Origin of the sequence: Enterococcus ureilyticus, assembly GCF_001730315.1 — a bacterium.
Lineage (GTDB): Bacteria > Bacillota > Bacilli > Lactobacillales > Enterococcaceae > Enterococcus_L > Enterococcus_L ureilyticus.
In genome coordinates this window covers 1-115,343 of sequence record NZ_MIKC01000040.1, presented here as the reverse complement: position 1 = coordinate 115,343, position 115,343 = coordinate 1, and the positions used below count along the sequence as shown (strand labels likewise).

Genomic DNA, 115,343 nt, shown 5'->3' with positions numbered 1-115,343 from the left:
AATTGCCTTTCTAACGATGCGCGGATTTTTGGAAACAGTTGCGTCTGTTTCATAACACCGCCGCCTAAAATAATTTTTTCTGGCGACAATGTTAGTGTATAATTCATCAACGCTTGTGCAATATAAAAGGCTTCAATTTCCCAAATATCATGCGTCGCTTCTAGTAACTGCCCTTTGATTCCGGTCCTCTTCTCCAATGCTGGACCTGCTGCTAATCCCTCTAAACAATTATCATGGTACGGACATGCACTTTCTACTGTATCACCTGGATAACGTTGAACAGAGATATGCCCCATCTCTGGATGACTAAATCCTTGCAGAACGGTTCCATTGACAACAGCACCTCCACCAACACCTGTGCCTACCGTCAAGTAGATACAGCTTTCAGTATCTTTCCCTGCACCTAAATGCATTTCGCCATACGCTGCTGCATTAACATCCGTCGTCCAAGCAACCGGAACCTGATAGCGCTCTTTTAAGGACCCTAAAAGATCGATATTTTGCCAGCCTGGTTTCGGTGTAGAGGTGATATATCCGTAAGTACTAGACTTACTATTAACATCAATAGGTCCAAACGAGCCTATCCCAAGTGCTATTAACGGATACGTGTCAAAAAATGCAAAAACTTCATCCAAGGTTACTTTCGGTGACCTCGTTGGTAAGTTGATTCGTTCAATAATGTTTAATTGCTCATCTGCGACTGCACAGAAAAATTTTGTACCGCCAGCTTCGATTGATCCATAGTACGTCATCTAGCTTTCCTCCTGTCCTTAGCGATCAAAACCAATCGTTCGAATTTCGTAAGGCTTCAATTGTTTCACCACTTCTTCATGTTGCTTTTCTTCTAGCAAATTCAATAAGTGTGCCACCTCTTTCCCATTTTTTTCTATTTCAATCTGAGCTTGGTTCCCACTCATATTGAAGCCTCTGACAACAAGTGCATCATCATCCGCACTATTTTTCACTGCGGTTACTGCGAATGTCTCCCCTTTAATCATTAAGTAAGCATCCTTCGCGTTTAATAAACCTGCATGTCTTGACGTTTGTTTCACACTAAAGGGAATTTGCGCAGCATAAGCTCGTTGATACGTAGCATACCGTCTTTCCTTTTCGCTATGAAAGTCAATGCCATAGTGGAACGTATGTGTCCCTAAACATTGTGCTTCTGGTGTTGGGAAGTACCCCCAATCTCCCATTTCTCCGACTGCTCTTAAAAGAGTCAATGCAATCGTATTATTTTCCGGTAATACTTCATATTCATTCAAGCCAAAATTAGAAACCGTTATTCCAGATTCCTCATCATGGATATTAACAAACGCATGCTGATGTTGGGGATTGGTTGGATTTTCCCAGCTTTTGCTTACTTGATTTGGTCGAGTAACCACTTCATAAATACTATCAGCTTCATGGGTCTGTGTTTCGATTCCTGTAGGAAACAATATCCGCAGACGATGATCTTTCATTTGATTATCCAATGTCGTTTCAAATTTTAAGCGCGAAGAATCTTTTTCCATCGTTACTAGCGTTTCAATCGTTAATTCTTTCATCTTTGATGAACGGCCAGCTTTGCGATAACGGAAATCTACAACTGCCTTTTGCTCTTGTTCTAGTAAATCTTCTGCTGCTTCTGGGATTAACATTTGTTGAACGATTTTAATTTGCGCTATGAATAATTCATCTTTTACTACTGAAATTTCTGCGGGATGATGCTTAGACAAAATAGGCGTTGTTCCTTCTGATTGTTTAAAGATATATTCATTCCCAATGTCTCCTGTATCTTCAATCAACAATAAGTTGTCATAGCTCTTTTCTGAAGACTTATCCAATACTTCAAGGGTTCCATCTTCATTGATTGTTACAGTTAGACAGCTATTTTCCAGAACATAATTCTTTGAATCTTTGATCATAGAATCTATTTCCACATCTAAGTTTTCCGTTGGCTGTAATGCAAATGTAGCCCATGAGAAAGGCGCCATATCACTTATCAACAGCTCTACTTCAACATATTTAGCCATATAAGGGACTCTAAAACGATCTTTTGGCAACTCATAACCAAAGCAAGTCTCTGGTTTTGAAACAGTCGCTGAAATTTGTTGTCCCTGTGTATTGATTACTGCAAATGCAGGAGTATCACTATCAACTAGCCCTTCCCATAGTTCATGAGGAATTCCCTCTTTAAATTGTTTTCTTTCAATCTCAATGCGTACTTTTATGCTCTCTGATTTTTGATAGCCAGAAGTATTAAACACAACAAATGGATGACTTTTTTCTGGAAAATCTTCTGTATTTACTGCGATAACTAATTGAGATAACGCTTCCTCTGCCAAATATTTCCCAACTTCATTGGCTTTTTCAAACCTTGGAATCATTTCACGATGAACTTCATCTACAGAACAGCCGCAAATACTATCATGAGGGTGATTTTGCAGCAATAGTTTCCATGCGTAATCTAATTGGTCATGAGGATAATTGCCAGTCAATTCGTAAGCCATTGCTGCCAAAGGTTCTGTTCTATTTTCTAATTGACGTTCCACAGCTGTATTCCATTGCTTCAGGTAAACTCTTGCCGAAGCTGTATTAGCTAAAGTAAACCAGCCGTCTGTCTCCTGGCTCGTCAACTCACCATAAACTGTACCAACTTTCTCTGATAAATCTTGCTGCATTTGTTTTAAATACGTATCAAAATTTGAGTGGATAAATTCATATTCTGGAAATAGTTCATTTGCTAAAGCTATTGCTTTTGTGATATCTTTTTGAACAGGTTGATGATCAACACCATTCATCATCAATAAATGATCCGTTGATGCAAATTTTTCAACTTCTGCTAATTTTTGCGTCCAAAAGGCTAACGCCGCTTCCTTTTCTGCTGGTATCTCATTGCCGTTGCTGTACCAATTTGCAAATAATAATCCTAAAACTGTACTGTCGTCCGGTCCTTGCCACCACATTTCTGAATATTGAGAAGTATAGTTTTCATCATCCAACACCTCGTTATTAAAGCCGACTGGTTTTACCCCTCTACCAAAAGCAGCAGCATCTAAGCCTGCTTGTTTCATCATTTGTGGTGTCTGACCCATATTGCCAAAAGTATCTGGGAAATACCCTAATCTGACAGCAGCTCCCCATCTATCGCTTTCTTTTTTGCCAATCAACATATTTCGAACATTCGATTCAGAGCTGATCAGAAAGCCATCTTGTAAAATGTAAAACGGACCAATCCGCAGTTTCCCTTCTGTAATGGCTTTTTGAACTGCTGCTTTTTTTTCTGGTCTTACTTGTAAATAGTCATCTAAAATAATTGTTTGCCCGTCTAAATGAAAACTATCAAAAGCAGAATCCGTTTCGATCAACTCTAAGACATCATCCATTAATTCTACTAAACGCATGTGATGCTGCTCATAAGGCAGATACCATTCACGATCCCAATGAGAATGCGAGATAATATAAACTTTTTTCTTCATGATTTCACGCTCCATTTCATTCTTTTATCGCTCAACTCGTATATCAAAATAATCCATCACTAATTCACAAAACATCATATTTGCCCAAGAAAACCATTCACGTGTGTACTTAGAAGGATCATCCACATCAAATCCCTCATGCATCAAATGAGTACCCCCATCATTTGCAACTAAGGAATTTAAGATTCTTTCTTTCTCAGACTTGTCATTTGTGGTCATACCTTCCATTGCTAATGCAATCGGCCAAATATAATTTTCTGGAGTATGAGAGCTGCCGATCCCTTTTGCATATTTCCCTTCGTAAAAATAAGGGTTCTCCTTGCTTAAAATTGTTTTGCGCGTCATTTGATACGTTACATCTGTAATTTCTGTATATCCTAAATAAGGAGCTGAAAGTAGATTAGGGATATTGCTGTCATCCATAATACTCGTGTTACCAAGACCATCTACTTCATAAGCGTACACAGACACCCCAAGCTGGTTGTGGGTTTTTCCATATCTTTGAATCCCAGCATCGATTTCTCTTTTCAAGATAGCAGCTTGTTTCACTATCTCTGCATCAGACAAGACTTCCGTAAAGATTTCTTCAATATATCCTAAGATAACGACCGCAAACATATTGGACGGCACTAAATAACCGTAGCGACACGAATCATCACTAGGACGAAAACCTGACCAAGTCATCCCTGTCAGATGAACTTCAGTGCCGCGCCCTTTATTCGGCAATGTATCTTCTAATCGAGTTGTGTCACGTTCAAAGGTATAAGGGGAATGTTTATGTTCTTGCTCCGTTTTGAAAACGTTCAAAATATGCTTCACACCTTCAACGAAGTTTTCATCAAATTGCTTTGTGTATCCAGTATTTTTAAACAATAAGTAGGCTAATTGAACTGGATAACACAGTGAATCGATCTCATACTTTCGCTCCCAGATCCAAGGATTCATCTTAGTGTGATCCGTTTGATGCCCCGCACTATTCGGTATTTCATTAAAGGCATTCGCATAAGGATCAATCGTGATATAGAAAAATTGTCGTTGAACCAATCCACAAATCATCTCTGCAAGTTCTTCATCTTCTTTGGCAACCACTAAATAAGGGCGAACTTGGGCCGTTGAATCTCTCAGCCACATCGCAGGAATGTCTCCTGTCAGCAAAAAGGTTGTTCCATCGTCTTGCTTCTTAACTGTAGTAGTCAGAGTATTCGCAAACGCTGCATTAAAATTCTCAGCCCAACCTGCATGCTCTTTTCCACACAACTGAGTCATCTTATCCATAAAAACTTGTACAGAGTTCGGTATTTTGTTATAAATCATAATAGCCTCCTTGTCAGTTGATATATCATTTAACAACGAAAGTATATGCTAATGAAAGCGTTTTGTCCACTGTTTTTTCTACTATTTTTGAATTGAACTCTTTTTCTTTCTATGTTAAACTACCTTTAATGATATATCATTTAACGATTAGGAGAACAACTATGTCTAAACCACTATATAAAAAAATTATCGATGACTTATTACATGCTATTGAAACTGGTAATTTGCAGGAAAATGCACAACTTCCTACAGAAAAGGAATTATCTCAAACCTATAACGTCAGCCGTATTACCTCTAAACGTGCACTCACAGAGTTAGAGAATCAAGGCTTGATTTACCGTATACAGGGAAGAGGCAGCTATGTCCAAAAGCGTAAACCCATGAAGAAAAAAGTAGCTCGTATCTTATTTTTAATCCCCTTTGTAAATGACCTTTCACTTGGCAACTTCAATGAAGGTCTAGCACCTGTCACAAGTAAGCATCAATATGAAGTGATCATGTCTTCATCCGAATTTTTGATCAATAAAAAAGCAGCTGATATTATCGAAGACTTTGACGGAATGATCTATTATGCTCATAATACAGAAGACTTTCTAGACACACTGTTTGAGCTATCCATTCAGGAGTTTCCAGTTATTATCTTAGATAAAAAAATTCATGATCTATCTTATCCAACAGTACAATCGGATAATTTTTCAGGTGGTGTGATGGCAACAACTTATTTAGCAGAGCTAGGGCATCAACGAATTGCTTATATTTTTGGTGAAACTACCTTGCCGCAATCGGTACGTCAACGCTATTTAGGCTACATCCATGCAACAAAAGAACAACATTTATCGTTCCATACTGCGTTAACGGATAAACAATCTTTTTTAAATGCTGATGTCATTCACTATTTACACGAAAATGCCATTACAGGAGTGGTCTGCGAGAATGACTTAGTGGCAATTTCTTTAATGAATCTGGCAAAACGAGCGAATATTGATATACCTAATCAATTGTCAGTTGTCGGCTTCGACAACATTCAGGCAGCTTCATTGATCGACCCATCACTAACAACCATTGCACAAGATTTTAAAGGCATGGGGACACTTGCTGGAACAATGCTGATCGACTGGATTGAAAAACATAAAGTCCCGACTGACCAGCAAATCCCTGTAAAACAAATCATTCGACACTCAACAAAGGAGAATCAATAGATGAACCCAACATTGATCGATACTAGACACGGAACAGATAATCAGCACTCTTTTTCCAATGGCAATTGCCTGCCTTATACAGGTGTTCCTTGGGGCATGAATTATTTTGCCCCTCAAACGAATGGAGAGAATGGCAGCTGGTGGTTCAACCCCAGAGACCCCGTCTTTCAGGGATTTCGACTAACACATCAGCCGAGTCCCTGGATGGGGGATTTCAGTTACTTTGTGCTATTACCTTTTAACGGTCAATTGAAAGAACAGACACTCTTTCATGCCCAATCTTCTTACCGACCAAATAAGAGCGTTTTCAGACCTGACTATTTAGAAATTAAAGAACAACGATATCAATTGACTACACGCATGATCCCTAGTATGTACGGAGGTGTGTTGACTGTTCGCTATAGTCAGCCGAATGCAAATCTGTTACTTTCATTACCTGGAAAATATCAACTGACGGTAGAAGATGACCAGACAGTTTCCGGCTCTATAATAAACTACGCAGGTTGTGAAGATTCTCATTTTTCATTTTATTTTACGCTTCACTTTCAGCAACCTTTAACTTTTGAAACTCCTATTAAAAAAAATGGAGAAGATGACTGTATTGCTTTTACTTTTGGCGATATTCAAGAACAAACCGTTCAATTTGGCACTTCTTTTATAAGCTGCGATCAAGCCAAGCTGAACTTATCTCGTGAAATTCATTGGAAACCTGAAGATTATCTCAAAAATTCTGAGGAACAATGGTCGCATTATTTAAGTAAAATCGATATCCAAGATAAAAATACCAAACGTCGCTCGACTTTTTATCATAATTTATATCGTGCTTTTTTATTCCCGCAAACCTTTTATGAAAAAGATGCTAACGAGAAAATTATTCATTATGATACGTTGGCTAAAGAAGTAAAACCAGGGTTTCTTTATACAAATAACGGCTTTTGGGATACTTATAAGACTGTTTATCCGCTCTATTCATTGATCGCTCAAGAAAAATATGCAGAAATGCTGGAAGGTTTTTTAAATAGTTATCGAGAAAGCGGCTATTTGCCTAAATGGCTTTCACCTGATGAACGTGGCTTGATGCCCGGAACCTTGATTGATGCGGTAGTAGCTGATGCCGCAGTGAAAGATATCCGTCCTGATCTGATGCCTGAATTTTTAGAGGCCATGATCAAAGGGGCAACAATTCAAAGCGAGAATTCAAACTACGGTAGACAAGGAACCAACGATTATTTAACCTATGGATATGTGCCTGCTAACTATCACGAGTCAGTAAATCATACCTTAGATTATTGTTACAGTGACTTTTGTATTCGCCAAGTTGCTAAAAGCTTGGCAGAGCATACGACTGCTGAACACTATGAAAAACAAGCCAAGAATTATTTATCTATTTTCGATCCTAACACTGGCTTTATGCGGGCGAAATACACAGACGGTAGGTTCAAAGAACCCTTCAACAGCCATCGTTGGGGCGAAGATTATGCTGAAGGTAGCGCTTGGCAGAGTAGTTTTGCTGTATATCATGATTTCAAGGGCTTGATTGCTGCTTTCGGCGGCCAAGACAAATTCCAAGAGAAATTGATCGATTTATGTAATCAAGCACCTGTCTTTTCTGCTGACGGATACGGGTTTGAAATTCATGAAATGAGTGAAATGGCTGCCACAGAGTTTGGTCAATTGGCCATTTCTAATCAGCCTAGCTTCCATTTTCCTTATTTATTTAGCTATATTGGAAAGCCAGAGTTTGCTCAGCCATTGCTAAAACAATTGATGACCCAAGAATTTAATGATAGTCCTACTGGTTTCCCAGGAGACGAAGATAATGGCAGCATGGCTAGTTGGTATATTTTTAGTTCATTAGGGTTTTATCCTGTTTGTCCTGGTTCAGGTGAATATGTGATCGGGATGCCTTTATTTGATAAAGCTATTCTTCATTTATCTACTGGTGAAACCTTGACTATTTCGACTAGTCCAAATCAAGAACAGCAACAATTTGTGGACCATATTCATTACAATGATTCTTTACACGAGGGATTAGTGTTCACCCATGCTAGCTTGATGAATGGGGGTACGATCGACTTTACTTTAGGGACCGTACCTAGACCGAGACAATACAAAGAAGAGCAACGTCCATTTAGCATTTAATTGCGTTTGATTTACGAAAAAAGCAAGCACAAGAGTTCTGTTCTTGTGCTTGCTTGATTATTCTTCACCCACCGAATCATAATGATGTTTATATTTTTCTCGAAATTCTTTAGGGGTTAGATCATTCATTTTTTTAAAAATTTGAGAGAAGTAAGTACTGTTGTTAAAACCGATTTTATCAGCGATTTCATTTACATTATCGTCCGTATAGAGTAACAGATTTTGTGCTTTTTTCATACGATATTGGTTCAAATATTGAGAGAAACTCTTCTTAGTTTCTTTTTTAAATAATTGCCCCAAGTACATTACATTAAGATGCAATGATTGAGCTACACATTTCAACGTTAATTCACTTGTATACTCAGAACGAATTTTATCGATCACTTTTTGCACATTTTCTGAATAGTCATATGCTATTTTTTCCCGTGTGATTTGGGTCACTGTAGTCGATAAAATATCGTGCAGTTCATCAGCATTCGATGAATGATTGATATCATCTAGAACTTGTTGATACTCGCCTTCATCCAAATGATTAAAGCGGCGATAGATATCCATAAACAGCATAAACGTAATATGGCGAACATCTTCTGGGCGGGCACCAATTTTTTGCGTTTTAGCAAAAATTTCAGCAATCGTGCTCTCGATTGTAGTGAAATCTCCAACCATCAACGTTTTATTAAAATTAATAATATCTGCTGAAAGATCGAAATCATCTGAAAAAACAGAATATAACACATTATTGCCACTTGTTTCATAAAATTTATAGCGTTGCAACGTCTGATTTGCTTTTTCATAGCTATCCGGTACATCTTCCCAATCACCAACCGTCTCGCCGACACTTATCAACCAACTATCGTCTTCATTTGCTTTTAAAGGATTTGCTGTTAGCAGTTGGTTCAGTTGATACTTGCCACCTCTAAATATATGTACAATCAGACTTTTATCCCCTAAATTTCTAGTAAACAATAAAGATTGCAGCTGGTTTTCCAGCCAGTCAATAACGGTGTTTTTTTTCTCACGATTAACCTCTATCAATAAAACAGTCCACTCTGATTTTTCTGCCGTATTGACCAATCGGTCCAACTCTTCATAACTGTCCTTGTCGATTTCACCATTCACCCATTGAGATAATAAAATTTCACTATACAAACCATTTCTAGTTTCTTGCTGACTACGGTCATCTAAACGTTTCTTTGCCTTTTTGACACTTTTTAAAAGCTCGACCTTATCAACAGGCTTCATCAAATAATTGATTGCCCCTAACTGCAGACCGCCTTTTAAAAAGTCGAATTTTTGATAGCCAGAGAGAATCATAAACTCAAACTCTCTAGCCTCTTTTTGGGCAGCTTCAATAAATTCTAACCCTGTCATTTCCGGCATTGTAATATCAGTGATCACCAGATCGATAGCCTCTGTCTCCATCATTGTTAATGCTTCTTTTGCATTTCGTGCCGTCCCTTTGATGGAAAAGCCTTCTGATTCCCAAGAAATAATTTTTTTTAATCCATTTACGATCATATATTCATCATCAACCAGTAAAACATTGTAATTCATTCGATTGCTCCTTTACTTTATGACTACTTGTCGCAACATGATTTTGCTGTGAAATATGAGGACTTATTTGAAGTGATCATTTGTATGATTTCTTTTAAAATCAACTATTTTCAAGAAAGGGGATCATTGAAAGATAGCATAATTGCAATACCTTTTGTTTCATTCGGCGTAATCGTCATCAAAAATGAAGGGCCGAAATAAGCTCGCAAACGTTCATTTACATTCTGCAATCCAATCGAATCGTGCAGTTCGATTTGCTCACTCTTCAATTTGCTTTTAATCAACGCTAGCTTTTGCAAAGAGATTCCTTTACCATTATCACGAATCAAAACCTTCACTTGCCCATCAACTAAACGCGCTTTCACACTAATAGCATTGTCATTTCTAGAAAAATCGATGCCGTGAACAAAATAATTTTCAATCAAGGGCTGAACCGAGAATTTTGGTAAAACAAGATCCTTTAATGCCTCATCGATCTCAAAGTGATACGCAATTCGATCCGGATACCTCATTTGATACAAGTATACATACTTTTCACAAAAACTTAGCTCTTTTTCTAGGGTCGTGGTCTTAGCCTGATCGGTATTGTTCCGTAATAAAGTTGAGAATGCATATACAACGTCCGCTAACTCCTCGCTTCCTTCACTTAACGCATACATACGAATATACTCTAACGTGTTATATAGAAAATGGGGGCTGATTTGCGACTGTAATGCTCTCATATGCGCATCTTGTTGCTTGATTTCCAACTTATAAATATCTGAAATATATTGTTCTATATTATCCAACATCGTGTTGATACCTTTAGAAAGCTCTTTTAACTCAAACTGAGTCTCCTGTTCATTGATTCGGGTATTTAAATCTCCTTCAGAAACGAGTGCCATTGCCCCCATAATAATATCAACTTGCTGAGAATACTTAGTAAATGTGCGATAAAGTAAGTATAACAGTATTAAAATCAGCACTAAACCGCCTAGCATCAAAATACGTAGTTCAAAAAGAACATGTGTCAGAATCTTTTCCTTAGAAATCGTCACTAAAATTTCAAACTCACTTGCTGTTTGGATATGTTCCAAAATATTATTTTCCATTAATTTTTGAAGTGGTAAGACAGAGGTTTCTTTCATTTTTTGCTGAATCAATTGTTGATCTAACGTATTGTTTTTTTCCGTATACGTCAATAATGGATTTCCTGTACTTGAAAATACATATGCTGATAATCCATCAAATGTCGTTAAATGAGTTAAACTATCAAGAATATCTTTTTGAGAAAACTCAACATAAAAACTTCCTAGCACTTCTAATGTCACTGGGTTCGTGATCGGATAGGCTAAATAAAACTTATTATTTAGACGAGGTGTTCCATTAATTTTCTTACCGCTTTTATCTTGTGCGGTCGAAAGGTAGTAGTCATTATAATTATTCAATACAATGATGATCGATTCGATGTTATCATACATGGTATAAAAATTTTTAACTTGGCCAGGTAAAAATAAATAATTTCCAGTTTCTAATTGTTGATCGTATGAATAAGTCAAATAATCTGAAATCGGAGTATCCATATAACGATTTAAGCTATTGATTTTCTCTTGATTTTCTTTCAGCTCATTCAGCATGGTTTTTCCTTGTAAATTCTTATCATTGATCGAACGACTAATTGTATCAACAGCTTCCTGCGCAGTGACTTTCCCTCTTCCCATCGATTGCCAATAGGTATTCATCCCAATACTGAACATGCCGACTAAAATCAAGGAAACGAGGATCAATGCATAATTTTTGAGTAATCGGTTCAGTAGCGTTTTTTCATTAAAGAAAGAAGGTTTTCGTTTACGCATGGAGTTCCAATCGTTGATCGATCGTTTGTCGCCATGATTTTGTTGCCGTAAAGCTCCAAATTTGAATCATAGAAAACGTTCCAAATAAAATCAGGCCTTTGAACTTCCAGGTAATGAATAAAATCAAGCAAAGACCAAGTGCAATCTTCAAGAGATTGGTAAAATTAGATAACGTTGAAATAAAAGCTAGCTTCAACAAATTCTTTAATCCGATCTCATAATAACTATCTAATAACAAAGTGTACTGAAACGTCACAACTGCGTAAACCATTGCAAAAACCAAAAGAAAATCAATCATCAAAAAGGCCAGTCCTTGGATTTGAACAGATAAAAACAAATTATAAGCCAAGGTCACTAACAGCAAAACAGCTCCATAAAAAAGGACATTCCCTCTGATAAAATTCCGCTTAAAACAATCCCAACCTTCTTTCAAGGTAATATCTTTATACTCAAATTCATGACTGACAAATAGTTCATTCACTGTTTTCAAAGCTGGTCCTATGCCTGCTACGAGTAAACCACAGCAACTAAATAGCCAAAAGAATAAATTCAATTTTATAATGACCCAAATTTTAATAAATAACGTTTCTAACGCTTTTCCAACCATCTAATTCTTCCTTTCTACTTCTTTACTATAATAAATAACTCTTCAAGATATTCCAAATATAAAAACTGCTGTCTCTAATATACTACGCAGTTTATGCTGAATATTATTTTTTCAAAAAAGAACCAAGTAAAGACGATAAATCATCGAATCACTTGGTTCCAGCTATTATCCGAGTTTTATTTTTTCAAAAAGTCATCGTATTGTTTTTGCATTTCAGTCAAGACTTTGTCATAACCGGCATTAGCAAGTGCTTCTTTCAGTTTAGGAATTGTTTCTTCTGGATCAACAGTCCCTGTATTTAGGCCATCTAAATATTGGCTCATAACGTTAGCGATATTACTCATTTCAGTTTTCACATTTGATGTCACAAAGTTAAAGCCTAAAATTGGGGAAGTTTCAGCGTTCGCAATCGATTCATCGCGTTCTTTGATCATTTCATCTGTAATCGTATCTTGTGTATATAAGATTCTATTGTTTCCAGTATTCCAAGCTGGTAAATGCGTATTGGGTTTGTACCCCTCTAGCAATTTGATTTTATCTTCTTTACCGTCTATCTTTTCCCAAGCTTCGCCTTCAATGCCCCAGACCAAACCATTTAGCAGTTCTGGATCACTATTGATTTGTCCTAGTACTTCTACTGCTTTTTCTTTATTTTTAGAGGTATTTGAAACAACAAAATTGGCCATTCGAGCTTGGTCACTTGATTTCAATGGTACCGTAAAGGCTTTAGAAACTAACGCTTGTCCCGCAGCATTGCTCAAAATCGTATCACCGTAATCGTAAGGTCCTTGTGTTTCTTGACGAATGAACCATGTATTTCCTTCTAATGGAAACTCTGTATTACTTGTCGCTGCATCTGATGGAATATACCCCGCTTGATACCACTTATGCATTGTTTTCAGCACGTCCATAAAGTCTTTGTTTTCGTATTGGTTGACGATTTTTTTAGTATCACCATTCAAGTCGACAGCAAATGGATAGCCATTTCCGATTGGAAAATCAAAGTCTCCTTGTGCTTTAAACCCTTGACCGATCGCAAATGCTGCGATATTCGGTTCTTTTTCATGGAACGTTTTTAGGACACTTTCAGCATCTTTGTAAGAGTTGATATTGTCGATCGATAAATTGTATTTATCCAAATATTGTTTATTGAATGTCAATACTTGTTGCGAGTAAACATTCCCATTTACAGGGAATGCATATAACTTACCATCTACTAAATTTCCTTTGATATACGCTTCATCTAACTGATCGTATGCATCTTTGGCAAACTTAGGCGCTAATTCTGTTAAATCGGCATAGGCACCTTTTTGCGCATTCGGTACATAATTATCAGCAAACGCAATATCATAATTTTCACCCGATGAGACAATCACACTCATTTTCTTCTCGTAATCACCCCAGCCAATGTATTGGATATTTAGTTTAACGCCTGTTTTTTCTTCGATTCTCTTATTCGCCACTTCCATCAATGCATCATAATTGTCCGGTTTATCTCCAATTTGATACATCAATAACGTATTCTCATCCGTCTTTTTACTACTTCCATCCGTTTTTTCTTTACCGCTTCCGCCACAGGCTGTTAACGCCCCTAAAAGAACAACTGCTGTACTTAAACCGACTACTTTTTTCCACGTCTTCATTACTGTTCCTCCTCGTAATTTAAAATAGTAACAACATTCCACGTCTCTTCAGCTTGTAAATTTCAACGTCCGCTCATTTTATTCACTCTGTTTTAAAGCAAAAGCTAAATGAGCGAACTTTTTATTCCTTAACTCCGCCAATCGTTAACCCTTTGACAAAATACTTTTGGAAAAATGGATAACTGATTGCAATCGGCAATGTTGAAATAACGACAATCGCCATTCGCGCAGATTCTCCTGGTATCGCCGCCATCCCACCAGATAATTGACTACTGGCTCCAGCATTTTGGGTCAGATATTGAATATTATTTTGGATCTTCATCAATAAATATTGCAGTGGAACCAAGCTATCCTTTTGAATGTATAAAAGTGCGTTAAACCAGTCATTCCAATACCCTAAAGCGGCAAATAGACTGATTGTTGCAATCCCTGGAACGGCTAGTGGCAACACGATTTGAATAAAAATCCGCATCTCAGAAGCACCATCGATTCGAGCTGATTCAATGATCGAATCAGACACTGAACGTTTGAAAAAGGTCCGCATCACTATAATATTAAACGGACTGACCGCCATTGGCAAAATCAACGCCCAAATCGTATCTTTCAATTGAAGTAAATTCGTCATCACTAAGTAATTCGCCACCATCCCTGGAGAAAATAACATCGTAATCAAACAAAATATCGTAAAAAAACGACGAAACGGAAAATTAGATCTTGAAATCACATAAGCATACAATGACGTTGCAGTACTATTGATCAAGGTTCCAACGACTGTTACCAAAACAGTTACAAATAATGCTTGAAAGATTTTTTCTTGCATCTGATCAAATAAATAAGTATAGCCGAAAATACTAAATTCCTTAGGCCAAAAACTATACCCATGAGCGGCTAATGCTGTTTCATTACTAAGTGAAATTGCCACAACAAATAGAAACGGCAAAATACAAGATAGAGCGAAAACTGCGATCAACACATTAAAAAATAAATTGACAGGTCGATTAAACGACCGAATTGCTACTTTTGAAACTGGCTTTTTCCTCAATGTTTTCACCCTCCTTAGAATAATGCCGAATCATTGTCAAAGCGACGAACGATTCCGTTTGTAATCATCAATAAGACAAAACCGACTGTTGATTGATACAACCCAGCCGCTGCTGTCATTCCAATATCTCCTGTAGCAGTCAATCCGTTAAAGATATACGTATCCAAAACAGAGGTGACCTGATACAAGGAACCGGAATTTCTTGGAACATTATAGAACAAACCAAAATCAGCTCTAAAAATATTGCCCACAGCCAAAATCGTCATAATCGTCATCAACGGCAATAATTGAGGAATCGTGACATTCTTGATTTGCTGCCATTTGCTGGCACCATCGACCATTGCGGCCTCATAATAAGTAGGATCGATTCCCATAACCGAGGCAAAATAAATGATACTATTATACCCAATTCCTTTCCATGTTCCGATAAAAATCAAGATAAACGGCCAAAATTTCGGTTCACTATACCAATTGATTGGCGTACCGCCCTGACCTACAATCCATTGATTGAAAATCCCTTTATCTGGACTTAAAAAGGCATACACAAAATACCCAATAATAACCCATGATAAGAAGTACGGCAAAAGAGACATTGTTTGATAGACTTTTACCAAACGCTTATTCCGCAGTTCACTCATCACGATTGCAAAAAATACAGAAATGACAAGGTTCAAAATAATAAAAGTCACGTTGTACAACACTGTATTTTTCGTAATCAAAAAGGCATCATTAGAAGAAAATAAAAACTTGAAATTCTCTAAGCCAACCCAAGGGCTCGCTTTTAAACTAGCAATAAATCCATCTGGTGAAATATGGAAATCCTTAAAAGCTACCACATTGGTCAAAACTGGAATGTAAAAGAAAAAAATCATCCAAACCATCGCTGGAATCGCCATTAAGATCAACGCTTTATATCGCCATACATTCGTAAAAAAAAGCGAGCTCTTTGACTTTTTCTTCATTTCCCCAACTCCTTTCATTAAATTGTCTACATTAATATTGTAGCGCTTTCAAAAAAGGATAAGAATAAACAAAATATAGGTATTGTTATAAAAAATATAGATTTCATCTAAATAAAACAAACTCAATCGCCATTTTCTTACGGCACAATAATCAAGAGAAAAATAGTCACGCTTATTAAACTAATCGCACGTTTTCTATATTTTTAACATACCTTAATTACAAAGAGTTAGAACAAACCTTTCTAAAAAAGAAACGCACGTCTTTCTCCCACTAGATTATCTAGCAGAATCAGAGCGTGCGTTTTTTTCTCAGAATTGACTATTTATTTGCTTTCATTAATTCCAATGGTGAATCTATTTTACTTTCTACTTTTTTCCCTTCAAAATGATCATATGCTGCTTGTAATGCTAATTTCCCCATCTCAACAGGTTGTTGAGCAACCGTTGCGGCCATTGTTCCATCTTTTACTGCTTTTACGCCATCCTCATTACCATCAAATCCAATAACAAGTACATCCTTTTTGCCCGCTGCTTTCAATGCTTCCACCGCACCAAGTGCCATTTCATCATTTTGAGCAAACACAGCCGTGATATCAGAATTAGACTGTAACATATTTTCCATAACGCTCAATCCTTTAGCGCGATCAAAATCAGCGGACTGACTTTGTACCACGTTCAGCTCTTTTTCGGCAATAGTTTCAAAGCCTTTTCCACGCTCACGAGTAGCTGAAGCGCCAGGAGTCCCTTCAAGTTGAACCACTTTTGCGCCTTGACCAACTTTTTCCACGATAAAGCTTGCGGCCATTTCTCCACCTTTGACATTATCAGATGCAACCAACGTTAAAATATCCCCTCCATCCGAGCTTCTGTCTAGCGTAATCACTGGAATATTTGCTTCATTAGCAGCTTCCACTGCTGGCTGGATCGCTGAAGAATCAACGGGATTAACCAACAGGACATCGACGTTTTGTTGGATTAAATCATCCATATCATTACTTTGTTTTGAAGCGTCATTTTGCGCATCGGAAACGATCGTCTTTGTCTTATTTTCATTTGCTAGCGTAGTGATCCCGTCTTTAACTGAAACGAAAAATGGATTATTTAATGTAGAAATACTTACACCCACTTTTAGCTCTCCAGCTTTTTTCTCTTCCACTTTGTTATCTTCTTTAGACTCATTATTCCCTAAAGTTGCTGCACCGCACCCTGATAAAAGTAAGCTTGCTGCCATCATTGAAATGAACAATTTTTTCATAGTCATTTTCTCCTTTATTTAGTTATTTATTTTGTTTTCGGTCTAGCAATACTGCGACAATGATCACTAATCCTTTGACGATTTGTTGATAGAAACTGGATACCCCTAATAAATTCAAGCCATTATTGATTGTCCCGATAATCAACACACCTATCAAGGTTCCAAATAAACGCCCTTTTCCACCTGATAAACTAGTCCCTCCTAACACAACTGCAGCAATTGCATCCATTTCATAAGATTGACCTGCCGTAGGTTGCGCCGAATTTAAACGAGAAGTGAGGATGATCCCTGAAATTGACGCCATCAATCCTGAAATCGTATAAATGATAATTTGAATTCGGTCTGTTTTCACTCCAGCTATTTCTGCGGCCTTTAAATTTCCACCGACCGCGTAGGTCTTTTTTCCAAACGCAGTTTTATGAAGCAACATATATAATAAGAAGAAAAATACCAACATAACAATGATCGGAAACGGTACGCCAAACAAATAGCCTTTGCCCATAAATTGAAAAATAAAACTTTTACCAATTCCTGTGATTGGATTACCATCGGTGTAAACCAGTGTCGCACCACGATAAATCGTCATTGTTGCTAAAGTCGCGATAAACGGTGCCATTTTCCCTTTCGTGATCAAAAGTCCATTGACCATTCCTAAAAAAGCGCCCAAAATCATACCAAACAGCATCGCTAAAATCGGAGAAATACCGTTAGCAATCAGTCCTGCCGTCAACGCTCCCGACAAAGCTAATGTCGAGCCCACTGACAAATCAATACCGCCCGTCAAAATAACAAAACTCATCCCAAATGCAATCAAGGCATTAATTGACACTTGGCGCAATAGGTTCAATAAATTATTGGGTGTAATAAAGCTAGGGTTTAACACCGTTACAACGATCACTAAAGCGACCAATGCAAGTAATGGGCCTAATGATCCTAAGGCAATCTTTTTCTTTTTTATATTTTCCATGCTCAATTCCCTCCCGTAGCTAAGTTCATAATTTTTTCTTGTGTTGCTTCGCTTTTTAAAACTTCTCCAGCGAGTTGTCCTTCTCTCACCACGATGATACGATCACTGACACTCATTACTTCTGGTAAATCACTGGAAATCATGAGGATCGCCACACCACGTTGTGCTAATTCATTCATCAATAAATAAATTTCGCGCTTTGCACCAACATCTACACCCCTAGTCGGCTCATCTAAAATCAGCACTTGGGGACCTATCCCGATCCATTTGGCTAATACCACTTTTTGCTGATTACCACCTGATAAACTACTGGCAGGGACATCCTTATTTTCTGCCTTCACTACGAGACGTTTGAGTAATAACGCCACAAATTCATCTATTGTTTTTTGCTCCAGCAACCCTCGCTTACTAAATTCATCCACTGAAGGAAGCACAATATTATCTTCCAAACTAAAATCAAGGATCAATCCCTCATCTTTGCGATTTTCTGTTAGAAAACCAATGCCTTTTTTGATTGCATCAGAGGGCTTACGAATAGTGATTTGCTCTCCATTTAATCGAATTTCGCCAGAGTCATAGCGATCAATCCCAAAGATTCCTCTCATAATTTCCGTTCTTCCCGACCCCATTAATCCTGAGAAACCAAGTATTTCTCCTTCTCTAACTGAAAATGAAACGTTTTCAAAAAGACCGGTAGACGTTAGATTTTTTACTTCAAATTTTATAGCACCGATCGGGGTTGTTTTTTCTGGATAAAAGTCTCCAATGTCACGCCCTACCATATCTCGTACTATTTGATTCACATTGACTTCAGAAATTTGATGGGTGCTGACTGATATCCCATCACGCATCACTGTAATCCGATCACACAAGGCAAAAATCTCTTCCATCCGATGAGAAATATAAACAATTGCTACCCCGTTGTTCTTTAATCCACGAATGATTGTAAATAAATTATCAATTTCCGTTTCTGACAATGCTGCTGTCGGTTCATCCATAATCAACACTTTTCCATTTGTCATCAGTGATTTAGCAATTTCCAACATTTGTTGTTGCCCTACAGATAACGTATCAACTTGCGCTTCCAAGTTTAATGAGATATGCAGTTCATTGAATATCTTCTTGGCTTCTGCTGCCATTTTCTTGTTATCCAATAATCCTAACTTTGTTTTTAATTCTCGATTAAGATACATATTTTCCAATACCGTCATATTAGAAAACGTATTCATTTCTTGGTGAATAAAAGTTACGCCGAATTCTTCTGCTTCTTTGGCATTTTTAAAATAATGTTCTGTTCCATCAATATAGATTTTTCCAGCATCGCGTTTATGCAAGCCTGTCAAAATATTCATTAATGTTGATTTGCCGGCACCATTTTCCCCCATCAACGCATGTATTTCTCCTGATCTTAATTCGAAATCAACACCTTCTAACACTTTATTCGTTCCAAAACTTTTACTGATTCCTATCATTTTAACTTCCATGAGATTACCCCTCTCATTTTCTAAAAAATTACCGCTGACTGTAAAATCACATTTGCATAGGGTGTATCTTCTCCAGTTCGAATCACAGCTTTTACTTCTTTGCTAAGTTGTTTAAACTCATCATGAGAAACATACTCAATCTCTGGGAGCAATTCTTTTAGTTGTCCATGTAATTCAACATTGTTCTCCTTGATTTCGGTTGCTAATACAGCTTTTTCTACCGCTACCTCTTCTAAAATCAATTCCAAAACAGAATAAAATGATGGCGTTCCCTGCTTTAAAGAAATATCGATTTGCTTGACATTTTCTGGAACAGGCAAGCCACAATCACCGATAATAATCCGATCCGTATGTCTAAGATCATCCACAATTTTAGCGATCTCAGAATTTAAAATCCCTCTTTTTTTCATAAACTAGCGACCACCTTTTCATACATCGGAATACCGTTTTGGGCACCTTTTGTTTGAATTGCAATGGCTGATGCCGCATTCCCAAGTTTCAGACTTTCTGCAATTGTTAGTCCTTCTAAAATTCCCTTTGCAAAATAACCATTGAAGGTATCCCCCGCGCCTGTTGTATCGATAACAGTTGCTACTTTTTGTGCAGGTACGATCACTTCTGCTTCACCATCAAAGAACGTTGCACCTTGATTGCCCAAGGTGATGATCAATTTATTCGGATAGTTTCGCAATACTTCTGCTCGTTCTTTATTTCCAAATAGCAATACTGCTTCATGCTCATTCGGAGTTAGATACGTCACTTTTTCTATATATTCTTCTGAGATTTCTTTGGCTGGCGCAGGATTGTATAATACCTGAATACGCTGAGTTGCACAAAAATCAATAATATACTCAATCGTTTCTACCGGAATTTCATTTTGTAAAATGACCATTTCCATTTGTTGAAGTTGTTGTTGGTACTGTTTCACAACATCAATGGATAGTCGATCATTGGCTCCTGGAATAATAATGATCCGATTGTCACCATCCATTACTTGGATATGTGCAGAGCCGCTCTCTGCAGTATCAACGGTTTGAATCATATCTGTGTTGATGCCATTTTCTTTTAAATTATCGATCAGTGCTTGACCAAAAACATCCTTCCCTACTGCTCCGATCATTGAAACGTCTAAACCTGAACGGCTTAAAGCGATTGCTTGATTTGCTCCTTTACCACCAAAAAAGGTCTGAAAACTCTCTCCTACCAACGTTTCTCCTTGATTTGGAATAATTTTAGTTGTTACAACAAAATCTGTTGATATGCTGCCAATTACTGCTACTTTTTTCATTATTTCATCTCCATTCACAATGTGTAACCGGTTACCTATAAGCATACATTAACACCATTCGGCGAAAATGTAAACCTTTTCAGCGTAAACTTTCTCCTTTTTGCAAGATGACCGGTAAGATTTTTTCTTGTTTTTCCCCTGCTGCTCCTGCTAAAAGCTGTATCATGAGTGATGCAGCCGTTTCCCCTATTTCATAAACTGGTTGCTTAATGGTTGTCAATTTAGGATACGTCATCTCTGAAAAAGGAATCCCATCATAACCCATTATTTGTAGGTCTTTAGGGATCGATAACCCTTTTTGTTGCGCTTTTTGCATAATTTTTAATGCTAGATAGTCATTCGAGGCAATCACCGTATCTACATTTTCGTACTCTTTAAAAAAGGTATCTGAAATTTTATCCACTTCATTGACGTTGAATGAGCTTGTTTCAAATACTTGGTAATGATCCGTCTGTCCTTTTAAAGCATCTTTTAGTCCTTTCAATCGCTTCTTCGCACTCTGAAAGGCTAAATCCCCAGTAATGATCAAAATATTTTCAAAGTTCGTCTTTAGAATTTCTTCCCCGATTATCTTGCCACCTAAATAATCATCCGGTAATACCTTATTAAAATCACCAGCGTACACTCTGTCGATGCCAACAACTGAAATATCCGTTAAAGGTTCAATTGGTAACGCTGTGATGATTCCACTTACATTATTTTGGATGAAGGTCGTGATGTATTGTTGTAGCTGTTCTTTTGAATCCGATGTGTTTGCTAGCAACATCATATAGCCATTTTTAATTAACGTTTCTTCAATGCCTTTTGCCAATAAAGGAAAATAGGGATTGGCAATATCGGGTAACAAAACTCCTATGATTTTTGATTTTTTTTGAAATAAAGAACGTGCTACTTCGTTTGGCACATAGTTTAACTCATCTATTGCTTCTGCAATTTTTTCCCCAGTTTCATTTCTTACATAGCCATTTTTATTGATATATCTGGAAACACTGGCAACAGATACACCAGCTTTTTTTGCTACATCTTTGATTGTTACCATTTAAGGCACCCCTGTCCTGTTTTCTCGTATCTTTATTTTAGAGGAAACGCTTGTAAAAAGATAGTTGGACCCTAAAAAAACAATGTCTGCTTCTCATGAGAGAGCAAACATTGCTTCATTCAACTATTTTAATGGATTATTATTTAAGTACAGATAATAAAAAGATTTTCCACTACCATTAAGTGGTGAGCGATCAGTAATCTGGTTATTAGATAAATCTAAAACAGACGCTTTCTTTAAATTCTGTAATGGCGAGATATCTGTTAATTGATTATGTGATAGGTTTAACGTGCTCGCTTGTTCTAACTTAGAAAAACCAGTAATATTTGTAAGTTTATTCCTTGATAAATCAATTTCGTTTACTATCGCTAACTGTGAGAAAACATCAACATTTTCTATCTGATTGTTTCTCAAATTTAAGGAGTAAAACTCTTTCAAGTTGGCTAAAGAACTAATATCTGAAATATTGTTATTCGAAAGATTCAAGGACCCAATTTTTTCCAAATTCGCTAACCCTGAAATATCTGTTAGCTCGTTATGACTTAACCAAAAAGTCAAATCCGATAAATCTTTCAAATCTTTCATCCAAGAGATATCTTTGAAACGGCTATCGCCAATAGAGATTGATTCTAGGTATTCCATCGTTTCAATCTGCGGCATTTGTTCAATCACCATTCGAAAAACCTCTAGCCTTTCCAACATCGGTAATTCATTTATAAAACGAAGATCATGAATATACGATTCAGAAAGTTCTAATCTTTTCAGCTTCTTTAAATTCGCCAATCCTGTAGCATCAACTTGAAGAGTATTTTCCATATCAACAGGATTTCCTCTTACAACATCACCAAATAAATTTAGCTCTTCTAACTCTGGTATAAACTTGGTCCAAGAAAATTCAGTTACATCTGTATAAACAAACAGACGATTTAGGTTCCCTAAATATTCTATCCCGCTAAACGAATGAACAACTTCTAAATAGCTCGCACCAAAATAGTTTAAACTCAATAAGTCTTCTCTACTCACCGTATCATAAACCGAGAGGCCAAGTGAATTAGCCACTCCATTTCCCATTGACGGATCTTCGAAAATATTGGCTATTTTTGCTGGAAAAACGCCATTAAACTTCGCTGGTACATAAGCAATTCCCTGATCTTTGATTTTTTTTATCAGAGCTGCATCAATCCATTCTACTCGTGATAAGTCATCAATCGAATGGAAGAATCCTTTATATCGTTCCCAGATAAAGTCATTTACATTATCTTCATCAAATCCAATAATTTTTTGCAACTCGTCATAATCAGCATAATTAATATTCACTCGTTCATTGTAGACGGTTAACATTTGTTCTTTCCTAACAGTGCCATCTTCTGTTTCGACCTTGATCACAACTTTACCAGCTTTTAATGCTTTTACTTCTCCCGCTTGATCTACTGTTGCTATATTTTCATCTGAGCTTTTCCAAACAAGAGTCTTATTCGTCGCATTTTCCGGACGCACGCTAGCTTCAATTTTCGCTTTTTCTCCAACTTCTAGTTCATCAACGCTTGAGTCGAATACAATTTCCTTCACTGGAATTACTTCAGCTTTAAAGGTATCATTCATTCCAGCAAAACGCGTTTCATAAACATGGGTATAGGCTGTCCCAGCTTTTTCGATCCCTGTAATTTCAACTTTGTAAACATCATTTTTTTCAATCGTATAATTATTATTGGGTCTAAAAACGACTGTTACATAGCCACCTCTTGCATAGTAGCCAGGTTTTGGATTTTCAAGTGTTAATTCACCACCATCCGCATCATTGCTAATAACAGTACTTTTTCCTGTTGCTTGATTTGTTAATGTCACAGCTACTTTATCTGTCAGCTTATAGCCTTTTTCATTAAAATGTACTGACCAGCGCATATTTTTTTCATAGAGGTCTGGCATGTTTTCTTTATACGAATTATCCATATAAGGATTATCCACATTGTATAATTCATAAGGGAAAATCCCAGAACTTGGCCACTGAACAATAGTATCATTTTCATACCTTGTACTGATTCCTTTATAATCATCTCTAATATACGTAGAGGTAAAATAATTCATTTCGCTCGCTTCAGTAGCAGACTGATTTGCTTTGGCATAACCAAATCCCATATCTACACCTGATAAACTCAACATACCTGTACGATGTCCTACTGTTTTATTCCCTTTACCCCAATCTACAACAAACGCATCCTGATGACTATTTAAAGACGCTTCTTTTTGGTTTGAATGGATATTAGACTGCCTTGATGCTTTATTCGCCGTCAACCAAAACTCTTCAGGCATATCCGCTGGTTTTTCATACGTATCCAAATAGTGCGTTTGTTTCTGGATAGCAGCCATGCCGATTGCTGCATGTTGTGTGTATTCGGTCGATTCTGCTGCAAACGGAATTGGTGATACGCCCGCAAGTGTACGGTAAAAGTTGACTTGCTCGGCCGCCTTTTCAACAACTTCTGTTTTAAATTCCCCTAAAGTATATGTGCCATTTGCCAGTACCGGCAGTGTTGAAAACTTATCCGTCTGCTTAACATCAGCAACCACATCTTGATAACTCTGTTGAACAGCTTTGATCTTCTCAACTTCCTCCGCTGGAACATAAACTACTTCGGTGGCTGCCTTCGTTGTACGCGCTTTTTTTCTTTTCTCTGGAATACCAGGCTGCAAACCTTCACCTACAACATCAGCTATCGTCGGCTCCTTCAATTCTTCCGCATACACATGCGAACCTACTCCTACAAGTAAGCCAATCGCTACTATTCCTACCCAAAATCTTTTTTTCATTTTTTCCTCCTAATGTTTTTTTCTAAAAATACAGTTCAACTGAATTTTTAGCTATCTTTATCATACCAAAAAAAAGAAATAACAGTAACTTTTTTTTATTTTAATATAAAATAAATATTATTTTAGATATAAAAAAAGTATCAAAGGCATAACTCTTCGAGTTACATCTCAGACACTTAAAATCCGAATAGATGAGGCTAGCAGGCAGAATCATCTCCTTCTTATTACTCAGAGTTAAACACTTCTACCTCCACTTCTGTGGCTTAGTTAATTAGTCATTCTTTCATACTTTTCAAGATATAATACCCTTTATCTTTCGTTACGATTTCTACATTCCCAAAAATGTCTTTCATTTTTTTCTCTGCACTGGGAGCGCCCTGCTTCTTCTGAATCACCACAGTTAACGTACCACCTATAACAAGCAGCGGGTGAGCTTCACTCAGAATTTCATGCACTACTTTTTTTCCCGCTCGGATTGGCGGATTACTGATGATTGCTGCATATTGTTTTTCATGAATATCCGCGTAAATATTTGAGGTATGGATATCGACATTTTCAACATGATTTTTCTTCGCGTTTTCTTGCGCTAAAGCGACTGCTCGCTGATTGACATCGATCATTTCTACCGTTCTACCACTGAATGAAGCCAACGTTAAACCAATTGGACCGTAACCGCAACCGACATCAAGTAACTTTCCTTCCGGTAATACTTCCCATTCGAAGGCATCGATCAACACACGAGAACCAAAGTCGACGGTGTTCCTAGAAAAAACTCCACTATCAGTTAAAAACTGAAACGTCTTTCCTCTTAATTCAAACGACCATTGTTCTAAGTCATGAGCTAGATCTGGATTTTCTGTATAATAATGATTATTCATTTTCTTCTTCCTAACTATTTTCTTTTGTCATCAGTCTACCTTTTATTTCGCGAACAATCAAGGCAGCGAGTAAGTCATAACCCGTTTTAGAAAAATGGAGTCCGTCTGCTTGTAAAAATTCATCTGTGCCAGGGTAAACCACCATTGCTTTGTATAAATCGATGACAGGAATCTCATATTTAGCACCGATCACTTTTACTCGTTCGACATATTCACGAATCCGATCATCAGCACGTGTTGGTTTTCTAGCGCAATCTACATAAGGCGGTGTGAGTAAAATCACTTTTTCTTTGCCGATTTTAGTAATCATTGTTTCGATGTTTTCTGCGTATTTTTCTAACGGCACTAGATTGTCGCTATTCGTATCATTCGCGCCGAAAAAGATCGTTACGATATCCGCTTGTTCAGCTACAACTTCTTTGTCCAAACGGTTCATTGCAGCTTGCGTGGTATCTCCCGGCATGCCAGCATTTACGATTATCACCTCTTCATAATTTTGAGCTGCTAGATCTTCTGTAATCAAGTTTTGTAAAATAGGCGTGATGGCTTCCTCGCCATATCCTGCTGTGATACTATCTCCAAATAAAACGATTTTTTTCATTACGTATTTTCCTTTCTCAACTCGTTTTCTTTATTTATCATACCATTGAAAAGGCCGTTTTGCTGAGGCAAAGAATTATTTCAGGAATTGGTGTTAGGTCTAGCTAAATTGTGTTAAAATAGGAGCAGAAATAAATGTTGGCTTTGGTGGAGGAACCGATGGACGATAAAATGAATTATTACCCCATTTCACGGAAGGAATGGCAGGGCTTCTATCATAACGGCAAAGCGCCGCTGACAGAAGAAGAATTAGAAGATATCAAAGGCTTCAATGATCAAATTTCATTGCAGGATGTGCAGGACATTTATGTGCCACTGACCCATCTGATTCATTTATATATGAAAGAATTTGAGTCTTTAACTGTTAGCAAAGGGCTATTTTTGCATGAATATGTACCTGTTCCGCCTTTTATCATCGGGATTGCTGGTAGTGTGGCTGTTGGGAAAAGTACCACCGCTCGCTTACTGCAGCTGATTTTATCCAGAACCTTTAAACGCCGCAATGTCCAACTGATTACGACGGATGGCTTTTTGTATCCGAATAAAGTATTGGAAGAAAAGGGCATTATGGATCGTAAAGGATTTCCAGAGAGCTATGACATGGAAAAATTGATCGACTTTTTAAACCAAGTCAAAAATAGCCAAGAAGAAATCAAAGCACCACTTTATTCTCATAGTGTGTATGATATTATCGAAGGCGAATATGAAGTGATCCAACAACCAGATATTCTGATCGTTGAAGGAATCAACACACTACAATTACCTGCCAATCAGCAAATTTACGTCAGCGACTTCTTTGACTTCTCCGTCTTTGTAGATGCAGAACCGAAGTTGATTGAAAAATGGTACCTTGAACGTTTTGGTGCCTTACTCGATACAGCTTTTCTTGATCCAGATAATTACTATTATCAATATGCGATCGGCAATCGTGACGATGCCTTTGCGATGGCAAAAGAAGTTTGGAAAACGGTGAATTTGAAAAACTTAGAGGAATATATCTTGCCAACTCGAGGCAGAGCGGATATCATACTTCATAAGACTGAAAATCATATTATTGATGAGATATTTATGCGTAAATATTAAAATCAATTTCGCTAAGCTTCAAACACCTGCTACTATTCCCACTCAACAGTAGCAACACTTAATTTGATTCTAAAGGGGTCAGAATTTTCCTAACGGAAAATTCTCCATAAACGGTGTAAAAAAAGCAGGTTCTTCGGCAATTTCCTAAATCATATACAATCCAAAAAACGGATTCCACATGATTTAGTCCAATTGCTCGAACTTAAACGCTTTTTTTACAACCTCTTTTTAGATAAATCTAAATGGATAGGGGTAATAAATGTGACCAATGTTGCCGATTTGACAACTGTCGAAAAAATTATTGTTTTAGACTTTGGTAGTCAATATAACCAATTGATTACTCGACGTATTCGTGAATTTGGCGTGTTCTCAGAGTTATTGAGCCACCGAATCACAGCGGATGAAATCCGTGCCATGGCACCAAAGGGAATTATTTTCTCTGGTGGCCCAAATAGTGTTTATGATGAAAATGCGTTTAGTATCGATCCTGAAATTTATGAATTAGGCATTCCAATTTTAGGGATTTGTTACGGTATGCAACTAATGATGCATAATTTAGGCGGAAAAGTTGAGCCTGCTGGCAACCGTGAATACGGCAAGTCAGAGCTATCACTTTTGATTCCTGATTCACCTATTTTTAAAGGAACACCTGAGAAACAAATCGCTTGGATGAGTCATGGTGACCTAGTCGCTGCGATCCCTGATAGCTTTGAAACAGTGGCAACTAGCGCAGATTGTCCGTTTGCAGCAGTTGAAGATACCGCTCGCAACCTTTACGGTGTACAATTCCATCCAGAAGTTCGTCATTCTGAATATGGGAATGACTTATTACGTCACTTTACTTTTGATATTTGTCATTGCGAAGGCGACTGGACAATGGGCAACTTCATCGAAATGGAAATCAACAAAATCCGTGAACAAGTCGGCGATAAAAAAGTGCTTCTTGGCCTTTCAGGCGGCGTAGATTCAAGCGTTGTTGGTGTGCTTTTACAAAAAGCCATCGGCGATCAATTAACTTGTATCTTTGTGGATCATGGTTTATTGCGCAAAGGTGAAGCAGAACAAGTAATGGATAGTTTAGGCGGAAAATTCGGCTTAAACATTATTAAAGTAGATGCAAAAGAACGTTTCTTAGATAAATTAGCTGGTATTTCTGATCCAGAGAAAAAACGTAAAATCATTGGGAATGAATTCGTTTATCTTTTCGATGATGAAGCGACAAAACTTGATGGCATCGACTTCCTAGCACAAGGTACCCTTTATACAGATATCGTAGAAAGCGGAACTGAAACGGCGCAAACAATCAAATCTCACCATAACGTGGGCGGATTGCCAGAAGATATGCAATTTGAATTGATTGAACCGTTGAATACGTTGTTTAAAGATGAAGTTCGTGCTTTAGGAATCGAATTAGGCATGCCAGAAGCGCTAGTTTGGCGCCAACCATTCCCTGGTCCTGGTTTAGGGATTCGTGTGCTTGGTGAAATTACTGAAGAAAAATTAGAAATCGTGCGTGATTCTGATGCGATTTTACGTGAAGAGATTGCCAATGCTGGTTTAGATCGTGATATTTGGCAGTACTTTACTGTGTTACCTGGCATCCGTAGTGTGGGTGTGATGGGTGATGGCCGTACGTATGATTATACGGTTGGGATTCGTGCCGTGACTTCGATTGATGGGATGACGGCTGATTTTGCGAGAATTCCTTGGGATGTGTTGCAGAAGATTTCTGTGAGGATCGTGAATGAAGTGGATCATGTGAATCGGATTGTTTATGATATTACGAGTAAGCCACCTGCTACTGTGGAGTGGGAATAAAGAGCCAACATAATAAGGATGGGGAATGCCGATAAATCAACGTTTTTCAACTTATGAAATGCTTGGTTTTCATTGAAAATGATATGGTTCCCTACCATTTTCCCTACCAAAAACCCCTGTCAGGATAACGCTTGACAGGGGTTTATTTTTTATGAGCCTACTTTTTATAGCATCCTCAAATTGTTTTCTTTATCTAGCTCTAATATTTTCAAAACACAAGATATACCCTGCAAAATCTCCCCAGCGTTTTCTATCTTCTGACGAGCCAAGTTTTTCTGTCCAACTAGTATCAAGTTCTAATTGCTCAGCTAGCTTATGGAATGCCTTTAGATTGATCATAAAGGTATTGTGATAGCTAGTTCTTAATTTATCCTTTTCCTGTTTTTCTTCCCTAGAAAAATAATTCCAGTTAGTTCTCATATTAGAATACACTATAGCTGAATCTATGACTTCTTTCCATAGCTCATGTAAATATTCATCTTTGCATTCTAGTATATTAAAAATAGCGTTGTAAATCTCCAATGCTTCTTCGAAAGACATTGAGTCGTTTTTTTGCAAGTAGATATTATAATCAAACATTCAACCAAATCCTTTTGTATTGTAATTTAAGCGTACAATCATTTAAAAGTGATATTAGAATTCTATTTTACAACAATTAGTAACATTAGGACTCTGGATATAGGCTTTAATTAGTTGTACTAATTAGTATAATCAATAAATTTCTAGGTAACTTCAAAATTTCACCTTCCACCTTATTTTATATTCATACATAAAAAACAATTTTTTATGCACAATAATCTTATTTAAGATACTTTTTAAAATCTTTATAAAGAACACTTGCACCACCATAGCTAGAACCGTAATATTCACTTGTAATTTTATGATCAAATCCAGAAGCAATTTTTTGCATCATCTCATCAAAGAAAGAACTATTTAGTGTCCCTTTCTCTTTACCTAAAATAAAGAGATCACGTTGAAGTAAATCAACCAACGCTTTATGTCCAATAGCTTTGGGGAGTAATGAATTTTTATCGATCCAATCTTCAGGAAAAGCTTTTTCTACACTACTAAAATAATTTAACAAAATTTTGTATATTATTGGATCTTTTTCTTGCTGATAGTACTCATAAAATATACCTTTCTCTTTAAAACAAGGTAATAGCGGTGTAATAAAAGAGCTTTGAGTAAGTGGAGCAAAATCTTGTTTTTCAGATTTTGTTCCTAACATTTTAATTCTATTAAAAAAAGGTGAGGCTTTATCTTCACTGAAACTTTGAGCAAGGGTATGACAAGTTTTTTCGACACTTCTACCTGGCATAATTTCAAATAATTGATAAATTATTGACATAGGAACTTTCACCTGATTTCCATTTATTGTAATGAATATCATTGCATCTTGATATGGCTCTGTGTCTAAACAAATTACTACAGGTAAGTTTAAAGTATTAAATGCTTTAGATTTTTTTATGCCTAATAATCTGTGCTGTCCATCTATAATAGAAAATTGTTTAGCTGCCTCTTTCTTAAATGTCATATTACCACTATCAGAATCAATGTTTATAAGTTTGCTATTCCCAGACAAAATGATTGGTGTAGGAAAAATAGCATCTGATGTTTCCGCATATTCTGAAATAGCATTAGTTCTTTTGATATTTTCATCTCTTTGAATTTTTTTGTCTATCCGGAGTTCTTTTTCATCATAATCTTTTTCTGATAATCTATTTACCTTCGATAATGCATCAATTTCAGCTGCTCTTAAAACGCCCATATACATAGTACCAGAAGGTTGCTGGAATTCTAAAAACTTTGACTTAATTTTAGTCACATCAATTTCCTTCATAATTTTATATCCCCATCTCTACTTACTTCTTTTCCTGCTTTAACACTATTTTTAGACGTATTCATTTCGTTCTCAAAACTATTATATTTTTCAGGAGAACACTCTTCTTTAAAAAAATTGAATTTATAAATTAGAAATGCATTACAGAAATAAATGATACTAGTCACTACTAGTATCAAATTATTCATTCCACTAATAACTGAAATCGAATAAATTATTCCTAATGAAGATAGAGAAATGAAAAAAAGAAGTAGGAATATCAACTCCATATATTCTTTATTGTTATTTTTTTTAGAGGCTTCAGATGTTTCTCCGGTTGACGGAAGCCTTTTTTCAATATAGAAATTTGATATTATTCCTGCGATATTTGAGATTCCAATAGTTATTAAACTTCCTTTTATGAAAAAATCAGAAATATTCTCTATTAATCCAGAAATATCTTCTTGAAAAACCTTAACAAAAATAAGAAATAAAAGACTTATAAAAGACAATAGCATCATTGCTACAGTTTTTAATAGAGCATGTTTTCTCATTTGATTTCTTACTTCGTCATCTAATTCCTTTAACTTATTACCTGTTTTCAAATCATTTGAATTAGCTACCATTTCAACTCTCACTTTCCTCAGCTTTATAAAAATTGATGTACTAGGACTATTGTCTCATACTCGTATGTCGAAATCTATTTTTTTATAATTCTCAATCAAACATAAAAAATAGAACTAGTACTTTCTATAAGAAGAACTAGTTCGTATGCTTCATTTTAAATTATTCATCAATTTTTGCTAACTCAATACCAATCCTTTTTACAATACCTGTAACTAAAGCATTGCCCATAAAGAAGTATCTCATTCTATCTGAAACCTCAGATATTTCCTTTGTTTTTTCATTTTTTTTATACCTTGTCCAATCGATTGGGAAATCTTGCAATAATTCTGTCTCATTGGGTGTGAGCAGACGGTATTTATTGTTTTCAAATAGAAGATGAGTAGACCTGTTAATCGATGATTCACTAGTCAACATTGTTCTAGCAGGTAAATCAAAATTATCATATGGGGACATAGCTCCCTCTGAATAGAAATATTCACTACCATCTGGCCGTGTCCTTAGAATTTTTTTAGAACCTCTAAGCTGCTTAAATTTCTCTAATTTATTTCCATCTGAAATAACATATTTTTTAACGTAATTTTTATATTCTTTCAGACCAGTGTTGTAGTCCTCATATCTATGGATAAAATCTTGTTTAGCTTCTTCAACTATCTCGCCTAAAGTTATAGGCTGTTCGATTAAAGGAGTTGTATCAGCAGTAAAATATCTTCCATGGCGCATGATACCAGTATTCCAAACAGTACCAACAAAATTATCTGAAATATTTAAGATATATTCATTATAGTCAATATTTTCTCCTAAATAATGACTAGAATGTCTAGGACGCTTTCCGTCATACCTCATTTCTTTCTCGACCGGAAATTGTCTTGCAAAAAGACCTTCATTAAAAATATATTCATCGTATTGTTTACAATTAATTACCACATCCTTTAAAGTTCCTTCTTCTAATTTTTCAGTTTCATATTTATCATCTATTTTCTTAGCCCAAGGAGTGTCATTCTTATAAACAAAGAAGAATACTCTTCTACGACGTTGAGCCCTTCCATATTCTGCAGCGTTAATTATTCTCCATTCCACTGAATAACCTAATTTATTAAATGCTCCTAACATAATTGCAAAATCTCTCCCTCGTTGAGTAGATGGAGACTTTAATAAACGATCAACATTTTCTAAAACCAAGTACTTTGGTTGAATCGTTTTGATAGCTCGAATAATTTCCCAGAATAGAACCCCTTTTTTTCCTGCAATACCTTGTTCGTGTTTTAAAGAACGAGCAACTGAATAATCTTGACATGGAAATCCGCCCACAATCATATTTACTCCGTTGCTCTTCATTTCTTCGAACTTGCTTTCAGGAATAGTCATAACATCATCTGATATATGTTTTATATCTGGAAATTTGTATATACCTACCTCATACGCATCTTGTGACTTCTTGCTAGGCTCAAATTGATTAGAATACATTGTATTAAATACTTCTTTTTTTATAGCTTTATTAGCATTATTTAGACCAACAATAAATCCACCTACGCCATCAAACATTGAAAATATATTTAAACTCATTATTACACCTTATCTCTCTTTAAAATTTGATTAAAGTCTTCTATCTCAAGAGCATCTATAAGCATCTCTAAGTGTTTCAAATTAACAGTGCTTCTAACGCCCCTACACATCTCTGATACAGTTGTTGGACGAAGACCAGAGATTTCACAAAGTTCTTTTTGATTCATCTCTTTTTCTTTTAGTATCTCATTAATTTTTAAGCGTATCATACTTTACACCTCTATTATGGTTTATGGAATTACGATATTCTTTGCTGATTATAACCTATTGTTTTAATTTTGCCAAGGACTTGATATACTATAGTTAATGATTATGTGAGAATATTTAAGGGGAGATTGAAATGAATGATATTTATGATACAAAAGAAAAGGTCCATGAACGAGCCTTAGAAGCTGTTGGAAAAACTTTAGGTGAAATTGATGTAAATGACTCAAAAAACGTTAACAATAAGTCCTACCCCGGAAATGTTATTGAACAAGTTTGGTATAACCACCCAGCTGATAATTTAGCAGAACCAGATTTTGCAGAGGCCGGTGTAGAGCTAAAAGTTACACCCATAGATAAACAAACCAAAAGTAGAAATGAAAAAAAAGTAACTCGATTAATTGCAGGTGAAAGGCTAGTTCTAAACAAGATAAATTATCGAAATGAATATCAGAAATCTTTTGAAGAAAGTTCTTTTTGGCACAAAAATAAGCTAATTGAATTAATCCAATATTATAGAAGAGATACGAAAGATAAGAAAAAAATTTCAGACAAAGAACTAATTGAGGATAAAAAGAAATTTAAAATAGCTTTTGCAACGTTGTTGTCTATGGTTAAGTTAGATGATTTTGCTCTACCAAAAGACACAGTAATTGAAATCTCAGATAAAGACTTTGAAATAATAAGACAAGATTGGAAAAAAATTTCTTCAATGATTGATGCCAGCAAAGCAGAAGAATTGTCTGAAGGAATGACTAATTACTTGGGGGCTTGCACAAAATCTGCAACCGGATCCGAATACACTACACAAGTTGGGAGTGATATCAAGCCTAAACCACGTGCATATTCTTTTAAAACTAAGTTTATAAATGAGCTAATTAATAATCAAATTATTGGAGATAATCATGAGAAATCCATTAATAGCATAGTTAAAGATACCCATGAATTGAAGAATAAATCTCTAGAAGATATTATTATTTCTCGATTCACGCCATTTTACCCAACTACAAAAAAAAAGTGGAGTCAAGAAGATTTAATGAATACATTGAGTATACAAACAAACGAAACTAGTCAGAAAAACTTGAATAATATGATTATTCGAAAAATACTCGATTTACCTGCTTCAAAAGACGAAGTAACTTCAGAAGAAATTGAAAAAGCTGATTTTAAGCTTAAAACCGTGACCCTAAGAAATGGACTACCCAAGGAACATTTTAAATTTCAAGGTATACCTTCTTTTGTAGAGTTAGTGACAGAAAATTGGGAAGAATCAAATGTAGCAGATTTTTTAGATAAAACAAAATTTTTGCTCTTGGTGTTCAATGATTTAAACAATAAAAAAGCTGGTCAGAGTACTTATGAAACCAATCCCAAAAAAATATTTTTTGTAGGTGCGAAATTTTGGAATATGCCTGTCTCAGATATTTACGGGCCTTGCAGATTAGTCTGGGAAGAAGATGTTTCGAAATTAAAACATGGAATAGAATTAACATATACAAAAAGCTCCACTGGAAAAGTTAAAGTATTGAACAATTTCATTAAACCTTCCATAGAAAATATTTTACACATTAGACCGGATGCTTCTGTAGCACAATATAATAAACCCTATTACAAAATAGTAGAAAAGAACGGTAAAAAAAAGAAAATGCTTATGAACAATTCTCGTAAGTTACCCCACCCCGCAAAATGGATACATCGACCAGAATATGAAAAAAATACGTATTCAGATGATTACATGGCTAAGCAAGCATGGTGGTTAAGCAAAGACTATATTTTTGAACAAATACAAGATTTGGTAAATTGAATCATAAACTTATAAAAGATGATAGCTTTTTAACTGTCATCTTTTATATACATATAATTGGACATAATATAATACTTTGTTATAAACTCTCCACTCATCCCAAAATCATAGTTCCTCCCAATAGCTTCATGATCTATATAATTCGCCAAATGCTCAGGAATATCATAATATCCCAAATCTACCAAAGCATATCCCAACTTCTCGTAATCGCTCACTCCAGTATCATCTAATTCAATAATAGTTACCTCAGCATCTCTATTTTCCGCAATCACCCGAACAACTTCATCTGGATAACTCATATATTCTTCTAAACTATCATACCTTTCTGCTAAAGACTGAGGAAAATCATACTCTCCAACAGAAAATGGCACATCATAATCAGTAATAAAATACTCTTCATACGAATAACCAAATTCATCCACAAACTCATTTCCCACACAAATCGTTTGATAAGCTTGTGCCAAGTCTTCCTCATCAAATGGAAAGTGTAAATACACACCCAACAAAAATCCTTCATTATAAGCTTTCAAATTAGTTAGATATATCCAATGCTCACTATCTCCACCAACTCTTTTACCGTCTTGCTCCATCATCATTTCTTCCGTTACTTTTACTAATTCCATCTTATTCTTCCTCTCTTTTGTCTTTTTGACCATCCATTTTGTTTCGAGCTGAGGCGCAGGTTGTTAGGATGCAATCCTGACGATTTTCTCTTCTCTTTTAGTTTTCAAAGTTTATGTATCAACTTTCAATGAAATGGATGGTTCATTTTGCTCTTCGCTTTCGGCGCAATTGACACAGCAATTTTTTTGATTGATGGAAAGGACGAAGTATTCGAAGGCTCGCCTGATTCCTTGTAGGCAATCAAACAAAATTGCTAAATTACATCGTCCGAACTCGAAAGGGCAGAATGGAACATGATAGAAAGACATAAGGTTGGAAAAGTAAAACACATAAAAAAAGAAGCTTGCGTATGCAAACTTCTATCAACTCATCGTCTTTAATTGTTTTTGTTTTTCTCAATATCTAAAATGCTATCAATGACATCTAAAATCTCGTCTTGCTGAGAAGATAAAGATAACTTATTCATGATTCTTGTTTTCTTATCTGCTGTTTCTATATTGAAAGAGAAAAAAGTAGGATAATCAATTTCCAAGGCTGAAATTATCTTATCAAGCGTTTTTAATTGTAAATTACTACTAACGCCTCGTTCCACCCGACCTAGGAAATTTGAATTAATATCTGCCTTTTGTGCTAGCATTTCCTGAGACATGCCTTTACTGATGCGAATCTCTCTGATTCTTTTTGACACTTCACTATCAAGCTGCATTGGATTCACCTCTAATGTTAAATTTGTCTTCCTCTTAACTAAGATTAAACTGTTTCTGCTCAAAATATCACATCTCAAAAGTACGATTAACTATTATTTATAGTTCTTAAAAGTACGTAAACGTGATATAATAGTACTTGTTCAGAAAAAATAGAGTAAATATTAAAAGGAGAGTGAGTATTTTATGAAAAATACGAAGAACAAGAACATAGTTAATGCAACTGAACAAAAATACCGCGCTAAGATGGTAAAAGGAAAGAAAGGCTGGCTGATTAAGGGAATGCTATTTTCTACCTTATTATTTGGTGGAGCATTCTTAGTAGAGTCAGAAACTGTACAAGCTGCTGAGTGGCAAGTTAATTCAGTGGAAACAATCAAAGCAACTCTAAAAGAAAATCAATCATCCTATACATTTGTGGAAGGAGATACCTTCTATAATATTGCGCTCGCTGTGAACGTAAAATGGGAAAACCTAATGACCGCTAATGGATTTGAGTTAGGCTCTCAATACTCTGTACCTGTTGGAACAACGATTTCTTTTGACGGCTCAAAAATGACTGTAACTAATGCAGCAGGAGACGTTATTGGCGAAACACAACTTAACAACAAGGATAAAGTTGATCCAACACAGCCATTTGCTGGACAAGCAACAACAAATCAACCTGCTAAAACCAATACAGGTACTAACAATAAACCCAATGCTTCTCTTCCAATAACTAAACCTTCAACGCCATCAAAAAATCCTACAGCAGATAAAGAAGAGGCTGAATCTCAATTAGAAGAAGCTGAAAAGGATAAGGAACAGGTTGAAAAAGAGAAAGAGCAAGTTGAAAAAGAACTGGCAGCTCTTAATGGAAGCAATAACGGTACTTTATTAGATTTACAAGCGAAACGTAATGACTTGGAACAAAAAGTGGAAGAGGCACAAACAGCCTATGATCTTCAATTAGCTGCTGTAACAAATACAGAAGCTAAAGTAGCTGAGGCTACAACAGCTCAAGGTGTTGCTCAAACAGCCCTAGAAATTGCACAAACGACACTTGCAACTGCTCAAGCAAATGCAGATGCTGCTCAGAATCGTGTAAATGATGTACAAGCACAAATGGATGCTTTAACAGAACAAGCAACCACTGCAAATGATGCAGCAGCTCAAGCAAAACTAGCTGCGTTGCAATTAGAAATGGATGCTGCACAAGCGAATTTAACAGCCTATCAAAATGAATTAAATATAGCCACTGATAACTTGGCAACTGCTCAAACTAACTACGATACAGCAACAACACAATTAACAACTGTAGAAGCTGAACTTGCCACAGCACGAGCGAATGTAGAAGCTGCTCAAGCAGCTTTAGTAACAGCTGAAACAGAACTAAATAGCTTGCCTGAAACGGTGACAGCTTCAACAGTAGCAGAAGCAAAAAAACTTCAAAAACAATTAGCTGATTTTGAAGCACGTCTCAAAGAATTAGATACACAAATTACGACATTAAAAGATAAAATTGAACAGCTGGATCAGCAAATTGCACAACTAGATCAACAAGCCGACCAAAGCAAAAAAGATTTTGAAGAGATTAAAGACTCCGCCAATAATGTTGTAGAAAATTTACCAGATGAAACACCAGTAACCAATGCAAACAATACAGCGAATAACACAGAGAAGGAATTTCCAGAAATAAATAATGGTGGTACAACAACGCCATCTAATGAAGATAAATACGTGACGGTGAACGTTGATGAAGCTAGAAACATACTAACTGACTTAACAGGCTATGTAAAAGTATCAGAATCAGAAGCGGTTAAAACAGTTGAAACCTTACCAAATGGGAATACAATAACCACATATACAACAACCGTTACTTACCATAAAACGATCAACACAGATAAATCCGTAACCTATCATATTGATGAGGTAGGAAATCCAATTGATGAAGCAGATTTAGTTAATTATGTTGAACTAAGTCGAGATAATAGCGTAACAGTTGAAACCTTGCCTAATGGTGACACTGTAACGACTCAAATTACAACGATTGTTTATCGTAAAACGAACAATACAGATAAGCATGTGACGATTACGATTGATGAAGCTGGCAACTTTATTACTGATTTAACTGGTTACACAAAGGTTTCCGAATCAGAAGCCATTAAGACAGTAGAGACGTTACCTAATGGTGATACAGTGACAACCTATACAACGACGATCACTTATCACAAAAACGTAAATACAGATAAACATGTAACCATCAATGTAGACGAATCTGGAAAAGTTCTCACTGACTTAACAGATTATGAAAAAATATCAGAATCAACACCAGTAAAATCAGTTGAAACGCTACCTAACGGAGATACTGTAACAACTTACACTACTACTGTGACGTATAAGAAAAAAACTACTCCAACTGATCCAATTATTGATAATATTTTATCTTCTACTGATCAAAAAATTACTGATATAAAAAATCAAGTAAGTAAAGATGATACAGCCGTTTCACTTGAACAAGCTCGTGAATTAACGGATGCTGAATTGACCGCTAAAGTTGCAGAAGAATTTGCAAAAATGGTTCAAGCAGAACAAGCGAATTACAACTACAATCAAACGAATCTAACGACTGATGATAAAGTCGGTGATCGCACCTCTTCTCGTGCAGTCGAGGTAATGTACAATTTCGACCACGCTAGACCAGAAAACGATTTGGAAGATGGCACATACAAATTATCTTATAATACAGGCGATACACAGATGGCGAACACAACAGAAAATATTTCTCAGTCTACAATTTCAGCATCTAAAGTGAATGGCGATTCAAGCGAGTTAGCCAAGCTAATTGCACAAGCAATGTTCCAACAATACATTGAAGAAGAACGTGCTGCGTATCTAGCTGGAAATACATCGGCTGCCATGCACTATTCTAATATTGCTGCAAAAGGATATACTGACATGTCAGTTGGTGTATTTGTAGTGAAAAAAGGTAATAGCTACGTTGTATCAACAACCGTTGTTACTGGTAATCACTCAACAGCAAGATAATACTCGTTTCTAGGTGGCAGTTATTTGTCACCTAGTATTTTATGCTTAATCTTATAAAGGTGGTTTCAATATGAAAAAATATACCTCACTAGTTACGATACTTATTTGTATCTTTCTATTAAGCGCTTGTTCAACAAAAAATACGGTAAAAGAAAATAATGAACAATCTACAACAACAAAGAAAGATGATGCAGAAGAAAGAAAATTATTAACTGTTGAAAATTCAATTATTGATAATAAAGAGCTCCAAATTTGGTATGAAGTCGATTCAGATGATCTTGATAACGCAAAAGATGCTAGTGTCTATCATTTATATTTAATCAAAAATAATGAAATTGCTTCATTAATATTAGATTATCCTATAGACTATGACCACACCAACCCAGAACATGAAAATGCACAAGAAAAGAAGCCTCTTACATTAGGTGAAATATCAAAGTTAGAAAAAACAGATACCATCATGAAAGAAGTGGAACAGCGTTATAAAAATAACGGTGATACAGGCTATGGTAAAAATGAAGTATTTAATTTCTATCCTCTTACCTATGCAACTGAAACAGATGGTACAGGAAATAATGTAGAGGAAATTATCTTATCCTATACAAACAAGGAACAGAAAAAGGATAAATTAACGTTTTATAAGCCTACTAGTGGACAAGTAGTTTATGATAATATTTTCATTGGATATTGGAACCACGTTTCTTCATTTGAAAATGGTAAAGAATACACTCGCCAAGCCTTGAAATTAGAAACAAATAAACATGCTTTATTTGTCTGGGATGAACCTGATTTTGGACAACTGGAATCTAAGGATTCAAAAGAACCTACAAATAAAAAAGAAACAGCTCAAATACCCGATTTAAAACCTGTTACAATCGCTGCATTAGTTGCTCAAAAAGTTTGGCCTGCCGCAACATCCATGCCAGTAATTGGCTATACAAATAATGGTGATGATTATGTTGTCAATCAAGGAGAGTCTCCATATTCGATACAGTTTCAAGTAAAAGGCGATCAAATCTTAATTTTACCTGAATCAAAAGAATCGCCTAATACTGAATACTCACTTGTTGAACTAGTGAATGAATTTTACTCTGATTCTTCGTCTAAAGAAATGGCTAATTTATTAACACAACAAATGTCACAAACGAATTATGAAAGTAGTCAGTAAATTTGAGTATAAGCAAAAAACGCACGACTTTAAACAAGTCATGCGTTTTTTTGATTGAAAAATCTAATATCTAACTTATTCATTTCATAAATTAACTCTTTTTGCACATCATAATCAACCTGTTCAGTGATTACAGTTGATAACGTCTCAGAGTACTTTATTCTAATTAATGATGATTTCTGATATAAACCATTTCTTTTTTTCACAATATAGTTCTCATATTTTTTCAACTGATATTTTTGAAATTCATACAACTGTTGCGCAATTTTCTCATTCTCGCAGTTAGTTTCAGATTTAAGTATCTTTCTAATTCTATCTAAAATCTTTTTGGTCTTGACAAAAAAAACTATAGGTTGTTTTATTTCATCAATCATATCATATAATTTATCTACATTAATAGTAGATATAGCTTCTATTTTATTGTTATTAATGAACGAACAAACTATCTCCAAGCGGGCTATTTCCATAGTTAAAGCATCAATGTTCCCTTTGAGATCCTGTGCTATTTTCTCTTCGAGTATTTCCAGAACTTCAAAGATAGCCAAATACTTCATATTTTCTTTTTGAAACTTATTCAATATATCATTTTTTGTGAAAATCGAAATATAAATTTGCTTAGATGGATATGTTTTATTTTCAAGGTAAAGCATTAAACTATACACATAATCATAACTCAATAAGAATTGAGGCCTTCCAGATTTTACTAAATAACCATCTGGCCTCATCCCTTCTTCATCATCTCTCTTATTTATAATCACGAGTTTCCCACCAACTCTTTCAATCTTTTCCTCCTTTCCATCAATTTGTTGAGGTTTAGGATATAATTCTGCTTTTGAATTGCTACTATAAATTCCGTTATATTTTGGAAAGGTTTTAATGTGCTTTTTAGTCATCCCATATACTTCCATATAACTAGTGTCCTCTACATTTAGCCTCTCTTTCTTATTTAGTTGATACTCCTTCGTTATCAGATAATCATTTCTAACTATTTCAGTAATTGTTTTTCTAGAATAATTTAGCCAATCACCTCTGTGATTATTGTCAGAATTAGGGTGCTCATTCAGCTTTTCTAAAACTTCTGAAATTGTATAATATTCCTTATCCTTGATCATACCTTCACTCCTCAATTATAACTATTAATTAATTTTATCACGTAATCACATTTAGAAGAGAAATTTCCTTTAAACACTAGCTCTATTTTTTTCTTTTTACAGCATTTGATCGATTACTGATAAAACAATGTAAACTGATGTCATAAGTTAATTGCGCAATTACTTAAAAATTTAGCTACTGCTTAGCTATGAAAAGCAGAACAAATAAATTAATTTTATTTGAATGAGGAGAAACCATGTCACTAAAAGGATTAACACAATTTTCAATGTGGAACTGGCAAAAATTTTCAGAGGGGAAGACGTACTTGGTAACAAACGTTTTACCGTGGGTCGATTTTGAAACGAAAAAAAATTTAGGAACAAAAATTGAGGTCGTTATTTTAGAAGACAACACAATTTACGCTTCTAAAAAAGATGGTACAACTTTCAACAATAAATTTGAGAAACTGACTATCAAAATTAAAGAGAACGTAGATGTTCCTCTAAATTCTAAAGTCACTTTTGAAGGTGTAGTTGCTAAAGTCTATTCAGAATTTCAGAATCAGCTTTCAATTGTTGCTGAAAAAGTCACTGTTCTTTCTAAACTTAAAGAATAAACCACTGTAATTGATACTGTTAGCGAAAAAGAGAAGTAACTTTTTTCTTTTTCGTTACGTAGTATAAAAACTACAATTGAAGGATGTGACTGGATGAAACACTATGTAGTGAACAAGAATGAACGAGATGCAAAACAACGACTTACTGACCGAATCTCGTTTCACGAAATACTTTTAATTACATTAACTACAGTTAGTTGGTTTATTCATACCCGCTCGAAGGTATTAATGCTAGAGCAATTCTATTCAATTGATACTGTAAAGAAAATTTCTACTGTAGCTCTTGTAGTTTTCAGCATTAGTTCAGTTAGTTTACTCAGCTACAATTCTTACCTATTTTTAAAAACTCTACTATTGAAAAAAAATAAAAATCCGATGTATTGGTTCAAAGAATATGAAGTGCAAATCAGGCTTAATGAAGCGTTTAAGCGTATGAAAATGACTAATAAAATTCAGGGTGTAAATGGTTTTGAGATACCTTGCACACGAGTCAACTGGCTAAAAGATAGCAAAAACTATCAAATATTTATCGAAGTGCTACCCGCAACTGCTGGAAAAGAAGATGAAATTATTCCAGCTTTGAATGCTGCATTAAAAGGCTCACTCGAGAGGTTTGCAGTTTCAGATATGTTAATTTCAGAATCTGGAAATTGGGTAGAATATCTATTTGAAGATGTACTGATAAATAAAAATTGGACTGTTAGAAACATTAAAGAGTTGAAACCTTCAAAGCATTATGTCTATAAATTAATGAATAATTTAACAATAGATATTCGACAACATAGTCACATGCTGCTCACAGGTAAGACATCTTCTCGCAAAACAACTGTAATCTTTTCATTGATGGCACAATTTTTCTTAGACTCATGTGAAATTATCATCGTTGATGTTAAAAATGAGTTCAGCATGTTTAGCAGTTTTTTAGAAGAAGACCATATTGTTACAAATGCAGATAAAGCACTTGACCTTTTAGAACGATCTGTTCAAACAATGAACGCAAGACAGTCTCTAGTAACTGAGTATGCGACAACATACGATAAAGCAGGTACTACAGCTGGTGACTTAAACATGCGTCCATTAGTCATTATTTGTGATGAAGTAGCCGCTTTAATGCAGACATTTGAATCAAAGAAAGATAAAGATAAATTTATGTCTTTATTATCTCAACTCGTTTTAAAAGGACGTAGTGCTCTAGTTAGTGTAATATTCGCAATGCAACGCCCTGACAGCAATTCGACGATAACTGGGGCAATACGTGATCAATGTTCTTTTCGATTATTATTAGGTTCAAGTACAAAAGAAGCGCGTCAGATGGTTCTCGGAGAAAGCTTTGAAAACGTAAAATCTAATGTAAAAAAAGGAGAAGGTTATTATCTTCTAGATGGCTGCACTAATCAGCCACAAAAATTTCATGTGATGGATATTTACACATATCAAATTGCACGACCTTCTTTGATGAAAAAGGCGTATGAGATCGGTAAATCAGAAGACGCGTACACAAATTATGATTTTGATATCTTTTGAGCCTATATCTATCAACGCCCTATTATTGACAATTTTAGAAAATAAGCTATCTCATTCATGAAAAACTTTTGTGCTCGTAGCAACGTTTAGTTGTGAAGAGCACAAAAGCTTCATTCAAAAGAGTGATAGCCAATTTTTATAACAAATCGTTATTCTATTGGGCGGTAGGACTTGATATACCGCCCAAACATAATAGCCAAAAAAACACAAGAATCGTATCCACAGTAGACTTCACATGATTTTTACGAAAATTATCGTTATGACCGTTTCTCATAAAAAACATAATCGTAGCAAGGTTCACACATGAAAATGTACAGGAGCGATTGAAAGGAGTGCTTACAGTAGTGTCAAAGAAGAAAGAAGCGAAAAAAGCTATCAATGTCATGTACACGCAACAGTTCATACATTTTCCACGAACTGTTAAGAAAAAAACTCTTGATAGTCTATTAAAAACAATTAGAGAGAGGTTAGAACCAATCAAATATGCGGCGATTATCCACGATAAAGATATGTCAGAAGATGACTCTACAAAACTTGTTGAAAAACACGTGCATGTCGTCATGCAGTTTAAGTCACAACGTAGTTTGACCAATCTCGCAAAATTACTTGAAGAACCAAATGGTTCAATGTTTGAAGCGTGGAAAGGAGACGTAAATAACGCATATTCTTATCTCGTTCATCAAACAACTGATGCTAAAGATAAATTTCAGTACGAACCAGAAATTGTGAAAGCTAACTTCGATTATATCGAATTGCTAAACTCTATTACGAAAACTGTAGTAGCTAAAAGCGGTTCACATGATAGTCAAGTCATCAAAGATACCCTCGATTTGCTAGGTGCTGGCGCCATCACAAAAAAAGAAGCTGAGGACAATCTCACGGGCGCACAATACGCACGAGCACGTCCACAAATTGAGAATGTATATAAACGCTATTTAGAGCAAGAAGCTGAGAAATGGCGAATTAATAAAAAAGAAAGTGGCGATTCAATCACAGTCATTTGGCTTTTCGGTCCAGCTGGCAGTTCTAAAACTCGCTTAGCTAAGCATTTTGCTGAATCGTTTGAGAAACCCTATTTTTTCTCGGGAAGCTCGAACGATGCTTATCAAGGATATGAAGGTGAAAACATCGTGATTTGGGACGATATTCGCCCAAACAAGAAGATTCAGTACGATGATCTACTCCGCATGCTCGACCCGTTCGGATTAGAGAAAATGGCTCCATCGAGATACCAAGATAAACAATTAATGGTAGATACTTTCATTATTACATCTATCTATAATCCTCTCCAATTTTATCAGCAAATTTTTGGAGACATGTTCTTCACAAAACAAGATTCTTTCGAACAATTAAATCGAAGAATAAAAGTAACATGCAAAATTGATAAAGAAAGTTATGAATTAGTTCGATACGAACCAACATTAAGGGATTATATCGTAATACCTGATACAAAAAAAAGAAATACTTTAATTGAGGATGCTATATCTCCCGCAGATGATGGGTTAGATATTTATAATGAGTTGACAGATTTCGCCCCAATAATTACGCAAGAAAAGGATAATGTCGACGACGATCCTGAGTATGATCCGTTTGCATCTTTTGTGGATTACAATGGTACAGCCGAAGTGAGAGGAGGTGATAATCATGGATACAATCAACCGAATCATCAACCACGATATTGAAGAATTTAGAAAAGTTTTTGAACAAATGTCGATGCAATCAAAGTTTGAATATCATGTTATTTACGCATATGTTTGTTCTTCCGCAGCAGTTCCTAATTCAAGAAAAATTCAATTTTTTAAAGAATTATATCAATATTGGGATCAGTTAAACATTAAGTTAAATGACGAAGATGTGACAATATCTGACGAAATATTAGTGCAACAAAAGAAAAAATTTGATGAATTATTGTCATCAAACCGAGAAGATATTCTATTTTATCAATATTATAAATTGCAACTAATTTGTAAATTAAGACCACAAGAAGCCCACTACTTCAATCTTCCTAGGGATGAGCAGTAAGCTTCATTAACAAAATATACAAATAGCAGTAGTCATAGCTGCTGCTATTATCGCATATATAAGTGATGAAAGAAAGCAGGAATCTTATGTATAAAAACAACATGGTCTCAAAAGTAGACCTCGAAAAATTAGGATTTAAAAAGCATCAAGCTACTACGATTATTCGACAGGCTAAACTTAAACTTGTAAACAGTGGTGTAGCCTATTATAATAACAAAAGAGTGGGAATTGTCCCACGAAAAATAGTTGAAGAAATTATCGGTGTTCCTCTCGAATCGGAGGAATAACGAATGGCAAAAACAAAGTACCCTTGTGTCTATCAAGATGCTAAAGGTCGTTTTTCATATCTAATTGAACTTGGTTTAGACAAAACCACTGGCAAACGGATTCAGAAAAAAGGGACGAAGGATCAATTAGGGAAACGTTTTGCAACCGCTAAAGAAGCGCATAAAGAAGTGACTCGAATCAAAAGTGAATACATGAAAAGAAATGGCTATGCTAACTATGACTTGACCTATGATGAATTTATGGAACATTCCTATATTCCTCATTATAAATCATCTGTTCAGCGTAGTACATGGAGCTCTCGTGAATGTGGACTAAAGCAAATCACTGATTACTTTCATGACAAAAAGCTACGAGATATCTCTGTAGTAGATTGTGAAGGCTATCGAATTTGGTTACTAACCAAAAGTGGCTACTCCCAAGCGTATAGCTCGCTCATGTATGGCATGTTTCGCAAGTCATTAGATTACGCTGTTTTATTAGAGTTTCTCACTGAGAATATCTCTAAACGAACAAAAGCAATCCCTAAAGGAAAATCAATTGTAGCTTATTGGACAAAAGAAGAATTTGAAAAGGTCTTATCTGTCATATACAAAGAGGATTTCTACGAGCATATGTGCTTCACGATGATTTGGCTATATTATATGACAGGCATTCGTGTTAGTGAAGGCTTAGCATTAAATTGGAACGATGTTGACTTAAAACGTCAAAAATTACGTATTCATCATACATTAGATATGAAGAATCATAATGACTTCGCCAGAAAGCCTTATACTAAAACTGAAAGTGGTATGCGTGTTATCTCATTAGATGATGATACTGTTCGTATCTTGGCAGAATGGAAAAAAATCCAAAAGAAGCATGGTGTAGAACAATTCATTTTAAGCTATACTGACTTGCCATTGTATCGTTCTACAGTACAACGTGTCATTGAACGCTATGCAAAACTAGCTAAAGTTCCTGCTATTCAAGGCAAAGGATTGAGACATTCTCATGTCAGCTACTTGATCAATGAATTTAACGCTGATATTCTAGTTGTCTCACGACGATTAGGTCATTCTAGCCCAGAGATCACACTCAAGCATTACGCTCACCTGTGGAGTAGAAATGATGAAGGCATCGCCGAACAAATGACTGGCAATATTCAATTTACTTTTGCTAAAGAATCAAAAGTTGCAATTTTTAATGGAAATCAGGCAGTAAAATTTTAACCCTACCATTTCCCTACCAAAACGATGTTTTCTGGTGATAAACGTTGATATAACAGCGTTTAAAACTTAAAAATTACGTGGAGTGGGAATAAGATAAAAAGAAAGCCTAAGCGTTGCTTATTACAACGCTTAGAGCTTTTTTATTTTATTTTGGTACCCTTTTTGGTAACTACCCTTTATTTTTCTAAATCAATAAGTAATTCATCCAGTTGCTCACTCAAATAATCTGATGGGGTAAATTCATTTCCACTATCTTGCCATTTTAACATTTTAATCAAATCATCAATAGTAAGAGATAAAATTAGTTTACCATTTTCTCTAAGTGTACCTCTAATGGCTTTTCCTGCATTTTCATCCTCTCCTTTTGGAGAAATCATTATTGCAACTGACCTCAATACCTTTGCGTAGAGATATTTTTCGGTAGTATATATTTCTTTTTGAGTAATCCTTTCTTCATAATTCTTAAATTCAAAAATTATATACCTTGTTTCAAAATGGTGTTTCAAAATATTCCAAAAATCATGAGAACTTTCTGTCTTAATCTTACAAATTAAATCAAATTTATACATATTACCACTTGACCCTCGTTGATCATCCCATAACATTAAATTATCATTTAATAATTTTTTTAAAACTTTAACACATAATTTTTCAAATTCTAAACAATTAGATCTCCCTTTAGGCTCCCAAGATTCTAATTCTTGAATGTAGTCATGATTCGATTCAGATTTCAAAGGTAATGCCTTCTCATCTTTAAACATTTCTTGTAGGATACTATCATTAAAATTAGGAAATAAAAACTCTTCGTCTTCCGTTGAAAAACTCAATAATGAAGTTAATTCATCAGTTAATAAATCATTATTTCTAGTTAAATAAAACAAATTTCTGACATCAATTATTTCTATAAACTCCAATTCAGGTCTTCTTTCTATGAAACTTTCAATTCTATCAAAATCAACTACGTTTCCGACTATTATTAAGAAAGTTTTATCTTCCGACATCTTTTCGGAAAACTCTCTTTGAAATCTCTTTGCTGAGTTAAGCAATTGACTAAAAGATATTTCTTTTGTACTGAAACATTTAATTTCTACTATTATCTTATTATTTAAATAAAAATCTGCCTCTGGAGGTATTCTCATCTCTTTAAACTCACTAAAAATATAATTACGTTTAATATCTTCAATTTGATAATACTCTAATAACTTTAATACAAAATCTTCAAACGCAAATCCTCTCAATGCATTTTTTCTGTGTCTTTCATTGTAAGATACCTTTTCATTTTCCATAAAAACCCACCTTTTTTTACAATTCACAATAATTATAGCACTATTAAATTCTGAATCATCATTATTTTTACAATGTTGATTTCCATTCCAATTAATTAAAGATTCTTTAGAGGTTTTAATATTAATTTTACCACTCAAAATTTCAGCAACCTTCCTATCAATTGTTGGATATAAATGAGAATAGGTACTAATGTAATTTGAATATCTGAATGCCCTAAACGTTTCTGCACTGCTAAAGAATTGGCATTTAACTCATTAATAAGCAAACTTGTATGACTATATCTTAAACCTTTTGGCTGTATTTCCTTTACTTTCGCTAACTTACCATGTAATCTTTTTTAACAGAAACATACTTATTAGACTTTTAGCTAAAAAATTAGTTCTTCGGAATAATCTTCTAGTCCAATTAATTATTTTTAAATATATTCAAACGATGTATGAAAAACTCTTTCAATAATTTCTTCGAGTTGAAAAGAAGATATTTTATTTTCTTCAAATTTTTCAAAATATTTTGATAACTCTTGAATTTCGGAGTTTACGATATTATTCTTTATAACATAACCTTGTTCATTTGAATCTACATATTGAATTTTGATATCCTTATTACACAATGTATCTAGTAAGGTTCTCTTCAGTTGATTTATTTTATTATCCTTTTCATTGATAAAATCTTCAAAAAACCTCTTACCTAAAATAATACTTTTAGGCTTTCTAAACTTCACAGATAAATAATTCTCGTTAAGAAATGGTAAACTAAGAACAATTCTATGTTCTTCCTCAAAAGACCATTGATTAGATTTCAAGAAAATATTCAAATATATAATATTCTCAATACTTTCATCATCATCAAAAAAATTTATTGAGTTAGTTTTATTAGAATAATAATTTGGTGAATAAGTAACACCAATTAGAGTATCTTCTAGAAAACTATCCGTCTCATACTCTATGGCAATTCCTCTATTTGAATCACCATAATGACCCCACATGTATGACTGGTTATTCCCTTCAGATAAACAACAAACCATTAAATTGTTGCCATAACTTTGAAGATTCTTAAATTCAGTGTTGGCAATTTGTTTCATAGCAGCATCATTTGATAATGTTATCTCATCTGAATTTGGAAAGATTTTTTTAAAATCACTTTCTAATTTCAAATTATGTTGTTTTAGCATTTCAAATACAATTTTTTTTGAAATAGAGATGGAGTCATCATAATCATTAAATGTTTTAACTTTTGAAAAGGATATTTCATCATTCTCTATGTTTTTCACTACAAACTCGTTAACAGATGTAAACTTAAATATTCTAGACGGTATTGGTTTTAACAAATTAGACTCAAAACCTTCTTCAATATATAAGTCATTGACTTGTCTTAATAAACTTTTACTAATAAATGAGCTGTTCACTGTATTCCCTCCTCTATTACACAATTCAAACGTCCATGTGCTTCTCATAATTATAATATGATTAAAATTTTGCTATAATATTTTATCCAATATATTCGAATTTCGTCCAATTTATGTTACTCTTTTACTTTCTCATCTAGCCTAAGTGTGAATAACTATATTGATTCAATGAACGTATGATTGTTACCAGAAATCTTTCAATTATATAAGAATTCTGTGCCCATAACCTTTACAAACTGCTAAAAATCGATATTCGATTACCTTTTAACCTAGAAAATATAATAGAGTAGGAAGAAGACTACAAAGTTTGGGCTTCCTTAATTTATAGTGGTTCCATCCAAACCATTTTCTTGGTCTATGATAACAGATTATCTTACAATTATTGAATTGTCCTTTCCAAAGTTATTAAGTAGCTGAAATCAAACTACTTAAAAGATGTAAAATCAGAATAAATGGAAAGAATTTGTCCTTTGTTCTTAACAAAAGATTCTGTAATATTTTGTGGAACTTCTTTATCTAGAAAATCAAAAGAATTTATTTGTTCAAAAACTACCGGAGAATAAAATGGCTTTGGATTAATACTTCCCACGATAGAATGTTCACTTCCTGATTCCTGTCGAGAAATAGGAGTTCCTTGCACAGTTAGTAAAACAATGCTAGGATTACTTTGTTTATCAATGGTAAGCAAGTAGATATCTTTTATTTTCTCATTATCTTGTGAGCTATAATTAAGTTCTGTAATTATTTCAGCATTAGAAAGTCTCCTATTATTGACACCAGAAACGGCTATTGAAAGTAGATTGTACAGATTTAAATTTGATTGAAGATTAAAATTCAACTTATGAAAATCTGTACTAGTTATCGGTTCATTATCATGATTTGTATAAATTAAATACAGATGCTGTAGAGTTCCAGAATTAATATTCAAAGTTAAAGTTAAACCAAATGAATACTGATATTCTCCCTCATATCCTTTTTCAAATTGTATTTGATTACTCGTAATATACTTTGCATCGAAATCTACTTTATAATCAATCTTTTCTTTTTCTGTTTTCATAAGCTCTTGAATATTATAAGTCATTGGTACTGCTACTATTAGAGTTATAATAATTGTAAGCAGGCGTGAAAAAATCGATTTGAAAAAATTTTTCAAAGCATTTTTAACCCGTATTATTTTGTACCATTTTTGATTAACTATTTTTTCTTTCTTTGAAAATCTCAATTTAATATTCACAGTTTTCTTTGTTGAATTTTTTTCTTTATTCGTAGTTTCTTCCATCAATCTAACTCCTTATTAAAACAAACGCTTAGAAATATTATTATATCATAATGACTAAAATTATTCGAAGTTTTATTGACAATTTAAACGCTAGGCAAATTTATACAACTTATCTATTTTCATATTATTTTGATATAATGTAATTATGAGTTTTACTAACTATCTTACTGCCATTTATTATCATTTTATAAAATTGAAAGGAGACAATCGTTATCGAAAATACTAGTATACTTACTATATTAATTAACATTTTGAGTTCTTCTTTAGTCACTATTATCTTATCAACTCTATTTTTAGAACCTTTTAAAGATAGAAAAAAATATATATTTAAAGAAAAAAGAGAGTATATGAATCAATAACGATTTTTTCTCAAATTGTTCTCTCCCCTAAAGAAGCTAAATTTTTTTTAGGCGTAGCAAGATACGATATTCAAGAACTATCTGAACAACAACGTGTAGAAAATGCCTTAAATGATTTAAAAATATCTATTCCAAAGTTACAACTTATTACTAAGAACTCTAATGTAGTCAAAGAAACCATTAATTTTATAGAACAAAAAAATGAGAAATCATTCAATCTTTTGGTGGCTACTTTGAGAAAGGATTTATTCAAATAAATTTTAGTTTAGCAAGCTAACTCACTTCAGTTTGCTAAACCCACTTTTTACGACCAACTGCACAAATTGTTTCCTCACAAAAATTATGTGTACTTGGTTTATTTAGACTCAAACTAAAAACAGAAGTATTCCGTGTTGGGATACCTCTGTTTTTTATTTATACTGTTTTTCTTCTTTTTGGTACTGATTCTTTTAAAGAAAAGTACAATAAATTTATTCTAGAAAGACTTTATAATTCAAAGATGGGCTCATTCAACATACGGACCAATCTAACAACCTTTAACTACATATTTTCATTTCCCCTTCTTATTCGGAAAATGCACTTTCACATCACTAACCCCACAAATATAATTCATATCAACATTATAAAATTTTGCAAGTTTAATCATAGATTCTAAAGGGATTCTCGTCTTACCATATTCGTAATCAGCATAAGTTCTCTGACCCACGTTTAACAACGCTGCAACTTCTCTCTGTGTATAATCGTTATCCTCACGTAATTCCCTTATTCGCTTAATATAATCCATAGCCATCCCTCTTTTTGATTATTCTATCCTAGAGTTATAAACTCAACCACTGTTTAGAGCTATAAACTCTTAAATTAGCTATCTATCATTTAGCATTAAACTAACTATTTTTTAGGAAATGAGTTCTTCACATTACTAATTCCACATATATAATTCATATCAACGTTATAAAATTTAGCTAATACAATCATGGAATCTAGAGGTATTCTCGTTTTTCCATATTCATAATCAGCATAAGTTCTTTGTCCAACACTCAACAACGCTGCAACTTCTCTCTGTGTATAATCATTATCTTCACGTAATTCTCTTATCCGTTTTATATATTGCATGACTTGTCTCCTTTTTATTTATTTTACGATAGAGTTATAAACTCTATTGACTTTTAGAGCAATAAACTCTAAAATAGGTTTAAGAGCAAAAACAATGAATGAAAAAAATAGAAATCATTAGGAGGTTCAACATGGCTCACCCAGTAAAAATAATCACTTATCAAGATCTACACAAACTAAATCATTCAATCCAACAATTAAAGAACTGGCACGAAACATTCCGTTCACAAAAAAACAACACCCAAAATCATTCTATTCCCGATAACCTCTTATATGAGCATGAGCGAATACTAAAAACATTAGCTCAAGAAACACAAAAACTTAAAACCAAAAAGAAACTGAAAAATATTTTAATTTAAAATCCTAGCAGCAAAATAGGATTTTAAAGTTCATCAGTATTAGCCGAACTGATACTAATGAACGATAGATTTAAACAAGTAGTTGGCTATCTAACTACTTGTTTCTTGTGTTTTAGCACAATTCATTTTCAACAAAAAAGCCTAGAGAAAATTCCTCTAGACCTCATTATTGCATTCACGTCTTGAATATCCACTACAATTAAATTTTTTTCTCGTGCATATTCATTTATTCTTGTAATTAGTTCATCTTTGTATGAATATTCCACAAACGGAATTTCACGCTGATCATTTATTTCATATTCTGGAAAAATAAAGAAATTCATTGGATAATACTTTAGGAAAGTGAAGAAACTACTATTTTAATAAATATCAATTCTTGAAATATCAACTTCTAAATAATCATTTTTGTCAATGTCCTTAGGTATGTCGCCATCAGATATATCTATTTTAAACTCTCCTATTTGTAAAATCTCACTGTCCTTATCTACAAGTTTACCTTGAATAGAGTAGCTACCGTTTTTTTCATCTATTACGTATTCCTCATTGAAGCTTTTCACGATATTTCTAACATTAAATCCATAAAGAATATCTGAAAACGTATCACCTTCTGAAAAATTACAATCACTACAAAAACATTCAATAGAATACGTACCATCTGAAAGTAAAATATCTGCCTCTCCTGAATCTATATCTATCCAATTCACTTTTTTTACAATAATCATCTTATATTACCTCCTACGGTTTTAACCCTAAACTAGGTGCCTTTTTAGCAAGCTCTTTTACAGATTTCAAATGTAACGTTGTTATATTACCTGTTGTCCTATCTAATCCAACAAAAGCATATTTAGCACTGCCTTCACCACTAATAAGTTTGACATAACCGTTCATTTCAGGAACAAATTGCCCTTCATTAATTACATGATTTGCATCACTTAAATAATCAGCTACAGTGTAATTTTTTTTGTTTAAAGCCTGTTTCATTTCAGAACCATGTTTTGAAAAATGAATCTCTAATTTTTCAGAACTTCCAAAATTAATTCCAACTTTCCCAACATCTTTCCCTCTATCAACAGTCTTAACAACATCCGCCGACTTCTCAAACTCTTTCAACGCTTCCCACTCTTTAACAGTCAACTTAACTGCATCCAGCGTATAATCGCCATTTCTAAGCAACTTAGCCGACTTCAAAATATCTTTCACTCGATCGATTGGCAATATAGCTAACAACAAGAAAACACCTGAAGATGACCGCTGCATCGTCGTAGAATCTTTCCCAAATAGAATCTCAATATCATCAATATTCGTAAGGATTTTAAAAATCTCTGGTCCATACTCTTTAAATAATTCAACATTATGAACACGAAACAGTTCATGTAATTCTTTGGTTCTTTGAACATCCAATTTCCCATTACGATAAATCTGGTATTCGACGCCATTCGATAATTCTTTGATGACCACATCAATTCGGTCTTTGGGTTGTTCTTTGTTAAAGTCCTTTAGTGCTTTATACCATTTTTGATTTTTAAAATCAATGGTTTTATAACCATCTTTCCCGCCTGAAAAATTCCCGGCACTACCTAGAAAAGCTAACCCTTCGGCAATCGAAGTAATAACTGTCTGCACGTCTGAGAAATCACTGCCATGTGATGCTTCAAAGGCGCTATATTTTTCGAGAATCTCAATTTTCTTTGCGGTTCCTAGCATACTTTGTTTATTAAAAAATTGGTTCACAAATGGCACATCTTCAAAGGCTTTTGCCAAAGCTTCCATGATCACATCATTTTCTGCTTGTAAACGACGTAACTCAGCTTTTAGCCCTTCCATTTTTGCGGTATCTAAATCATTTTCTGCTGGTCCAACTTCTGAGGTAAAGGCGCTCAAATAAGAGGTGATCGCATCGTCAAGGGTATTTAAGGCATTGCCCACTGTCGTTGATACTTCTGAGTAGGCATCAAAATAACTTTTGGTCGAATCCCACCCTGTACCCGATAATTTCCCTGCACTTTGAAACGCTTGTTGCGCCTCTTTAAAGGAATTTAGTTGATCTAATACTGTTAAACGTAGCGTTTGGACTTCACTGGCAACGTTTTGCCATTCCGTATATCTAAATTTAGGCATCTTCTTCCTCCTTTTGTGCTTGTTTCTTTTTTTGCAGCCATAGGAGGTCGTCTTCTGCTTGGATTTTTTTACGTTCTGTTTCACTTACTAATTCTGTTAACTCTTCTTTGCCAGCATCAAAGGTTCTGAACGCTTCTGTTCGTTCATCTTCTAGCATTTCTAAATCTATCCTGGCTGAACGTTCTGCTTCTGTTCCTTTGCTGTAATAGAGAAATTCTTCTAATATCGCTGCTTGTTGTTGGTAAACACGCTGTAGATCATTGAGTAGAAAATCACTTTCGGTATCTTTTTTTTTTAACTCTATTTTTCGACCTTCATATTCTTCGATTTTCATTTGTAGTTGTTTTTCTTCCATAAAGCACCTACTTTACTGCATTTTTTTCAGCCTGTTTGATGGCTTGATGTATTTTTTGTAAGTTTCCAATGTCTTTAGACGCATTGCTTTTAAACGTTGAAACAATGGTACTAAGCGAAGAAACACTGCTTTTCATTGCACTAGCGGCGCTACTTTCAGAAAAACTCATGCTACTTGCTTGTTTTGGTTTGAATGATAGGGATGAGAGGCTGCTTGTAAATTTACTTGTTAAGGAATTTACGGTTGCTGCATCAGTACTGATTTTATCTGCCATCTGAATGTCTCCTTTGATTGATTAGTTGATTTTACCCTCGACATAATATTTATCTTTTTAGCTAACTTGCCCAACCATATCATTAGTTTTAAACATATTATGTAAGATAAGAATACCATATTGGTAACTATAGACTTTATCAACTTATTCAGTGTACTTGTAACTTTTTGATAAACCATTGAATCGTTTAAATTTTATTGAAAAACTCTTTCTTTTCGTGCAAAATAAGTAATTGATATAGCTTATTTATTGACAAGTCTTTTAGAAACTAGCGCTCTGAGAAGGAGGAACAAAAATGAAAACCAAAATGCCTGAAATCCTTTCTTTCATTTCAGAAGAAGCTGTTGATAGAAAAATGACCAGTGAGGAAATTGCCGTTCACTTTAGTTATGATAAACATCACTTTAGTCGGAAATTTAAAGAGATAAATGGGTTCAGTGTTGCTGAATTTCTCTCTAGTTTAAAAGTTGAAAAGGCGATCTTTGAACTTGATGAAGAAAAGCGAATACTCGACCTACAAGAACGTTCAGGTTTTGAAAGCAGCGGTAGTTTCACGAATACGTTTAAAAAATATACAGGTAGTTCTCCTAGAGCGTACAAGACTGAAATGAGTGCCCTTTTTGATGATATGAAACGTTTTGAAACGAACGATAAGGATCAGTCAATCGCGCATTTTGAAGAAAAGAGTCAGTCTTTTTGCACCGTAACGATTGAAGTACCTGATGGATTTGAGATGGGGATTATATTTATTGGACTTTTCCGGACACTTATCCCGAATCATCTGCCTATATCTGGATTAGCGACTAAAAATTTAATCGAAAATAAATTGAAAAATATTCCAAGTGGAGACTTTTATTTATTAGCTTGTGGGATAAGCCGTTCCACTAATGTTCTATCTTACTTTAACTTAGGCAATAGCTTGAGGGGGAAAGAAGATGAAAAGTTATCTTTTCCAAACTGTTCTGGCAATCATTACACGATTAAGCTGAGAGAACCGATACCAGAAGACCCACCCATATTAGTGAATGTGGGGAAACTTTTGATCTCCCGTTTAAAAAACACAATCTAGAATAATATTATTTGATCGTGAAATGATAAACTAGTCGTAAGTTGATGGAATGGAGGAAATTAGTTATGGGCTTAAATGTAAAGAGTATCACTGTAGGTCTACCAGTAAGTAATTTAGAGGAAGCTGCAAGTTGGTATGAAAAACTTCTTATGAGTGAGGAAAAACTTATACCTGTTGAAGGCGTTATTGAGTATCCAATTGGTTCGGTTTGGATTCAACTTTTTGAAGAAAAAATCAATGTTTCAGAGAACGTTTTACGTTTAGAAGTGGAAGATTTAGACACAGAATTTGAACGTTTAAAAACACTTGGCGTAATCGTTGACGAGGCGATAGAGGATGTATCAGGTATCATTCGATACGTTGATTTCTCTGATCCTGATGGCAATAAGTTATCGTTTTATTGGTTATACGCTCAAGAATAGATTTAAACAGTGTCTATATAATGAATATCACGCTAAAACGACGGATAGATGATTCGTCGTTTTTAAATTTTAGAAATAATGCTTAAGTGGAGTAAAATATAACACTGAACTTGCCAATTAAGTGGAACAGACTAAATAATAGCACTCCCTTCAAATTCTTTTTTAACTGTAATTAAGTGTGCACTTGTGTCATAATTATTTTTATAGGGTAACTTCATAAAGCTCAAATTTGCAAAACCTTGACTACTTAATTCTCTACTATACATAAAAAATAAGTATCGGAATTGTTATTCTAGACACTCGTTCGCTTCATTGAACCCTATTCTAAAAAAACAGTTATATCAACGTTTCTCCCAATGTAAACACCTGTATACACCCAGATTTCTGCTAACGTACACGCCTATTGACAGACAAAATAAGCCCTTGTGTATTATCTTATAATCAAAGGAGACAGCAAAATGAACTTTAATAAGCAATTAAAAATTTATCGTGAAAGAGATGGGTATTCTCAAGAGGAACTTGCAGAAAAAATCTATGTTACACGGCAAACAATTTCTAAATGGGAGAACGATCATACTTATCCTGATATTCATAATTTGATTGCACTGAGCACTCTTTTTGATGTCACCTTAGATGAATTAGTCAAAGGAGATGTAGAAATTATGAAAAACACTCAAGATATTGAAGCAGAAAGAATGAATCGACTCTCTTGGGTTATGCTTTTATTTATTGTGCTAGCGGTTTTATCCATTGGACCGGCTCTATTACTTTGGGATTGGTATGGCTTAAGTATTCCTCTCGTTCTTTGGGCAATTTCTATGGTGGCTGCTCTAAAAATCGAGAAAATCAAAAAGGAAAAAGATGTGCAAACCTATAGTGAAATTGTGGCTTTTATGGATGGGAACGATCTTGAAACGGCGAGAGCCAAACGTGATAAAAAAAGGGATCGTTGGAATAAAGCAAAAATCGTTGTTGGCTTTTCATTAGTAGCTGGAGTACTTGCTACAATTAGCTCATTTTTGTGGGTTTGGCTTTCGTAAAATTACAATGCGTTTATAATTATGCTCTTAGGTTAGACAAAAACAGTCGCAAGCTGATAATCAGCTTGCGACTGTTTTTGTCTAATCATTATTGTCTTTTTGACTATCGTCAGCCTCTCGCAACCACTCTAAATATAATACAAATTCTCAGACGGATAAACTGCATCACTGGTAATATCTAAGCCTAGTTCTCTTAACGTTTGTTCATCATTCTTACTCAACATCACAGTAGAATGTGCTTGTACACCATTCAATTCAGATAATTTATCATATGCTAATTGTGCTGTCGGGTTCGTCACCGCACTGATTGCTAAAGCAATCAATATTTCATTGGCTTTCAAAGCCGTTATCTTACTGTGCAGCTCTTTTTGTTTCATGGTTTGAATCGTTTCAAGAATCACTGGCGATAATAATAAAATTTCATCTGAAATATTGGCTAACATCTTAATCGAGTTCAAAATAGCTGATGAACACGAATCCATTAAGCTGCTGGTTCTCCCTGTTACAATTCGACCATCTTGTAACTCAAAGGCAATAACGGCAGGGGTATCATTACTTTGGGTTTGTTCTCTTAATTGCTCTGAATATTGTCTGGCAGGAAGTACTGCTTTGCGGTCTTCTTTTTTCAGTTCCACTTCTTCCATGATCAATTTAATGCGATTAACAATTTCCTCATCGATCAAGCCTTTTTTAAAGTCACATTCTGTGGCAAAACAGCGACGAATGATTTCTTGCTTAGAGGCTTCTTTCACCACATCATCATCGACGATCCCAAAGCCGACACGGTTAACGCCCATGTCTGTTGGTGATTGATAGACAGATTCTTCTCCCGTAATTTTTTCGATGATCCGTTTGATTACAGGGAATGTCTCAACATCACGATTATAATTAACCACAACTTCTTGGTATTTATCAAAGTGGAATGAATCAATCATATTCACATCTTTTAAATCAACGGTGGCTGCTTCATAGGCAATATTTAAAGGATGCTTTAATGGAACATTCCATACTGGGAAGGTTTCAAATTTTGAATAGCCAGCAGTCTTACCATTACGGCTTTCATGATATAGTTGGTTCAAACAAGTCGCTAATTTCCCGCTACCAGGTCCTGGTGCTGTAACCACCACGATTGGTTTTGTTGTCGGGATGTAGTCATTTTTACCAAACCCTTCTTCACTGACGATTTTTTCAAGATTTGAAGGATAATCTTCGATTGCTGCATGTTTATAGACTTTGATATTTCTTCTTTCCAACTTGTTGATAAACATTTTTGTAGAAGGCTGTCCACTGTAGCGTGTAATGACCACACTATTGACCGCTAAGCCGTATTCTCGCAACTCATCGATTTGGCGTAAAATATCCATATCATAGGTGATTCCATAATCGCCACGAATTTTGTTACGTTCGATATCACCAGCATAAACACAAATCAAGATCTCTGCTTGCTCTTTTAATTTTTGCAAAAGTTTAATTTTGGCATCTGCGTCAAAGCCCGGTAAGACACGTTTTGCATGCATATCACCGATTAATTTACCGCCAAATTCTAAATATAATTTATCATAGTGGTCGACTCTTTCAAGAATATATTTTGATTGCTCTTCGATGTACTTTTGTGGATCAAAACCCAGTTTTTTCACGTGAGAACCCTCCGATATTTGTATACTGCCATCTATTATAAACTTATTTGCTACTGATTACGACAGAGAATGTTACTATTTTATCTTTAAACATATTTTATATAATTGATTACCAAAATTTCAACAGTGACTAGCAAAAAAAAAAACGATGCGTTAATACGTGAAGTATTGATGAATATAAATAACCTAACAGTACCATTTGATCTGCCAGATGACGTATTTATGATTAAACCACGTTATAACGGTAGGTTAGATGCTATCAGCGAGGTCATCAGGTACTCAGTATTTTTGAATAATTTGATTCTATACACAGCAATGCATGAGGATAAACCAGTTTTGAACAAAAAAAATCCGTCAATAATCGATGGCTACTGCATAAAAAAATGCTTGAAGAGTCCCTTCTAAGGGGATCTCTACAAGCATTTTTTAGTTATTGAGTAACAATTGGAGGTGTTCCTTCCGCATTCCCAACAATGGCATCGATTTGGATCAACGCATCTTTAGGCAACTCCGATACACCAACCACTCTTCGTGCAGGTACACCATCTGGGAAGAATCTTGCATAAACCTCATCTACTGCGTCCATGTCTCCGATATTCTTAACATAGATGTTCACTTTGACCACATCCTCCAGCACATGATCAACACTTTCGATGATGGCCTTGATATTCTCTAAGCACTGACCAGTCTGCTCTTTTATCCCACCGATAATCCTCTCATTTGTTTTTGGATCAATCGGTAATTGTGCGGAAATATTATTATAATGTGAAAACGCAACTGTTTGAGTTGAGAATGGACATTTTGGCGCTTGTTCGGTATTATTTGCTTCGATGATCAGGCCATGTCTGTCTTCAATCGCTTGGGGCGGTGTCCCATCTCCGTGCGAAACGACTGCTTCAATTTGAACTGCAGCCCCCATCGGCAGATCTTTTACTGCAACCACTGTCCGCGCTGGAACATAGGCCACTGTTCGCGCAATCGCTGAATCTGGAAAAAAGGTTGTATAGATTTTGTTTACAGCGTCCATCTTCGACAAATCTTTCAGGAAGATCGTAATTTTAACGATATCATCAAATGGAACATCGATACTTTCTAAAATTGCCTTGATATTTTTCAGACATTGACCAGTCTGTTTTTTAATACAACCTGCTACCACTCTACCTGTTTTAGGGTCGATTGGTAGTTGTGCAGATACATTATTGTAATGTGAAAACGAAACTGTTTGCGTCGACACTGAACTGGTTGGCGCATTTGATGTATTGTTGGTCAGTTTGATCAAATCACCTGCTTGAGGTGCATTTGGGATCGTCCCTTCACCATTTGAAACTAAGGCTTCGATTTGTACTAGAGCGTCCATTGGTAAGTCATCTACCACTACTACTGTTCTTGAAGGCTGATAACTTGTGAAAATCGAAGCGTACACTTCATCAACTGCCTCGATATCTTTACTCTGTTTCACAAAAATAGTTATTCGAACAATATCACTCACTGCATGATCAATACTTTCTGCAATTGCCTTGATATTTTCAAAACACTGTTCAGCTTGCTCCTTAATGCCTCCTGCTACCAATTTGCCAGATACTGGATCGATCGGTAATTGTGCTGAAAAGTTATTGTAGTGAGAAAAAGCGACTGTTTGTGATGCTAGTGGATTCTGCGGTGCATTTTTCGTATTTCTTGCTAGTACTGCGTTATCATTGCTCATATTCCTATTCCTCTTTTCTTTTAGATACATTCCAATAAAAAATATTCCCCCTAAAAATGATAGCGCTTCCGTATTTGGTGGCCATAAAATAATCATTTTTCCCAAATAGTGCCCCAGAAAGCATGATAGTTTCTCATCGATAGGTTCATCATTTTTTACTCTTCTGCTTTTCATTATAAAAATCATAACAAATTGACAAAAATTATATCACTCATTTCAGTCTACAATAATAGCGCTAACATTTCAATAACCTATTTTGAAATTTGTAGCGTCCCAATTTTGACTTTTACAATGAAAAGTTGATTTTCGGTCTTAAACATGCAACAATTCTTCTATATAAGAGTCACTGCTATAAGCTGACTCATTTTCAAATGTTAGGAGAAATTTTGAAATGATAAAAAAAGAAGAAATGCCGCTTTGCGACGTGGCAACGACCGTTCAGTTGATTGGAAGTAAATGGAAAACATTGATCATCCGCGATCTAATAACAGGTCCAAAAAGAAATGCCGAATTAAAACGATCGTTAACAGGCATTTCCCAAAAAGTCCTGACAGAAAGTCTCAATTCAATGATTCTAGATGGTATTGTGGAGCGAATCGATTTCCAAAAAGTACCCCCTCATGTTGAATATCAATTAACCTCCTTGGGAGAAAGCTTATTACCTGTTATTGAATCCATGAGACAGTGGGGACAATTTTATAAGCAGCAGCTTAGATAGATAGTTACAAATTAGTGCCTACTTAACATTATCAAAAAAATTGTCTATACTTTATGAAAGATCACAACAATGATTATGGAGGCGTTTTAAATGAATACTGAATCTACACCGATCGAAGCAGTTCATACCGCTGTTGAACAGACTACACTAAATGGTGAATCCGTTTTAAGAGTCGTGAAGAAAGATAAAATTATGGAATTTGATGAAAATACGTATGCAAAACTAAGCGGCTCAACTTTTCATAATGGAACAATCGAAGTCAAAATGTTAAGTCGCTTATTGCCAGATGCACCAGATTTCGCGCGAGGATTTATCGGTATTGCCTTTCGAATCAATCAAGAGGATACAAAATTTGAATCCTTTTATGTAAGACCAACCAACGGTCGCGTCGATGATCCTGTCCGAAAAAATCGTGGGGTGCAATATTTTTCCTACCCCAAATATACCTTTGACTATTTCCGAAATCTTGCCATCACTGATTTTGAGGGGCCAGCTGATATTGGACTAGATGAATGGATCAGCTTAAAAGCAGTGATCAATGGAGCTAAAGGAGAATTTTATTTGAACGATAGTAAAGAACCTGCATTAGTAGTAGAGAATATGAAACATGGTGCTGATGCTAAAGGCGCAGTTGGTTTCTTCGTTGATATCGGTACCGAAGCCTTCTTCAAAGACTGGAAGATTACAGCAATCGATTAGATCAACATGTTTCAGATACTCATAAGTTCCTTCGTAATTTGCGAATAAAAAAGAAAGAAACCGTAAATCCATTCGGCCTAACAAAGGATTTACGGTTTAAATAAAAAAGATTACTATCCTCTCGAATAAAGTGAGTTAGCCGTACTATCATAACTATCGGTCAAAACTCAACTAACGAGTCAGTGTTATCGACACTGGCTTTTTCCGTATAAAATACCTACTTTACAAGATTGATTGTAGTACGTCCAGTCTACTCATTACACAGCAATCTCCATTACTTTTTCTATTCTTCTATAGTCAACTCCTTAAAAACCCATTGACAGCGCTTTCCTTATAGTGTATATTTGCCTTGTTAAGTGGATAGTGATTATTAAGTTAAGCTAAACCTAAACAACGCCTTTTTAGGCTTTTGTTTGGGTTTTTTTCTATTTTCAATCTCTTTATTCAGGAAAACGGGAGGTCGGTTTCTTTGGAAATTCTAAAAATTTTAAATAACAATGTGGTCATCGTTCATAATGAAGATCATGAAGAAGTCATCCTTATGGGCAATGGCTTGGGGTTTCAGATGAAGGCCGGATCAGACGTTGATGAGGCTAAAATAGAAAAAGTTTTTAAACTTGAAAACCAAGCGGAGCCTGAGCAAATCGAACAACTTTTTGCAGAAATCCCTGAAGAAATCATTGAAATTTCTTATAGAATTATATCTCATGCTAAAGATGCTCTAAATAAAGAATTGAATGAATCCTCTTTTATAGCGATTGCCGATCACTTGCATTCCTCTATCCAACGGACTAAGAAAAATATTCAAGTCAAAAATTTTTTATTATGGGATATCAAACGCTTTTTCCCAGTTGAATTAGAAATAGCACGTGCTGCCATCCAAATGGTCAACCAGCAATTAGATGTGGATTTGACTGATGACGAAGCTGGTTTTCTAGCCTTGCATATCACGAATGCCCAACTCGACAGCAATCACGAAGATGCGATCAGTCTGACACAGTTGATTGAAGAAATGTTGACCGTCATAAAATATACCCTTCGAATCAATTTCGTTGAAAATGATCTTTACTTTCAACGTTTTATCACACATTTAAAATTTTTCACTGAACGAGTATTGCAAGAAAATACTGCTGCACGTTCTGAAGAACAGGTGGAAAATGAGCTATTTATACTCGTTACCAAACAATATCCCGAAGCTTTTGAAGCAACAAAAAAAGTTGCGGAACTATTAATAAATCGACGTAATTATACGATGTCAAAAGATGAACAGGTTTATATCACCATACATTTAGCCCGAATCATCGACAAAACGTGTTAGCTAGAGAGTAATTCTCTTCATCTAAATACTATCTCGAAAAGGAGCGTAGGAAACTTATCGCCTGTGGAAAGGACCTGGATCGTGACATTAAGTTGGCGAGACCTCTGAATAAAAAATAACTAAACATTTGGAGGAACAAAAATGGGTAAATATGAAGAACTAGCAAAAAATATTGTAAAAGAAGTCGGCGGCAAGGAAAACGTCAATTCTTTAACAAACTGTATCACACGCCTTCGTTTTAAATTGAAAGATGAAAGCAAAGCAAACACCGAAGTCTTAAAAAATATGGATGGTGTTGTGACCGTCATGCAAGCTGGAGGACAATATCAAGTTGTTATTGGTAATCACGTTCCTGATGTCAGAAAAGACGTTGATGCTGTTTTAGGTGTGTTAGAAGCTCCAACTGAGTCTGGGCCAAAAGGAAATCTATTTGATCAATTTGTTGATATGATTTCCTCTATTTTCCAACCGATTTTAGCGCCACTGTCTGCAGCCGGTATGTTAAAAGGGGTTAATGCCATTTTAATTTTCGCTTTAGGATCTGGCTTTGCGGAGTCATCAACATCAGCTGTTTTTAATGCGATGGGTGATGGATTATTCAAATTCTTGCCAATCTTTATTGGATACACAGCAATGAAAAAATTTGGCGGCTCCCCCTTCCTTGGGATGCTGATCGCATCAAGTTTAGTCTATCCTGGATTTTTAGAAGGTGCAGCTACTGCTCAGTTTGCTGAAGCAGGAGGGCTTAATTTCTTTGGTATTCCATTCTCTATTCCGCCTGCTGGTTATGGTTCTACGGTTATGCCGATTATTGCGGCGGTGGCTTTTGCTGCCTTTTTAGAAAAGCAATTAAGAAAAGTGATTCCTGACGTTATTAAATTGTTTATTGTGCCATTTTTAACAGCGCTTGTAACGATTCCATTAACATTCTTAGTTATCGGACCAATCATGAATACTGTTTCTGATGCTTTAGGAAATGGCTTGCTTTCTATTCAAAGTTTCAGCCCCATTTTATTCGGTGCTATTCTTGGTTTCTCTTGGCAAATTCTTGTTATGTTCGGTCTACATTGGGCGCTTATTCCATTTGCTATTATTGCGTTATCTCAAGGTGACCCAACATCATTATTAACACCATCAGGTAGTGTAAGTTTTGCTCAAACTGGTGCGGTATTAGCGGTCATGTTGAAAACTAAAAATGCGAAATTAAAAGAATTATCAATTCCTGCTTTTATTTCAGGTATTTTCGGTGTAACTGAACCGGCTATTTACGGTATCACTTTACCTAGAAAAAAACCTTTCTGGGCATCTTGTATTGTTGGGGGAGTTACTGGTGCTATCGCTATGGCATTAGGGATGCAAGGCTATCAAATGGGTGGCTTAGGAATATTCCGCTATCCAAGTTCTATCTCACCAGATGGCGATGTTACGTTTGCGATTTACGCAATAATTTTGGATGTGTGTGCTCTTGCAGCTGGTTTTGCAGTAGCTTGGGCTTTAGGATTTAAAGATGATGAACCAACGATTCAATTATCAAAAGAAGAAGCCAAACTTGCCGCAACTGGGCAAAAAAAGAAATTAACAAAAGATACCGTTCTTGCTCCTGTAACCGGAAAAGTTCTTCCTTTAAGTGAAGCTAAAGATGCTGCATTTTCAGAAGGAATCATGGGTAAAGGTGTTGTAATTGAACCGACTATCGGTGAAATCGTAGCCCCATTTGACGGGACTGTCATGACGCTTTTTCCTACCAAGCATGCCATTGGCTTGATCTCTGATAACGGAACAGAGCTACTGATCCATATTGGCATCGACACCGTCCAATTAGAAGGTGAAGGATTTGAAGCCTTTGTTGAGCAAAATACCAAAGTCAAAAAAGGCGATAAGCTAGTTACGTTTGATATCGAAGCAATCGAAGCGGCAGGTTATAGTACACAGATACCGATCATCATTACAAATACACCTGATTACGCCGATGTCATTTCAACCTCTGATTCTTCCGTTAAACAAGGGGATGTCCTAATCACTGCGATTATTTCAAATTAGTTTTTACAGCTATATCAATTTAATTTATAAAGGAGTATAAGTGAATGAGTTTTCCAAAGAATTTTTTATGGGGCGGCGCAACGGCTGCCAATCAATGTGAAGGTGCCTGGGATCAAGATGGCAAAGGGGACTCTATTTGCGATCACAATCGAGCAGGTAGCCGTACGTCTAATACACATCGTACATTCGATTTAGAGATCGATACAGATCAATATTACTATCCAAGTCATACAGCAATCGATTCTTACCATCGTTATAAAGAAGATATCGCTTTATTTGCGGAAATGGGCTTTAAGGTTTATCGGATGTCGATTGCTTGGTCACGCATTTTTCCTAAAGGCGATGAAGAAACCCCAAATGAAGCTGGTTTACAGTTCTATGATGATGTGTTTGATGAATTAGCGAAATATGGTATCGAACCACTCGTGACGATTTCACACTTTGAATTGCCTTTTCACTTAGGAAAGAATTATGATGGCTTTTTAGATAAACGGACAATTGGTTTTTACGAAAATTATGCAACAACACTATTTGAACGCTATAAAGACAAAGTGAAGTACTGGCTAACATTCAATGAAATCAATTTTGGCACAATGGATCATGGTAAACGAATCAACGGGTTATTTAATCGTGACTATACTGAAACAGAACAGTATCAAGCCTTACACAATGTCTTTTTAGCATCTGCTAAAGCAGTTGCTGCTGGCCACAAAATCAATCCAGAATTTAAAATCGGATGTATGTTGGCTTACATCACTATGTATCCAAAAACCTGTCGACCTGAAGATGTGTTAAAAACCCAACAAATCAATGAAAAATTCAACTTTTTCTGTGGAGATGTTCAGGTCAAAGGAAACTATCCTTACTTTATGAAACGGTACTTTGAAAAAAATAATATTCAGCTGGATATCACCGAAGAAGATAAAAAAGTATTACAAGCAGGAACTGTAGATTATTATACCTTTAGTTATTACATGACCACTTGTATTACAGATGATTTAGAGAAGCGTGACGATAAAACTGGCGGAAATCTTTTCGGCGGTGTATCAAATGAATATCTTGAAACTAGTGATTGGGGCTGGCAAATCGATCCTGTTGGTCTACGCTACACGTTGAACCAAATCTATTCTCGCTATGAAATACCATTGATGGTTGTAGAAAATGGTCTTGGTGCCTTTGATGAAGTAAAAACAGATGGCTCGATCAATGACGATTACCGGATCGACTACTTCAAACATCACATTATTGAAATGGACAAAGCGATTGATGATGGCGTTGACTTGATTGGCTACACCCCTTGGGGCTGTATTGACTTGATTAGCGCTGGTACGGGTGAGATGAGTAAACGTTATGGATTTATTTATGTAGATCGTGATGATGAAGGGCATGGTTCTCTAGACAGAAGTCGTAAGAAGTCATTCCATTGGTACAAGAAAGTGATCGAGTCGAATGGTGAGAATTTAGCTTGACTAAATTGTTTAACTGATTGATTCAATCAGTCATAAATAAAAAAACTGTGTACGTACTGCACTAAGCTAAAACAGCTTAAATGCAAGTCGTTACACAGTTTTTTATTTTCACTCTTGTAAACTAAGTTCAAAAAAATTCCTAATTATTATGGTGTTTCACTAAGTTCAAATAGAATTTCACCATGGTACTTTCCTAAGGCATTGACTGCACCAGGTGCGATTTCAAGCTTAAGCCCATCACCTGTAGGACTCCAATCTTTACTAATATCGTACTTACCAGAGTCTAGATTGCGAAAAACCGGTAATAACTGACTATTTAAAATACTTTCTGCCTCTCCATGCTTATAGCGGATTGCATTTTTAAGAGTCGTTTTCCCATCCTCATTTAGTAATTCTTCTGTCAGCTTCACGCTCAATGACCAGCCTGGTTTACTTTCTCTAGTATCTGACACAACTAATGGCAGTCCAACCACTTTTGGATCATCAATTCGGATTTTCTTATACGATGCGATCTGCAACCTAAAATCAAATGCTTCTGGAGAGGATACATAGGTTAAACGTCCAGTAAATTTATATTCCCAAAAAGCGGTAGAACTATCCACATCTACTGGATTTTTTGGTATAGAAGAATCTACCAGCGTGTATTGTTGTTTTAACTTCGTTAATGTATCTTGTACTTCTTTTTCTAGAGCTAAATCAATTTTCGTCCCTAGTTCTCGATCAATTGTGATATCTGGATGGATCGTCTCTCCAACTGAATTGGTAAATTTCGCTTTAAAATGAACGACTTCTGTCAGATGGTAACTAACTTCTTCCGATTCTTGATTGTACTTATCCAACCCTTTTACAAAAATATCATAACTAGCGCCGGCTGGTAACAAGGTATCAGCAATTGAAAAAGTGAATTTACCAGTCGTTTGATCGATTATTACATCCTTTTCAGCAACTTCTCGGTAGACAGCACCAGTTTCTCCATTTTTCACGATTTTATATTGAAATTTTGCTGGGAAATAGTCGGTCTTAATTGTTCCTTTTACAACTTGTGTCTCCCCAAGCGATGGTCCATTTTTATTCTCTAATATTAGTTCTGGTTTTCCTGGCATCATAAATACTACGGATTGCTCATCTGATATGATACCGAATCGATCAGCTACAACAAAATGAACAACATGATTCTCCCCAAATGGTAATTTTGAAGCAGGAAGTTTGATCTTTTTAGGTCCTTCGGTAACCTCGGTCAAGACCGCAGTCATCGTCCCTACTGACTGGTCTGTCATTAGTTGCCACTCTGTTTCATCATCGACTTTATACTGAATTGTCAATGGATAAAATAGTCCCGTATGAGCGAAACTAGTAAAGTCAATTTCATAATCTGCTGCTGTTTGATCTAACAGGTTTTCTTTGGAGTCCTTTGATAGTGTAAATTTGGGCTTTGTTTGTTCATTAGACAACAGCACATCTTCTACATTTGATAGAACCCCATATTTGTTTTCTCCACGAATTGAAAATACATAGGTTCCATTTAAATCTGGCATGTCCTTTTCTGGTATCGTAAATTCAAAAGTTTGATTTGGAGAATTGATTACTGTCATTTCTTTATAATTTGAATCAGGATCTGTTGCCTTTTTATACGAAATTGTAGCAGGCTTGTATTTTTCATCCTTGCCTGTATAACGCCCCTTAACTTTGTAACCTCCTGGTAGATTACTTCCCATTGTTTCCTCTAATTCGATTTTTGGATCATCATCTACATAAACTAATTTTAAGAATTCATGGTTTGATTCCGCAGGCTCAAGACCAGTACCTTCTTCTGCAATATCTTTTGCGTATACTTCTATTTCGTGGTCTTGTGGTTTTAGGTCACCAGGCTCAGTTAAATCAATAGAGAATTCAATCCCTTGTCCTAACATGTCTGCTGTTGTCCTTTGACGATACGGTCCTTTTACAGCACCACCATCTACAGAATAGAATAAATCGATTTCAGTGCTATCATTATCAAACCATTGTCCTTTAAGCGAATAGGTGTTTTGTCCTTTTAATCTAAAATCTTCCGTTTCATCTAACACGATCGATGGTGTGTCATCGATTTTTTGTAGCCCAACGTTAAACGCATAACTAATCGTATCTCCAGCTTCAAAGCTCTCGTTAACAGGAGACTTCATTGAGAAGGCAGGAGATTTTATACCTGACGAAATCCAAGCAGGAGGCTCTGGTACATTTGTTCCGGCTTTCCCATTGTCCTGCTCATTTCCTACTCCTGTGATTCCATTAAATATATATTGCTCATTTAAAAAGTTGTTTCTTTCAGCTTCAGCTCGTTGTTCTTTGGAAGAACTGGCATCCCAAGTTGATACGAGAGACGTTGCACCAAGCCAATTGTTTACAGGATTTGGTACATTGAAAAAGTAGTTCAATCGATAGACATTTCTTAGGTGATTCTCATATTGCATATACAACCCGCGATTACTTCCAATGTAAAAAATCGGATTTTCTAATCCAGCAGTTTCCGTATAACCAAGACCAATGGGGTAGTGACTATCTAGAGTAATATTCTTTAACACAGGCTTATTAGCAGCATCTGGCGTACTATTCTTCATGTAGGTCTCTACCCTGATAGTTCCTTTATAAGGTTTTAAAACATTCGTTGCCTCAAACTGATACCCTTTAAAAAAACCGTCTTCCATTCGCCAATTGTATTTCAACATAGAAGTAATTGTTTGATCCTCTTCTATTTTTCGGTATAATTTAATATTGCTAATTCTTAAACTTGGATCATTTTTATAAATGGTCTTATGTTCTCCTGTATCCGTTACCCATGACAAAAGTATAGGTGCCGAAGTATTTGGACCTTGTATATCGTCTCCACGATCTAAAGCATTCACATCCCCCACTTCAAGTATTTCCGGTGTGCCTCCCCCTATTACAAAAGATTCGTATGTCGAGTAATCATGTAAATAGACATTTGGAACTAAAGAAGACAAATTGGGATAATCCCCCTGTAGAACTCCATCTACAAATGGCTCCTCTACTTTACTTTCCTCTGACGATCCAAACTTATACCTTAATTCTAGCTTTTTCTCCCCATCTATAAATATTCCTGCTGGATCATTTTTAGTATATTGTTGCCATCCAGGCTCTTCATTAGGATTCGGAGGTCCAGGACTTAATTCTTTTGTTGTTTTACTTTTTGCGACCATTTCGGTCTTTTGCTCTTCTGTTTTAGCCTTTATTGTTGATTCAAACTTTGCATAAATTAACATAGTTACTGCTAGGAAACCAACAATTAATAGTGTTTTTTTTGTCTTCATTTGTGCACTCCTTTTGTAATCACTCACAATATTTCGAATATTATTCTCTCTATTTCTTAAATAAATAAAAGAACAAATATTATCATAAAATAATGTTTAATAAATAAAATTACTCATATACTATGGTACATTATTTTTATCTTTTATGTTTCCAATTAACGGAATGGCGGAAGAAGACATTGAAAAATGTTGGCGTTCTCATTTGGACAAAACATACCTATCGCTTGGTAATCAGACTTTTGGTGAGTGAATATAAATAGAGGATAGGGCACATATGAAATTTGCCCTATCCTCTATCTTTATTTCTATTTCTTATTTAGTTATTTTTTTGCGATTTAATGCATAAGCTCCTAGCGTAAACACCATCATTGCTAAACCAGCAAGCACAGCTAACCTACTGTCATTACTACCGGCCTGAGGCAACTGTTCATTTGCTTTTGTAGTATTCCGTTTTGAAAGAGTCAAAAGAACATGATTATTTTTTGGTTGTTTCTTTTCTTCCTTTACTGGTATTGGCTCCCCTTTTGCATGACCGCTTGGTTTGATTTTCTCTGTTACAGACTTATCCTGACGAACCTCTATCTCTTTTTTAGAGAGAGCAGGTTCTAGCGGTGGTACTTCTGTTACTTCGACAATTTCTGGTTCAATTGACTTTATTTCTTCTAACGTAATTGATTCGTCCTCGATGATTTCAGTTTGTTCACCTACATGAATTTCGGGTTGATCTTCTTTTGCTCTATTTAATTCTTCTTCTTGGCTTTCGTTCGCCTTTTCTTCCTCGATTGGTTGAAGCTCGCTTAGTTCACTCGATTCGTCCTCGATGATCTCTGTTTGTTCACCTACATTGATTTCTGGTTGGTCTTCTTTCCCTTTGTTTAATTCTTCTTCTGTTGTTTCCTTCGATTGTTCTGGATCAAGAGGCGTAATTTCTTCTAACTGACCTGATTCATCTTCGATAATTTCTTCCTGTTCAATTGGCTCTTTTACTCGTTGCTCTTCTTCACCCGTGGCATTACCATCTAAAAAGATATTTTTCACTTTATGAGTTGCTGTTTCATTTGTCGCTTTTTCATAATACAGTTGGTAATCGATTTGGCAATCGTTGATAAAGTTAGGCTGCTTTTCCCCAGCCTCTGTTATCGTTGCTGTATACATGATTGAAAATGAAGCCAAACGGGCTTTTTCACGATAAAGACGGATCACAAAAGCATTATCTGCTCCAAATTCCACTGTACCGTATCGTTGATTTTCAAATTCTTCCAAGCTTAACGTTGACCGACCTAAGTAATTATCAATAGTAAAGATAAAACTATCTTTATTTAACACTTGACCGCCACCTGATGTATCGGTCAACACAATATCATTGCCTAATTCACTTTTATTCAAATTTGCATTTAAGAACCAACGGATTTGGCCGGATTTACCTAGTAAATCTCCTGTTTTGTAAAAGAATGGATTTTCCCCTTCCACGCCACCACCGGTATGTCCTTTGATTACAATATTTGGTACAGTGATTGTCGTGCCCAGGTTTGCTGGGATCTCTGTTACTGTATTTTCTGGAACATTTTTTACACGTACGCCGAACGTAAACTCACCACGAACATGATCGAGTTGATTTACTTTCTCATTAAATGTGGCAATCACTTTCGCTTTATAAACACGGACTGTCCCTAATCCATTTAAATCAATTTCACGTGGTTCACTATCAGAGTCTGCAAGACCTTCAAGCTCTTTTGGTAATGTTAAAGTTAATGTATCTCCAGCTTTTAACTTTGTATTAGATTTTTCACTAAAGTTTACTCGAATAGAGGTCAGTTCACCATCTGATAATTCTGTTTTATCAAAATGAATCGAATCAACAAATCCTCCACTACTTAATTCTGCAGCCAGTGACTGTTGGCTAAAACCAACTATTCCTAAAAAACCTACAAACAGTAAGACACACCATGACAATTTCTTTAACATCTTTTATACATCGTTCCTTCCTCGCTATCGATATAGACCAATTTTTTTATCACCTTATAAAAAGTTGCTTTTTGATATTAAACAATAAATGAAACAGTGTCAAAACATATACATTTTAAATTAAATTATAATGATTGTTATTTATAGAATTAGATTTTGTAGACAGTTACTCAATTGAACAAGCTCGTAAAGGAGATTTTGTGTCACCTGTTAAATAGCTACTAGTCATCTCCATTAATCATTTCTTTCACACTACATAAAAATTTCTTTTTTTTGCTATCTTTATATAAACAATCCCTACTGATACACATTTTTCTAAATTTACTTATGTAAAACTCTATACTATTTATTTGATTATAATTTTAAACTACGTTAAACTTTTAGAAAGTTCACTCTAGCATAAATGATTCTATAGTATTCATTTTTAGATAAAGTTTGTATTTCATAAATAATAAGGAGCGATGGTTTATGTGCACAAGTATCACGATGTCTACCAAAGATCAACATGTTTTACTCGCAAGAACAATGGATTTTGCAGTTGTTCTAGAGGGCGAGCCAACTTTTATTCCGCGAAATAAATTTGTATTTGTTAATGATGAAAGCAATGATCATAAAAACGAGTATGCGTTCGTAGGAATGGCACGACAAGTCGATAAAGAACACTTTGTTTTCGCCGATGGCTTAAACGAAAAAGGCCTTTCCTGCGCAGCACTTTATTTTTCAGGTTACGCTGATTATAATAGTCAAGACACTGCTAAAAAGTATACTTTAGCGCCCCATGACGTTGTTCCCTTCTTACTCTCTACGTGTTCTACTATTGAAGAAGTAGTACGGACGATGGAAAATGCCCAAGTGGAAAACACAGCGTTAGATTTCTTAGGAATCGTTTTACCTCTTCACTGGGTCGTCACTGATAAAACTGGCGAAAGTATCGTCATTGAATATACGGAACAAACGTTACATATTCATGAAAATACAATTGGTGTTATGACAAATAGCCCAGATTACAAGTGGCATACGACAAATCTAAGAAACTACATTGGGCTACAACCTGAACAAAAAACCGAAGTCCACTTAAATGACATGGTAATGAAACCTTTTGGACAAGGAGCTGGCGCATTTGGCTTACCAGGTGATTTTACACCGCCATCACGATTTGTCAGAGCGGTCTTTTTGAAAGCTTGCCTACAAGATGTACAAACAGAATTAGACGGCGTTACTTCAATGTTTCATGTGCTTGCGAATGTTGATATTCCAAAAGGAGTTGTCAAAACAACCCAAGCCTATGACTATACGCAATACACTACAGTCATGGTGAATAACTCGTTAAATTATTACTATAAAACATACAACAATCAACGCATTCGTTGTATTCAATTAGGAAATGAAGATTTTGATGCCACAACAGGAAAAATTTGGTCTAATGGTGATACAGAAGATATTTTGTATCGGAATGTAAAAAAATAGCTGGATAGAAACAAAAAAAGTAGCCCCCTTCTTTATTGAGAGTGCTACTTTTTCTTGTTGATTATCATTTTCAAGCAACCAATTGATAATAACTTGGGCTACTGATTTTTGATAGTTTGCGCCAATTACTGTTTGCATTTGGGTTGCCTCTATTTCGTTTACCTTCTCTAATAGTGCCATATAGATTAGAACAAGTTTTTCATAGCCAAAGATTACTGCTTTATTTTATTGATTCCTCTTCCAAAGCTTCTCAACATTATCAGCTGTGACTTCGCCTGATTTAAATTGAGCGATATGGTCATCATACGTATCGATTTTATATTGAAGTAGATCACGCGTCTCTGTCATTTGTTTTAATTTCACATCGATTTCTTGTAGTTGATCTTTTAAGATTTGTTTTTGAGCTTGTTGAACATCCCCTCCAAGTTGAGAAAGTGTTGCAAATTCAATCAAAGATTCGATGGATACTCCTGCTTGACGTAAACTTTTTGCTAAGAAAATCCAATTAAGGTCTCTGTTTGTATAGATTCGATAACCATTTTTATCCCGTTCTACTGGTGGGATAACGCCGACACGTTCATAATAGCGCAGAGTATCTGTCGTTAAACCAAACATTTCAGCTGCTTCTTTACTATTCATTTTGGTTTCCTCCTTTGATTTATTCTATCAAACTCGAAAAATCATGATTGATGATTTCTATTAATTTAAAAGTATCGTTCTCAAACTCAAACTTCAAAATACAACAATTGCCTAATCGATCTTTTTGATCGACTTCACTAGTATGCGCCCAGTTTCGCATAAATTGCCGACACGCTGCACCATGAGAGACTGCTAGGACAGTTTCACCAGCTTCTTTCATAATAGTCATTAAAGCTTCTGATACACGTTCTCTAAATTGAAACTCCTCTTCTCCACCATATCCAGCAAAGAAATCTCCGTATGGTAATGGCGGATTCAATAATTCACTTTCCGACTCAAATCGCCCAAAATGCCATTCTTTTAATCCTTTTACTCTTTTATAAGGCATGTCAGTGACTTGTTCTAATGTATCGCTTGCTCGTTCAGATGTCGAAGCATATGCGTGATCAAACGTGATCCCATGCTCCTTGAAATAGTTTCCAGCTATTTGCGCTTGTTTGATGCCTTTTTCTGTAAGTGGCGAATCACACCAGCCTTGGATTTTTTTCTGTTGATTGAATACTGTTTCCCCATGTCTCATCAAATATAATGTTTTGGTCATATGCTTCCTCTCCATTTCTATTTGTTGTATTTATCATAAACCATGGAGTGAACTCTAAGGCAAGAAAAAAAGCCAAACAACTAAAGTTTAGCTTTTTCTCTCGTTTTGAGTAATCGCCCTTCATCATGCCAGGCACCATACATTTTTTTGTTCAAGCTCACTGCAAAATTGTTACATTATAGATACTTTTTTATGATATTTTGAGACTGCGATTCAATCATTATTGTCTTCTAACTTAATAATTTCTTCAGCATTACGTTTTTTTCTCTGTACCCCAATATAACCTATCAAAAGCACAGCTGTAGTAAGGGAAATATAGAAGGATACTCTTTGAATCGTTGTTCCTTCGTACCAAAAAGTTAATCGACCATTTCCTTCTACGAAAACTTCTGAAAAGCCATAGGGCTCTTGACATTTTTGGATCTCGCTGACTGTGCCGCTTCCCTCTACATTTACTTTATATCCTTTGTAATAAATAATTGGGAAAATTAGTTTGGTTCTTTCCTTGGCTTTGAAATCGAGAGTCATTACGTTGTATACCCGCTTCATATTATCAACGGGAGTCTCTTCAGGTAGTATAATTAACGTATGAGAATCCATCAGATACTTGAAGCCACTAGGTAGATATTCTTGCCCATACCCAAGTTGCTGACCTTTTAATTTTGAAAATGAAGAATGAGCTATTCTTCTATCCTGTTGTAAGAGATCTGTTCTCAAATTATGCTGATAGTAAAAAGTATTAACTGTTAACAGACATAGAATAGCTGGTATAAACCATTTTTTCCCATTAACTTTTTTAGGCAGTAGCTCCTCTATAGTATCTGCAGTTACCCAACAGATGCCAAGTGTCACGATAATAAAATAACGCCATGGAAATTGAATCATATTTAGAATCGTATGGTTTAATAATTGATTTGGAAATAGCGTCGTTGCCATGATAAAAAAGGCAATACTTATTCCAATAATTTGCTTATTCAGCCTATTCAATTGTGTAAATCTTAGTATATACAACAAAAGTAAAATCAAAACGAATAATCCCAAATTATTAAAACCTTGGTTTCTCCATGCAGTGTTTACATAGCTTAATAGAGGCTCAGCTGTTTTTCCAAGATAAAACATAGTTCTATCCTGAAATGCAAGTTTTTGAAACTGGATTTGTTCAACCATCGGAAAAAGGGACAGTGCCACTAAAAAAATCGTACTAATAGCCGCTACTATAATGTAAAGAATTCTTTGTTTTTCCTTCATCAGCTTCTTTATATTCAATATCAAGAAAATTAAAATGAAAAGGCCAAAAATAAAAGAAGTAATCATATGACTAAAAAATAGCAAAGACATCCCAATAGTTAGAATATAAAACTGTTTGTAATTACCAGACACAATTTTAATAATTCCAACAAACGCAATTGGCAAAACCATAAAAGCCAAGGTCTCACCTAAAGCTGCACGGTATAATACATCACAAAGCCTATACGAAGATAGACCATATAGTATGGCAAACAAAAAACTTTTATTCCTTACTTTGTTTATCGAATAAAACGAATGGTAGGCAATCACAAAGGTAAAGAAGTTAATTATTACCATATATATAACATAAGCCTGCGCTGTAGAAAGACCGCTTATTCTAAGTAGAGCTGCTGGATATAGTAATAGATCTGGATAAAATATACTAGAAATATAGCCCATTCCTTGAAGAAAAAAATAGTTGATTTTTGGCAAATAATCTCCATTCGAAATAGCTAAGTAGAGCCCTTCAATTCTCCCTAAATGAAACTCTAAATCATCTCCAAGAAACATTTTTTGATTTTTAATTAACGTGAAATAAATGGTAAAAATACTTAAAAATAGAAATAGACAATACATACCTATTAGATAATATTTTCTTGTACGATCATTTAGTTGATTAGCGAATAAACTCATGGGTAAACTCCTTATAGATTTAGTAGCCAAACTTCTTATAAATTGTTCTCAGCTGTCGTTTCATTTTTCTTCATCAATAACGTCTACAATATAAAAATACGTATTTTTTAAAATCCCTTCCGGATTGTACTGAACTGACAAGACTTTTTGCAGTTCATTTCTTTCTTTTCCAACGGCCGAGTCATCATACAAAACAATTATTTGATTGCTAAGATTATCTTTTTCCTTTTTCGTTAATGTATGAAATTCCTCTAATTTCTTATTGATATGCTTAATATTCGTTACTTGTCCCATATCTGTAATTAATTGATCGAAAGTATTATTAAGTAATTTCCCTTCTTTTGATGCATCATTTATCATGACTGATTGATTTTTTAGCGTCACCTGTCCATTCTCTCGATCAAACACATATTCGAATTCCATCGTGGTATACAAAACTAATTCCTGTGTCTCTTTGTATTGACTGACAATTTTTAAATAGAGCGTTTCACCTTGTGCTGTTATAAAATAATCAGGTTGCTCCGCATAGACTTCTTCTGTCACAAAATTTTTAGTAAAAGTAATCGTCATATCCTTGTAGTATTTTGGAAGTGAGACCTCAAATTTTTCTTTTAATAGCTTATTAAATTTTTGTTCGTCTAACATACCATAATCATATTTTCCAAAAGGCTTTTCTCTCTTCTCTTGCCAAGCAAGCGGTTTATCTAACGCATTTAGTGTTGTATGTCCATTAGCTTTGCTACAGCCACTTACAGCAATTAGAGTAAATAATAAAAATAATATTTTTTTCTTCATGATGTTCCCCTTCTGAATCCGTTGTACAATGTATTTATGTGTCATTTAGGCAGATAAATCGTTTGTGGCTTTTCATCTTTAAATTGGTCCTGATTAAAGGTTAAAACAACATCGCTTGTATCTTGCAAAGAGTATACCCAGATACCTTCCATCGTTTCTCCTTTAGTTACCGTTCTGTCACTAGCTAATGCTAGTTCTCTTAAATCAAGATCTTGATTGCCATCAGCTATTTTTTCTGGTGTAAGTTTTATCCCTTTTTGCTCAGCAATAATATATGACTGAATTTCCTTCGGTATCACATTATCATTTCCCAAATTAGTTAATTGGTAGTGTAGCACTAATTTTTTGCTTTTTTCATCCTCTAATAAAGTCATCACACCATCAATAGTAAACGTAAGGTTAGCGTTTTTCACTTCTACAGTATCTCCATTAGACTTTTCTAGTTCGGTACTGTTAGTGCTGTCATTGCTTCCCTTACTTTTAACCTCAACTAATGTCTCAACACTCTCATCAATGATTATGGACCTTTCTTTATAATCTCCATCATTTGCTGAATAAAAGATTAATTCTACAAATCCATGTTCTGTTTCTAAGTAGTAAAAATGAGCCCAGACATCTTTCTCCTGAAAAGTAGTATTTAGTGTGTATTTAATAGCTTTATGCTTATTTATTTCATATTCTTTCATATATACGCCATCTAACTCTTTATAGCCGTAGCGCTTTTGTAACTCTAGTCTTGTTTTTGATGGAAAATCTTTTAAATCAACTGTTGATTTTAAGTAGATCATAATAAACATGCTTGAATTACTTCTTGTGTCTTCTGCTCCAAAAACAGCTTTTTTATTGAATTTTTCTTGAAAAGAATCAACCTTCTCCCATTTCGCAGGGAGTTGAAACTGATAGGTTATTTCTTGTCCTTCAACTGTTGTTTTTTCCCCAGACAGCTTTTCCGAACATCCTATCAATAGAATGAAACAGAAAATAGGTAAAAAAAACATACTAATCTTTTTTTTCATTTTATAGTCCTCTCATCCTTCATTTTGGCTTTCAATATCTTATATTCTCTCCAATAAAGTACTAAAAATACGCTGATACAAAAGACAAAGAGACAGGAGCCAATCCTAAATCCTTGAGGTAGGAAAATAAATTCCACCTTGTGCTTACCTTTTGGAACCTCTATTGCCAAAAATGCCTTATTAAAGGAGTTAATCTTCGTTTCTTTACCATCAATGTATGCTTTCCATCCTTTGTCGTATGGAATTGTTGTTAGAAGTGTTTCTTCTTTCATGCTCACTTCAAAAGAACCGAATGCTTTTCTACCCTCAACCTTAAAATCGGCGCCCTTTTCTTTTAAGGGCTCCATTAATTTATCAAAAGCCTTTGTATCTAAAATCAGTCCATCCGGTCGAATTAACTTTACAACTGGCACTCCTCTAAAACTTGCTTTTATCGTCACATTCGTTGATTCCTCATAGTAACCGACATTGAAGTATTGACCAGCTCTCGGCATGTCTGCTGTTCGAACAACACCGTTTACTTCAACATCTACCACAGCATCTCTCATCATGCTACTGTCTTCAGCTAATAGACTAATATAAGCTTGAGAATGTGCTGGTACTTCTAAACTCCAAGTAATACTTTTGTCACTTGCCGGTCTTTCTTCTGAATAATACACAACGTCTCCATCATATTCAGTAATTAGATTTTCTGTGTTGACCTCTTTTGGTTGCTTAAAGTAAAAGAGCTTTTCGTTTGTACCTGCTAAATAATTCAATAAATCTTCCTGACTCTTATTTTGTCCTGATTTGTATATTTCTTTACTCGTTCTTATTGCAAGTGGTAACGTATTGCTGTTTTTATATAATGTATATGCCCCTTGACTTCGTTCTTTTTTAAAGCCATATTTCATCGGATTATCTTTCGATAGGTTGTATTTAATTCCTAACAGAGTATCCATCAACAATGTATTGTTTTGATAATCAATATACAAGTTTGAACCTGTCGAACGGAAGCCTAAATCATTTAAATAGCTTGCTGAATTTCGATTACGAATTGAAGAAAACATGGTAACACCACTATAGCCATAGTTAAAACTCTCATTTTGAGAAACAGGATTTAAATTAGCCATTCTATAAAACAGATCATTCTCCTTTTGCATCTGATCAACAAGACTAGAAATATCCTGATAATATTGACTATATAGTTCACGCTTTGGATAATTCCAATCATTGCGTACACCTTCCAGTATTTTCCCCGTATTGAGAAAAAGTTCACAGGTAATAATCAAAAGGATTCCAACATAAAGCATTAATTGATTTTTTTTATTTTTCTTTAAAGCTATAAATACAATCATGTATAAAAGCAGGAACAGGATTGTATATATAAGAGATTCTCCATTAATATAACTATAGCGCTTCTTATTAGATGCTACGACTGCTACAATAAATAGAATAATCAATGCTATTCCTGCATTTATCAATGTATGCAGATCTTCTTTTTCAAATTTTTCCAGTCCAAAACCTGCAAGCATCAATACAAAAAATGATAATAAAAAACTAAACCGGAATAGAAACATATTTGGTGAATGAAGTCCATGCCAAAACAGATTCAACGGTTGAATATAGATACTAATCATTAAAAACAGCCCAATAAACCCATTTATCAGCTTGTTTTTCAATGGAATTTTTTTTGTTAGAAAATAAAACGTACAGAAAAGTAATGGTAATAGACCTACATAAACAAAAGGAGCAGCTTCATACTTAGAAGTGTCATATACGCCATTCATATTTTTTATTATAATATCCCATAGTCCTGTATCAGGTGTTAATAATTGAGTAATTTGGGTCAAGCTTTCACCATTACTCATCAAATCAAAAATAGTAGGCAAAATGGTAACCATAGAGGCACCGCCCGCAAGAAAAGAGACAGATAAATACAGTATTAGACTCTTTTTGTAGCGTTGCCACTCAATTAAGAAACGGGCACTATAGTATAGAAAAGAAAAGATTCCCACCATAAATGCCATATAGAAATTGGATAAAAATAAAAGTAAATAACTAACAAATAGTAATCCAATTTTTCTTTGATCCATCAATCGATTAATTCCTAAAATAATTAATGGTAAATAAACCATAGCATCTAACCACATAATCATTGGAGAATAAGAAACAGTATATGACATTAACGCAAAACAAACACTCAATCCCACGGTTATCCACTTAGAGAGTTTGAATGTTTGATTGCTATAAATCCAGAAAGTACCACCCATTGCTCCAAATTTTAGTAATGTAATACAATACATTGCATCAGGAATTTGACTATTATGAAATAATCCTACAATTGGTGTAAATAAACCATTTAAATAGTAGGCCGCTAATGACCAGTAATTTAATCCTAATGATCCGTTCCAAGTATAAAAAATACTTTGTTTTCCTTGTAGCATATTGTTAAAACTCGCATAGAAATTGGAGAATTGAGCAAATGCATCACTCGCTAATAGCGTTGTCTCACTACCAAAATAAATCCCCTGTTGATAATAGGCAACGCCAATAATTCCTACAGGCAAAATAATACTTAGTGCTAATGTAAAAACATTTTCTTTTAAGAACATCGTTATCTTTTTCATAGAACCTCTACTTTCCGTTATCCTTCAACTAAATAAACTATTTCATAGAACCTACTCTATCTAGCGGATAATATCTCCAGCATACAACCCCTTCAATTTGCTCCCTATTTATAAGTCCAAAACTTCGGCTATCGTTCGAATGATTTCTGTTATCCCCTAATACAAAGTATTTGTCTTCCGGAATTTGGTGTTGTTTTTCTAAAATCATAGCCACGCCATCTGTCACTGTTATCTCTTCATGCTTTCTATAATCATTATTTAAATAACTAATACGCAAAGAGTTTCCATTTAACACTAAAGAATCTCCAGGCATCCCTATTACTCGTTTTACATATGATTCTTGTGGATTATCTCCTGGTTTAAGCGTAATGATATCTAACCTTTTTGGCATTTTACCTTTTCTCACAAAAATCTTATCTCCATCTTCTAATGTGGGAAACATTGATACACCATTCACCAGATGTGTCCTAAATAAGACTAAAAATAGCATACAGATTAAGATTAAAATCAGAAATACACTATTTTTTTTTTTATCTACTATAGAAAAAATTTTTTCCAACTTCCTTCGTTTGATCATTTTTCATTTCCTCGTATCTAAAAAGATTGTATTTGATGGAAAGGCATCACTCTCATTTTTACTACTCCGACAATATCTTTTTCATCTATGTAGCCTAATTCTCGGCTATCTGAGGCGTAAGGTCGATTATCACCTAATACAAAATATTTTCCTTCTGGAATCCGTTGATCTCCAGTTACTTCTTGTAATCCAAAATCCTTAGTAAAAGTACTATTTTTTTTATCATTGCGGCTAGTCTTCATTATTTCGACTAAAAAACGCTCAGGAACTCTCTTGTCTTCTACAAACAATTGATCTTCCCTATAGTAAAACTGCTCTTTCGGAAGCCCTATGATTCTTCTAACCGCCATCTCATTACTTTTTGTATCACGATAATAAACCAAGTCAAAACGTTTCACCTTACTCAATTTATTTACAAGTACACGATCATTATCCATTAAAGTGTTTAACATGGAATAACCTTCTATTTTTGTCAAAGAAAATGTTAGCTGCTGTATTATTATCAACAAAAAGAAGGTAATCAAAATCGTTAAACCTAGCTCTTGAAACAATTGTTTCATTTTTTTTTGAAGCTTTTTCTTTTTGTGCGCTAATCGCTTTTTCTTATTGGGCAACTGAGGATTTTTCTCCTGTTGCTTTCTATTGACTTGCTTCCGCCTCTTATCCTTTGTAGATTTCACCTTTACCGAAGAATTTGGCGATTTTGGTCTAGCTTTAATATTTCTATTTTCCCGGGTCATGTCATCACCTCTGGAAAACTACTATTTTTTCTGTTTTAATGCAACTTCATTTACAGCAAACAATTTGAATATTGTTTTTTGAGTTGTCTGCAATTGTTTAACGGTCTTTTGATAAGTTTGAATATATTCTATATTCGATACTTTTTCTTTATCGATATTACTAAGATTGGCACCTAATTCCCTGATTTTAGTATAATATCTATTCAATGTTTTTTGACGGTCAACAGCCAATCCAGCATAAGCTTTTTTATTTCCATATGTTACTAAAAGAGAACTCACTTCTTTGATTCTTTCTTCAATTGACTCTGCACTTGCCCCATTTTCAGCACCTGTTAATTGCTTACCTACTTCATCTATTAAAAAATAGCTTTGAACAATAGCGTTAGCGTCCTCTTTTTCTAGGGTCGTCTGTTGATAATACCTTGAATAAGATGCTGCTCCTACCATAATAAGAACTGATAAAAATAGAACTGCTGCTCTTCGAAAATGCTTTTTCGTCGATTTTTGTGTTCGACTGATTAATTTTTTCAGCTTTTTCCGTTTGCGTTTATCTTTCATTTTTTTTCTTTTTAAAGTGGTATATTTTCTTTTTGCTTGAATTGCAAAAACTAAGGATAATAGGCTGAAAATGAAAAAGAGGATAGCACACGATAGTAATGCAATAAATGCCCAATCTAAAATGCTCACTGCACTGCTCCTCCTTTAATTACTGAAATCATTATTTTACCTCTAAGATTTACGTTATTTCTTCTTTTTCTTCTTCTTTTTCTGCTTTTGTTTCTTTTTCACAACTCGGATTATCACAAAAACAATAATTGCAATAATAAAGACACCACCAACAATCAAAGCAATCAATTTCCAATCAACTCCGCGTTCTTGAACCAAGGTAACATCTTGAGCATTGTATTTATCTGCTTCTTTTTGGGTAATCGTAAAATCATCCGACCATTCCCATTTTTTATCATTGCTTTTCACTAAAATATGACCAGTGTAGTCGCCTGCTTCCATTCTTTCCCCATTCATTTCTACTGGGAAATTTATCATTGAATTAGGCGCCATACGCATATCTGTTTTTGTTGTATCATATAGCACTTCATCGGAGCCTTTTTTCGTTACCTGAAGGTCAATACTCATATTATTTAGAAACTCTGATTCAACATTCGAGAAATTTGCATACACAGCATTACGATAATTAGTTAAACCTGCATAAAACTTATTAAATTTCACCTCTGGTTGCACAGGTGTATCTGTTTCTCTCAAGACTATTCCTACAACAAAGGCATAACGATTGACGATTTGCTGCTCTTTTTCTTCTTTTTTCTTTGTCTCTTCCGACGGAATTACTTGCATCTGAACACCACCTGTGATAATACCATCATAACTTTCAGCAGGCATCGCAATATCTAAATTTAACGGAACCGTACCTTTTGGCGGAATATTTACTTTTTCAGGACCTTTTACAATGTCCTTAAATTCATATTTTAACGAAGCATCCTTTTCTAATTTAGATGGTCCAAATTCTAATACACCATTTGAATTTGTTTTTGCTCCATTCAAAGAGATTCCTATTTCAAGATCCTTATCTGTAATATTTGTAAGCTCAATTTGTACAGTTTGGTTTTGATTCGGGTTCATGTTTAAATCAAAATAATTAGCATATCCATTCTGGTTTTCAGGTCTAATCACTTTATAGTTAAAGTTCCCCGTGTCTTCATTTGCATATGTGACTTGAGCATAGGCAGTCATGCCCAGTATGTATAAGATAAGTGTACTAAAAATAATATGTTTAATCTTTTTCATTTTTTTCTCTACCCTTCATCAAGAACAAAGATAAGAGTAGTTCTACTCTTATCTTTGATTTCAATTATTTTAAAATATGCTCACAAGTTAATTTGCTTATGGTAAAACAGCCATTTTCCAAGTGATTTCACCTTTATAAGCTGTATCTTCAAACAATTCTGAATCATCTTTAATGTTCAATTTAACTGATTTTTCAGAGTCAGTTACATCACCAGCGCCTTTTTTACCAAATGACATACGGTAAATCCCGCGACCTTTAGCTGCATCAGCATTCACAAGAATGTCTGTTGGTTCGCCAAATTTAACAGCCTCTGTAGATACAGCAGCCGTTGGAGCTAATGCGTTTGTTGGATCTGTTTGAGATTGAATACTACCATTCAAATAGTTTAGTTCTGCACCTGTAAGTGTTCTTTCAGCACCTTCAAATGTTGTAGAAAGTTGTTTTGTAATTTCAGCAGTGATTACATATTTGTGGTCTGCTGTTGAACGATCATCAATAAAATCAACGAAATTTTCAGTTATAATTTCATCTTTTGCTCCAGCATTTCCAACAAAGTTTTGTGCAAAGAAGTGACGACCAGAACCTGATGCTGAAGAATTAGCTTTACCAAAGTTTAATGGTGTACCGGCTCTCATTCCAAAAGTTCCTGCATCTGTTGTTACTAGTCCTGATGTAAGTACTACATCACTACCCTCTGGATTTGTTGTAGTAATTGTAGTGTCTCCTGGTCCCTCATTTTTTGTAAATTGGATATCCATTCCTGCTGGTGGTAATTTACCATCCGCTACATCCGCTTTTGTTACTGTTGGCAAAGCAACTGATACTCCAACGATAGCTAATAAAGCTGCTCCGCATAATTTGTGTGTTAATTTCATTTGTGTTTCCTCCTAAAAATATTTTTTATTTATGGTAGCTCGGAAATAATCCAAGTTAGCACCGTAGTGTAAGTTCCTGGTTCTTTTTTAGTTGCCCCCGGGATAGACAATTTTACTGCACTGTTTGTATATAGTTGCTTGCCAAGTGACGGATCCATAACGGGCTTCCCATTATCATCCACCATTGGTACAAGAGTGGGATCTTTTTCATTTTTATTTTGGTCAGACGCTCCGAATACAATCGACCACGTACCGCCACCATTACCAAGATCAGCTTCTGCTATGTTGTATGTTTCACCAACATTAGTTAAACGGATAATTTCTTTGGAAACATGTGGCGAATATTCAGCGCTTTTCTTTGAATTCGTCCATGACTTATCAAAAGAAAGGACGGCTCCGTCTAAAGTACTTCCAGCCTTTTCTGTATGGGTAAATTGTTTTTCTTGACGTAGCTGTAACAACCACCCAGTAGGATTAGTACGGTAATCTGATACTTGAATGAAGTTTCCTCTTGCTGAAATTTGTTCATCTTTAAACAACTGAGCTTTAACGATGTAGTCACTATCGTTATCCGTTACCTCTCCAGTGCTAAATGATAATTTCGGTGCGAAGTCAATCCGTAATCTTTCTTTTGAAGCCGTATTGGACTCACCAGGTTCTACCGTTAGATCCGGATTTTCGGGATCTTTAATGCCATCCCCCTCATCCTCTCGGCCAGAAAAACCAACCTCCATACCTGGAGAAAGTCCTTCAGCGTAGACAGCAGTTCCAGACAGCAGTCCAAGGGTATTACTCAATAGGAGTATTGATAAAACAAGATTCATTCTTACCTTCTTTTTCACTGTTTTATAGCCCCTTCCCTTGTGTATTCTTTGATTTCTTTTTATTGAACATTCTGTATAAGAATATTCCTACAACCAAAAGAATACCGCTGATTGATAAGCTTATCGTCACTAATTCACCCGTTGAAGGTAAACGTCCTATCGGCTTTTTCACTACAGGTGGTTCTGAAGACGCTGTTGGCTTTGTCGGTTCGGTTGTCGGCTCTGTCGATGGTTCTGTTAGATTCTCACGAATGACGATATCTCCATTTGTTTGAACACTTTCAGCCAATACAGTAAGAGAACCGCTCCAGAAAAAAGCACCCATGACAATTAAGGAAAAGATAACCTTACTATAACGATTTCGTTTCATCTTTTTATCATCCTTCCTTCTCATCATGGCGTCTCACTCAACTCAAATAGAATCTCTCCATGGTACTTCCCTAAAGCATTCACTGCACCAGGTGCAATTTCTAGCTTAAGTCCGTTCCCATCAGCACTCCATTCCTTGCTTACATCGTACTTTCCAGAATCTAAGTGAGAAACGATCTGATATCCCTGATTATTTAAAATCGTTTCTGTTTTACCGTTCTTATAACGAATAGCATTTTTAAGGATAGTCTTACCATCCTGATTTAACAATTCTTCTGTCAGCTTCACGCTTAATGACCAACCAGGCATACTTTCTCTAGTATCTGAGACAACTAGTGGTAGACCAATAACTTCTGGATCGTCTACTCTTATTTTTTTATAAGAGGCTATATTCAACTTGAAATCAAATGATTCTGGAGACGATAGGTAGACTAAACGTCCTGTAAACTTATATTCCCAAGAAGCGGTAGAACTATCTACAGCTACCTCGCCCTTTGGTAAAGAAGACTCATCAAATGTGTATTCTTCTTTAAGCTTCATCAGTGTGTCTTGCACTGCTTGCTCTAACGATAAGTCAATCGTGTCATTTAGTTCTCGGTCAATTGTAATATCTGGATGAATCGTAGCTCCTATTGCATTGACAAACTTAACTTTAAAATGAACGACTTCGGTTAGACGATAACTTACTTCTTCTGTTTCTTGGTTATATTTATCCATTCCTTTTACGAAAATTTCGTAACTGGCACCAACTGGAAACAACCCTTTATCTAATGTAAAGCTAAATTTTCCACTCGTTTGATCAATGACCACATCGTTTTCTGAAAGTTCCTTGTAAACTGCACCAACTTCTCCATTTTTCACGATCTTATATTGAAGTTTTGCTGGGAAATATTCGGTTGTGATCGTTCCTTTTACGGTTTGCGTTTCACCTAGTGAAGGACCATTCTTGTTATCTAAGACTAACGCTGGTTTTCCTGGCTTAATAAACTCGACATTTTGAACATCCGCTTCCACACCAAAATTATCAACAATTGTAACCGTTAAAGTGTGTGCAGTTTCAAAAGGAAGTTTTTCTGCTGGGATTTCAAAAGTCGCATTAGCGGTTTCAATCATCGGTTTACTTGGATCAGTTGCACCGATCACTTTATCTAATTTAGTCCAGTTCGCCTCACCATCCACTTTATATTGAATAAATAGTGGGTAAGAGTCTCCTGTGTGTTTTAATTTCGCCAACTCTAATGTATAAGATGGTTTTGTATTATCCAAAATCTGAATAATATCGCTTGCTAACTCAAATGTCGGTTTTGCATGATTGACTGCCAAACGGATATCTTCAACGTTTGAAATCATATCGTATTTATTGATTGCCCGAATTGAAAAGCGATAATCGGCATTTGCAACTAATGGTATTTCAGAAGCTGGAATCGTATAAGAAAATTTACTATCTACTGAATTAGCATCAATCGTTGTCGCAAGCTTGTAGCTACTATCTGGTGCATCTGTTTTCTTGATGTAGATATTAGTAGGATTATAATGAAGTTCGCGATCAGGCTCTGCAGCAATCTTATTGATGACACTTCCTGATACAGTAAAGTCTTGTCCTACACCGCCATTCTTTTTATCTACTGTTAACTTTGGTTCTCCTGCTACATAGACAATTTTAGCAGTTTGAGTCGATGATTTTTTTGGCTTTTCCTCGCTGTTTTGGGCATAGATAGTAATCGTATGCTCGTCTTTATTCAGGTTAGGAATCTCTAATTCAAACGGCATTTCATTTCCTAATTGAGCACTGGATGTGTAGCCAGCCGGCTCATATATTTGTTCCGGTCCACCGTCGATTGAGTAGTAAAGCGTTGTATTCAAATTAGAGCCATCATACCAAACACCAGATACTTTGGCGGTCGGTTTTTGATCGGTTATATTGTATTCATCTTCATCCAAATAGAGAGTTGGAGCGTCAGAAACAATACTCATCCCGTATTGGAAACTATACCCTTCGATGTCTCCAGGTTTAAATGTTTTGGGCTGATTTTTAAAGAGTACTGCAGGATAAATATAAATACCACCTGAAGTAGTATCTTTATATAGGTATGTCCCTGCTTCTCCTGCTTCTCCAGCACCTCCTGGTATTGCTTCAAAGCCAGTCCCATACCTATCAGAAAAGGCAAAAGGGTTCCCCTTGGTGGTGCCATAAAAAGTCGTAGTATTCCCGCCAGTCCAATTATCTGGTCCATTCGGTAAACCCAGATAATAATTAATTCTCGTTTTACCAGTAGCTACAGTAGGCCACTCAGTATATGATCCAGCCTGATCTCCTATCAATCTCAAAGGAGCATTGTTCTTAGTGCCTATTGCAGGTATAAACTGTCCATTAAGTGTAAAATCATTTAAAACTTTTGTATTAGGGTCGTTACTTGGTAAGAATCCATCAATTCTGTTCGGAGTCGTTTCTAGAGTAGAATCATAATCTGGATTTTCAGTTCTCAAATATGGTAAATTCTGGATAAAGTAATCAACTTTGACCGAGCCATTTCTTTGTCCTGTCATGATCATTGTCGTCGCTAATTGAATATCATTTTCCACACCATAAGGATTCTTATCCATACTGCCACCAGTACTTTTAGGTATATTTTTAGTTATTGTATAATAACGATACATATAAGCAGTCATACCATTTTTCATTACTTTTTTATAATAACGTCCATCTACACCAGTAGGCGGCTTATTCCAATTAGTTCCAATCTCGTCTACTCGCATGTCGGAAGTTGACAGCGTCTGTTTACCATTACCAGGATCATAACTCCAGCTTAAAAGCCGACTTCTTGGATATGAATCTGAATTCGCTATAGCAGGTACGTAGGTAGATCCGGATTTTAAATAGATATTTGGTGTCATTGGAAACAGCTTATCTCCACGTAGATTGACATCTTTCCCAACAACTGCTTGAGAAGGCACGTTAGCAATTATTGAATTTGGATCATAACCACCTATACCAAAATTAAATGATTTTCCACCATCCAGCGGTATGGATGCATGTTCAATGGTCTGTATTCGTTGCCAGCCTTCCTCTTCTGGATTCGCAAGAAATTCTTCTGATTGATGATCTCTTGTTATACTTCTCGGAGCTGTTGTTTTCGATACTTGCTCTGATTCATTTGCATCAACGTTTTCGGCTTTTATACTACTCCCACTCCAATAAACAATCCCAGATACCAATAACAGGGAAAATATTGAACCCGCTATTCCAACATTTCTTTTTTTCATTGTTTCTCCTCCTTTCTTTCCATAATTCATCTTTTTCAATTTAATAAAAAAATGAATTACATTTTTTTATTTCAACTTTATAAGTTAATAAAGAAGAAAACAATATAATACTATCCCCATATTTATTTACATCATTTTTTAAAACCAACAAGCGTAATTATATATTATTTCTTTTTATGTTTCTTTCATCTTTTTCAGCACTTAAGGAAGTAAGCGAAAGATAGTTCTTGCATTCACTATCAAAAAACGCGATTATTTTACCTTTCACTACTTAAATTAGGCTCATTTCAAATCATAGTAAATCGGCTCTTAACTTAAATTCCCGAAAAATACATTTTATATTAATAGATAATAAAAGAAATTAATTTAATTAAAATGATGTTTTTTATAAATAAATAGTTAAAACTATAAATATAATGATATCTTATTCCACTAATCTGTTCTTTCAACATCATCACAAGGTGTGGAATTATTTGAAATTCATTCTTTTTGATTGCAAAAATTCTTCTATGTATGAACTGACCCTAATAAAGTGTCCGTTCAGGTATTTTCTCGGTTATAGTATGAAACAAATAAAAATACTTATTATTTTATTTCTATTGTGCTGCAAGAGCTATTCGTTAAATATTCAACATATATCCTCTTGAGCGAACAGTCTTAATAAATTTCGGCTTTTTAATGTTTGTTTCAACTTTTCTTCTTAAGTGATAAACAACATTAGCCACACGGTAGCGTTTGTTTTCTAATGAGTCATCATTCCAGATTTGTTGATAAATCGTTTCGTAGTCGACCGCTGTATTTGGGGTCTTTAATAGTAGCTCCGCGATTTTATATTCAAGCTTAGTCAAGACAACTTCGTTTCCGCCGTCTATCACAACACTGATATTACTAGAGTTCAGTTGGAACATGCTTTTGTTTTCTGAAATCTCTTCAATTGATTGATTCGGTCGATTTTCCTGTCCGATTCTGCATAAGGCATTGTCGATAATCAAACCGATCTCTTTTATTTCTCTGTTCGCTTCAAATACTTGATCGGCACCTAATTGTAAATAAACTAATTTCCCTACCGAACTTTCTGTTACAGTAGAAACCCATATATAACACTGCGATTGTTTTCTAATCTTCAATATTAGGTCACAAATAGTACTTAAATCTGACGTTTCTTCCTCTCGAATAATGACTGCGTGTAATTCATCGACTGGCTTACTATCTTCTGTTAGTTCGATTATGTTATATTTTTGGCTTAAAAATTCATGGTTAATCACATTATCTGTTGATTCGTTTAGATAAAGTATCCCTATGTTATGCATTTAAAATATTCGCTCCTTTTCAATTTAGTTAACTATTCTCTATTTTTTTTATTTTTTATTTATCTATTTGTTATGATAAATCATTTCGTTTTATATTGTTTTCAATACAGGCAGAGGGTTAAGAAATAATTGAAATTTATTTAATTTTCTAATCATCTCTACAAGCTTCCTTAAAGACTTTATGCTATTATATCTATGTATTTAAGCAATGCTACATACAAGTAAGGAGTGTTTAGAATGGAATCTCTTTTTATGAAAAAAAATGAAACACTTCGCTTCGAATTATTAAAAGAACTTCTCTATGCCCCAAATGGTGTGTCCACTAAGGATATGATGAAAAAGTTTACTATTTCTAGCAAGACCTTTTATCGTTATAAACAAAAGCTCAATGACGACCTAAACCATGTGTTTCCATATCAACAAGTAAAAATAAGAAAAATAAAACTTCTTTATATGATTAATTTAGCTGATTCTTTAACGTTTAGCTATGTGATTGATTCCATGAGACTCTACTATATCAAGCATTCGCAACGGTTCTCGATTCTGGCTGCTCTGTTAAAAAGACACTATGTTTCCGTTGAGTCTTTAGCTCAAGATTTATCTTTAAGCCCGTCTCACGTTTATTCAAATTTAAAACAACTAAAAAACCTTTTGTCTCCATTTCATTTGAAGATTTCTTTTGCACCCACACTTTATCAAACCAACATAATTGGGGAAGAGAAAAATATTCGTGTCTTAGGTTTTATTTTGTTTTGGATTATATTTAAAGGATTGGAATGGCCCTTTGAAAAAACACCGAGTGCTTATCAGACAATGCCCATAGTCGTTGATGATGAACGACTATCTTTTTCACAAAAAAATAGAATCCGATATTTTCAAAACGCAACATTTTGGCGTATGCTCTATAGAAAAGAGAGCCTGACCCTTTCTGGTGAATTTATGGACTATCTTCGCTTTTTTGAGCAAGAATCGCCTACTCTTTTATTTTCTGAGTTAGATCATGTCGATTTAGATTCCATCGATGTGAAAAGCGAAGCTTATTTCTTTGGTTTTTTATCGAGATTCCTTGTCGCTAATATTGATTCTGACGAAGAAAAAAAGAGAATTGCGCAACATTTTATCAACTCTGAACTACCCATCGCTTTGTTAACTACAAAAATTTTAAATAAGCTATTATTGGCTTATAATGTAAAGCTCACAAGCGATAATTATCTTAAAAATTATTATTTATTGATCATAAACTTGTTATATATTCGCTATATCGGCATAGATTTTAGACGATTTTTGGTAAATGACTCTGTTGAATCTAAAGCCAAATGGTTTGCTCCAAATGAAGATTCTTATCGATCATTCGTAAAAGAAGCGATGGTTAGCGAACCTTTATTGAAAAAATATATGAAGCCTGGTTTTATCTCTTTAATGGCAAAATTTTTTCATTCCATTTTGAAAAGTGCTGAAAAAGAGGCTAAGCTATTGATTTTTATTCAACATTCGCCTAATAACTTTATTTATGATTTTATCAAGAATAACTTATTGATTATTTTTGGCGATTCGACATTAGGTTTTACTTTTGATGCTGATAAGGCGGATATCATTATTTCTGATTCTTATGAATTGGAGCAAACAAATGTATGTAGCTTTCATTTTGAGCATTCTCATGATCCCGAAACTTGGAAGGCTTTGATTCTATTTGTCAGCGGCAAAATTTATGCTCTTCATAATCCTCAATTGAAGCAATCGTAGCTTACTTGCTGTTCACCACTAGTGTTCTTTCATAGTAAAACATCAAAATTTTTTCTTCTATTTCTTCTAACAGTAGAGAAAAATCGAAACTGTTTGAAAAAGAAGAGATAAAAATCACTTTCGCTTTTGGCTCTATTTGCTGTAGCTGAACATCGGTCACAATAACGTCGGGAGAAGCACTTTGATTTTCTACAAATTCAACTCTGTCACTAAAAATGAGATTAATTTTTTGGCGTAAAATGGGTTCTACGAATACCTTAGAATTTTGTATCAAAATCTTAACTTTCGGAAAGTCCATTTGCAGGAATTTCGTTAAAATGGTATAGACTACTAAATAGACGTAATCTGTCAATGTTTCTCGATTGATAGATTTTTTGATTTCTTTAAAAAACAGACCATATTCCGTCTGATCGATCAACTCACACATAAGATTTTGAACGCCCAGTTGAATTTTTTGTTCCGCTGTATCCGCATGATAATAACTTTTTTCATCGTAAATATAATAAAAAATTCTAGGATCAATAAAGCTGGTCTCAAATAGTAAGTGCATCATATCTATTTCTTTTCTTATTTCCCAATAAATCGATGAACTCGTTGTCTCTCGAAAAAAAGTAGTGATTATTTTATCAGTTAATAGATTACTGTATTTTATAAAGCTAAAATTCGTTTCATTAAAAAATTTGGGGTATTCCTCAATTTCAAATGACTCTTCATGTGATAAGCGTTCTTTATACAGCAAAAATAATACAGCACTCGTTTCATCCCAAGATTGTTGCTCTGTTCTATTCTTATGTAAATGAAAATAGTCAAAAAACAAGTTTGTATAAAGCCCCTCTTGAAATTGTGCTGACAGCTTGGATAGGATACTTTTCTCTATACTTTTTTTATGACTAAAGCGGACATTACAAATGTAAATTAATAAACAAAATTTATTCTTTTTAACACTGTCTATTTTATCCCACTCTTTGATATTGCTACTTAAATAATCATCAATCTCCTCATAACTATCTGTATCAAACGTCCAACTATTTAAAGCATTCGAAAAAAAGAGAAAAAAGAAATTCCTAATTCTTAACTCATCGCCTTCTATCTCATTGGTTCGAGTTAAGCTCAGCTCACATCGACTCAATATTTTCTGCAGTCTTCTTCGATGACGAGAGAATGTCGCAGGACTTATAAATTCTATATCGCAAAAAGTAATCGCATCGATTCTGTCCATCAAAAAAAGATGTTTGATCATTTTATACAATATAGATTGTTTTAAATGTTTATTACTAATACTTACTATATCTAAATTATTTGCATGCACACCTTGTATCGTCTGATTGGTATAATAAACTTCAAATTGTTCTTTTGAAACATCTAGTTCCTGTTCAAACTGTTTAATAATCATTGAAACAGTCTTTTTTGAAAGCTTTGTCGCCTTCCCTATTTCTGCTAAACTCACTTCTTTTCTTTGATTATCTACATAGCTTAAAACATTTATGCGTCTATCATAAACATCATCCAAAAAAATACGCACATTTATTCACCTTCTTTTTATCGATTTGATTTCTTTTTCCAACTTTTCGACATCGTTATTATCATAACTGTTTCTCATTTTTCTTTTTTTCCTTTTCTTCCTCTCGTTAAGAAGTTTTTGAAATAACATTTACTAATAATATAATATTTTTCTTTTTTTGCTTACGTAGTTAAGTCTCTTTTTTCGACAAAAAAAAAGAATCACACATTCTGAAAATTAATATTTTTCTGTTATAAACTCATTGAAATTCAATATTAACGGTTTTCTTCAATGCTATCACATCTTTAGAAGATCACTATTTTTAAGAAAAATTTTATTCTTATTTTTTTAAAAAAAGTTATATTCCCTTTATGAACAAGAGACTTAATTATACTTTCTAGCTTGTCAATCTTGTTCTAAATTTACTAAATAAATAATTTCTAAAAGTATATTACATGAAAAAATCAACTTTCTCTCTATCATTTTGTCCTCCAAATATCTCTTTTATTCTCTTTTTCTTTTTCTTCTTCCTGTAGAAATTTAATTGAAAGAACTTTTTTTTCAAAAACTATATAATGTATTGTTGCAAATAAATACATATTAGCGTTCGCTGTAAAAATAAACTTCCATCGAACGATAAGGAGACTTATTTAATTGAAAGTTAAAATATCACACTTATTTTGTCTATTCGTTTTAACCATCCTTCTCAACATAGCGTTTTCCCCGCGGAGCATTTACGCTGAGTCAGCAGATTTATTGAAAATGACGATCATTCCTAGAGGAGATGCAAAAACGGAGCAAGGCAAAGAGCAACGTCGAAATGCCCACACCTCTTTTGAATCCACAGGTATTTTTTTACCAAAAGATGAAGAAATCATCATTTATGTGGAAGAAATACCCGAAAATTTAGAATTACATGTTGGGCAATGGGGAAATTATACCAACGTTACCGGACTTACTGACGGGAAGCTTCAGTTCAATTCCGGAAAAGTCAAGCTACAACAAGGAGAGAATCGCTTTACCAATTCTTTAACCGGTGGAATGGTTTATCTCGTTAATTCCTCCACCACGCAAACAGTCCAGATCAGCTTATCTAAAAACATCAATGTTCCTTATTTTATCCAAGGCAAAACTTCTGTTGAAGATTTTAAAGCTTCATTAGAGCAGTTTAGTGATGTCCCTTTTATGGAATTCGTGAACGAAGATACGATTGCTACCATCAGGATGGATCGGGCTAAAGATATTTTTCTAAAAGATGAGCAAGTCGATCGCTTCATGAATTATGTGTCCCAAGCGATTCGTCTTGAAAATGATGCAGCAGGTCTTGATTTCAATGGTCTTGGCATTACGAAAAAAGCACCACAGCGGATTCATATCGCTAATCCTTCAGATGGTATCGGAAAATTTTATTGTACAGATTTCCATTTGGGGATGCATAGTGCTACAACAGGAGATAGAGAGGTCTTTAATTCTGGAGAAAATATGACAAACTGGGGGTTGTTTCATGAAATTGGGCACTCTTATCAAAATCCATTTTATACTTGGGATAATATGAGTGAAGTGACGGTTAACATTTATTCGGACTATGTCCAATCTCACCTTACTGGTAATAATAGTCCTTACGATGCAATCATGAGTCCAAATAATAAACATAATAATTACAGAGCAAAAGTCGCTCGTTATTTTACCAATATCCAAAATGATTCTTCCTGGACTATGGAAGCAGAGATTGCCAAATACCCAACGGATTTTTATTTTGCTGCGTTAGGGATGTACGTTACTTTACCTAGAACATTCGGCTACGATTTTTACCCTGAATTGAATAAGCTTTATCGCGCAACGCCTGCAGTTGATTTACCAAGTACTAACGAAGAGAAAAAGCAATTTTTCATTATTATGGCTTCAAAAATAGCTAATCGAGATTTGACTCCCTATTTTGATTTTTGGCATTTTGCGGTAACTGAAGAGACGAAACAAACATTGTCAGCTCTTCAGTTACCACCTCTAGAAAAAGAAATTTGGAAAGATATCTTGGCAACAGAACAAGAAGAACAAGATGGCACTTATCGTATTTCGGAGAGTACTTATACGTTACCTTATGCAGATTTAACTGATGCAACAGCTTCGATCAGGATCCCTTTTGAAGAGATGAATCGTTTTTCTTTAGAATCATACTTTTCTAATCTTCGTTCAGAACCAATCACATCTCCTGTTCGCTATCTAAAAAGTGATATTGCTGATCCAACAAATTTTGGTATCCAAGACGGATATGCCTATTTTGAAAATGAACGGATGATCAAAAATAGATTTAGTGTTCCAACACAAATCATGCCAAACAATACTTACGTCATGGCTGGTCAAAATGGCTCTTATGCTGCCTTAGATTATGACCCTAGTACAAAAGAACTTGTGGCTATCGGAAACCAAAAACAAATTTTGCAAAATATACCCAATAATATCTACCCCAAAGTAACAGTTTATAGCGCAAAAATGAAAGAAAAAAAGCTCTACGCTGAAGGATATGGTCGTGATACAGGTGTCCATTTTGCAAGTAAAATCAATACCTTTAAAGTAGCTGAAAATGATATTGTAGAAATCTATCATCGAGAATCCTCTAAACGTGTGTCTCGCTACATCAACGGCAAAAAAGTTACTACAAATAAAGATACGTATTATTACATTATTACGCCTAATGGCTGGAAAGAGCTTGATTTCGCGCCTGTCATCCAGTGGAAACCGACTGACTTTCCCATCGCCAAAACATTGATTCCACAAGATTTTATTGCTAGTTATGACAACCCAGTCACTGGTGATCTGACCTTTTCTTTTGGAACAACACTTCCTACAGAAAGTGTTAAACAAGGTCAATCGTTATCCAGTTACCTTAATCAGACCGTATCACTCACTGCTCAAAACAGTTTATTTGGTTCTGTTGGTAACTATCTAGCTCCATTCAACTATCACTTTGAGGATACCATCGTTCTTCCAAGACACGGAGGCTACGGTACAATGTTGACCTTTGATAAAGAAAAGAAAAAACTCATTGCGCAAGGGGCTGATCCTTATACCATGAACGGATCAGATCCTTCAACAACGCCTTTGATCACGATTAAAGTAACTTATGCGAACCAAGAAAAACCACCTACAATGATCGAAGTAAAGAATAATACTCGAGCCAATGCCTTTACCAAGATGATTAATGATCAAAATATCGCTTTGGAAACAGGGGATATGATAGAAATAACGCATGCCAGAATCAATAAAGAAGCGATTTCTTTAGATCTAGATAGCCAACAATATGTTACAAAGGCGTTGACTGCATTTGTTGAAGGCAAAAAATATGAGGCTTTCAGCGGACCCACACAATACTTTTTAGTAACAGATACAGGATTAAACTTATACGAAACACCTGAAGCATTAGTTGGTACAGTCACCGTCAACTACGTCGATGAGCAAAATGACCCTATCCATACACCAGATGTTTTAAGCGGAACAATCGGCACTGCTTATACAACATCCCCGAAACAAATTGAAGACTACACATTAAAAGAGACACCTGAAAATAACACTGGACGATTTACTGTTGAGGAACAATCCGTTACTTATATATACACCAAAGAAGGCAAATTATCGCTAGATTTTGTCTCGCCGATCCACTTCGGCACGCACCCTATTTCAAAGGATGACATGCTTGTTACTGCTGAAAAACCGCTTGATGCTACCCACTATGTTCAAATCACGGATACTAGAACAATCCCTGGTGATTGGGTTTTACAGGTCCAGCAAAGCCAGCAGTTCAAAACAGCTAATAATATCCTTTTAGACGGTGCTCTATTGTCTATTTCGGCTATTCATGCGGAAGAGAAAACGGATCAAACAAAAATTCCCTCTATTATAAATTCAAATTTCACTTTGACGTTTGATGAAAAAGGCATCGGCTCTGTTCAAAATGTTCTTACAGCCAAAGCTGGTGAAGGCGGCGGAAGATGGCGGTTTCACTTTAACGAGCCGACAACAAATGTTCCTAGTATAGACTTGTTGATTCCTGAAGCAACAACAAAAACTATTGATTCTTATTCTAGTCAGTTGCTTTGGACCTTATCAACTGTCCCATAAGTTGTTTTTAGCAAAAAAGCCGACACGCTTTTACAATTCGTAAAAACGTGTCGGCTTTTTTTGCTTATTCTTTTAAACATCAGATTTTTTTACGCTTTTGCGAATCTAATCATTCTGATTTTTTCTACATATCTACATCATAGTAGTAGTTTACTTCATATTCATTCCCATTTTTTAATACTTCAAAATCTTCGCGATCTATTTTTATCAGATCCCATTCTGTGAAGCTAAAATCATATAGATGGTCTTTTACTTTAAATGTGTCGCCAACTTCGATATCGTAAACTACTTCTTCATATAATTTATATTCATTTGTAGCCTGATCTAATACCCAATGTTTTGTTGTTACTGGTAGGGTAAATTTAGTCGGCGTTTCTGAAAAAATCACTTCATGTTTTCCGTTTGTTTTAATTTGACTAACTTCATTTTTATTTAGTTTGCTTTCTTGACGTGAGCCAATAATTTTAAGATTTTTAGGTGTTCCTTTCGCTACATCACCTAGTAATCCGCCTTGTTCGTTTAAAAATACATTGTCAGGTTCTGAAACCCACGTATAGTTCTTCATATTGCTCATATTGCGGGCAACACTCGTAAAGTCTGTAACAACTATCGGTACATCATCTGTAATTTCAAATGTTGGTTTTCTGTATTCTTCACGCACAACTGCACCTGAGTATGCACGCAGCATTTGTTTATCTGCATGTAAGGCAGACAAGGAGCTGTTGATATCAGTAGAAATACCAGTTATCGAACTGCCAGCATCTTCAGCTTGGATATGTGCAATGATTGAACGGGCACCAGAAACTTTTCCTTCCCCTACAACCGTTGCACCTTTCCATGCATAGATATCACGGTAAGCGTAAATTCCTGTACCTTCACTACTTGTTCCTTTTAATACAGCATCATTGTAAGGTTTAATATCATTTTCACTATAAACACCATAATTAGTACCGAAACCTTCAACTGTTCCGCCATCCATTTGAATTTCATTATGAACAAAGACACCCGTTCCGGCAGCAGTTGCGGTTACGTGACCTTTCCCATATTTTGTAAATTTGAAGGCTTTCAAATGATCTCCTACGTTAATCCCAATCTCTTCTGTTGTATTGACGTTCAATTCACCGTTTCCACGGAATTCCAAGGTTCTTTTAGCTTGAATTGCGCCCATATTAACAGGTTTTGTATTATTCAACGTAATCGTAATGATTTTTGAACTATACAATGAAGAATTCTCGTTTAGCAAAAATTCCCCTTTTTTTGTTGTCAATACATTTGTTCCATCCGCTTTTGTAGTTACGGTTGCATCGTAACCTTTCAAATCAGTGTTGGCTGTTAACAGTTCCGCAGCAGATGCTTTTTGCCCTCCTGCTACTGCTAGTAAACCTACTGATAAACCAACGAATAAAAGTCCAGCAACATTTTTAAGTTTAACCATGTTTTTCATACCTCTTTCTTTTTTTATTTACTGTCTCCAGTTCTTTTATTCTATCACATAAAATAACGATTTATTTATCTTGTTTTTCGTTAAAATGATAATTTTTTGAAAAAACAATGGATTAAAAACGCTTATAAATAGCAAATAAACTCATTTCTGCCATTATTTTATTTTATTTATAAAATTAAATAAAATAACTAAAAATAAGTTAATTCGCTATTTGATTATTGGTACTCCTTTACAAATTTTCTGTAAGAATCGTTACACTCGATAATCCATGGTTAACCCGTAGATTTTCTCTAATACGCCAAACTCGTTATACTCTACTCCAAAACTTTTCCCAAACAAATGCTTTTTTTGGCCTTCATGAAAATCTTCATAAATGACAATATCTTTGCCTTTACGTTTCTCTTGATCTGCCGTCTCCTTTTTAAAATTCTTCAACAATTGCTCTAAATCGTCTAGTTCCAAAAGAGTTCCTAGCTTTTTCAGCGTATCATCTAAATTTTTACCATTATATTTTTCATTAGCTGTTGCGTTATACAACTCGATTCGTTGATTAGACAGTCTTACCTTTTTTTGGTCTTCTAAATAATCATATTTCGCTGTCACTGTTCCATAAGAGGAATATTGACCTTGCAGGTTCTTGAATTTTATTTGACTGCTGAAGCGTAATTCTCTTTTCGTTGCATTAATAGTAAATTCTTCTGGTTCTTCCACAACATCGTCTAGTAAAAAATCTGTTTTAATCAATTCACGGGCTTTATCAAAAGAGGGCAACAGCACTACATGAAATTTATTTTCCAAATCGTCTTGTGCTTGTTTCTCATCCATTACCGTGTAGTTATACTCTCCAAATGGTTTTGATCGATCTGACCACCATGTAAAGGCAGCTTCATTTTTAGGTAGTTGTTCGTTTGCTGTTGATTGTGTTTTTTGTGTACATCCTGCTAAGCTAAATCCAATCGTCACTAGGAACAACCAAATTGTCCATCGCTTCATAGACGCCCTCCTATCTTTCAATGGTTAAACTCATTGGCTCATCGCTGTTCACTTGCCCCTCATTCACCCGAATAGTGATTGTCCCTTCGGGTTGAAGCGTATAAACAACTGCACTTTCTATTGATTCGTTTGCTGGTAATCGTTGTTTATTTTGTTTTAATAAATAATCCAGCTCTGTATCATCTGCCTTGGGCTGCTCTGTAATAGCTAAATGTTCTCCCGCCTCGGTTACAGAGAACATTTGCTGCCATTCATCGACTGGAATCAAGTCTTCTGAGGTCTTATTCGTGATTACATATCGTAGAATCAACTGATTTCCTACAATCTTATTTCCTGTCAGTTGAATCGCAACACGCTGATTTTCTAACTTCTGATTATTTTTTGCGCCTTTTTGCTGGCTGCTGCTCGTAAGCGTTTGACTGCCGCGCAATTGTTTTAAGGTTTTCACCGATTCATAAATCACTTGTTTTTGTTTCTCAGCACTATTATCTCTTGGTCGATAAAATTGAAAATTCACAAGATGTGTTTTCGTAGTAACAAAATACATATCCAACCAAACTGCTTTCTTTTTATAGACACTAGGCATTAAATAGTGAATCGCAGGCAGACCATCAACGTCAAAGCTTTCAACTTCTCCTGCCTCTAATTTATAAAACGCAAGCAAGCTTTCTTTCGTCTCCTGTTTTAATTCTTGTTCATCAAGAGGTTTACTGGGTTGAGCACGAACAAACATCTCTGAACGACTGTTGCTATCTTCCGCACCAAATACCGCAGCTTCATTAAAGGTTTCTTTGTACTCTTTTTCGACTTTCCAGCCTTTCGGAAGCTTAAAACTGTATTCACTGTCATCTGCTGTGAAAGTCTCATTTGCTTTTTCCAATTGGCCTTTTTGACATCCTGTTAAGGTCAGGAACAGTATGCCACTAAAGATCAGCGCTATTATTCGTTGTTTCATTTTACTGCCTCACTTTGCCGCTTTTTACGCCACCACAAACATCCGCTAAAAATCAAGATACAGCTACCAAATAAACTCGCTCCTAGTACAAATCCTTGAGGTAAAAAGATAAATTCAATATCATGTTTACCAGCTGGAAGTTTTACAGATAAAAAAGCATCCTTAAATGTAGTAATTTCAGCAGGTTCTCCATCAATCAAGACTTTCCAACCACGGTCATAAGGAATCGTGGTTAATAATACCTGCTCTTTATTCAGAGAAACCGATGCCTTTGCTGTTCGCCCTTGTGTTTGAATCTCTATACCTTTTTCTTGCATCTTTTCTGCAGCTGTTTTAAAGCGTTCCGTATTAAGAAAAACAGCATCTGGTCGATACAATTCTACTTTTTGTTTTCCTTCTGAAAAGGCGGCTGTCACTTCCACTGTTGTCGGTTCATCATAATAACCCAGATTGTAATACTGACCCGTATTGATCAATCCCGTTTTCCGACTAACTCCGTCCACTCTTAAATCGACATTGACACTGACTGCTTCGGCCATATCTTTTGCTACCAAACTTAAATAGCCTTGTGATTTTGCTGGAACGGTGACTAACCAGGTAACTTGTTTTGGCAACGCGGGTTCTTCCTCTGCAATCGTGAGCGTTTTGCCTTCTGTTACAATTGCATTTTCAGTTTCAATCAAAGCTGCTTCACCAAAGCTAAAAAGTTCGCCTTCCATGCCGGAAAGATGATTAAATAATTCTGTTTGGTTTTGAACGGCCGTCGGCTCATAAATTTTGTCATCTGTTAAAATTCCTAAAGGTAATGCATACTCGTTTTCATACAGCGTATACTCCCCTGCACTACTGACTTTTTTGTACCCAAATTTCATCAAGTCATCTTTAGCCAAGTTGTATTTCATACCAACAAGTGTATCTGCCAACAAGGTATTATTTACATATTCAATCGTCAAATTGGTCCCTAAAGAACGGAACCCCAGTGCATTTAAATATTGCGAAGAGTGGCGATTACGAATCGACGAAAACATTGACACGCCATGGGAACCAAAATTAAAGCTAGTATTCAATGACTCAACATCTAAATTTTCTAATCGGAAAAATGACTCTTCTTTTTGATTGGTTTGTTCAATTAATTGCTTTGTTTCCTCATAATTTTTTGTGTACAATATCCGCGAGGGATAGCCCCAATCGGATAAAATACCGACAACCATCGAACGAGCATTGTAGCCAGCCTCACCGATCATCAGGATCAGCAAAACGACTGGAATCCATTTTTTGACTTTATATTTTGACACCCATAATAACCAAATGCTTAAATAAATCAGCAACAGTCCTATTGTTAAGATCAATGACTCCATGGTGATTACATCGTAGCGTTTCTTATTAGAGAAAAAAACAAACAGCAGAAAAATCCCAATGATTCCCAGCACACCGTTCACCAAGCGATCACTGTCTTCTTTTTTAAAGCGTTCAAGTCCATACCCTGCAAGTAAAATCACTAAAAAGGAAACTAAGAAACTAAAACGGAATAAAAACATATTCGGTACATGTAATCCATGCCAAAATAGGTTCAGAGGATATACATAAACACTCGCAATCAATAATAAAAACAAACTACCATAGCCTATTTTTTCTTTCCAAGCCACTTCCTTACTCAAAAAGTAATAAACACAAAAAACCAACGGAATTAATCCAATATAAATAAAAGGCATACTTTCATATTTAGACGTATCGTAAACACCTACCATATTCTTAGCAATAAAGTCCCACGGTCCTGTATCTGGTGTTAAAAAAGTATACATCGGACTCAAACTTTCACCATTCGTCCGCAAATCGATCACGGCTGGCAATACGGTGATCATTGACGCACCACCTGCCAATAAGGACGTACCTAGATAGGATAAAAATTGTCCTTTATACTCTGACCAATTGCATAACGTACGGATTATTGCATAGAGAAAAGTGAATACGCCGACCATAAATCCCATATAAAAATTTGAAATAAATAATAAAAGGTAACTGCTAAATAAAAGCACTGGTTTTTTCTGTTCAAACAGGCGATGAATCCCCCAAACAATCAAAGGCAAGTAAACAAATGTATCTAGCCACATAATAACAACAGAATAACCAACTGCATACGACATCAAGGCATAAGAAATACTTAATCCTACAGTTAACCAGCGATCAAGTTTGAAGGTATGTTGGGCAAAAAACCAAAATGAAAGTCCGCTAGCGCCAAACTTCAATAATGTTAGATAATAAATCGTATCAGGCATCGTTGCATTATCAAACAACCCCACAAGAGGAGTAAATAATCCATTCAGATAATAAGCTGCTAAGGCCCAATAATTTAGTCCTAGTGAGCCTGACCAAGTATAAAAAATGCTTTGTTTGCCTTGAAGGACATTTTTAAAACTAGCATGAAAATTGGCATATTGTGCAAATGAATCTGTGGCTAGGATACTTCGTTCACTCCCTGGATAGATGCCGATAGAATAATAAGCAACGATCATCAGTACGACAGGTATGCTAAAACTCAAAATCATCGCTGGATAGTGTTGTCTCATAAAAGCTCGAATAGTTTTCATTTGGTTTCTCTCTTTCTTTCAATCTTCTTAGTGCACAATGCCCATTTTTGAAAATGGATAATAGCGATAAAGAACAACACCTTCAATTTGCGCTTTGTCGATCAAACCAAAAACACGACTATCATCTGAATGAAGACGATTATCCCCTTGAACAAAATAACGATCTTTAGGAATCCGTTCATATTGATGAAGTTGGTTCATCACCGCTTCAGATACCATGATCTTGATTGTTCCATCTGGTACCTCAGTAGTTAAATCAACCTTCTCTTTCTTCTCATTTTCTTTTGGTAATAAAAATAATGCATTGCCCATCAGCTGAATCCGATCTCCAGGCATCCCGATAATTCTTTTTACATAAGACTCATTTTTGATATTTTTAGGTTCAAACGTAACAACAGCATAGCGACTAAGCGTACTATTAGGAGAAATCAAGATCCGATCATTCGTTTGAAAGGTTGGTTCCATTGATTGTCCATCTACTCGATGTGTTGAAAATCTCAAGAAAAAAAGGACAATAACTGTCAATAATATCAGTAGCCAAATTGTTTCTTTTTGTTTGAGAGACCGTAAAACTTTTCCGCCTATTTTTTTCAAAGTCTTCTTTAATGATTTCTTTTTGCGGCTGGAAGATACAGGCCGTTTCTTTCTGGGTCTATTTTCAGCATATGTTGGTTGCATGTTCTGCTTCTTTTTAACTCTTTGTTTTTTCCTCTTGGGTTGTTTTTGTTCATTCATTTCTGTTTCCTCAACTCTTATCAAAACTGACGCATCGCATGGATCGGGAAAATCCTTGCTTTGACTACTCCAGTGATATTTTTTTTCTTAACAAACCCGAAATAGCGACTATCTGTTGCGTATAAACGATTATCACCTAACACAAAGTAACTATCTTCTGGTACCCGATCCACTTTTAAAACTTCTTTTAAGGTGAAATCAGCTGTTTGGGGCTCTTCTGAAAATTCTGATAATGTCGTAGACAAAAATCGTTCTGGAATTTCTTCGCCATTAATAAACAAGCTACCTTGTTGATAATATAGTTTCTCACTAGGGAGACCGATTACTCGCCGAATCATTCCGTCCTCTTCTTTAGGGCTTTTAAATGAAACTAGACTAAATCGACGAATGTCACTTTTCTTTGAAACAAACAATCGATCTTGATCATTGATCGTCGGGGTCATTGAATAGCCCTCAACCTTTGGTAATTGAACGGTGAACCAAAGTACGAGACTAATCAACAACACAGAAATCAGTAGCGTTATAGAAAATTCTTTCAAAAAAAACTTTTGCTTAGGTTTTCTTCGTTGCTGTTTTCTTCGCTTACTTTTTTGACCCCTCGGCTTTTTCTTCGATCGATCATTTTTTCTCGCGATTTGTTGTTTTTTCTGATTTCGGGTCTGTTCTGTGTTGGCTTTTCGAGGTTTTTTTTTCTTGTTTAGAGCAACTTTTCGCTTGTTCTCATTAGACAATCCTTGTTTCTTTGCACCCACGTTCAGCACCTCTGATCGTCATCCTTATTTTTTCTTTTTTAGCGCTCCTTCATTGACACCAAAACGTTTAAAAACTTTATTTTGACTGTCATGCGCCTTCTCAAGATCTTTTAAATAAGAAGCAGCCGTTTCTTCTTTTTGCAAACTTTCTACGGTTTGACTATTTAAATTGACGCCTACTTCTCTTAAAAGCGTGTAGTGCCTATTCAATAGCGTTTGCCCATCTTCTTTCAAATTAGGGGAAGATTTACGTGCGCCATAGCTTGCCAGACGAGACGTGATTTCTTGAATATTTTTGATAGATTTTTGCGGATTTTCACCTGCTTGTATATTGCTTATTTGAATTTTCGCATCCTCTAGTAAATAATAGCTTTGCACCAATGCTTCGGAATCTTCTCCTTGTAAATGATTTTGTTGATAATTCCGCGAATAAAATCCGCCACCTAAGCTCACTCCTGCTAAAAGAAACAGAATTACGCTCCATGTACGCTGATTTTTCTGTTTTTTAGCTAATTGTTTCCGTTGTCGTAAAAATACTCGCCGCTTTTTTTTGTTTTTTGGAGGACGCTTCATTTTCATTTTTTTGTACTTCCGGCTCGTTCGAAAAAAATTGAACACAAAAATAAATGCGAACAGGAACAAAAGAAGCGCGCTGGAAAGCAGAACAACAAATGACCAGTCTAATATACTCATACTTCTTTTTTCCTTTCTGCTCTGTTAATTTCTTTGAGCCTTATTTTTTTTCTTTTTACGTTCCGCTCTTTTCTTTGCTTCTTGCTTTTTACGTACCATACGCACAATTAAAAAGATCACTAAAATAAGAACAAATGCACTTCCCACAGCGATTGCTACCAGCATCCAATTGATTCCTTCTTCTTGGACTAGTTCTACATCCTGCTTATTGTATTTATCTGCCTCTTCATCTGTGATCGTAAATGCTTGTTCCCAGTTCCATTTACGCTCACCTGCCGTAGCTACTATTTTCGCTCGATAGTCACCCGCAACCATTTTTTCCCCATTCATTGAAATTGGAAAATCAACTAGGCTATTAGGCGCGACACGCATATTCGCTTTTTTCGTATCATACAATACAGTATCTGCATCTTTTTTCATGATTTGTGCTTCTAGAGTCAACTCTTCGAGGTAAGCTGCTTCTACATTTGAAAAATTAATGAAAATACTGTTACGATAATTATTCATTCCAGCATACACATCATTTAGTTCTAAATTAGGCTCTACTACTTTATCTGTTTCAGCCAATACCATTCCGACCATAAATGCATATTCATTGATTACACCTTTTTGTTCTTTTCTAGCTTTCTCGTCCACCTTTTTTTTCAACTGGATACCGCCAGAAATAACACCGTCAAAACTTGCTTCTGGCATCGTTATCGCAAATTCTACAGGTATAGTACTTTTCCCTGGTATGGTTACAGTTTCAGGCGCTTTAACAATGTCAATAAAGTCATATTTTAGCGATTTATCATTATCGATTTTACTTGGACCATATTCGATGACGCCATTTCCGTTGGTTTTTGCTCCATTTAATGTAATAACTACCTCTACAGGTTCTTCTGATTCATTTGAAAGCTGGATTTGGACTGTTTGCTTTTGTCCTGGGTTCATCTTCAAATCAAAATAACCGACTTCTTTATTGATCTGATTTTCCGGTTGAACAACTTTATAGGTAAAGCCTAACGGACTTCCTCCTGCTCCTTGCTTTTCAGAGGTTTCCTCTGCATATGTTGGTGTTGCTGTAAAATAACTAATGCCTGCTATGTATAAAATAATAGTGAAAATGAGTGCGATTCTTTTTTTCATCCTATTGTTGTCCCTTCTTTCTAATTATAAAAGAAGGTTCCCGGCTCGGTGAACCGGCGAACCCTCCTGATTGATTCTTATTTATGTTTTAGATTGTTTCTGATAAAGTCCAAGTAACAACAGCATTGTAGTCACCAGCACCGACTGCAGAAGTTTTTGGAATGTTTAATGTTACTGATTCCGCTCCAGTCGTTTTGTCACCAAAGTTCAATTCAAATTGGCCATAACCAACACCATCAACACCAGTGTTTTTAATGAAATCAACTGTGTTAGATGAAGCAGAATCAATATTTCCACCAGCAGTGTTCACGCCATTTGGATTTAATTCAGGTGCACCTGTTTGAGTAATTGCTACGTTTTTATACGTAATGTTAGCACCTTTAAGTTCTACACCCTTTTCACCAGCTGTTTTGAAGTTTTGTGATAATGTTGCTGATAATTTATAAGGATGTGCTTCTTGTGTACGCAAATCTTGATATTTAACAAAGTTTTGTACGTCGAATGTTTCTGTTCCTTCCGCTGGATCTACAGTGTTAGCGTGGAACATTGAGGCATTATAGTCACGTTTGTTTGTTGCAGTTAAAACATCGTGAGATTCAAACTCAAGTGGTGTTACAGCGATGATCCCAAATACACCTGGGTTTGTTACGCTTGGTAAGTTAGTGATTGTTGTTCCATCCGTAACCCCTGGATCTGTTGGGATAACACCTGATGTACCAGTATCAAATGTAAATTCGATATGACCTGTACCTGTTTTTGTGTTGTCTACCGCTTTTGTTGTATTCGGTAAAGCTAAAGCTACTCCTGCTGCCGCTACTAAAGCAGCGCCGCATAATTTGTGTGTTAATTTCATTTGTATTTCCTCCTAAGTTTTGTGTAATATTTATGGCAACTCGGCTAATATCCAAGTTAACACCGTTGAGTAAGTGACCGGATCTTTTTTTGTTGCTCCCGGTACAGATAATGTGAGTGCACTATTTTCATGCATTTGTTTGTTCTCATACGCTGCATCTAGCATGGGTTTATCAGTTTGATCCTTCTTTTTGGATAATGTAGTTGACATTCCTGCTGGATTGTCACTTGATGCTCCGAAAGAAATTGACCAAGTTCCAGCCCCCGTCCCAGATTTGGCTTCTGCTAGATTATATGTTGCACCAATGTTATCCAAACGTATAACTTCTTTAGATACGTTTGGTGCCATTGTTTGTTCCATTGTAGAATTGACCCAAGATTTGTCTAGCGATAAATAGGCACCATCTAATTGGCTATTCGCTGTCTGAGTATTTTGAAATTGGTTTTCCTGTCTCAACTGTAAGGTCCAGCCTAAAGCAGCTCCACGATAATCAGAAATTTGTACAAAGTTTCCACGAGCAGCTGTATCACCATGAAACAGTTGTGCATTCACTGGATAAACAGTGTCTTTGTCTGATATTTTGTTGGCACTTGTAAAGTTTAATTGCGGGACAAAGTCAATCCTAAGGTTGCCAGAAGTGCTGGGGCTAGCTCCAGGATCAACAAGTTGATCTGGTTTTTCAGGATCACGAATCCCTACCTCATCGTAATCACCTGTAAAAGTAATATGACCGTTGCTTTTGCTTTGAGCGTAAGTTTGTTTAGGACTAGGAAGAATGGCCATTGTACCTAGTAGAACTAGTAGCATAGAGGCTATGATCGTACGTTTCATTCTTCCCCCTCCTTCTTTTTGCGTTTAAACAACAGTAGTAAACAAACAATCACTACAAGTGCGACACCGCTGATAGACAGACTTTTTTTTACAAGTTCTCCCGTTGAAGGAAAACGACCTTTCGGCTTAGTTGTTGCAATAGTTGACTCACTAACGTTTGTCGTTGAACTTGATGTTGGCGGCTCCGTAGTGGACTCACCTTCATAAAATCCAATTTCACCATTCGTCTGAACGGCTCCACCGCCTGCTGCTCCTTCTTGGGCTATAACTGCTTGAAATGGGGTTAGCAATAGTCCAAACCAAACAATGGAAGATACAAGCAAATAAGTTACTCTTTTTGTTTTCATTCTATCCCTCCATTGTTATCGTACAGCACTTAAAGTAAATTCAATTGTTGCCGTGTATTCACCAAGTTTTCTGTATTGGGTTGGGGCAAGTTCCATCTTAAAGCCATTCCCTTTTTTCTGCCATTCTTCTTCGCTTACGTCATAACTACCTCGTCCAGCTGATAAATCTGCTGAATCTGCTATAACATTTGGCTCATCTAATCGTAAAACAGATTCTGTCGAACCTTTTTTATAGACAATTGCTTCGGGTAGTTTATAAGAAGGATCATCTGCCGATTCCATCACTTTGGTCACTTTGGCAGTCAGTTCCCAGTCCGTTATGCTTGCTCGACTATCACTAACGACAAGGGCCTGATCATAGACTGGTTTCTCAGCTGAAAATTGACCATAACTACCAGTTTTTTTCAATCCAAAATCAATAGTGGTTGGCGCAGAAGATAGTGATAAGACACCAAATACTTTGCCGCCTGCTAATCCAACTTTTTCGGATTTAGCTGTTATTTGTTCGAACGTTGCATTTGGCTCATTCGGCCCTGCAACAAAAGGTGCTTCTCTTGGTGAATCACCTGTTACCGTTCCTTCATTGAATATTTCTTTATCGACAGCTGAGTCGCCTACCGTTACTTTAAAGGTAACCTTTACTGATTCTTGTGTTTTCAAATCACCAGCATTGAAGGATAGCACGCCATTTTCATAAGAATATTGAGAAGGTTGAGCTAAAACACCAGCAATCGTCACTTCCGCTTTCGTTGCATCAAAAACTAATTCAGCAGGTAAAACATCTGAAATGATAATATTTTTCCAATTTGTTGTATACGTTGCTTCTTTTGAGTTCATTGCTGTCAGTGTATATAAGACAGTATCACCAACTTGAGTATTATCCACTTTCACACCATTTCGGTATGTAGCGGCTTCTTTTTTCAATGTTGCTGTGGGGATCACATCTGCAACAACATATTTTGCAACACCCTTAAAGATTGCATCGTGATATGCTAAATCATTATATGGATTGATATTTCCAGCAGCAACATTTGTCACTGGCGGCTTGATCAGTCCTATTTGATCATAAACTTTTTCGCTATTTGGATCTGTTGGATCACTTGGAATCAATTGTGCAGCTGTATGTTGTCCTGCATGATCTTCCAAATAAACACTTAATTCTTTTGTTTTTTCTACATATTTTGGCAAATTGAATGACCAAGCCCCATCGGCACCGACGGTTGTACTTCCAAGTAATGTGCCTGTTTCCTTATCACCAGAATCATAGTAAACTCGAACGGAAGCACCAGCTTCTGCTCCTGTTCCTGAAAGAACTTTTGTTGCATTATCCAGTTTGGTATCTGTTAATTTTGTCGGTAGCGGTGGCGTTACATCTAAAACAGTTCGTTCAGGTGCAATCAAATCATTTGCTTCACTGATGTGTGCCTTTCCCGATGTTTTATCTCCTCGCCATGCTTCAAGAACTTTTAACTTTTGTCCTTTTTCTAGTAAATTGCCTTTAGGCTGTGTGTCTAATTTAAATAAACCGCCGCGAGCATCATCGCCATAAACAGAAGCTTTACTTGATCCAACAACATCTTCCACGATTGTTCCTGTAGTTTTGTACAACAATGTATCATTCACATCATACACACCGACAATTACGGAGACCTCTCCAGTAAATGCATTACGGTTATTATCATGTTTTCCTTCTGGAATACCCACATGTCCCCAAATATATTTATCTGCATCTGTCGGTACGCGCAATTCATCCACAATTGCATTTTGATTATTCCCATTCAAACGAGTATATTTCGGCATCCCGCCGTCTTGATTAAATCCTGCAATCACTTCTGAATCTGTTCCAGTACCAATTGTTCCAAAGTTAGCTCCAGCTAATGCAACATTAGCAAGTACAAATGAACGCATTGGATTTCCAGTCGCATCATTTACACCAGCTACCCAAACAGAAAGATCAGAATTCAAGCTTTTAAAAGTCGAGCCTGCGCTTGTGTCAAAAACTAAACCTCCACCTGGTCTTGTATTCACAAAGTCAAAATATTTCAATGACTCAAAATTCGCAGTTAAAACACCGGCATTAAAAATACCAGAAGTAGCAGTGCTTGTTTGTCCACGAGCAACAAAATACGTTCCTGAATCTGCTGTCATTGTCATATCGAGCCCTTTAGCATCGATTGCAGCACCATTTGCTGCTTGAATATCAACAGATGAATCTTCATCTTTTACTACAAATGAATCTGGGTTTGCACCACTATTCGTATACAAAACACCTTGATTTCCAGCGTTTCCACCAGGATCAATTGGCGTACCAGAGCCTTTATTTACTAGAGTAAAATCAGATCCTCCAGATACATTGATAGAATTTCCGCCTCCATACATACGAATCCCTGGAGCAGAACCGCTGTCTTTCGTCATTTTGATTTCTGACTGTCCTTCAATGTTAAATTGTGTGTTACCTACAGCTCTAAAACGAATCATTGCAGCTCGAGCATAATTGTTGTCTCCAGTTTGATGTATATTTAGTAATGATTTGTTCTTAACATTAAAGGTTCCACCTAAGCTTTGCATATTTATGCCAGAGGTATTTTCTGTATAAATATCTAGAAGTGCCTCATTGATTACATTAACGTTTGAAGCATTTGCATCAATATTGATCAAACCAGTGTAATCAACATTTTGTTTTCCATTTCCTCTGATTTTCAATTCAGTCCCTGCACCTTCAACCGTCATATCTAATTGTCTAGTTGATTGGATCGGTTGACCATGGTTTCCAGTACCAGTTCCTTTCATACTAGAAAGCAATACTTTGGATTGTTTATCTACGGTAAAAGTCGCTCCTGCATTAGACGCCGCGGTGATTTGATAGAAACGTTCAGAATTACTGTCAACTTTCGATTGATTTGTAATGGAAAAATTCTTGGCCGCTACAGCACCAGTGCTAGAAGTTGAATCAAAGTATAGATCAACATTGTCAAAAATCACGGTTGCTCCATTCATATTAGCAAGCACAGAGGCATTTCCTGCTGATGAGCTGATTTTATTTGTTAGAACAAGCGTCCCGCTTCCAGAAGCTAAATAGTTTGTCCCAGTATATTCAAGATCTGAAATTGTTATTTTTCCAGTCGCTCCGATATTAAAATAGCGGGCACCAAAACCAATCACATGATTATTGCCATTAATGACTAGTTCTCTGTTGACTGCAGGCAATGCTGCTCCAGAGGTAAAATCTGCAGTAATATTTATGCGATCGATCGTTGTATCACTTAAAGCTGTAATTAAGGCTGCCCATGTTGGCACATTTGCCTCTTTTGTAGGTGTTGGTAATGCCGAAAAGGGAACAACATGATTTTTGACACTTGCATTTTGTGCGTTTAAATCAACAGGCTCTTCCGCATTTGCTAATTGATTACTTGCAGCGCTCGTTTCATTTGTTTGACTACTAGAGTCTGTGTCATTTGCTTTTATTACAGAAGTACTCCGAATAGAACCAAATAGAACAAGCCCAACCAAGATACTCATGAGGCTGATTAACAGAATTTTTTTATTCACTTTCAACATTTTCTCCTCCTTTCCTCAAAAATGAGTGTGTCCTAAATTCCGACACGTTTATTTCAATTCTTTCCACGCTTATCTCATTTGTCTAATTGATAAATGAACCAGCTTTGAAAGAAGAGAAAACAAGTTCATAATATTTTTACGGTTTATGCTGCGATCAATTCATCAACATATACCCTTTTGAGCGAATTGTTTTAATGTATCCATTCGCATGATCTTCATTTTCGATTTTCCTACGTAGATGATAAATGATGTTCGCCACTCGGTATTGTTTGTCTTCATCTCCACCATCCCAAACATTTTTATAAATCTCCTCATAGGTCAGAGCCTGCCCAACATGATTACTTAATAGTTCAATCGTTCGAAATTCAAGTTTCGTCAAATTTACTTCTTGGCTGCCGTTTAATAACACGCTAAAATTAGAGTGAACAAGTTCGATCTTCTTAGGTACATCGGATTCTTGAAGCGGAGTCTCTTCATAAACTTTAAGTTCTCTTTGTTTTTTTTCAGAGTAACGCTTCAAATGACCTTGAATTAATAAAACCAGCTCTTCTGAATCAATCGAAGTATCGATAATTGCATCTGCTCCCAATTTCAGGTAGACGATTCTTGTAGATTTATCTGTATTTTGAGATAAAACCCATACTAAAGCAGAAGTTTGTTCACGAATCTTTATTATAGATTCACAAATTAGACTCATTTGATTGTCTGATTCCTCTTCTTCAATGATAAGTGCATCTAACTCGCAAGTTTGCCTTTCCCATTTGTGTTTTTTTTTCAAGTAGTGAACATTGTATTCTGACTCTTTCAACGCCTTTATGTATGTAGTGTTCTCTATTTCGGGATTAGACGAAACAACGCCAATATTGTACATGTCCTTTCTCTCCTTCATATTCTATGTTTATTCATTTTTCCTGATCACAACCAATATTATATTTGCAGTATTATAAAATAGTTTTTATACTATTTAAAATGGAGATTTTATGCTCGTAAATATTTCTTGTTTTTCGATAAAACAAGAAATAGTGATTTTCATGCTTTAATATCACTATTTAAATCTTTATTCTGACGGCTAATTTGACGGCGGATAAAAA

At 35.3% G+C, this 115,343-nt stretch carries 93 protein-coding genes (1 of these 93 running past the window's edge); 25 read left to right on the top strand and 68 right to left on the bottom strand.

The genetic code is table 11. The features are described 5' to 3' along the window. The 3 genes in view from BCR24_RS14140 to BCR24_RS14130 are tightly spaced (at most 24 nt apart) and all read right to left on the bottom strand, a layout consistent with a single transcriptional unit that may run on beyond the window. Positions 1-752: the 5' portion of an ROK family protein gene (locus BCR24_RS14140; RefSeq protein WP_069641162.1), read on the bottom strand. 136 nt of this gene lie to the left of the window's left edge; only the first 752 of its 888 coding nucleotides appear in the window; its start codon is at positions 750-752; its stop codon lies off the left edge, out of view. 18 nt (positions 753-770) lie between these two features. Next, a complete protein-coding gene (locus tag BCR24_RS14135) occupies positions 771-3,461 on the bottom strand; it encodes an alpha-mannosidase (RefSeq protein WP_069641161.1) in 2,691 nt (896 codons plus the stop codon). A 24-nt stretch (positions 3,462-3,485) separates the two neighbouring features. Beyond that, positions 3,486-4,775, bottom strand: coding sequence for a glycoside hydrolase family 125 protein (locus BCR24_RS14130; RefSeq protein ID WP_069641160.1), 1,290 nt, complete (start codon positions 4,773-4,775; stop codon positions 3,486-3,488). Between the two features lie 161 nt (positions 4,776-4,936). Here BCR24_RS14130 and BCR24_RS14125 point away from each other — a divergent pair, with 161 nt between their 5' ends. Then, entirely contained in the window at positions 4,937-5,974 is a 1,038-nt protein-coding gene (locus BCR24_RS14125; RefSeq protein WP_069641159.1) for a GntR family transcriptional regulator, read from the top strand. After that, entirely contained in the window at positions 5,975-8,116 is a 2,142-nt protein-coding gene (locus BCR24_RS14120) for a GH92 family glycosyl hydrolase (RefSeq protein ID WP_069641158.1), read from the top strand. A gap of 57 nt (positions 8,117-8,173) precedes the next feature. Here BCR24_RS14120 and BCR24_RS14115 read toward each other — a convergent pair whose 3' ends face one another. From BCR24_RS14115 to BCR24_RS14045, 15 genes are all read right to left on the bottom strand, one after another. Continuing rightward, positions 8,174-9,670, bottom strand: a complete 1,497-nt coding sequence (locus BCR24_RS14115; RefSeq protein ID WP_069641157.1) for a response regulator transcription factor — start codon at positions 9,668-9,670, stop codon at positions 8,174-8,176. A 110-nt stretch (positions 9,671-9,780) separates the two neighbouring features. Continuing rightward, positions 9,781-11,505, bottom strand: a complete 1,725-nt coding sequence (locus BCR24_RS14110) for a sensor histidine kinase (RefSeq protein WP_069641156.1) — start codon at positions 11,503-11,505, stop codon at positions 9,781-9,783. Next, entirely contained in the window at positions 11,498-12,112 is a 615-nt protein-coding gene (locus tag BCR24_RS14105) for a YesL family protein (RefSeq protein WP_069641155.1), read from the bottom strand. The genes BCR24_RS14110 and BCR24_RS14105 overlap by 8 nt, the downstream gene beginning before the upstream one ends. A 176-nt stretch (positions 12,113-12,288) precedes the next feature. After that, positions 12,289-13,755, bottom strand: coding sequence for an ABC transporter substrate-binding protein (locus tag BCR24_RS14100; RefSeq protein WP_069641154.1), 1,467 nt, complete (start codon positions 13,753-13,755; stop codon positions 12,289-12,291). A 121-nt stretch (positions 13,756-13,876) separates the two neighbouring features. Beyond that, positions 13,877-14,797, bottom strand: a complete 921-nt coding sequence (locus BCR24_RS14095; protein ID WP_069641153.1) for a carbohydrate ABC transporter permease — start codon at positions 14,795-14,797, stop codon at positions 13,877-13,879. Positions 14,798-14,811: 14 nt separating this feature from the next. Then, positions 14,812-15,759 carry an ABC transporter permease gene (locus BCR24_RS14090; RefSeq protein WP_069641152.1) on the bottom strand — a complete coding sequence of 316 codons (948 nt, stop codon included), beginning with the start codon at positions 15,757-15,759 and terminating at the stop codon, positions 14,812-14,814. A gap of 319 nt (positions 15,760-16,078) precedes the next feature. Continuing rightward, positions 16,079-17,014 carry a D-ribose ABC transporter substrate-binding protein gene (locus BCR24_RS14085; protein WP_069641151.1) on the bottom strand — a complete coding sequence of 312 codons (936 nt, stop codon included), beginning with the start codon at positions 17,012-17,014 and terminating at the stop codon, positions 16,079-16,081. A 22-nt stretch (positions 17,015-17,036) separates the two neighbouring features. Then, positions 17,037-17,981, bottom strand: coding sequence for an ABC transporter permease (locus BCR24_RS14080; RefSeq protein WP_069641150.1), 945 nt, complete (start codon positions 17,979-17,981; stop codon positions 17,037-17,039). A 2-nt stretch (positions 17,982-17,983) separates the two neighbouring features. After that, complete coding sequence (locus tag BCR24_RS14075; protein ID WP_069641149.1) at positions 17,984-19,465, bottom strand: sugar ABC transporter ATP-binding protein; 1,482 nt, start codon at positions 19,463-19,465, stop codon at positions 17,984-17,986. A 20-nt stretch (positions 19,466-19,485) separates the two neighbouring features. Further along, a complete protein-coding gene (gene rbsD / locus BCR24_RS14070; RefSeq protein WP_069641148.1) occupies positions 19,486-19,875 on the bottom strand; it encodes a D-ribose pyranase in 390 nt (129 codons plus the stop codon). Continuing rightward, positions 19,872-20,753 (bottom strand): ribokinase, encoded by an 882-nt coding sequence (gene rbsK / locus BCR24_RS14065; protein ID WP_069641147.1) that lies wholly within the window; start codon positions 20,751-20,753, stop codon positions 19,872-19,874. Before rbsK ends, rbsD begins: the two co-directional genes overlap by 4 nt. A 79-nt stretch (positions 20,754-20,832) precedes the next feature. Continuing rightward, positions 20,833-21,792 (bottom strand): LacI family DNA-binding transcriptional regulator, encoded by a 960-nt coding sequence (locus tag BCR24_RS14060; RefSeq protein WP_069641146.1) that lies wholly within the window; start codon positions 21,790-21,792, stop codon positions 20,833-20,835. Between the two features lie 123 nt (positions 21,793-21,915). After that, entirely contained in the window at positions 21,916-24,600 is a 2,685-nt protein-coding gene (locus BCR24_RS14055) for an Ig-like domain-containing protein (RefSeq protein WP_069641145.1), read from the bottom strand. A 275-nt stretch (positions 24,601-24,875) separates the two neighbouring features. Continuing rightward, positions 24,876-25,478: a class I SAM-dependent methyltransferase gene (locus tag BCR24_RS14050; RefSeq protein ID WP_069641144.1), complete on the bottom strand. Its 603-nt coding sequence runs from the start codon at positions 25,476-25,478 to the stop codon at positions 24,876-24,878. A 10-nt stretch (positions 25,479-25,488) separates the two neighbouring features. Then, positions 25,489-26,079 (bottom strand): GDSL-type esterase/lipase family protein, encoded by a 591-nt coding sequence (locus BCR24_RS14045; protein ID WP_010766269.1) that lies wholly within the window; start codon positions 26,077-26,079, stop codon positions 25,489-25,491. A 158-nt stretch (positions 26,080-26,237) separates the two neighbouring features. Here BCR24_RS14045 and coaA point away from each other — a divergent pair, with 158 nt between their 5' ends. Next, the gene (coaA, locus tag BCR24_RS14040) at positions 26,238-27,161 is read left to right on the top strand and encodes a type I pantothenate kinase (RefSeq protein ID WP_069641246.1); all 924 of its coding nucleotides are present in this window, start codon (positions 26,238-26,240) and stop codon (positions 27,159-27,161) included. A gap of 261 nt (positions 27,162-27,422) precedes the next feature. Next, the gene (guaA, locus tag BCR24_RS14035) at positions 27,423-28,979 is read left to right on the top strand and encodes a glutamine-hydrolyzing GMP synthase (protein ID WP_069641143.1); all 1,557 of its coding nucleotides are present in this window, start codon (positions 27,423-27,425) and stop codon (positions 28,977-28,979) included. Between the two features lie 189 nt (positions 28,980-29,168). Here guaA and BCR24_RS17200 read toward each other — a convergent pair whose 3' ends face one another. The 5 genes from BCR24_RS17200 to BCR24_RS14010 form a co-directional block, all read right to left on the bottom strand. After that, a complete protein-coding gene (locus BCR24_RS17200) occupies positions 29,169-29,558 on the bottom strand; it encodes a hypothetical protein (protein ID WP_069641142.1) in 390 nt (129 codons plus the stop codon). Positions 29,559-29,778: 220 nt separating this feature from the next. Continuing rightward, the gene (locus BCR24_RS14025; protein ID WP_069641141.1) at positions 29,779-30,819 is read right to left on the bottom strand and encodes a DGQHR domain-containing protein; all 1,041 of its coding nucleotides are present in this window, start codon (positions 30,817-30,819) and stop codon (positions 29,779-29,781) included. Continuing rightward, on the bottom strand, positions 30,816-31,424 hold the full coding sequence (locus BCR24_RS14020; RefSeq protein ID WP_069641140.1) for a hypothetical protein: 609 nt from the start codon (positions 31,422-31,424) through the stop codon (positions 30,816-30,818). Before BCR24_RS14020 ends, BCR24_RS14025 begins: the two co-directional genes overlap by 4 nt. A gap of 160 nt (positions 31,425-31,584) precedes the next feature. After that, complete coding sequence (gene dcm, locus BCR24_RS14015; RefSeq protein WP_083244421.1) at positions 31,585-32,988, bottom strand: DNA (cytosine-5-)-methyltransferase; 1,404 nt, start codon at positions 32,986-32,988, stop codon at positions 31,585-31,587. A 2-nt stretch (positions 32,989-32,990) separates the two neighbouring features. Next, positions 32,991-33,197: a helix-turn-helix domain-containing protein gene (locus tag BCR24_RS14010; protein ID WP_069641138.1), complete on the bottom strand. Its 207-nt coding sequence runs from the start codon at positions 33,195-33,197 to the stop codon at positions 32,991-32,993. A gap of 131 nt (positions 33,198-33,328) precedes the next feature. On the opposite strand from BCR24_RS14010, the gene BCR24_RS14005 reads away from it, so the two are divergent. Continuing rightward, positions 33,329-34,996 (top strand): Sau3AI family type II restriction endonuclease, encoded by a 1,668-nt coding sequence (locus BCR24_RS14005; RefSeq protein WP_069641137.1) that lies wholly within the window; start codon positions 33,329-33,331, stop codon positions 34,994-34,996. Between the two features lie 29 nt (positions 34,997-35,025). Here BCR24_RS14005 and BCR24_RS14000 read toward each other — a convergent pair whose 3' ends face one another. Beyond that, positions 35,026-35,619 (bottom strand): antirestriction protein ArdA, encoded by a 594-nt coding sequence (locus BCR24_RS14000; protein WP_069641136.1) that lies wholly within the window; start codon positions 35,617-35,619, stop codon positions 35,026-35,028. A gap of 377 nt (positions 35,620-35,996) precedes the next feature. Next, positions 35,997-36,326 (bottom strand): helix-turn-helix domain-containing protein, encoded by a 330-nt coding sequence (locus BCR24_RS13995; protein WP_069641135.1) that lies wholly within the window; start codon positions 36,324-36,326, stop codon positions 35,997-35,999. A 184-nt stretch (positions 36,327-36,510) separates the two neighbouring features. Between BCR24_RS13995 and BCR24_RS13990 the strand changes: the two genes are divergently transcribed. Beyond that, entirely contained in the window at positions 36,511-39,351 is a 2,841-nt protein-coding gene (locus tag BCR24_RS13990; RefSeq protein ID WP_069641134.1) for a LysM peptidoglycan-binding domain-containing protein, read from the top strand. A gap of 70 nt (positions 39,352-39,421) precedes the next feature. After that, on the top strand, positions 39,422-40,519 hold the full coding sequence (locus BCR24_RS13985) for a hypothetical protein (protein ID WP_069641133.1): 1,098 nt from the start codon (positions 39,422-39,424) through the stop codon (positions 40,517-40,519). Between the two features lie 38 nt (positions 40,520-40,557). On the opposite strand, the gene BCR24_RS13980 is transcribed toward BCR24_RS13985, so the two are convergent. Further along, complete coding sequence (locus BCR24_RS13980) at positions 40,558-41,631, bottom strand: hypothetical protein (protein ID WP_069641132.1); 1,074 nt, start codon at positions 41,629-41,631, stop codon at positions 40,558-40,560. 236 nt (positions 41,632-41,867) lie between these two features. Between BCR24_RS13980 and BCR24_RS13975 the strand changes: the two genes are divergently transcribed. The 6 genes from BCR24_RS13975 to BCR24_RS13950 all read left to right on the top strand — a co-directional run bounded on the left by BCR24_RS13975 (position 41,868) and on the right by BCR24_RS13950 (position 47,269). Then, a complete protein-coding gene (locus BCR24_RS13975) occupies positions 41,868-42,227 on the top strand; it encodes a hypothetical protein (RefSeq protein WP_069641131.1) in 360 nt (119 codons plus the stop codon). 93 nt (positions 42,228-42,320) lie between these two features. Next, positions 42,321-43,751: a hypothetical protein gene (locus BCR24_RS13970; RefSeq protein WP_069641130.1), complete on the top strand. Its 1,431-nt coding sequence runs from the start codon at positions 42,321-42,323 to the stop codon at positions 43,749-43,751. 332 nt (positions 43,752-44,083) lie between these two features. Beyond that, the gene (locus tag BCR24_RS13965; protein WP_141707064.1) at positions 44,084-45,433 is read left to right on the top strand and encodes a Rep family protein; all 1,350 of its coding nucleotides are present in this window, start codon (positions 44,084-44,086) and stop codon (positions 45,431-45,433) included. Next, a complete protein-coding gene (locus BCR24_RS13960) occupies positions 45,396-45,773 on the top strand; it encodes a hypothetical protein (protein WP_069641128.1) in 378 nt (125 codons plus the stop codon). Before BCR24_RS13965 ends, BCR24_RS13960 begins: the two co-directional genes overlap by 38 nt. An 86-nt stretch (positions 45,774-45,859) precedes the next feature. Beyond that, on the top strand, positions 45,860-46,060 hold the full coding sequence (locus BCR24_RS13955) for a DUF3173 family protein (RefSeq protein ID WP_239574007.1): 201 nt from the start codon (positions 45,860-45,862) through the stop codon (positions 46,058-46,060). 3 nt (positions 46,061-46,063) lie between these two features. Continuing rightward, entirely contained in the window at positions 46,064-47,269 is a 1,206-nt protein-coding gene (locus BCR24_RS13950) for a tyrosine-type recombinase/integrase (RefSeq protein WP_069641127.1), read from the top strand. Positions 47,270-47,445: 176 nt separating this feature from the next. Here BCR24_RS13950 and BCR24_RS13945 read toward each other — a convergent pair whose 3' ends face one another. The 5 genes from BCR24_RS13945 to BCR24_RS13925 all read right to left on the bottom strand — a co-directional run bounded on the left by BCR24_RS13945 (position 47,446) and on the right by BCR24_RS13925 (position 52,712). Further along, the gene (locus BCR24_RS13945) at positions 47,446-48,693 is read right to left on the bottom strand and encodes a hypothetical protein (protein ID WP_069641126.1); all 1,248 of its coding nucleotides are present in this window, start codon (positions 48,691-48,693) and stop codon (positions 47,446-47,448) included. A gap of 278 nt (positions 48,694-48,971) precedes the next feature. Continuing rightward, the gene (locus BCR24_RS13940) at positions 48,972-49,961 is read right to left on the bottom strand and encodes a DUF2971 domain-containing protein (RefSeq protein ID WP_069641125.1); all 990 of its coding nucleotides are present in this window, start codon (positions 49,959-49,961) and stop codon (positions 48,972-48,974) included. A gap of 424 nt (positions 49,962-50,385) precedes the next feature. Beyond that, a complete protein-coding gene (locus BCR24_RS13935) occupies positions 50,386-51,240 on the bottom strand; it encodes a hypothetical protein (RefSeq protein WP_069641124.1) in 855 nt (284 codons plus the stop codon). Positions 51,241-52,149: 909 nt separating this feature from the next. Further along, entirely contained in the window at positions 52,150-52,383 is a 234-nt protein-coding gene (locus BCR24_RS13930; protein WP_069641123.1) for a helix-turn-helix domain-containing protein, read from the bottom strand. 104 nt (positions 52,384-52,487) lie between these two features. Further along, positions 52,488-52,712, bottom strand: a complete 225-nt coding sequence (locus BCR24_RS13925) for a helix-turn-helix domain-containing protein (protein WP_010761745.1) — start codon at positions 52,710-52,712, stop codon at positions 52,488-52,490. Positions 52,713-52,843: 131 nt separating this feature from the next. Here BCR24_RS13925 and BCR24_RS13920 point away from each other — a divergent pair, with 131 nt between their 5' ends. Further along, on the top strand, positions 52,844-53,071 hold the full coding sequence (locus BCR24_RS13920) for a hypothetical protein (protein ID WP_069641122.1): 228 nt from the start codon (positions 52,844-52,846) through the stop codon (positions 53,069-53,071). A 359-nt stretch (positions 53,072-53,430) separates the two neighbouring features. On the opposite strand, the gene BCR24_RS13915 is transcribed toward BCR24_RS13920, so the two are convergent. From BCR24_RS13915 to BCR24_RS13900, 4 genes are read right to left on the bottom strand one after another with little or no spacing between them, the layout of a single operon-like run. Next, entirely contained in the window at positions 53,431-53,793 is a 363-nt protein-coding gene (locus BCR24_RS13915) for a hypothetical protein (RefSeq protein WP_069641121.1), read from the bottom strand. 13 nt (positions 53,794-53,806) lie between these two features. Next, positions 53,807-55,189, bottom strand: coding sequence for a T7SS effector LXG polymorphic toxin (locus BCR24_RS13910; protein WP_069641120.1), 1,383 nt, complete (start codon positions 55,187-55,189; stop codon positions 53,807-53,809). Then, positions 55,182-55,544, bottom strand: a complete 363-nt coding sequence (locus tag BCR24_RS13905; RefSeq protein ID WP_069641119.1) for a hypothetical protein — start codon at positions 55,542-55,544, stop codon at positions 55,182-55,184. The genes BCR24_RS13910 and BCR24_RS13905 overlap by 8 nt, the downstream gene beginning before the upstream one ends. A gap of 7 nt (positions 55,545-55,551) precedes the next feature. Beyond that, positions 55,552-55,818, bottom strand: a complete 267-nt coding sequence (locus tag BCR24_RS13900; protein WP_069641118.1) for a DUF3130 family protein — start codon at positions 55,816-55,818, stop codon at positions 55,552-55,554. A 295-nt stretch (positions 55,819-56,113) separates the two neighbouring features. Between BCR24_RS13900 and BCR24_RS13895 the strand changes: the two genes are divergently transcribed. The 3 genes from BCR24_RS13895 (at position 56,114) to BCR24_RS13885 (ending at position 58,349) form a co-directional block, all read left to right on the top strand. After that, positions 56,114-56,887 (top strand): helix-turn-helix domain-containing protein, encoded by a 774-nt coding sequence (locus BCR24_RS13895; RefSeq protein ID WP_069641117.1) that lies wholly within the window; start codon positions 56,114-56,116, stop codon positions 56,885-56,887. Positions 56,888-56,952: 65 nt separating this feature from the next. Continuing rightward, complete coding sequence (locus tag BCR24_RS13890; protein ID WP_069641116.1) at positions 56,953-57,309, top strand: VOC family protein; 357 nt, start codon at positions 56,953-56,955, stop codon at positions 57,307-57,309. 458 nt (positions 57,310-57,767) lie between these two features. Next, the gene (locus BCR24_RS13885) at positions 57,768-58,349 is read left to right on the top strand and encodes a helix-turn-helix transcriptional regulator (RefSeq protein ID WP_069641115.1); all 582 of its coding nucleotides are present in this window, start codon (positions 57,768-57,770) and stop codon (positions 58,347-58,349) included. A 128-nt stretch (positions 58,350-58,477) separates the two neighbouring features. Here BCR24_RS13885 and BCR24_RS13880 read toward each other — a convergent pair whose 3' ends face one another. Together BCR24_RS13880 and BCR24_RS13875 are read right to left on the bottom strand one after the other, a co-directional pair. Beyond that, a complete protein-coding gene (locus tag BCR24_RS13880) occupies positions 58,478-59,986 on the bottom strand; it encodes a DUF1846 domain-containing protein (RefSeq protein ID WP_069641114.1) in 1,509 nt (502 codons plus the stop codon). A gap of 430 nt (positions 59,987-60,416) precedes the next feature. Further along, a complete protein-coding gene (locus BCR24_RS13875) occupies positions 60,417-61,691 on the bottom strand; it encodes a RidA family protein (RefSeq protein WP_069641113.1) in 1,275 nt (424 codons plus the stop codon). 391 nt (positions 61,692-62,082) lie between these two features. Between BCR24_RS13875 and BCR24_RS13870 the strand changes: the two genes are divergently transcribed. The 5 genes from BCR24_RS13870 to BCR24_RS13850 all read left to right on the top strand — a co-directional run bounded on the left by BCR24_RS13870 (position 62,083) and on the right by BCR24_RS13850 (position 67,935). Then, positions 62,083-62,409 (top strand): winged helix-turn-helix transcriptional regulator, encoded by a 327-nt coding sequence (locus BCR24_RS13870; protein ID WP_069641112.1) that lies wholly within the window; start codon positions 62,083-62,085, stop codon positions 62,407-62,409. Between the two features lie 90 nt (positions 62,410-62,499). Next, a complete protein-coding gene (locus tag BCR24_RS13865) occupies positions 62,500-63,108 on the top strand; it encodes a hypothetical protein (RefSeq protein ID WP_069641111.1) in 609 nt (202 codons plus the stop codon). 469 nt (positions 63,109-63,577) lie between these two features. Continuing rightward, the gene (gene licT / locus BCR24_RS13860) at positions 63,578-64,426 is read left to right on the top strand and encodes a BglG family transcription antiterminator LicT (RefSeq protein ID WP_069641110.1); all 849 of its coding nucleotides are present in this window, start codon (positions 63,578-63,580) and stop codon (positions 64,424-64,426) included. Positions 64,427-64,567: 141 nt separating this feature from the next. After that, positions 64,568-66,466 (top strand): beta-glucoside-specific PTS transporter subunit IIABC, encoded by a 1,899-nt coding sequence (locus BCR24_RS13855; RefSeq protein WP_069641109.1) that lies wholly within the window; start codon positions 64,568-64,570, stop codon positions 66,464-66,466. A gap of 44 nt (positions 66,467-66,510) precedes the next feature. Continuing rightward, complete coding sequence (locus BCR24_RS13850; RefSeq protein WP_069641108.1) at positions 66,511-67,935, top strand: glycoside hydrolase family 1 protein; 1,425 nt, start codon at positions 66,511-66,513, stop codon at positions 67,933-67,935. 146 nt (positions 67,936-68,081) lie between these two features. Here BCR24_RS13850 and BCR24_RS13845 read toward each other — a convergent pair whose 3' ends face one another. After that, positions 68,082-71,243 carry a hypothetical protein gene (locus tag BCR24_RS13845; RefSeq protein WP_069641107.1) on the bottom strand — a complete coding sequence of 1,054 codons (3,162 nt, stop codon included), beginning with the start codon at positions 71,241-71,243 and terminating at the stop codon, positions 68,082-68,084. 312 nt (positions 71,244-71,555) lie between these two features. Beyond that, positions 71,556-73,208 (bottom strand): collagen binding domain-containing protein, encoded by a 1,653-nt coding sequence (locus BCR24_RS13840; protein WP_069641106.1) that lies wholly within the window; start codon positions 73,206-73,208, stop codon positions 71,556-71,558. 468 nt (positions 73,209-73,676) lie between these two features. Here BCR24_RS13840 and BCR24_RS13835 point away from each other — a divergent pair, with 468 nt between their 5' ends. After that, positions 73,677-74,675 carry a linear amide C-N hydrolase gene (locus BCR24_RS13835; protein ID WP_069641105.1) on the top strand — a complete coding sequence of 333 codons (999 nt, stop codon included), beginning with the start codon at positions 73,677-73,679 and terminating at the stop codon, positions 74,673-74,675. A 225-nt stretch (positions 74,676-74,900) separates the two neighbouring features. Here the strand turns inward: BCR24_RS13835 and BCR24_RS13830 are convergent, their stop codons facing one another. The 15 genes from BCR24_RS13830 to BCR24_RS13760 form a co-directional block, all read right to left on the bottom strand. Then, the gene (locus tag BCR24_RS13830) at positions 74,901-75,314 is read right to left on the bottom strand and encodes a MerR family transcriptional regulator (protein ID WP_069641104.1); all 414 of its coding nucleotides are present in this window, start codon (positions 75,312-75,314) and stop codon (positions 74,901-74,903) included. Positions 75,315-75,333: 19 nt separating this feature from the next. Further along, positions 75,334-75,915, bottom strand: a complete 582-nt coding sequence (locus BCR24_RS13825) for a histidine phosphatase family protein (RefSeq protein WP_069641103.1) — start codon at positions 75,913-75,915, stop codon at positions 75,334-75,336. A 213-nt stretch (positions 75,916-76,128) separates the two neighbouring features. Further along, positions 76,129-77,835, bottom strand: coding sequence for a glycosyltransferase family protein (locus BCR24_RS13820; RefSeq protein ID WP_069641102.1), 1,707 nt, complete (start codon positions 77,833-77,835; stop codon positions 76,129-76,131). 60 nt (positions 77,836-77,895) lie between these two features. Then, positions 77,896-78,630 (bottom strand): hypothetical protein, encoded by a 735-nt coding sequence (locus BCR24_RS13815; RefSeq protein ID WP_069641101.1) that lies wholly within the window; start codon positions 78,628-78,630, stop codon positions 77,896-77,898. A gap of 41 nt (positions 78,631-78,671) precedes the next feature. Continuing rightward, the gene (locus BCR24_RS13810; RefSeq protein WP_069641100.1) at positions 78,672-79,646 is read right to left on the bottom strand and encodes a DUF5067 domain-containing protein; all 975 of its coding nucleotides are present in this window, start codon (positions 79,644-79,646) and stop codon (positions 78,672-78,674) included. Then, positions 79,643-82,255, bottom strand: a complete 2,613-nt coding sequence (locus BCR24_RS13805; protein WP_069641099.1) for a YfhO family protein — start codon at positions 82,253-82,255, stop codon at positions 79,643-79,645. The genes BCR24_RS13810 and BCR24_RS13805 overlap by 4 nt, the downstream gene beginning before the upstream one ends. 37 nt (positions 82,256-82,292) lie before the next feature. Continuing rightward, positions 82,293-82,832 carry a signal peptidase I gene (lepB, locus tag BCR24_RS13800; RefSeq protein WP_069641098.1) on the bottom strand — a complete coding sequence of 180 codons (540 nt, stop codon included), beginning with the start codon at positions 82,830-82,832 and terminating at the stop codon, positions 82,293-82,295. A 17-nt stretch (positions 82,833-82,849) separates the two neighbouring features. Beyond that, entirely contained in the window at positions 82,850-83,572 is a 723-nt protein-coding gene (lepB, locus tag BCR24_RS13795) for a signal peptidase I (RefSeq protein ID WP_083244419.1), read from the bottom strand. A gap of 21 nt (positions 83,573-83,593) precedes the next feature. After that, positions 83,594-84,259, bottom strand: a complete 666-nt coding sequence (locus BCR24_RS13790) for a hypothetical protein (protein ID WP_069641097.1) — start codon at positions 84,257-84,259, stop codon at positions 83,594-83,596. A gap of 54 nt (positions 84,260-84,313) precedes the next feature. Continuing rightward, entirely contained in the window at positions 84,314-85,372 is a 1,059-nt protein-coding gene (locus BCR24_RS13785) for a WxLIP family cell surface protein (protein WP_069641096.1), read from the bottom strand. Between the two features lie 96 nt (positions 85,373-85,468). After that, the gene (locus BCR24_RS13780) at positions 85,469-86,248 is read right to left on the bottom strand and encodes a WxL domain-containing protein (RefSeq protein ID WP_069641095.1); all 780 of its coding nucleotides are present in this window, start codon (positions 86,246-86,248) and stop codon (positions 85,469-85,471) included. 29 nt (positions 86,249-86,277) lie between these two features. Further along, positions 86,278-87,090 carry a WxL domain-containing protein gene (locus tag BCR24_RS13775; RefSeq protein WP_240604467.1) on the bottom strand — a complete coding sequence of 271 codons (813 nt, stop codon included), beginning with the start codon at positions 87,088-87,090 and terminating at the stop codon, positions 86,278-86,280. A gap of 4 nt (positions 87,091-87,094) precedes the next feature. After that, positions 87,095-87,442: an LPXTG cell wall anchor domain-containing protein gene (locus tag BCR24_RS13770; protein WP_069641093.1), complete on the bottom strand. Its 348-nt coding sequence runs from the start codon at positions 87,440-87,442 to the stop codon at positions 87,095-87,097. A gap of 23 nt (positions 87,443-87,465) precedes the next feature. Next, positions 87,466-90,705: a hypothetical protein gene (locus BCR24_RS13765; RefSeq protein WP_069641092.1), complete on the bottom strand. Its 3,240-nt coding sequence runs from the start codon at positions 90,703-90,705 to the stop codon at positions 87,466-87,468. Between the two features lie 620 nt (positions 90,706-91,325). Next, complete coding sequence (locus BCR24_RS13760; protein WP_069641091.1) at positions 91,326-92,015, bottom strand: DNA-binding response regulator; 690 nt, start codon at positions 92,013-92,015, stop codon at positions 91,326-91,328. 237 nt (positions 92,016-92,252) lie between these two features. Between BCR24_RS13760 and BCR24_RS13755 the strand changes: the two genes are divergently transcribed. Next, the gene (locus tag BCR24_RS13755; protein WP_239574006.1) at positions 92,253-93,758 is read left to right on the top strand and encodes a helix-turn-helix domain-containing protein; all 1,506 of its coding nucleotides are present in this window, start codon (positions 92,253-92,255) and stop codon (positions 93,756-93,758) included. Between the two features lies 1 nt (position 93,759). Here BCR24_RS13755 and BCR24_RS13750 read toward each other — a convergent pair whose 3' ends face one another. Next, a complete protein-coding gene (locus tag BCR24_RS13750) occupies positions 93,760-95,280 on the bottom strand; it encodes a helix-turn-helix domain-containing protein (RefSeq protein ID WP_069641090.1) in 1,521 nt (506 codons plus the stop codon). Positions 95,281-95,913: 633 nt separating this feature from the next. Between BCR24_RS13750 and BCR24_RS13745 the strand changes: the two genes are divergently transcribed. After that, a complete protein-coding gene (locus BCR24_RS13745; protein WP_141707063.1) occupies positions 95,914-99,375 on the top strand; it encodes a M60 family metallopeptidase in 3,462 nt (1,153 codons plus the stop codon). Positions 99,376-99,499: 124 nt separating this feature from the next. Here BCR24_RS13745 and BCR24_RS13740 read toward each other — a convergent pair whose 3' ends face one another. From BCR24_RS13740 to BCR24_RS13680, 13 genes are all read right to left on the bottom strand, one after another. Then, the gene (locus BCR24_RS13740) at positions 99,500-100,810 is read right to left on the bottom strand and encodes a carbohydrate-binding domain-containing protein (protein WP_069641088.1); all 1,311 of its coding nucleotides are present in this window, start codon (positions 100,808-100,810) and stop codon (positions 99,500-99,502) included. Positions 100,811-101,071: 261 nt separating this feature from the next. Then, the gene (locus tag BCR24_RS13735; protein WP_069641087.1) at positions 101,072-101,812 is read right to left on the bottom strand and encodes a hypothetical protein; all 741 of its coding nucleotides are present in this window, start codon (positions 101,810-101,812) and stop codon (positions 101,072-101,074) included. Positions 101,813-101,822: 10 nt separating this feature from the next. Continuing rightward, positions 101,823-102,767, bottom strand: coding sequence for a DUF5067 domain-containing protein (locus BCR24_RS13730; RefSeq protein WP_069641086.1), 945 nt, complete (start codon positions 102,765-102,767; stop codon positions 101,823-101,825). Then, complete coding sequence (locus BCR24_RS13725) at positions 102,764-105,355, bottom strand: YfhO family protein (RefSeq protein ID WP_069641085.1); 2,592 nt, start codon at positions 105,353-105,355, stop codon at positions 102,764-102,766. The genes BCR24_RS13730 and BCR24_RS13725 overlap by 4 nt, the downstream gene beginning before the upstream one ends. A 27-nt stretch (positions 105,356-105,382) precedes the next feature. Beyond that, positions 105,383-106,090 (bottom strand): signal peptidase I, encoded by a 708-nt coding sequence (gene lepB, locus BCR24_RS13720; RefSeq protein ID WP_083244417.1) that lies wholly within the window; start codon positions 106,088-106,090, stop codon positions 105,383-105,385. Between the two features lie 20 nt (positions 106,091-106,110). Beyond that, complete coding sequence (gene lepB, locus BCR24_RS13715) at positions 106,111-106,842, bottom strand: signal peptidase I (protein WP_157804621.1); 732 nt, start codon at positions 106,840-106,842, stop codon at positions 106,111-106,113. 24 nt (positions 106,843-106,866) lie between these two features. Continuing rightward, the gene (locus BCR24_RS13710) at positions 106,867-107,421 is read right to left on the bottom strand and encodes a hypothetical protein (protein WP_083244416.1); all 555 of its coding nucleotides are present in this window, start codon (positions 107,419-107,421) and stop codon (positions 106,867-106,869) included. 138 nt (positions 107,422-107,559) lie between these two features. After that, on the bottom strand, positions 107,560-108,663 hold the full coding sequence (locus BCR24_RS13705) for a WxLIP family cell surface protein (RefSeq protein ID WP_069641082.1): 1,104 nt from the start codon (positions 108,661-108,663) through the stop codon (positions 107,560-107,562). A gap of 88 nt (positions 108,664-108,751) precedes the next feature. After that, entirely contained in the window at positions 108,752-109,516 is a 765-nt protein-coding gene (locus tag BCR24_RS13700; protein ID WP_069641081.1) for a WxL domain-containing protein, read from the bottom strand. A gap of 30 nt (positions 109,517-109,546) precedes the next feature. After that, positions 109,547-110,347 (bottom strand): WxL domain-containing protein, encoded by an 801-nt coding sequence (locus BCR24_RS13695; RefSeq protein ID WP_069641080.1) that lies wholly within the window; start codon positions 110,345-110,347, stop codon positions 109,547-109,549. After that, on the bottom strand, positions 110,344-110,694 hold the full coding sequence (locus BCR24_RS13690) for an EF2685/EF0750 family sortase-dependent surface protein (RefSeq protein ID WP_069641079.1): 351 nt from the start codon (positions 110,692-110,694) through the stop codon (positions 110,344-110,346). Before BCR24_RS13690 ends, BCR24_RS13695 begins: the two co-directional genes overlap by 4 nt. Positions 110,695-110,709: 15 nt before the next feature. Continuing rightward, entirely contained in the window at positions 110,710-114,252 is a 3,543-nt protein-coding gene (locus BCR24_RS13685; protein ID WP_069641078.1) for a pectate lyase-like adhesive domain-containing protein, read from the bottom strand. Between the two features lie 154 nt (positions 114,253-114,406). Next, positions 114,407-115,123, bottom strand: a complete 717-nt coding sequence (locus BCR24_RS13680; RefSeq protein WP_069641077.1) for a winged helix-turn-helix transcriptional regulator — start codon at positions 115,121-115,123, stop codon at positions 114,407-114,409. Positions 115,124-115,343: the final 220 nt, after the last annotated feature.

Bases quoted from the DNA above. Each gene is read 5' to 3' on its own strand.
- BCR24_RS13710 (WP_083244416.1), bottom strand. From the start codon at position 107,421: ATGAAAATGAAGCGTCCTCCAAAAAACAAAAAAAAGCGGCGAGTATTT.
- BCR24_RS13900 (WP_069641118.1), bottom strand. From the start codon at position 55,818: ATGGCAGATAAAATCAGTACTGATGCAGCAACCGTAAATTCCTTAACA.
- lepB (WP_083244417.1), bottom strand. From the start codon at position 106,090: ATGAATGAACAAAAACAACCCAAGAGGAAAAAACAAAGAGTTAAAAAG.
- BCR24_RS13970 (WP_069641130.1), top strand. From the start codon at position 42,321: ATGAAACACTATGTAGTGAACAAGAATGAACGAGATGCAAAACAACGA.
- BCR24_RS14045 (WP_010766269.1), bottom strand. From the start codon at position 26,079: ATGAAAAAAATCGTTTTATTTGGAGATAGTATCACAGCAGGATATGGC.
- BCR24_RS13680 (WP_069641077.1), bottom strand. From the start codon at position 115,123: ATGTACAATATTGGCGTTGTTTCGTCTAATCCCGAAATAGAGAACACT.
- BCR24_RS14055 (WP_069641145.1), bottom strand. From the start codon at position 24,600: ATGAAAAAAAGATTTTGGGTAGGAATAGTAGCGATTGGCTTACTTGTA.
- BCR24_RS14135 (WP_069641161.1), bottom strand. From the start codon at position 3,461: ATGAAGAAAAAAGTTTATATTATCTCGCATTCTCATTGGGATCGTGAA.
- rbsD (WP_069641148.1), bottom strand. From the start codon at position 19,875: ATGAAAAAAAGAGGGATTTTAAATTCTGAGATCGCTAAAATTGTGGAT.
- BCR24_RS13845 (WP_069641107.1), bottom strand. From the start codon at position 71,243: ATGAAGACAAAAAAAACACTATTAATTGTTGGTTTCCTAGCAGTAACT.
- BCR24_RS13815 (WP_069641101.1), bottom strand. From the start codon at position 78,630: ATGAAGAAAAAAATATTATTTTTATTATTTACTCTAATTGCTGTAAGT.
- BCR24_RS13995 (WP_069641135.1), bottom strand. From the start codon at position 36,326: ATGCAGCTTGATAGTGAAGTGTCAAAAAGAATCAGAGAGATTCGCATC.
- BCR24_RS13905 (WP_069641119.1), bottom strand. From the start codon at position 55,544: ATGGAAGAAAAACAACTACAAATGAAAATCGAAGAATATGAAGGTCGA.
- BCR24_RS14060 (WP_069641146.1), bottom strand. From the start codon at position 21,792: ATGGTAACAATCAAAGATGTAGCAAAAAAAGCTGGTGTATCTGTTGCC.
- BCR24_RS14075 (WP_069641149.1), bottom strand. From the start codon at position 19,465: ATGGAAGTTAAAATGATAGGAATCAGTAAAAGTTTTGGAACGAATAAA.
- BCR24_RS13760 (WP_069641091.1), bottom strand. From the start codon at position 92,015: ATGCATAACATAGGGATACTTTATCTAAACGAATCAACAGATAATGTG.
- BCR24_RS13755 (WP_239574006.1), top strand. From the start codon at position 92,253: ATGGAATCTCTTTTTATGAAAAAAAATGAAACACTTCGCTTCGAATTA.
- BCR24_RS13885 (WP_069641115.1), top strand. From the start codon at position 57,768: ATGAACTTTAATAAGCAATTAAAAATTTATCGTGAAAGAGATGGGTAT.
- BCR24_RS13765 (WP_069641092.1), bottom strand. From the start codon at position 90,705: ATGAAAAAAAGAAATGTTGGAATAGCGGGTTCAATATTTTCCCTGTTA.
- BCR24_RS13890 (WP_069641116.1), top strand. From the start codon at position 56,953: ATGGGCTTAAATGTAAAGAGTATCACTGTAGGTCTACCAGTAAGTAAT.
- BCR24_RS13975 (WP_069641131.1), top strand. From the start codon at position 41,868: ATGTCACTAAAAGGATTAACACAATTTTCAATGTGGAACTGGCAAAAA.
- BCR24_RS17200 (WP_069641142.1), bottom strand. From the start codon at position 29,558: ATGTTTGATTATAATATCTACTTGCAAAAAAACGACTCAATGTCTTTC.
- BCR24_RS13825 (WP_069641103.1), bottom strand. From the start codon at position 75,915: ATGACCAAAACATTATATTTGATGAGACATGGGGAAACAGTATTCAAT.
- BCR24_RS14020 (WP_069641140.1), bottom strand. From the start codon at position 31,424: ATGGTAGCTAATTCAAATGATTTGAAAACAGGTAATAAGTTAAAGGAA.
- BCR24_RS13810 (WP_069641100.1), bottom strand. From the start codon at position 79,646: ATGAAAAAAAAGATTAGTATGTTTTTTTTACCTATTTTCTGTTTCATT.
- BCR24_RS13850 (WP_069641108.1), top strand. From the start codon at position 66,511: ATGAGTTTTCCAAAGAATTTTTTATGGGGCGGCGCAACGGCTGCCAAT.
- BCR24_RS13700 (WP_069641081.1), bottom strand. From the start codon at position 109,516: ATGAAATTAACACACAAATTATGCGGCGCTGCTTTAGTAGCGGCAGCA.
- BCR24_RS13830 (WP_069641104.1), bottom strand. From the start codon at position 75,314: ATGAATAGTAAAGAAGCAGCTGAAATGTTTGGTTTAACGACAGATACT.
- BCR24_RS13685 (WP_069641078.1), bottom strand. From the start codon at position 114,252: ATGTTGAAAGTGAATAAAAAAATTCTGTTAATCAGCCTCATGAGTATC.
- coaA (WP_069641246.1), top strand. From the start codon at position 26,238: ATGGACGATAAAATGAATTATTACCCCATTTCACGGAAGGAATGGCAG.
- BCR24_RS14100 (WP_069641154.1), bottom strand. From the start codon at position 13,755: ATGAAGACGTGGAAAAAAGTAGTCGGTTTAAGTACAGCAGTTGTTCTT.
- lepB (WP_069641098.1), bottom strand. From the start codon at position 82,832: ATGATCAAACGAAGGAAGTTGGAAAAAATTTTTTCTATAGTAGATAAA.
- BCR24_RS13925 (WP_010761745.1), bottom strand. From the start codon at position 52,712: ATGCAATATATAAAACGGATAAGAGAATTACGTGAAGATAATGATTAT.
- BCR24_RS13740 (WP_069641088.1), bottom strand. From the start codon at position 100,810: ATGGTTAAACTTAAAAATGTTGCTGGACTTTTATTCGTTGGTTTATCA.
- BCR24_RS13705 (WP_069641082.1), bottom strand. From the start codon at position 108,663: ATGAAAAAAAGAATCGCACTCATTTTCACTATTATTTTATACATAGCA.
- BCR24_RS13950 (WP_069641127.1), top strand. From the start codon at position 46,064: ATGGCAAAAACAAAGTACCCTTGTGTCTATCAAGATGCTAAAGGTCGT.
- BCR24_RS14105 (WP_069641155.1), bottom strand. From the start codon at position 12,112: ATGGTTGGAAAAGCGTTAGAAACGTTATTTATTAAAATTTGGGTCATT.
- BCR24_RS13980 (WP_069641132.1), bottom strand. From the start codon at position 41,631: ATGATCAAGGATAAGGAATATTATACAATTTCAGAAGTTTTAGAAAAG.
- BCR24_RS13870 (WP_069641112.1), top strand. From the start codon at position 62,083: ATGATAAAAAAAGAAGAAATGCCGCTTTGCGACGTGGCAACGACCGTT.
- BCR24_RS13730 (WP_069641086.1), bottom strand. From the start codon at position 102,767: ATGAAACAACGAATAATAGCGCTGATCTTTAGTGGCATACTGTTCCTG.
- BCR24_RS14080 (WP_069641150.1), bottom strand. From the start codon at position 17,981: ATGGAAAATATAAAAAAGAAAAAGATTGCCTTAGGATCATTAGGCCCA.
- BCR24_RS13695 (WP_069641080.1), bottom strand. From the start codon at position 110,347: ATGAAACGTACGATCATAGCCTCTATGCTACTAGTTCTACTAGGTACA.
- BCR24_RS13895 (WP_069641117.1), top strand. From the start codon at position 56,114: ATGAAAACCAAAATGCCTGAAATCCTTTCTTTCATTTCAGAAGAAGCT.
- BCR24_RS14110 (WP_069641156.1), bottom strand. From the start codon at position 11,505: ATGCGTAAACGAAAACCTTCTTTCTTTAATGAAAAAACGCTACTGAAC.
- BCR24_RS13910 (WP_069641120.1), bottom strand. From the start codon at position 55,189: ATGCCTAAATTTAGATATACGGAATGGCAAAACGTTGCCAGTGAAGTC.
- BCR24_RS14115 (WP_069641157.1), bottom strand. From the start codon at position 9,670: ATGAATTACAATGTTTTACTGGTTGATGATGAATATATGATCGTAAAT.
- BCR24_RS13805 (WP_069641099.1), bottom strand. From the start codon at position 82,255: ATGAAAAAGATAACGATGTTCTTAAAAGAAAATGTTTTTACATTAGCA.
- BCR24_RS14130 (WP_069641160.1), bottom strand. From the start codon at position 4,775: ATGATTTATAACAAAATACCGAACTCTGTACAAGTTTTTATGGATAAG.
- BCR24_RS14125 (WP_069641159.1), top strand. From the start codon at position 4,937: ATGTCTAAACCACTATATAAAAAAATTATCGATGACTTATTACATGCT.
- BCR24_RS14090 (WP_069641152.1), bottom strand. From the start codon at position 15,759: ATGAAGAAAAAGTCAAAGAGCTCGCTTTTTTTTACGAATGTATGGCGA.
- lepB (WP_083244419.1), bottom strand. From the start codon at position 83,572: ATGACCCGGGAAAATAGAAATATTAAAGCTAGACCAAAATCGCCAAAT.
- BCR24_RS13990 (WP_069641134.1), top strand. From the start codon at position 36,511: ATGAAAAATACGAAGAACAAGAACATAGTTAATGCAACTGAACAAAAA.
- BCR24_RS13785 (WP_069641096.1), bottom strand. From the start codon at position 85,372: ATGAAAAAGATTAAACATATTATTTTTAGTACACTTATCTTATACATA.
- BCR24_RS13935 (WP_069641124.1), bottom strand. From the start codon at position 51,240: ATGGAAGAAACTACGAATAAAGAAAAAAATTCAACAAAGAAAACTGTG.
- BCR24_RS13875 (WP_069641113.1), bottom strand. From the start codon at position 61,691: ATGAGCAATGATAACGCAGTACTAGCAAGAAATACGAAAAATGCACCG.
- BCR24_RS13690 (WP_069641079.1), bottom strand. From the start codon at position 110,694: ATGAAAACAAAAAGAGTAACTTATTTGCTTGTATCTTCCATTGTTTGG.
- BCR24_RS13855 (WP_069641109.1), top strand. From the start codon at position 64,568: ATGGGTAAATATGAAGAACTAGCAAAAAATATTGTAAAAGAAGTCGGC.
- BCR24_RS13915 (WP_069641121.1), bottom strand. From the start codon at position 53,793: ATGATTATTGTAAAAAAAGTGAATTGGATAGATATAGATTCAGGAGAG.
- BCR24_RS13865 (WP_069641111.1), top strand. From the start codon at position 62,500: ATGAATACTGAATCTACACCGATCGAAGCAGTTCATACCGCTGTTGAA.
- BCR24_RS14050 (WP_069641144.1), bottom strand. From the start codon at position 25,478: ATGAATAATCATTATTATACAGAAAATCCAGATCTAGCTCATGACTTA.
- BCR24_RS13725 (WP_069641085.1), bottom strand. From the start codon at position 105,355: ATGAAAACTATTCGAGCTTTTATGAGACAACACTATCCAGCGATGATT.
- BCR24_RS13835 (WP_069641105.1), top strand. From the start codon at position 73,677: ATGTGCACAAGTATCACGATGTCTACCAAAGATCAACATGTTTTACTC.
- BCR24_RS14120 (WP_069641158.1), top strand. From the start codon at position 5,975: ATGAACCCAACATTGATCGATACTAGACACGGAACAGATAATCAGCAC.
- BCR24_RS13840 (WP_069641106.1), bottom strand. From the start codon at position 73,208: ATGTTAAAGAAATTGTCATGGTGTGTCTTACTGTTTGTAGGTTTTTTA.
- BCR24_RS14010 (WP_069641138.1), bottom strand. From the start codon at position 33,197: ATGATACGCTTAAAAATTAATGAGATACTAAAAGAAAAAGAGATGAAT.
- BCR24_RS13960 (WP_069641128.1), top strand. From the start codon at position 45,396: ATGGATACAATCAACCGAATCATCAACCACGATATTGAAGAATTTAGA.
- BCR24_RS13920 (WP_069641122.1), top strand. From the start codon at position 52,844: ATGGCTCACCCAGTAAAAATAATCACTTATCAAGATCTACACAAACTA.
- BCR24_RS14000 (WP_069641136.1), bottom strand. From the start codon at position 35,619: ATGGAATTAGTAAAAGTAACGGAAGAAATGATGATGGAGCAAGACGGT.
- dcm (WP_083244421.1), bottom strand. From the start codon at position 32,988: ATGAGTTTAAATATATTTTCAATGTTTGATGGCGTAGGTGGATTTATT.
- BCR24_RS13770 (WP_069641093.1), bottom strand. From the start codon at position 87,442: ATGAAACGAAATCGTTATAGTAAGGTTATCTTTTCCTTAATTGTCATG.
- rbsK (WP_069641147.1), bottom strand. From the start codon at position 20,753: ATGAAAAAAGTAGCAGTAATTGGCAGCATATCAACAGATTTTGTTGTA.
- BCR24_RS14005 (WP_069641137.1), top strand. From the start codon at position 33,329: ATGAATGATATTTATGATACAAAAGAAAAGGTCCATGAACGAGCCTTA.
- BCR24_RS13735 (WP_069641087.1), bottom strand. From the start codon at position 101,812: ATGAAGCGATGGACAATTTGGTTGTTCCTAGTGACGATTGGATTTAGC.
- BCR24_RS14025 (WP_069641141.1), bottom strand. From the start codon at position 30,819: ATGAAGGAAATTGATGTGACTAAAATTAAGTCAAAGTTTTTAGAATTC.
- BCR24_RS13780 (WP_069641095.1), bottom strand. From the start codon at position 86,248: ATGAAATTAACACACAAATTATGCGGAGCAGCTTTATTAGCTATCGTT.
- BCR24_RS13820 (WP_069641102.1), bottom strand. From the start codon at position 77,835: ATGAGTTTATTCGCTAATCAACTAAATGATCGTACAAGAAAATATTAT.
- BCR24_RS13930 (WP_069641123.1), bottom strand. From the start codon at position 52,383: ATGGATTATATTAAGCGAATAAGGGAATTACGTGAGGATAACGATTAT.
- BCR24_RS13955 (WP_239574007.1), top strand. From the start codon at position 45,860: ATGTATAAAAACAACATGGTCTCAAAAGTAGACCTCGAAAAATTAGGA.
- BCR24_RS14085 (WP_069641151.1), bottom strand. From the start codon at position 17,014: ATGAAAAAATTGTTCATTTCAATGATGGCAGCAAGCTTACTTTTATCA.
- BCR24_RS13985 (WP_069641133.1), top strand. From the start codon at position 39,422: ATGAAAAAATATACCTCACTAGTTACGATACTTATTTGTATCTTTCTA.